This is a genomic window from Streptomyces sp. NPDC056373 (assembly GCF_042262425.1).
Lineage (GTDB): Bacteria > Actinomycetota > Actinomycetes > Streptomycetales > Streptomycetaceae > Streptomyces.
The window spans coordinates 226,923-341,258 of record NZ_JBHJPX010000002.1; the positions used below are offsets into that span (position 1 = coordinate 226,923).

The 114,336-nt window shown below is 71.4% G+C and carries 99 protein-coding genes and 1 riboswitch (2 of these 100 running past the window's edge); of the genes, 35 read left to right on the forward strand and 64 right to left on the reverse strand.

Features of this window, described 5'->3' with window-relative positions; all coding sequences use genetic code 11:
- A protein-coding gene (gene ureA, locus ACFCXS_RS05000; protein WP_376641676.1) for an urease subunit gamma crosses the window boundary here: on the reverse strand, positions 1–374 show its 5' portion. It extends 331 nt beyond the left edge of the window; the window shows 374 of its 705 coding nt (coding positions 1–374); the start codon lies at positions 372–374; its stop codon lies off the left edge, out of view.
- A 114-nt stretch (positions 375–488) separates the two neighbouring features.
- Here ureA and ACFCXS_RS05005 point away from each other — a divergent pair, with 114 nt between their 5' ends.
- Entirely contained in the window at positions 489–1,952 is a 1,464-nt protein-coding gene (locus tag ACFCXS_RS05005; protein ID WP_376641677.1) for a cytosine permease, read from the forward strand.
- A gap of 67 nt (positions 1,953–2,019) precedes the next feature.
- Here ACFCXS_RS05005 and ACFCXS_RS05010 read toward each other — a convergent pair whose 3' ends face one another.
- Positions 2,020–3,108 carry a branched-chain amino acid aminotransferase gene (locus ACFCXS_RS05010; protein WP_376641678.1) on the reverse strand — a complete coding sequence of 363 codons (1,089 nt, stop codon included), beginning with the start codon at positions 3,106–3,108 and terminating at the stop codon, positions 2,020–2,022.
- 242 nt (positions 3,109–3,350) lie between these two features.
- Positions 3,351–4,394, reverse strand: a complete 1,044-nt coding sequence (locus ACFCXS_RS05015) for a 3-isopropylmalate dehydrogenase (RefSeq protein WP_376641679.1) — start codon at positions 4,392–4,394, stop codon at positions 3,351–3,353.
- A gap of 155 nt (positions 4,395–4,549) precedes the next feature.
- Here ACFCXS_RS05015 and ACFCXS_RS05020 point away from each other — a divergent pair, with 155 nt between their 5' ends.
- Positions 4,550–6,127, forward strand: coding sequence for a purple acid phosphatase family protein (locus ACFCXS_RS05020; protein ID WP_376641680.1), 1,578 nt, complete (start codon positions 4,550–4,552; stop codon positions 6,125–6,127).
- Between the two features lie 52 nt (positions 6,128–6,179).
- Here ACFCXS_RS05020 and ACFCXS_RS05025 read toward each other — a convergent pair whose 3' ends face one another.
- From ACFCXS_RS05025 to ACFCXS_RS05040, 4 genes are all read right to left on the reverse strand, one after another.
- Complete coding sequence (locus tag ACFCXS_RS05025) at positions 6,180–6,311, reverse strand: hypothetical protein (protein ID WP_104781486.1); 132 nt, start codon at positions 6,309–6,311, stop codon at positions 6,180–6,182.
- Between the two features lie 279 nt (positions 6,312–6,590).
- Complete coding sequence (locus tag ACFCXS_RS05030; RefSeq protein WP_376641681.1) at positions 6,591–7,133, reverse strand: GNAT family N-acetyltransferase; 543 nt, start codon at positions 7,131–7,133, stop codon at positions 6,591–6,593.
- 76 nt (positions 7,134–7,209) lie between these two features.
- On the reverse strand, positions 7,210–8,841 hold the full coding sequence (gene pruA / locus ACFCXS_RS05035; protein ID WP_376641682.1) for an L-glutamate gamma-semialdehyde dehydrogenase: 1,632 nt from the start codon (positions 8,839–8,841) through the stop codon (positions 7,210–7,212).
- Between the two features lie 34 nt (positions 8,842–8,875).
- Positions 8,876–9,802: a proline dehydrogenase family protein gene (locus ACFCXS_RS05040; protein ID WP_376641683.1), complete on the reverse strand. Its 927-nt coding sequence runs from the start codon at positions 9,800–9,802 to the stop codon at positions 8,876–8,878.
- A gap of 152 nt (positions 9,803–9,954) precedes the next feature.
- On the opposite strand from ACFCXS_RS05040, the gene ACFCXS_RS05045 reads away from it, so the two are divergent.
- Both ACFCXS_RS05045 and ACFCXS_RS05050 read left to right on the forward strand, forming a co-directional pair.
- On the forward strand, positions 9,955–11,271 hold the full coding sequence (locus ACFCXS_RS05045) for a PucR family transcriptional regulator (protein WP_376641684.1): 1,317 nt from the start codon (positions 9,955–9,957) through the stop codon (positions 11,269–11,271).
- 13 nt (positions 11,272–11,284) lie between these two features.
- Positions 11,285–11,935 carry an HAD family hydrolase gene (locus ACFCXS_RS05050; protein ID WP_376641685.1) on the forward strand — a complete coding sequence of 217 codons (651 nt, stop codon included), beginning with the start codon at positions 11,285–11,287 and terminating at the stop codon, positions 11,933–11,935.
- A gap of 4 nt (positions 11,936–11,939) precedes the next feature.
- Here the strand turns inward: ACFCXS_RS05050 and ACFCXS_RS05055 are convergent, their stop codons facing one another.
- Complete coding sequence (locus tag ACFCXS_RS05055) at positions 11,940–12,518, reverse strand: TetR/AcrR family transcriptional regulator (protein WP_376641686.1); 579 nt, start codon at positions 12,516–12,518, stop codon at positions 11,940–11,942.
- Positions 12,519–12,604: 86 nt separating this feature from the next.
- Between ACFCXS_RS05055 and ACFCXS_RS05060 the strand changes: the two genes are divergently transcribed.
- A complete protein-coding gene (locus ACFCXS_RS05060) occupies positions 12,605–14,146 on the forward strand; it encodes an MFS transporter (protein ID WP_376641687.1) in 1,542 nt (513 codons plus the stop codon).
- A 54-nt stretch (positions 14,147–14,200) separates the two neighbouring features.
- Here the strand turns inward: ACFCXS_RS05060 and serA are convergent, their stop codons facing one another.
- The 6 genes from serA to ACFCXS_RS05090 all read right to left on the reverse strand — a co-directional run bounded on the left by serA (position 14,201) and on the right by ACFCXS_RS05090 (position 24,226).
- Complete coding sequence (gene serA / locus ACFCXS_RS05065) at positions 14,201–15,790, reverse strand: phosphoglycerate dehydrogenase (protein ID WP_376641688.1); 1,590 nt, start codon at positions 15,788–15,790, stop codon at positions 14,201–14,203.
- 266 nt (positions 15,791–16,056) lie between these two features.
- Positions 16,057–17,055, reverse strand: coding sequence for a ketol-acid reductoisomerase (gene ilvC, locus ACFCXS_RS05070; protein ID WP_344458959.1), 999 nt, complete (start codon positions 17,053–17,055; stop codon positions 16,057–16,059).
- A gap of 121 nt (positions 17,056–17,176) precedes the next feature.
- Positions 17,177–17,701, reverse strand: coding sequence for an acetolactate synthase small subunit (ilvN, locus tag ACFCXS_RS05075; protein WP_003993148.1), 525 nt, complete (start codon positions 17,699–17,701; stop codon positions 17,177–17,179).
- Positions 17,702–17,722: 21 nt separating this feature from the next.
- A complete protein-coding gene (locus tag ACFCXS_RS05080; protein WP_376641689.1) occupies positions 17,723–19,567 on the reverse strand; it encodes an acetolactate synthase large subunit in 1,845 nt (614 codons plus the stop codon).
- A 230-nt stretch (positions 19,568–19,797) separates the two neighbouring features.
- The gene (locus ACFCXS_RS05085) at positions 19,798–22,842 is read right to left on the reverse strand and encodes a putative bifunctional diguanylate cyclase/phosphodiesterase (RefSeq protein WP_376641690.1); all 3,045 of its coding nucleotides are present in this window, start codon (positions 22,840–22,842) and stop codon (positions 19,798–19,800) included.
- Positions 22,843–23,275: 433 nt separating this feature from the next.
- Positions 23,276–24,226: a 2-hydroxyacid dehydrogenase gene (locus ACFCXS_RS05090; RefSeq protein ID WP_376641691.1), complete on the reverse strand. Its 951-nt coding sequence runs from the start codon at positions 24,224–24,226 to the stop codon at positions 23,276–23,278.
- A gap of 77 nt (positions 24,227–24,303) precedes the next feature.
- Here ACFCXS_RS05090 and ACFCXS_RS05095 point away from each other — a divergent pair, with 77 nt between their 5' ends.
- Positions 24,304–25,302, forward strand: a complete 999-nt coding sequence (locus ACFCXS_RS05095; RefSeq protein WP_376641692.1) for an aldo/keto reductase — start codon at positions 24,304–24,306, stop codon at positions 25,300–25,302.
- Between the two features lie 127 nt (positions 25,303–25,429).
- Positions 25,430–26,602 (forward strand): PQQ-dependent sugar dehydrogenase, encoded by a 1,173-nt coding sequence (locus ACFCXS_RS05100; protein WP_376641693.1) that lies wholly within the window; start codon positions 25,430–25,432, stop codon positions 26,600–26,602.
- A gap of 112 nt (positions 26,603–26,714) precedes the next feature.
- Here the strand turns inward: ACFCXS_RS05100 and ACFCXS_RS05105 are convergent, their stop codons facing one another.
- The 7 genes from ACFCXS_RS05105 to ACFCXS_RS05135 all read right to left on the reverse strand — a co-directional run bounded on the left by ACFCXS_RS05105 (position 26,715) and on the right by ACFCXS_RS05135 (position 34,494).
- Positions 26,715–26,915 (reverse strand): DUF6191 domain-containing protein, encoded by a 201-nt coding sequence (locus tag ACFCXS_RS05105; RefSeq protein WP_376641694.1) that lies wholly within the window; start codon positions 26,913–26,915, stop codon positions 26,715–26,717.
- A gap of 100 nt (positions 26,916–27,015) precedes the next feature.
- Positions 27,016–30,054: an AAA family ATPase gene (locus ACFCXS_RS05110; RefSeq protein WP_376641695.1), complete on the reverse strand. Its 3,039-nt coding sequence runs from the start codon at positions 30,052–30,054 to the stop codon at positions 27,016–27,018.
- Positions 30,055–30,215: 161 nt separating this feature from the next.
- Positions 30,216–30,401 (reverse strand): hypothetical protein, encoded by a 186-nt coding sequence (locus ACFCXS_RS05115; RefSeq protein ID WP_376641696.1) that lies wholly within the window; start codon positions 30,399–30,401, stop codon positions 30,216–30,218.
- A gap of 212 nt (positions 30,402–30,613) precedes the next feature.
- Positions 30,614–31,189 carry a hypothetical protein gene (locus ACFCXS_RS05120; RefSeq protein WP_376641697.1) on the reverse strand — a complete coding sequence of 192 codons (576 nt, stop codon included), beginning with the start codon at positions 31,187–31,189 and terminating at the stop codon, positions 30,614–30,616.
- A 35-nt stretch (positions 31,190–31,224) separates the two neighbouring features.
- Complete coding sequence (locus tag ACFCXS_RS05125; RefSeq protein ID WP_376641698.1) at positions 31,225–31,797, reverse strand: GNAT family N-acetyltransferase; 573 nt, start codon at positions 31,795–31,797, stop codon at positions 31,225–31,227.
- Complete coding sequence (locus ACFCXS_RS05130; protein ID WP_376641699.1) at positions 31,775–34,057, reverse strand: MMPL family transporter; 2,283 nt, start codon at positions 34,055–34,057, stop codon at positions 31,775–31,777. The genes ACFCXS_RS05125 and ACFCXS_RS05130 overlap by 23 nt, the downstream gene beginning before the upstream one ends.
- Before the next feature lie 158 nt (positions 34,058–34,215).
- On the reverse strand, positions 34,216–34,494 hold the full coding sequence (locus ACFCXS_RS05135; RefSeq protein WP_376641990.1) for a hypothetical protein: 279 nt from the start codon (positions 34,492–34,494) through the stop codon (positions 34,216–34,218).
- 381 nt (positions 34,495–34,875) lie between these two features.
- Here ACFCXS_RS05135 and ACFCXS_RS05140 point away from each other — a divergent pair, with 381 nt between their 5' ends.
- On the forward strand, positions 34,876–35,685 hold the full coding sequence (locus tag ACFCXS_RS05140; RefSeq protein WP_376641700.1) for an SAM-dependent methyltransferase: 810 nt from the start codon (positions 34,876–34,878) through the stop codon (positions 35,683–35,685).
- Positions 35,686–35,746: 61 nt separating this feature from the next.
- On the opposite strand, the gene gatB is transcribed toward ACFCXS_RS05140, so the two are convergent.
- From gatB to ACFCXS_RS05165, 5 genes are all read right to left on the reverse strand, one after another.
- The gene (gene gatB / locus ACFCXS_RS05145) at positions 35,747–37,261 is read right to left on the reverse strand and encodes an Asp-tRNA(Asn)/Glu-tRNA(Gln) amidotransferase subunit GatB (protein ID WP_376641701.1); all 1,515 of its coding nucleotides are present in this window, start codon (positions 37,259–37,261) and stop codon (positions 35,747–35,749) included.
- 16 nt (positions 37,262–37,277) lie between these two features.
- Positions 37,278–37,517 (reverse strand): hypothetical protein, encoded by a 240-nt coding sequence (locus ACFCXS_RS05150; protein ID WP_376641702.1) that lies wholly within the window; start codon positions 37,515–37,517, stop codon positions 37,278–37,280.
- Positions 37,514–39,007, reverse strand: coding sequence for an Asp-tRNA(Asn)/Glu-tRNA(Gln) amidotransferase subunit GatA (gene gatA / locus ACFCXS_RS05155; protein ID WP_376641703.1), 1,494 nt, complete (start codon positions 39,005–39,007; stop codon positions 37,514–37,516). The genes ACFCXS_RS05150 and gatA overlap by 4 nt, the downstream gene beginning before the upstream one ends.
- 5 nt (positions 39,008–39,012) lie before the next feature.
- Positions 39,013–39,309, reverse strand: a complete 297-nt coding sequence (gene gatC, locus ACFCXS_RS05160) for an Asp-tRNA(Asn)/Glu-tRNA(Gln) amidotransferase subunit GatC (RefSeq protein WP_031485327.1) — start codon at positions 39,307–39,309, stop codon at positions 39,013–39,015.
- A 104-nt stretch (positions 39,310–39,413) separates the two neighbouring features.
- Positions 39,414–39,785 (reverse strand): DUF4267 domain-containing protein, encoded by a 372-nt coding sequence (locus tag ACFCXS_RS05165; RefSeq protein ID WP_376641704.1) that lies wholly within the window; start codon positions 39,783–39,785, stop codon positions 39,414–39,416.
- Between the two features lie 118 nt (positions 39,786–39,903).
- Here ACFCXS_RS05165 and ACFCXS_RS05170 point away from each other — a divergent pair, with 118 nt between their 5' ends.
- A complete protein-coding gene (locus ACFCXS_RS05170; protein ID WP_376641705.1) occupies positions 39,904–40,491 on the forward strand; it encodes a TetR/AcrR family transcriptional regulator in 588 nt (195 codons plus the stop codon).
- A gap of 89 nt (positions 40,492–40,580) precedes the next feature.
- Here ACFCXS_RS05170 and ACFCXS_RS05175 read toward each other — a convergent pair whose 3' ends face one another.
- The 6 genes from ACFCXS_RS05175 to ACFCXS_RS05200 form a co-directional block, all read right to left on the reverse strand.
- Complete coding sequence (locus tag ACFCXS_RS05175) at positions 40,581–42,863, reverse strand: putative bifunctional diguanylate cyclase/phosphodiesterase (RefSeq protein ID WP_376641706.1); 2,283 nt, start codon at positions 42,861–42,863, stop codon at positions 40,581–40,583.
- A 260-nt stretch (positions 42,864–43,123) separates the two neighbouring features.
- Positions 43,124–45,319, reverse strand: a complete 2,196-nt coding sequence (ligA, locus tag ACFCXS_RS05180) for an NAD-dependent DNA ligase LigA (protein ID WP_376641707.1) — start codon at positions 45,317–45,319, stop codon at positions 43,124–43,126.
- A 15-nt stretch (positions 45,320–45,334) separates the two neighbouring features.
- The gene (locus ACFCXS_RS05185) at positions 45,335–46,342 is read right to left on the reverse strand and encodes a methionine synthase (protein WP_376641708.1); all 1,008 of its coding nucleotides are present in this window, start codon (positions 46,340–46,342) and stop codon (positions 45,335–45,337) included.
- Between the two features lie 31 nt (positions 46,343–46,373).
- Complete coding sequence (locus ACFCXS_RS05190) at positions 46,374–47,063, reverse strand: SDR family oxidoreductase (protein WP_376641709.1); 690 nt, start codon at positions 47,061–47,063, stop codon at positions 46,374–46,376.
- A 164-nt stretch (positions 47,064–47,227) separates the two neighbouring features.
- Complete coding sequence (locus ACFCXS_RS05195) at positions 47,228–47,767, reverse strand: TIGR00730 family Rossman fold protein (RefSeq protein WP_376641710.1); 540 nt, start codon at positions 47,765–47,767, stop codon at positions 47,228–47,230.
- Positions 47,764–48,567 (reverse strand): class I SAM-dependent methyltransferase, encoded by an 804-nt coding sequence (locus ACFCXS_RS05200; protein ID WP_376641711.1) that lies wholly within the window; start codon positions 48,565–48,567, stop codon positions 47,764–47,766. The genes ACFCXS_RS05195 and ACFCXS_RS05200 overlap by 4 nt, the downstream gene beginning before the upstream one ends.
- An 80-nt stretch (positions 48,568–48,647) precedes the next feature.
- On the opposite strand from ACFCXS_RS05200, the gene ACFCXS_RS05205 reads away from it, so the two are divergent.
- Together ACFCXS_RS05205 and ACFCXS_RS05210 are read left to right on the forward strand one after the other, a co-directional pair.
- Positions 48,648–48,971: a DUF427 domain-containing protein gene (locus tag ACFCXS_RS05205; RefSeq protein WP_376641712.1), complete on the forward strand. Its 324-nt coding sequence runs from the start codon at positions 48,648–48,650 to the stop codon at positions 48,969–48,971.
- A 61-nt stretch (positions 48,972–49,032) separates the two neighbouring features.
- Positions 49,033–49,815 carry an alpha/beta fold hydrolase gene (locus ACFCXS_RS05210; protein WP_376641713.1) on the forward strand — a complete coding sequence of 261 codons (783 nt, stop codon included), beginning with the start codon at positions 49,033–49,035 and terminating at the stop codon, positions 49,813–49,815.
- Positions 49,816–49,943: 128 nt separating this feature from the next.
- Here ACFCXS_RS05210 and mnmA read toward each other — a convergent pair whose 3' ends face one another.
- On the reverse strand, positions 49,944–51,074 hold the full coding sequence (gene mnmA, locus ACFCXS_RS05215) for a tRNA 2-thiouridine(34) synthase MnmA (RefSeq protein WP_376641714.1): 1,131 nt from the start codon (positions 51,072–51,074) through the stop codon (positions 49,944–49,946).
- Positions 51,075–51,133: 59 nt separating this feature from the next.
- Between mnmA and ACFCXS_RS05220 the strand changes: the two genes are divergently transcribed.
- On the forward strand, positions 51,134–51,799 hold the full coding sequence (locus ACFCXS_RS05220; RefSeq protein ID WP_376641715.1) for an N-acetylmuramoyl-L-alanine amidase: 666 nt from the start codon (positions 51,134–51,136) through the stop codon (positions 51,797–51,799).
- Positions 51,800–51,895: 96 nt separating this feature from the next.
- Here the strand turns inward: ACFCXS_RS05220 and ACFCXS_RS05225 are convergent, their stop codons facing one another.
- The 3 genes from ACFCXS_RS05225 to ACFCXS_RS05235 form a co-directional block, all read right to left on the reverse strand.
- A complete protein-coding gene (locus ACFCXS_RS05225; RefSeq protein ID WP_376641716.1) occupies positions 51,896–53,065 on the reverse strand; it encodes a cysteine desulfurase family protein in 1,170 nt (389 codons plus the stop codon).
- A gap of 139 nt (positions 53,066–53,204) precedes the next feature.
- Entirely contained in the window at positions 53,205–53,471 is a 267-nt protein-coding gene (locus tag ACFCXS_RS05230; RefSeq protein ID WP_376641717.1) for a DUF4190 domain-containing protein, read from the reverse strand.
- A gap of 50 nt (positions 53,472–53,521) precedes the next feature.
- Positions 53,522–53,686 carry a hypothetical protein gene (locus ACFCXS_RS05235; RefSeq protein ID WP_031103608.1) on the reverse strand — a complete coding sequence of 55 codons (165 nt, stop codon included), beginning with the start codon at positions 53,684–53,686 and terminating at the stop codon, positions 53,522–53,524.
- A 116-nt stretch (positions 53,687–53,802) separates the two neighbouring features.
- On the opposite strand from ACFCXS_RS05235, the gene ACFCXS_RS05240 reads away from it, so the two are divergent.
- Entirely contained in the window at positions 53,803–54,441 is a 639-nt protein-coding gene (locus ACFCXS_RS05240; RefSeq protein ID WP_376641718.1) for a TetR family transcriptional regulator, read from the forward strand.
- A gap of 173 nt (positions 54,442–54,614) precedes the next feature.
- Here ACFCXS_RS05240 and ACFCXS_RS05245 read toward each other — a convergent pair whose 3' ends face one another.
- Together ACFCXS_RS05245 and ACFCXS_RS05250 are read right to left on the reverse strand one after the other, a co-directional pair.
- Positions 54,615–55,046, reverse strand: a complete 432-nt coding sequence (locus ACFCXS_RS05245; RefSeq protein ID WP_376641719.1) for a hypothetical protein — start codon at positions 55,044–55,046, stop codon at positions 54,615–54,617.
- Between the two features lie 110 nt (positions 55,047–55,156).
- Positions 55,157–56,017, reverse strand: a complete 861-nt coding sequence (locus ACFCXS_RS05250; RefSeq protein WP_376641720.1) for a thioesterase family protein — start codon at positions 56,015–56,017, stop codon at positions 55,157–55,159.
- A gap of 168 nt (positions 56,018–56,185) precedes the next feature.
- Here ACFCXS_RS05250 and ACFCXS_RS05255 point away from each other — a divergent pair, with 168 nt between their 5' ends.
- Entirely contained in the window at positions 56,186–57,421 is a 1,236-nt protein-coding gene (locus ACFCXS_RS05255) for an alpha/beta hydrolase (protein WP_376641721.1), read from the forward strand.
- Here the strand turns inward: ACFCXS_RS05255 and ACFCXS_RS05260 are convergent.
- The 9 genes from ACFCXS_RS05260 to ACFCXS_RS05300 all read right to left on the reverse strand — a co-directional run bounded on the left by ACFCXS_RS05260 (position 57,312) and on the right by ACFCXS_RS05300 (position 67,596).
- Positions 57,312–57,986 (reverse strand): trimeric intracellular cation channel family protein, encoded by a 675-nt coding sequence (locus ACFCXS_RS05260; RefSeq protein ID WP_376641722.1) that lies wholly within the window; start codon positions 57,984–57,986, stop codon positions 57,312–57,314. The two genes, ACFCXS_RS05255 and ACFCXS_RS05260, sit on opposite strands and share 110 nt — an antisense overlap.
- 181 nt (positions 57,987–58,167) lie before the next feature.
- Positions 58,168–59,400, reverse strand: a complete 1,233-nt coding sequence (locus tag ACFCXS_RS05265) for an ABC transporter ATP-binding protein (protein ID WP_376641723.1) — start codon at positions 59,398–59,400, stop codon at positions 58,168–58,170.
- Between the two features lie 23 nt (positions 59,401–59,423).
- A complete protein-coding gene (locus ACFCXS_RS05270; protein WP_376641724.1) occupies positions 59,424–60,521 on the reverse strand; it encodes an ABC transporter ATP-binding protein in 1,098 nt (365 codons plus the stop codon).
- Positions 60,518–61,516 (reverse strand): ABC transporter permease, encoded by a 999-nt coding sequence (locus tag ACFCXS_RS05275; RefSeq protein WP_376641725.1) that lies wholly within the window; start codon positions 61,514–61,516, stop codon positions 60,518–60,520. The genes ACFCXS_RS05270 and ACFCXS_RS05275 overlap by 4 nt, the downstream gene beginning before the upstream one ends.
- A 108-nt stretch (positions 61,517–61,624) precedes the next feature.
- Positions 61,625–63,415, reverse strand: coding sequence for an ABC transporter substrate-binding protein (locus tag ACFCXS_RS05280; protein WP_376641726.1), 1,791 nt, complete (start codon positions 63,413–63,415; stop codon positions 61,625–61,627).
- A gap of 70 nt (positions 63,416–63,485) precedes the next feature.
- Positions 63,486–64,493, reverse strand: coding sequence for an ABC transporter permease (locus ACFCXS_RS05285; RefSeq protein WP_376641727.1), 1,008 nt, complete (start codon positions 64,491–64,493; stop codon positions 63,486–63,488).
- A gap of 319 nt (positions 64,494–64,812) precedes the next feature.
- A complete protein-coding gene (locus tag ACFCXS_RS05290) occupies positions 64,813–65,613 on the reverse strand; it encodes an enhanced serine sensitivity protein SseB C-terminal domain-containing protein (RefSeq protein WP_344458921.1) in 801 nt (266 codons plus the stop codon).
- A 162-nt stretch (positions 65,614–65,775) separates the two neighbouring features.
- On the reverse strand, positions 65,776–66,564 hold the full coding sequence (locus ACFCXS_RS05295; RefSeq protein ID WP_376641728.1) for an enhanced serine sensitivity protein SseB: 789 nt from the start codon (positions 66,562–66,564) through the stop codon (positions 65,776–65,778).
- Positions 66,565–66,930: 366 nt separating this feature from the next.
- Positions 66,931–67,596, reverse strand: a complete 666-nt coding sequence (locus tag ACFCXS_RS05300) for an AAA family ATPase (RefSeq protein WP_376641991.1) — start codon at positions 67,594–67,596, stop codon at positions 66,931–66,933.
- A 222-nt stretch (positions 67,597–67,818) separates the two neighbouring features.
- Positions 67,819–67,919, forward strand: a riboswitch (glycine riboswitch).
- Between the two features lie 111 nt (positions 67,920–68,030).
- On the opposite strand from ACFCXS_RS05300, the gene gcvT reads away from it, so the two are divergent.
- From gcvT to ACFCXS_RS05320, 4 genes are all read left to right on the forward strand, one after another.
- Positions 68,031–69,200, forward strand: a complete 1,170-nt coding sequence (gcvT, locus tag ACFCXS_RS05305; protein ID WP_376641729.1) for a glycine cleavage system aminomethyltransferase GcvT — start codon at positions 68,031–68,033, stop codon at positions 69,198–69,200.
- A gap of 127 nt (positions 69,201–69,327) precedes the next feature.
- The gene (gene gcvH / locus ACFCXS_RS05310) at positions 69,328–69,705 is read left to right on the forward strand and encodes a glycine cleavage system protein GcvH (protein ID WP_376641730.1); all 378 of its coding nucleotides are present in this window, start codon (positions 69,328–69,330) and stop codon (positions 69,703–69,705) included.
- Positions 69,706–69,714: 9 nt separating this feature from the next.
- Positions 69,715–70,977 carry a serine hydroxymethyltransferase gene (gene glyA / locus ACFCXS_RS05315; protein ID WP_376641731.1) on the forward strand — a complete coding sequence of 421 codons (1,263 nt, stop codon included), beginning with the start codon at positions 69,715–69,717 and terminating at the stop codon, positions 70,975–70,977.
- Positions 70,978–71,066: 89 nt separating this feature from the next.
- Positions 71,067–72,434 carry an L-serine ammonia-lyase gene (locus ACFCXS_RS05320; protein ID WP_376641732.1) on the forward strand — a complete coding sequence of 456 codons (1,368 nt, stop codon included), beginning with the start codon at positions 71,067–71,069 and terminating at the stop codon, positions 72,432–72,434.
- A 69-nt stretch (positions 72,435–72,503) separates the two neighbouring features.
- On the opposite strand, the gene ACFCXS_RS05325 is transcribed toward ACFCXS_RS05320, so the two are convergent.
- Positions 72,504–74,084 carry a GMC family oxidoreductase gene (locus tag ACFCXS_RS05325; RefSeq protein ID WP_376641733.1) on the reverse strand — a complete coding sequence of 527 codons (1,581 nt, stop codon included), beginning with the start codon at positions 74,082–74,084 and terminating at the stop codon, positions 72,504–72,506.
- Positions 74,085–74,304: 220 nt separating this feature from the next.
- Between ACFCXS_RS05325 and ACFCXS_RS05330 the strand changes: the two genes are divergently transcribed.
- On the forward strand, positions 74,305–75,888 hold the full coding sequence (locus ACFCXS_RS05330) for a GMC oxidoreductase (protein WP_376641734.1): 1,584 nt from the start codon (positions 74,305–74,307) through the stop codon (positions 75,886–75,888).
- A gap of 57 nt (positions 75,889–75,945) precedes the next feature.
- Here ACFCXS_RS05330 and ACFCXS_RS05335 read toward each other — a convergent pair whose 3' ends face one another.
- Positions 75,946–77,553, reverse strand: a complete 1,608-nt coding sequence (locus ACFCXS_RS05335) for a PucR family transcriptional regulator (RefSeq protein ID WP_376641735.1) — start codon at positions 77,551–77,553, stop codon at positions 75,946–75,948.
- A 127-nt stretch (positions 77,554–77,680) separates the two neighbouring features.
- On the opposite strand from ACFCXS_RS05335, the gene hisD reads away from it, so the two are divergent.
- The 4 genes from hisD to ACFCXS_RS05355 all read left to right on the forward strand — a co-directional run bounded on the left by hisD (position 77,681) and on the right by ACFCXS_RS05355 (position 83,198).
- On the forward strand, positions 77,681–79,006 hold the full coding sequence (gene hisD / locus ACFCXS_RS05340) for a histidinol dehydrogenase (protein ID WP_376641736.1): 1,326 nt from the start codon (positions 77,681–77,683) through the stop codon (positions 79,004–79,006).
- Positions 79,007–79,101: 95 nt separating this feature from the next.
- Positions 79,102–80,712: an APC family permease gene (locus tag ACFCXS_RS05345; protein ID WP_376641737.1), complete on the forward strand. Its 1,611-nt coding sequence runs from the start codon at positions 79,102–79,104 to the stop codon at positions 80,710–80,712.
- A complete protein-coding gene (locus ACFCXS_RS05350; RefSeq protein ID WP_376641738.1) occupies positions 80,709–81,377 on the forward strand; it encodes a ThuA domain-containing protein in 669 nt (222 codons plus the stop codon). The genes ACFCXS_RS05345 and ACFCXS_RS05350 overlap by 4 nt, the downstream gene beginning before the upstream one ends.
- Before the next feature lie 33 nt (positions 81,378–81,410).
- The gene (locus ACFCXS_RS05355) at positions 81,411–83,198 is read left to right on the forward strand and encodes a thiamine pyrophosphate-binding protein (protein ID WP_376641739.1); all 1,788 of its coding nucleotides are present in this window, start codon (positions 81,411–81,413) and stop codon (positions 83,196–83,198) included.
- Positions 83,199–83,283: 85 nt separating this feature from the next.
- Here ACFCXS_RS05355 and ACFCXS_RS05360 read toward each other — a convergent pair whose 3' ends face one another.
- Positions 83,284–84,045, reverse strand: a complete 762-nt coding sequence (locus ACFCXS_RS05360; protein ID WP_376641740.1) for a DeoR/GlpR family DNA-binding transcription regulator — start codon at positions 84,043–84,045, stop codon at positions 83,284–83,286.
- Between the two features lie 90 nt (positions 84,046–84,135).
- Here ACFCXS_RS05360 and ACFCXS_RS05365 point away from each other — a divergent pair, with 90 nt between their 5' ends.
- From ACFCXS_RS05365 to ACFCXS_RS05385, 5 genes are all read left to right on the forward strand, one after another.
- Entirely contained in the window at positions 84,136–85,344 is a 1,209-nt protein-coding gene (locus ACFCXS_RS05365; RefSeq protein ID WP_376641741.1) for an MFS transporter, read from the forward strand.
- A gap of 97 nt (positions 85,345–85,441) precedes the next feature.
- Positions 85,442–86,431, forward strand: a complete 990-nt coding sequence (locus ACFCXS_RS05370; protein ID WP_376641742.1) for an LLM class flavin-dependent oxidoreductase — start codon at positions 85,442–85,444, stop codon at positions 86,429–86,431.
- A gap of 36 nt (positions 86,432–86,467) precedes the next feature.
- Positions 86,468–87,094 carry an HAD family hydrolase gene (locus tag ACFCXS_RS05375; RefSeq protein WP_376641743.1) on the forward strand — a complete coding sequence of 209 codons (627 nt, stop codon included), beginning with the start codon at positions 86,468–86,470 and terminating at the stop codon, positions 87,092–87,094.
- A gap of 77 nt (positions 87,095–87,171) precedes the next feature.
- Positions 87,172–88,584: an MFS transporter gene (locus ACFCXS_RS05380; RefSeq protein ID WP_376641744.1), complete on the forward strand. Its 1,413-nt coding sequence runs from the start codon at positions 87,172–87,174 to the stop codon at positions 88,582–88,584.
- Positions 88,585–88,738: 154 nt separating this feature from the next.
- Entirely contained in the window at positions 88,739–89,296 is a 558-nt protein-coding gene (locus ACFCXS_RS05385; protein WP_376641745.1) for a glycoside hydrolase family 25 protein, read from the forward strand.
- Position 89,297: 1 nt separating this feature from the next.
- Here the strand turns inward: ACFCXS_RS05385 and ACFCXS_RS05390 are convergent, their stop codons facing one another.
- Both ACFCXS_RS05390 and ACFCXS_RS05395 read right to left on the reverse strand, forming a co-directional pair.
- Positions 89,298–90,158, reverse strand: coding sequence for an NADPH-dependent F420 reductase (locus ACFCXS_RS05390; RefSeq protein WP_376641746.1), 861 nt, complete (start codon positions 90,156–90,158; stop codon positions 89,298–89,300).
- Complete coding sequence (locus ACFCXS_RS05395; RefSeq protein ID WP_376641747.1) at positions 90,040–90,732, reverse strand: FadR/GntR family transcriptional regulator; 693 nt, start codon at positions 90,730–90,732, stop codon at positions 90,040–90,042. The genes ACFCXS_RS05390 and ACFCXS_RS05395 overlap by 119 nt, the downstream gene beginning before the upstream one ends.
- A gap of 208 nt (positions 90,733–90,940) precedes the next feature.
- On the opposite strand from ACFCXS_RS05395, the gene ACFCXS_RS05400 reads away from it, so the two are divergent.
- Positions 90,941–92,656 carry a 2-isopropylmalate synthase gene (locus tag ACFCXS_RS05400; RefSeq protein WP_376641748.1) on the forward strand — a complete coding sequence of 572 codons (1,716 nt, stop codon included), beginning with the start codon at positions 90,941–90,943 and terminating at the stop codon, positions 92,654–92,656.
- Entirely contained in the window at positions 92,653–93,444 is a 792-nt protein-coding gene (locus tag ACFCXS_RS05405) for an ABC transporter ATP-binding protein (RefSeq protein WP_376641749.1), read from the forward strand. Before ACFCXS_RS05400 ends, ACFCXS_RS05405 begins: the two co-directional genes overlap by 4 nt.
- A 95-nt stretch (positions 93,445–93,539) precedes the next feature.
- On the opposite strand, the gene ACFCXS_RS05410 is transcribed toward ACFCXS_RS05405, so the two are convergent.
- The 8 genes from ACFCXS_RS05410 to ACFCXS_RS05445 form a co-directional block, all read right to left on the reverse strand.
- The gene (locus tag ACFCXS_RS05410) at positions 93,540–93,752 is read right to left on the reverse strand and encodes an EF-hand domain-containing protein (protein WP_010041731.1); all 213 of its coding nucleotides are present in this window, start codon (positions 93,750–93,752) and stop codon (positions 93,540–93,542) included.
- 56 nt (positions 93,753–93,808) lie between these two features.
- The gene (locus ACFCXS_RS05415) at positions 93,809–94,723 is read right to left on the reverse strand and encodes a MerR family transcriptional regulator (protein WP_376641750.1); all 915 of its coding nucleotides are present in this window, start codon (positions 94,721–94,723) and stop codon (positions 93,809–93,811) included.
- A gap of 79 nt (positions 94,724–94,802) precedes the next feature.
- Complete coding sequence (locus ACFCXS_RS05420) at positions 94,803–95,408, reverse strand: ADP-ribosyltransferase (RefSeq protein WP_376641751.1); 606 nt, start codon at positions 95,406–95,408, stop codon at positions 94,803–94,805.
- 91 nt (positions 95,409–95,499) lie between these two features.
- A complete protein-coding gene (locus ACFCXS_RS05425) occupies positions 95,500–96,678 on the reverse strand; it encodes a YncE family protein (protein ID WP_376641752.1) in 1,179 nt (392 codons plus the stop codon).
- 76 nt (positions 96,679–96,754) lie between these two features.
- Positions 96,755–97,258 (reverse strand): ATP-binding protein, encoded by a 504-nt coding sequence (locus ACFCXS_RS05430; protein ID WP_039933707.1) that lies wholly within the window; start codon positions 97,256–97,258, stop codon positions 96,755–96,757.
- 275 nt (positions 97,259–97,533) lie between these two features.
- Positions 97,534–98,301 (reverse strand): enoyl-CoA hydratase/isomerase family protein, encoded by a 768-nt coding sequence (locus ACFCXS_RS05435; protein WP_376641753.1) that lies wholly within the window; start codon positions 98,299–98,301, stop codon positions 97,534–97,536.
- Positions 98,302–98,461: 160 nt separating this feature from the next.
- On the reverse strand, positions 98,462–99,694 hold the full coding sequence (locus tag ACFCXS_RS05440; protein ID WP_376641754.1) for an Ig-like domain-containing protein: 1,233 nt from the start codon (positions 99,692–99,694) through the stop codon (positions 98,462–98,464).
- A 153-nt stretch (positions 99,695–99,847) separates the two neighbouring features.
- Positions 99,848–101,092, reverse strand: a complete 1,245-nt coding sequence (locus tag ACFCXS_RS05445; protein ID WP_376641755.1) for an Ig-like domain-containing protein — start codon at positions 101,090–101,092, stop codon at positions 99,848–99,850.
- A gap of 189 nt (positions 101,093–101,281) precedes the next feature.
- Here ACFCXS_RS05445 and glgX point away from each other — a divergent pair, with 189 nt between their 5' ends.
- On the forward strand, positions 101,282–103,534 hold the full coding sequence (glgX, locus tag ACFCXS_RS05450; RefSeq protein ID WP_376641756.1) for a glycogen debranching protein GlgX: 2,253 nt from the start codon (positions 101,282–101,284) through the stop codon (positions 103,532–103,534).
- Positions 103,535–103,847: 313 nt separating this feature from the next.
- Complete coding sequence (locus ACFCXS_RS05455) at positions 103,848–105,269, forward strand: sulfatase (RefSeq protein ID WP_376641757.1); 1,422 nt, start codon at positions 103,848–103,850, stop codon at positions 105,267–105,269.
- Between the two features lie 68 nt (positions 105,270–105,337).
- Here ACFCXS_RS05455 and ACFCXS_RS05460 read toward each other — a convergent pair whose 3' ends face one another.
- The 4 genes from ACFCXS_RS05460 to ACFCXS_RS05475 are packed head-to-tail and all read right to left on the reverse strand — an operon-like array spanning position 105,338 to position 108,917.
- Positions 105,338–105,988, reverse strand: coding sequence for a response regulator (locus tag ACFCXS_RS05460; protein WP_376641758.1), 651 nt, complete (start codon positions 105,986–105,988; stop codon positions 105,338–105,340).
- Positions 105,981–107,231 (reverse strand): sensor histidine kinase, encoded by a 1,251-nt coding sequence (locus tag ACFCXS_RS05465; RefSeq protein WP_376641759.1) that lies wholly within the window; start codon positions 107,229–107,231, stop codon positions 105,981–105,983. The genes ACFCXS_RS05460 and ACFCXS_RS05465 overlap by 8 nt, the downstream gene beginning before the upstream one ends.
- 25 nt (positions 107,232–107,256) lie before the next feature.
- Complete coding sequence (locus tag ACFCXS_RS05470) at positions 107,257–108,006, reverse strand: ABC transporter permease (RefSeq protein ID WP_376641760.1); 750 nt, start codon at positions 108,004–108,006, stop codon at positions 107,257–107,259.
- Entirely contained in the window at positions 108,003–108,917 is a 915-nt protein-coding gene (locus tag ACFCXS_RS05475; RefSeq protein ID WP_376641761.1) for an ABC transporter ATP-binding protein, read from the reverse strand. The genes ACFCXS_RS05470 and ACFCXS_RS05475 overlap by 4 nt, the downstream gene beginning before the upstream one ends.
- Before the next feature lie 229 nt (positions 108,918–109,146).
- On the opposite strand from ACFCXS_RS05475, the gene ACFCXS_RS05480 reads away from it, so the two are divergent.
- The 3 genes in view from ACFCXS_RS05480 to ACFCXS_RS05490 are tightly spaced (at most 25 nt apart) and all read left to right on the forward strand, a layout consistent with a single transcriptional unit that may run on beyond the window.
- Positions 109,147–111,078 carry an ABC transporter ATP-binding protein gene (locus ACFCXS_RS05480; RefSeq protein ID WP_376641762.1) on the forward strand — a complete coding sequence of 644 codons (1,932 nt, stop codon included), beginning with the start codon at positions 109,147–109,149 and terminating at the stop codon, positions 111,076–111,078.
- Positions 111,075–112,997, forward strand: a complete 1,923-nt coding sequence (locus tag ACFCXS_RS05485) for an ABC transporter ATP-binding protein (RefSeq protein ID WP_376641763.1) — start codon at positions 111,075–111,077, stop codon at positions 112,995–112,997. Before ACFCXS_RS05480 ends, ACFCXS_RS05485 begins: the two co-directional genes overlap by 4 nt.
- A gap of 25 nt (positions 112,998–113,022) precedes the next feature.
- Positions 113,023–114,336, forward strand: partial view of an ABC transporter transmembrane domain-containing protein gene (locus ACFCXS_RS05490; RefSeq protein ID WP_376641764.1) — the 5' portion only. It continues 444 nt past the right edge of the window; only the first 1,314 of its 1,758 coding nucleotides appear in the window; the start codon lies at positions 113,023–113,025; its stop codon lies off the right edge, out of view.

The following is a 114,336-nucleotide window of genomic DNA, read 5'->3' on the forward strand; positions in this document are numbered from 1 at the left end:
CGCTCGGCCGGCTCGGGCTCGGCGTCCCGCGGCCCGGGCAGCAGCGCACCCGGGGCGTCCGGCCCCGAGCCGCCTCCGATGGGGTCGGAGACGACCGCGAGCCGGGAGCCGTCGTCGAAGACGGCCTCGACGTGCACCTCCGTGACGACGTCGGCGACACCGGGCAGCACGTCGCCGGGCCCGAGGACGGACCGGGCGGCCTCGACGGCCTCCGCGAGCCGCCTGCCGTCCCGGGCGGCCTCGCACACGGTGTCGGCGATGAGCGCGGTCGCCTCGGGGACATTGAGCCTCAGTCCCCTCGCCCTGCGGGCGCGGGCGAGCTCGGCGGCGCCGAAGAGCAGCAGCCGGTCGCGTTCGGTCGGGGTCAGCCGCATGTCACTCCCTCCATTTAGAGCATCACTCTAAACATGAATTCCATCGACCGAAAGGTTGACGGTGGAGCAATGCGCGCAGCACATTGAACGTCGCTCTAACTGAGGGAGACCAGCATGCCGATCGAACAGCGCGGAGTCGACACCGTCCCGGAGGAGGAACGCACGAGCGGGCCACGCGACCTCGTCTCGATCCTGCTCGGCTCCAACCTCTGCCTGGGTGTGATCGTCTTCGGCTGGCTGCCGCCGTCGTTCGGCCTGGACTGGTGGTCGTCGGTCAGCGCGGTGCTCGCCGGCACGGTGGTGGGCGTGCTGTTCACGGCCCCGCTGGCGCTGGTGTCGCTGCGCACCGGCACCAACCTGTCGACCTCCTCCGGCGCGCAGTTCGGGGTGCGCGGGCGGCTGGTCGGCTCGGTGGTCGGGCTGCTCCTGGCCCTCGGCTACACCGCGCTGACGGTGTGGATCGGCGGGGACGTGATGGTGAGCGTGCTGGGCCGGCTGGCCGGACTGCCGCAGGGCGGGATCTCGTACGGCGTGGTCTACGGGCTGCTCGCCGCGGCCACCGTCGCGGGCGCCGTCTACGGCTACCGGGTCCTGCTGGCGATGTCACGGGTGCTGGCGTTCGGCATGACGGCCCTGCTGGCGCTCGGCGTGATCGCCTACGCCCCCGGCTTCACCGCCGCGGCGCTGCCGGAGGCCGGCGGCTATCTGCTGGGCGGGTTCTGGCCCACGTGGCTGCTCGCGGCGGTGGCTGCCGGACTGTCCGGACCGGTCGCGTTCATCACGCTGCTCGGCGACTACACCCGCTACATCTCACCGGCCCGGCACTCCCCCCGCCGGGTGCTGCACGCGACCTGGCTGGGACTGATGCTGGGCCTGCTGGTGCCGCAGTTGTTCGGCACGTTCACGGCGTACGCGGCCGGAGCGGCCCTCGACTACGCGGGCCCGCTGGTCGACGCGGCCCCCGGCTGGTACCTGGTCCCGCTGCTGCTCGCGGCCTCGGCGGGGTCGGTCGGCAACGCGGGGCTGATGCTGTACTCGATGGGTCTCGACCTGGACGCGATCCTGCCGCGCGCCTCCCGGGCCCGGGCGACCCATGTGGTCGCGGCCGTCGCCACGGCGGCGACCCATGTGGTCGCGGCCGTCGCCACGGTCTGTGTCTTCGCCGGGCACTACTACTCGACCGCGCAGGACGCGATGACGTCCTTCGTGCTGCTCCTGACCGCCATCGGCACGCCCTGGGCGGTCATCACCCTCATCGGCTTCGCCCGCTGCGGCGGCGTCTACGACCCGGACGCCCTCCAGGTCTTCAACCGCCGCGCCCGGGGCGGCGTCTACTGGTACCGCTCCGGCTGGAACGTCCCGGCGGCCCTCTCCTGGGCGGCCGGGGCGACGGTGGGCGTCCTGGCGGTGTCCCTGCCGCCCTACGAGGGCCCCCTGCTGGCGCTGACGGGCGGGGTGGACTGCAGCTTCCTGCTGTCGGGGGTGGTGGGAGGGGTGGCGTATCTGGTGTCGTCCCCGGGGTCCGTTTCGACGGAACCCGGGGTCGAGGCCCCTGCACCGGCATCGGTGTCCGACTGATGCGGGCGGTGGGGGGGGGGACGGGCCCGGAGGTCCGGGGGCGGAGCCCCCGGGGGCCCGGGCGCGGTCAGCCCAGGCGGTGCATCCAACCGTGGGCGTCCGAGGCCGTACCCCGCTGAATGTCAAGCAGCGCCTGGCGCAGCCGGAGCGTGACCTCGCCCGGCTCTCCCCCGCTCTGCTTCCACTCCGCCGTGGCCCGCTTCACCGTACCGACCGGAGTGATCACCGCGGCCGTACCGCAGGCGAAGACCTCCGTCAGCGACCCGTTCTCCGAGTCCCGCTGCCACTGGTCGACCGAGACCCGGCCCTCCTCGGCCTCGTACCCGAGGTCGCGGGCGACGGCGAGCAGGGAGTCGCGCGTGACGCCCTCCAGGATCGACCCGGTCAGCGACGGCGTGACGATCTTGTCGCCGTACACGAAGTACAGGTTCATGCCGCCCAGCTCCTCGACCCACGTGTGCTCCACGGCGTCGAGGTAGCAGACCTGGTCGCAGCCCTTCGTCGCGGCCTCGGCCTGCGCGAGCAGGGACGCCGCGTAGTTGCCGCCCGTCTTCGCGTCGCCCATGCCGCCGGGGACGGCGCGGACGCGGTCCTCGGAGACCCAGATGGACACCGGCTTCACACCACCGGGGAAGTACGCCCCGGCCGGGGAGGCGATCACCAGGAACAGGTACTCGTTGGCCGGCTTCACACCCAGCCCGACCTCGGTGGCGATCATGAACGGGCGCAGGTAGAGGGACTCCTCGCCGCCGTGCGCCGGCACCCACGCCTTGTCCTGCTGCACCAGGACGTCGCACGCCTCGATGAACGTCTCGACCGGCAGTTCGGGCATCGCGAGCCGGCGGGCGGAGCGCTGGAACCGCTCGGCGTTCTTCTCGGGCCGGAAGGTGGCCACGGATCCGTCGGGCTGCCGGTAGGCCTTCAGCCCTTCGAAGATCTCCTGTGCGTAGTGCAGGACCGTGGTGGCGGGGTCGAGGGAGATCGGCGCGTACGGCACGAGCTGGCCGTCGTGCCAGCCCCGGCCTTCCGTCCACTTGATCGTCACCATGTGGTCGGTGAAGTGGCGGCCGAACCCGGGGTTGGCCAGGATCTGCTCGCGCTCGGCGGCGGAGAGCGGGTTGGCGGAGGGCTTGAGCTCGATCGTGGGCGTCGTCATGGGTTGATGTCCTTCACCGGTTGTAGTGACGGGCCGCGCTCGGTACTGCTCTGATGGTGACCAGTGCTAGGACGTCCGAGCATTCCCTCATTCCGCGGCCTCGCGTTCGATTATCGCCCGGAGGCGGCGGCGGAAGGAACGGGGTGACTGCGGCCCGGTGGTCGAGGGTGGCACCCGGCGGGAACATGCGGAAGCCGCCGGGCGCGGATGCGACCCGGCGGCCTGCGGAAAGCAGCGGCGGGTCAGCCGGCTACGCGTACGGCGAGCGCGTCGCCGGTCTCCGAGGTGGTACGGGCGGGCTTGCCGGCGCGCTCGCCGAGGTCGGCGGCGACCGCCTCGTCGATGCGGGCGGCCTCGGCCTCGTAGCCGAGGTGGCGCAGGAGCAGCGCGACGGACAGCACGGTGGCGGTCGGGTCGGCCTTGCCCTGCCCGGCGATGTCCGGGGCCGAGCCGTGCACGGGCTCGAACATGGACGGGAAGTCGCCGGAGGGGTTGATGTTGCCGCTCGCGGCGACGCCGATGCCGCCGGAGACGGCCGCGGCGAGGTCGGTGACGATGTCGCCGAAGAGGTTGTCGGTGACGATCACGTCGAAGCGCTCGGGCTGCGTGACGAGGTAGATCGTCGCCGCGTCCACGTGCATGTACTCGGTGGTGACCTCGGGGAACTCCTCGGCCACCTTGTTGAAGACGTTCGTCCACAGGTGTCCCGCGAAGGTCAGCACGTTGTTCTTGTGGATCAGCGCGAGCTTCTTGCGGGGGCGGGCCTGCGCCCGGGCGAAGGCGTCCCGGACCACGCGCTCGACGCCGAAGGCCGTGTTCACGGAGACCTCGGTGGCGACCTCGTGCTCGGTGCCCTTGCGGATCGTGCCGCCGTTGCCGGTGTACGGGCCTTCGGTGCCCTCACGGACCACGACGAAGTCGATCTCCGGCTCGCCCGCGAGCGGGGTGGCGACACCCGGCAGCAGCTTGGAGGGACGCAGGTTGACGTGGTGGTCGAAGGCGAAGCGCAGCTTGAGCAGGAAGCCGCGCTCCAGGACGCCGGACGGCACGGACGGGTCGCCGATCGCGCCGAGCAGGATGGCGTCGTGCCGCTTCAGGGCGTCGAGGTCGGCGTCGGTGAGGGTCTCACCGGTGGCGTGGTAGCGCCGGGCGCCGAAGTCGTACTCCTCGGTCTCCAGCTTCACATCCTGCGGAAGGACGGCGGAGAGGACCTTCAGGCCTTCGGCCACGACCTCCTGGCCGATGCCGTCACCGGGAATCACTGCGAGATTGATGCTGCGAGACATGCGGGCACCCTACTCCTCGTCCCATGGGATGACACGCGGTGTCCGTGATGCGGACACATCCGGAGGCGTCCACCCGGGGGACGGCACGCGTCCGTCGGGTGCCGTTCACCCGTATGTGGTGCGGTCGTTGGCCTTTGCTGGGAAGTTCTCGGGACATGGAGATCCCTCACTTCGGCATCCCGCCCGAGCTCGCCGGCCGGATGAGCATGGCGGAGCAGCACGAGTACCTGCGGACGCGGCTGTCGCGAAGGCGCACCCTGGTGACCGCGGGCGCGGTGGCGAGCGGCCTGCTGACCGGCTGCGGCTCCGGCTCCCGTGCCGGGCAGGGCGGCGCCACGGCGACCGGGGGCCCGGCGCCCGCCACGTCGAAGGCGCCCGGCTCCTTCGTCACCCCGTTCGGCCGCCATCTGGCCTTCGGCGCCGATCCGAAGACGCAGATGCGGATCTCCTGGCAGGTGCCGCTCGCGGTGAAGAAGCCGTACGTCCGGGTGGGCCTGCGCCCCGACGACCTCGGCCGCAAGGTCGAGGCGGAGCTGCGCGACCTGCACACCCCGGAGCTGAAGGGCATCCGGGCGGCGGTCGAGCAGTACTACCTGCACGCCGCGCTGGACGGCCTGCGTCCGGACACGACGTACTACTACGGCGTCGGCCACGAGGGCTTCGACCCGGCCTCCCCACGGCACCGGTCGACCGTCACGTCCTTCCGCACGGCACCGGCGAGTGCGCCCGAGCGTTTCGTGTTCACCGCGTTCGGCGACCAGGGCGTCGGTGACGAGGCGGCCCTCAACGACCGTACGCTGCTGCGCCACGAGCCCGCCTTCCATCTGCACGCCGGTGACATCTGCTACGCCGATCCGACCGGCAAGGGCAAGGAGTCGGACGTCTTCGACGCGAGCCAGTGGGACCGGTTCCTGAAGCAGACCGAGCCGGTGGCGCGGTCGGTGCCGTGGATGGTGACGACCGGCAACCACGACATGGAGGCCTGGTACTCACCCGACGGCTACGGCGGCCAGCTCGCCCGGTTCTCCCTGCCGGACAGCGGCTTCGACGCGCGCACGGCACCGGGGGTGTACGCCTTCACGTACGGCAACGTGGGTGTGGTCGCGCTGGACGCGAACGACGTGTCCTACGAGATCCCCGCCAACTTCGGCTACACGGAGGGCCGGCAGACGACGTGGCTGGACGGCAAGCTCGGCGAGCTGCGGTCCTCGAAGGACGTCGACTTCATCGTCGTCTTCTTCCACCACTGCGCGTACTCGACGTCCACGCACGCCTCCGACGGCGGAGTGCGCGCCGAGTGGCTGCCGCTGTTCGCCCGGCACGAGGTGGACCTGGTGATCAACGGGCACAACCACGTCTACGAGCGGACGGACGCCATCCGGAACGGCGAGGTGGGCCGGCCGGTGCCGGTCGGCGGGACGACGGATCCGCGGCGGGACGGGATCGTGTACGTCACCGCGGGCGGGGGCGGCAAGGACCTGTACGGCTTCCCCGACGGCGTCAAGGAGAGCTACGAGGGGAACACCGCCGACCACGAGCCGGTCACCACGTTCCGGTGGACCAAGTCCCGGGACACCAAGGCGGAGTCGGCGCAGTGGTCACGGGTGCGCTACCGCGGCTTCTCGTTCCTCTCGGTGGAGGCGGTCAGCGGCGCAAGGCCGAGGCTGAAGGTGTCGGCGCTGGCGTCGAGCGGTGAGCGGATCGACCACTTCGAGGTGCGGCGCGGGGCATGAGACCCGCACCGCGCCCCGTCGGGCGGCTCCCGGTCCTGTTGCGGTGCGCGGCTCAGTGGCCGCTGGATCCGCCGTTGTCCCTGCGGTCGAGGGCGCGCTGGAGCGCGGCGGCGGCGTTCTTCCGGTCGGACTCGGTCGTGCGGGAGACGTGGCGGACTCGGCGGCGGACGGTCGTCTCGGCCATGGGAAATCGACTCCTTCGACAGCACGGAGTGCACAGGGAGGGTTACGAGACTCCCCCACTGCCTAATGGGCGTGGGTGGGACCCCCAAAGGGGCGGGGAGCGGTGCCGCAGGGGTTGCCTGCACGGGGCCCGGCTCACGACCGCCATTCGCTTGGTCGAGCGAGACGTTCGGCTCCTACAAAGCTAAGGGAGCGCGGAGCGTCTGTCTCCACAATTACTCGGACTTCCTACTATCTGAGACGGTGGACTGGGTCACACCGTGCTGACCTGCGGTGATTTCTAGAGCACGTCGCCGTCGCGCCAGTCGAAGACCAGCTCGTGCGCGGGGTCGAGGGAGCCGGCCAGGGCGGTGCGGACATACGTGCTGCCCTCCTCCTCCGGCAGCCGGACGATGCCGTACCGCGGGCCGAGGGCGTGCACCCGACCGCTCCAGCACTCCCAGCCGCGGGAGGTGTAGAGCCGGGCACCCTCGTCGCTCGCGGACAGGGCGCCGAGATCGTAGGCGCGGTCGACGACACGCTCCAGCTCCGCCATGACCCGCCCGCCGAGGCCGCCACGGCGGACGTCGGCGCGCACGGCGACGTTCTCGACGTACCCGGCCCGCAACCACCGCCCCCCGTGCCGCACCCGCCGCATCACGACCGCCCCGTGCGCGGCGAGCCCGGAGCCGTCGTGCACGAGGGCGTGCATGCCGCCGAGCCCGTGATCCCAGTCCTCGTCCCCGAAGTCCCCCTCGAACGCGGCGTCCAGCAGGCCGCGCACGGCGTCGAGTTCGGCGGGGCTCAGATCGGCGGTGTGGGCGGTGCGCACAGGGATGGTCATCGGCCCAGTCTTTCGCCCGGCATGCCGACGGGCCAGGTCTTTTCGACCTGGCCCGGCGGTTCGTGCGGGGGGGGTGTCAGCCCATGTGCGGGTACGTGTAGTCCGTCGGCGGGACCAGCGTCTCCTTGATGGCGCGGGTCAGGGTCCAGCGCATCAGGTTCTGCGGGGCGCCGGCCTTGTCGTTGGTGCCGGAGGCACGGCCGCCGCCGAAGGGCTGCTGGCCGACGACGGCGCCGGTCGACTTGTCGTTGATGTAGAAGTTGCCGGCCGCGTAGCGGAGCTTGTCGGCCGTGTAGGCCGCCGCCGCGCGGTCGTTCGCGATGACCGAGCCGGTCAGGGCGTAGTCGGAGACGGACTCCATCTGGGTCAGCATCTCGTCGTACTTGTCGTCCTCGTAGACGTGCACGGCGATGATCGGGCCGAAGTACTCGGTGCGGAAGACCTCGTTCTCCGGGTCGGTGCACTCGATGACGGTCGGGCGGACGAAATAGCCCTCGGAGTCGTCGTAGGTGCCGCCCGCGACGATCGTGCAGGTGGCGTCCTCCTTGGCGCGGTCGATGGCGGCCTTGTTCTTGGCGAAGGCACGCTCGTCGATGACGGCGCCGATGAAGTTCGACAGGTCGGTGACGTCACCCATCTTGATGCCGTCGACCTCGGCCGCGAGCTCCTCCTTGAAGCCCGCGTTCCAGATCGAGGCCGGGATGTACGCGCGGGAGGTGGCGCTGCACTTCTGGCCCTGGAACTCGAAGGCACCGCGGGTGAACGCCGTCTTCAGGATCGCCGGGTCGGCCGACGGGTGGGCGACGAGGAAGTCCTTGCCGCCGGTCTCGCCGACGAGGCGCGGGTAGGTGCGGTACTTCTCGATGTTGTTGCCGACCGTCTTCCACAGGTACTGGAAGGTGGGCGTCGAGCCGGTGAAGTGGATGCCGGCGAGGTCGCGGTGCTCCAGGGCGACCTCGGAGACCTCGATGCCGTCACCGGTGACGAGGTTGATGACGCCCTTGGGCAGACCGGCCTCCTCCAGCAGCTGCATCAGCAGCACGGCGGCGTGGGTCTGCGTCGGGGACGGCTTCCAGACGACGACGTTGCCCATCAGGGCGGGGGCCGTCGGGAGGTTGCCCGCGATGGCGGTGAAGTTGAAGGGCGTGATCGCGTAGACGAAGCCCTCCAGCGGGCGGTGGTCCAGACGGTTCCACACACCGGGCGAGTTCGCCGGGGGCTGCTCGGCGAGCAGCTTGCGGGCGTAGGAGACGTTGAACCGCCAGAAGTCGATCAGCTCGCAGGGCGTGTCGATCTCGGCCTGCTGGGCGGTCTTGGACTGGCCGAGCATGGTGGAGGCGGCGAGCGTCTCGCGCCAGGGCCCGGACAGCAGTTCGGCGGCGCGCAGGATGATCGCCGCGCGGTCGTCGAAGGACATCGCACGCCAGGCGGGAGCGGCGGCCAGGGCCGCGTCGATGGCGTCCTGGGCGTCCGCCTGGGTGGCGTTGCGGTACGTGCCGAGCACGGCCCGGTGGTTGTGCGGCTGGACGACCTTGAAGGCCTCGCCGCCGCCCATCCGCTTCTCGCCGCCGATGGTGCAGGGCAGGTCGACGGGGTTGTCGGCCAGCTCCTTCAGCTTGGCCTCCAGGCGGGCCCGCTCGGGCGAGCCGGGGGCGTAGCCGTGCACCGGCTCGTTGACGGGGGTGGGGACCTGGGTCACAGCGTCCATGTTTTCCGTAACTCCTTACTGAGCGGTGATTCGGTCAGCCCTTGGTGAGCATGCTGCGGGCGAAGAAGCGCAGGTTGGCCGGCTTCTCCGCGAGACGGCGCATGAAGTAGCCGTACCAGTCGGTGCCGTACGCGGTGTAGACGCGCATCCGGTGGCCCTCGGCGGCCAGCCGCAGGTGCTCGTCGGTGCGGATGCCGTACAGCATCTGGAACTCGTACTCGTCGAGCTTGCGCCCGGCCTGGTGGGCGAGCTCCTGGCCGATCGCGATCAGGCGCGGGTCGTGGGACCCGATCATCGGGTACCCCTCCCCCGCCATCAGCGTCCGCAGAACGCGGACGTATGCCCGGTCGATCTCGTGTTTTTCCTGGTACGCGACCGACGCAGGCTCCTTGTAGGCGCCCTTGACCAGGCGGACCCGGCTGCCGCTCTCCGCGAGGCGGCGGGCGTCCGCCTCGGTGCGGAACAGGTAGGCCTGGATGACGCAGCCGGTCTGCGGGAAGTCCTTCCGCAGCTCCTCGTGGATGGCGAACATCGAGTCGAGGGTGGTGTGGTCCTCGGCGTCGAGCGTGACCGTGGTGCCGATCTCGGCGGCGGCCTCGACAACCGGGCGGACGTTGCTCAGGGCCAGCTCGTGGCCGTCGTCCAAGGCCTGCCCGAACATCGACAGCTTCACCGACATCTCGGCGCGGGTGCCGAGCTCCAGCGGCTTGAGGCGGTCGACCAGCTCCAGGTAGGCGTCCCGGGCTGCGGCGGCCTGCGCGGGGTTGGTGATGTCCTCGCCGACGACGTCCATCGTCAGTTCGAGGCCGTGGTCGGCGAGGTCCCGGACGACGGGGACGATGTCGTCGACGTCCTCGCCGGGGATGAAGCGGTCGACGACCTGCTTGGTCACCGGGGCCGCCGAGATCAGGCGTCGCATCCGGTCGCTGCGGGACGCGGCGAGAATCACGGGACCCAGCACGGGGCACCTCCAGAGCACAAGCAACGTGATGGCCGGACCCCTCGCGCATGACGCGTCGGGTACGGCACGGAGAACCACCGTGAAACCTAAGGATCCCTCCGATCGTGGGCCATCGACAGCTGTCACGCATCCGTGCCGCAGATCTCAGACAGATGTATGAAGGGTTCCGGGAAGTGCGCGACAATGCCCGGGTGACGTCGGAACACAGGGGCGACTACGAGGAGCTGGTCGAGGAGATCTCGGAGCTGCTGGGCGCGCCCGCGACCCTGGAGAACCGGGACTTCGAGCTGATCGCCTTCGGGGCCTACGACAGTGAGGGCGACCTCGACCCGTCGGCCCTGGACCCGGTGCGCACCCGCTCGATCCTCACCCGCCGTTCGACGGCGGCGGTCCGGGCCTGGTTCGAGGGCTTCGGCATCACCCGGGCGACGGCGCCGGTCCGTATCCCTCCGACACCGGAGGCCGGGGTCTACCGGGGCCGGATCTGCCTCCCCGTCCGTCACCGGGGCGTGGTGCACGGCTATGTCTGGCTCCTGGACGACGACCCCGGCCCGAGCGAGCCCCGGCTCACCGCCGCCATGGGGGTCACGGCCCGTATCGGCGCCCTGCTCGCGGACGAGGCGCAGCACGGCGCCGACCTCAGCCGCGAGCTCCGGGCCGTCCTCACCGCCGAGCCCGGCTGGCAGAGCGACATGGCCGTCGCCGAGCTCCGTACGGCCCTCGGCCCCCGCGCCGACGGCCTCCACGCCCTGCTGTGCGTCGCCCCCTGGCCCTCGGCCGATCCGGACGACGCACCGTCGGTCCGTGCGGTCCCCGGTGCGACGGCGCTGTGCACCCTGCCGTGGGGAGCGGCGGCCCAGTGCCTGGCGGTCTTGATCCGCCTGCGCTCCCCGGACGTCCTGACTCCGGCGACCACGGCGGCGGGGCGGCTGCTGGAGCGGGCGCGCGGCGCAAGCGGCCCGGAGAGCGGGGCGAGCGGGAGAACCGGGAGCGGGCCGGGCAGGGCAAGCGGGGCGAGCACACCGAGCACCCCGAGCGGGAAGAGCGACGGCCCGGGATCGGCGGCCGCCGGTCTCGCCACCCCCCGTTCCGGCCTCGCCGAGTCGGCAACCGCCTGGCGGGAGGCGTCGGCGGCCGCCCGGGCGGCACTGGCCGAGGCGCGTTTCGGGCCGGTCGCGCGGTGGGCGTCGATCGGGCCGTTCCGGCTGCTCACCGCCCTGCCCCCCGAGGTCGCTCACGACCCCGTCGCCCGCGCGTTGCTCACCCCGGTCCATCACGAACTCGCCCGGACGGCCGAGGTCTACCTCGACTGCGCCGGCCAGGCCGCCCGGGCCGCCGCCGAGTTGGGCATCCACCGCCAGACCCTGTACTACCGCCTGTCCCGGATCGAGAAGCTCACCGGCCTCGACCTCGACGACGGCGAGGACCGTCTGCTGCTGCACATGGCCCTCAAGGCCCACCGACTGTGAGGACGGCCCGTTCATGCCGCTGCTGCTGCTCGACCTCGACAACACCCTGATCGACCGGGACGCCGCCTACCGCGCCACGCTGCTGGACTTCCTCGCCGACCACGGGCTGCCCGAGGACGACGTCGACTGGCTCATGACCGTCGACGCCAGTGGCTACACGCCCCGGCCGGAGGTCGCCCGGGCCATGCAGGGGCGGTACGGCGACCGTGTCCCCGGGGAGGCGGTCCGCGCTCTGCTCGACCGGGGCGCGGCCGACCGTGTCGTGCTGACCGCGCCCGTCCGCACCGCGCTCGAGAAGGCAACCGCCGCCGGCTGGACCCTCGCCATCGTCACCAACGGCCGTACCTCCCAGCAGGAGAGGAAGATCCGCGTCACCGGCCTCGACGCGCTGACCCACGGCTGGGCCGTCTCCGAGGCCGTCGGCCACAAGAAGCCCGCGCCGGAGATCTTCCACGCCGCTGCCGCCGCTGCCGGCGCCACGCTCGACGGCGCCTGGGTGATCGGCGACTCCCCGCACGCCGACATCGCCGGCGCGGCCGGCATCGGCGCCCGCAGCGTCTGGGTGTCGTCGGGCCGCTCCTGGACCGGGACGGCACTCACCCCCACCCGTACCGCCCCCGACACCGCCTCCGCCATCGACTCGGTGGTCGGCGCGCCCGGGTGAGGCGTCACTTCCCCCCGGCCGCCTCGATCACCCGGCGGAGTCCAGCTGCGAGCTGCTCGGCCTCCGGAGCGTGCTCCGGGTCGAAGGTCCACTGCGCCATCAGGCCCATCATCATGGTCAGGTAGAAGTACCCGACGGTGTCCACCTGCTCGTCCGTCACGTCGGCCTCGTGTCCGCCGAGGAAGAGGGGCAGGATGCCGCGCGCGCCCTCGCGCTGGGCCCGTGCGAGGTGCTCCCGCACCTCCGGCAGCTGGTCTCCCATGGCCACGATCTCCAGGCTGAGCCGCCACATCGAGCCGGGCTCCCGCATGGTCCCGATGATGTTCGCCCAGACGTCGGTGAAGCGCTCCAGCGAGCCCGGCTCCCCGCGCAGCTCACCGCCGCCCTCGAAGGCGTCGGACATGCCCTCCACCATCTCCACGTACGCCTGTGCCAGCAGCGCGTCCTTGGAGCCGTAGTGGTAGCCGATCGACGCCAGGTTGGTCCCCGACTCCTTGACGATGTCGCGCGCGGTCGTGCGCAGGAAGCCCTTCGCCAGCAGGCAGCGCTTCGCGCCCTCCAGCAGATCCTCACGATGTCCCATGGCGCGCCAGCCTAACCGGGAATCCAGACGGACGTATTAAACGCCCGTACTAGACAAGCGTTTAGTGCGCTCGTACAGTCCTGCCCATGACGACGAACCCACCCCCGCCCGCCCTCGCCGGCCGCCGCGAATGGACGGCCCTCGGCGTGCTGATGCTCCCGCTGCTGCTGGTCTCGATGGACGTCTCGGTCCTCTACTTCGCGATCCCCGCGATCAGCGCCGACCTGGAGCCGAGCGCCACCCAGCAGCTGTGGATCTTCGACATCTACGGCTTCGTGCTGGCCGGTCTGCTGATGACGATGGGCTCCCTCGGCGACCGCATCGGCCGCCGCAGGCTCCTGCTGATCGGCGCCGCCGCCTTCGGCTCGGCCTCCCTGGTCGCGGCCTACGCGAACAGCGCCGAGACCCTGATCGCCGCCCGCGCGGTCCTCGGCATCGGCGGCGCGACGCTGATGCCGTCCACGATGGCCCTCGTGCGCACGATGTTCACCGACCCCGCGCAGCGGACCAAGGCGATCGGTGTGTGGTCGGGCGTGATGACGGCCGGCATCGCGCTCGGCTCGGTGATGAGCGGGGTGCTCGTCGAGCACTTCTGGTGGGGCTCGGTCTTCCTGGTCAACCTGCCCGCGATGCTGCTGCTCCTGGCCCTCGGCCCCGTCCTGCTGCCCGAGTCGCGCACGCCGCACCCCGGCCGCTTCGACCTGCTGAGCGTCCCGCTGTCGATGGCGGCGGTGCTCCCTGTGATCTACGGGCTGAAGGAACTCGCGGCCGAGGGCTGGAACGTGCGGTACGTGATGTCGGTGACCGTCGGCCTGCTCTTCGCCGCGCTGTTCGTCCACCGCCAGCGCACGGCGGCCTCCCCGCTGATCTCGCCGGACCTGTTCCGGGCCCGCGGCTTCAGCCCGGCCGTCGTCCTCAACCTCGCCGCCGCCTTCGGCATGATGGGCTCGGCGTACTTCACGACCCAGTACATCCAGTCGGTCCTGGACAAGGGCCCCCTCGAAGCGGCGCTGTGGAGCCTGCTGCCCTCGGTGCCCATCGGGCTCGCCGCCCCGGTCTCCGCACAGCTCGTGCAGCGGGGCGTTCCCCGTGCGCACGTCGTGGGCGGCGGCTTCGCGGTCGCCGCGTGCGGCTACGTGATGCTGGCCCTGGCCGGCACGGATTCGCTCTGGCTGCTGCTGGCCGCGTGCGCCGTCCTGGCCTGCGGCATCGTGGCCGTCATGTCGCAGGTGGCGGACCTGGCCCTGAGCGCCGCTCCCGTGGAGAAGGCGGGCGCCGCGTCGTCCCTGCTGGAGACGGGCACGGAGTTCGGCGGCGCGCTGAGCATGGCGTTCCTCGGCTCCATCGGCACGGCCGTCTTCCGGCACGAGATCCCGGACTCGGCACCCGCTGCGGCACACGAGACCCTGGGCGGTGCCCTGGCCGTGGCCGACCGGCTTCCGGGGCGCGCGGGAGACGCCCTGGCGACGGCGGCGCGCGAGGCCTTCACCAGCGGCATGCACGCGGCGGCCGTCACGGGCGCGGGGCTGCTGGTCTGCGCGGCGGCAGCGGCGGTGCTGACCCTGCGGCGGGGGGCGGTACGGAAGAACGCCGGACGGGCTGATCAGCTCAGCCCGTCCGGCGTCTGAAAGCCGGCCCGTTCAGGGCGAACGGGCGCCCGGGGGCGCGGCCCCCGGGAAAGGTCAGGCCAGGTTCACCGACCGGGCCGAGGTCGCCCCGATCTCCGCGGCCACCTCGGCCAGCACGGTCGCGGTCACCGTGTCGTCCACGGTCAGGACCGCCAGCGCCTCGCCGCCGGCCACCGAACGCGACACCTGCATGCCGGCGATGTTGAGGCCCGCCTCGCCGAGGATGCGGCCGACCGTGCCGACGATGCCGGGACGGTCCTCGTACTTCAGGACCAGCATGTGGTCGGCGAGCGCCAGGTCCACGTCGTAGTCGCCGACCGCGACGATCTTCTGGAGGTGCTTGGGGCCGGCGAGCGTGCCGGACACCGACACCTCCTCGCCGTCGGAGAGCGTGCCACGCACCGTGACGACGTTGCGGTGCTCGGTCGCCTCGGAGCTGGTGGTGAGGCGCACCTCGACGCCGCGCTCCTGCGCGAACAGCGGGGCGTTGACGTAGGAGACCGTCTCGTCGACGACGTCCTCGAAGACACCCTTGAGCGCGGACAGCTCCAGCACCTTCACGTCGTGCTGGGTGATCTCGCCGTAGACCTCGACGTCGAGGCGGACCGCGACCTCACCGGCGAGCGCGGTGAAGATCCGGCCCAGGCGCTCGGCGAGCGGCAGACCCGGCTTGACGTCCTCGGCGATGACGCCGCCCTGGACGTTGACCGCGTCGGGCACGAGCTCACCGGCGAGGGCGAGGCGCACCGAGCGGGCGACGGCGATACCGGCCTTCTCCTGCGCCTCGTCGGTGGAGGCGCCGAGGTGCGGGGTGCAGACGACCTGGTCGAACTCGAAGAGCGGGGAGTCCGTGCAGGGCTCCTTCGCGTACACGTCGAGACCGGCACCGGCGACCCGGCCCTCCTTGAGGGCGGAGTACAGCGCCTCCTCGTCGACGATCCCGCCGCGCGCGGCGTTGACGATGCGCACGCTCGGCTTGACCTTGCGCAGCGCCTCGTCGCCGATGAGGCCGACGGTCTCGGGGGTCTTGGGGAGGTGCACGGTGATGAAGTCGGAGACCTCGAGCAGCTCGTCCAGCGACAGCACCTTCACGCCCATCTGGGCGGCGCGGGCGGGCTGGATGTAGGGGTCGTAGGCCACGACCTTCATGCCGAACCCGGACATGCGCTGGGCGACGAGCGCGCCGATGCGGCCGAGGCCGACGACACCGAGGGTCTTCTCGGCCAGCTCCACGCCCGTGTACTTGCTGCGCTTCCACTCGCCGTTCTTCAGCGCGGCGTTGGCCTGCGGGATGTGGCGGGCGGTGGCGACGAGGAGACCGCAGGCCAGCTCGGCGGCGGTCACGATGTTCGAGGTGGGGGCGTTGACGACCATCACGCCGGCCTTGGTGGCGGCGGAGACGTCCACGTTGTCCAGGCCGACGCCGGCTCGTGCGACGACCTTCAGCTTGTTCGCGGCGGAGATCGCCTCGGCGTCGACCTTGGTGGCCGAACGGACCAGGATCGCGTCCACGTCGGCGATGGCCGGGAGCAGCTCGGCCCGGTCCGCGCCGTTGCAGTGCCGGATCTCGAAGTCCGGGCCCAGGGCGTCGACGGTGGCGGGCGACAGCTCTTCAGCGATGAGTACGACGGGTTTCGAGCTCACGTGAGTCCTCACAAGTCCAGTGCTGCGGACGGCCGTCCCGACGGCCGCAGGCGGTGGAGGGGGGCTAGCCGCGGAAGACGCACGACGCTGTGGGCCTGACGCGTATGTGTGCAGCAGTCTAGTGGCGCATGGGACGTCGTCCTGTGCCGCTGCGGAAGGATCACCCGTCCGTGGCCGGACGGGATGGACAACGCCGTACCACCGACGTTACCCGGGGTTCGCCGAAGGGGCCGGAGCGGGTCGCTCCGGCCCCTCGGGCGGGCGGCTCACGCCTCTTCGTCGACCCAGCTCATGAGCTTGCGCAGCTCCTTGCCGGTGGTCTCCAGCAGGTGCTCGGAGTCCTGCTTCTTGTACTCGTTGTACTTCTTCAGGCCGCCGTGGTACTCGTCCATCCACTGCGTCGCGAAGGTGCCGTCCTGGATCTCGGCGAGGACCTTCTTCATCTCGGCCTTGGTGGCGTCCGTGATGATGCGCGGGCCGGTGACGTAGTCGCCCCACTCGGCGGTCTCGGAGATCGACCAGCGCATCTTCTCCAGACCGCCCTCGTACATGAGGTCCACGATCAGCTTCAGCTCGTGCAGGCACTCGAAGTAGGCGATCTCCGGCTGGTAGCCGGCCTCGGTCAGCGTCTCGAAGCCCGCCTTGACCAGCGCGGCGGTACCACCGCAGAGGACGGCCTGCTCACCGAACAGGTCGGTCTCGGTCTCCTCGGTGAAGGTCGTCTTGATGACGCCGGCGCGGGTGCCGCCGATGCCCTTGGCGTAGGACAGGGCCAGCTCGAAGCCGTTGCCCGTGGCGTCCTGCTCGACGGCGGCGATGCACGGAACGCCGCGGCCCTCCTCGTACTGGCGGCGGACCAGGTGGCCCGGGCCCTTCGGGGCGACCATGCAGACGTCCACGCCGGCCGGGGGCTTGATGAAGCCGTAGCGGATGTTCAGGCCGTGGCCGAAGAACAGGGCGTCGCCGTCGTTCAGGTTGGGGGCGATGTGCTCCTCGTAGACCTGGGCCTGGATCGGGTCCGGGACGAGGATCATGATGACGTCGGCCTCGGCGGCGGCCTCCGACGGGCTCACCACGCGCAGGCCCTGCTCCTCGGCCTTGGCCTTGGACTTGGAGCCCTCGTGCAGACCGACGCGCACGTCGACACCCGAGTCACGGAGCGACAGCGCGTGGGCGTGGCCCTGGCTGCCGTAACCGATGACCGCGACCTTGCGGCCCTGGATGATGGACAGGTCGGCGTCGGCGTCGTAGAACAGCTCGGCCACTTTGGGTTCTCTCCTCGGGAGTGCAGGTGTTGCGTCCCACCGTATGACGGGGGGCGGAAGGGAAGTCTGCGGGTCTCGGAATACGGGCGGCCGACGGCGCGCCGACCGCCCGTTCCGGGTCTTACGCCGACCGGTCCAGGGCGCGCAGCGACCGGTCCGTGATCGAACGGGCACCGCGGCCGATCGCGATCGTGCCGGACTGGACGAGCTCCTTGATGCCGTACGGCTCCAGCATCTTGAGCATCGCGGTCAGCTTCTCGCCGGAGCCGGTGGCCTCGATGGTGACGGCCTCCGGGGAGACGTCGACGGTCTTGGCGCGGAACAGCTGGACGATCTCGACGATCTGGGAGCGCGTCTCGTTGTCGGCGCGCACCTTCACCAGGACGAGTTCGCGCTGCACCGCCTGCGACGGCTCCAGCTCGACGATCTTCAGCACGTTGACGAGCTTGTTGAGCTGCTTGGTGACCTGCTCCAGCGGCAGGTCCTCCACGCCGACGACGATGGTGATGCGGGAGATGTCGGGGTGCTCGGTGACGCCCACCGCGAGCGAGTCGATGTTGAAGCCGCGGCGGGAGAACAGGGCGGCGATCCGGGCGAGGATGCCGGGGGTGTTCTCCACCAGGACGGAGAGCGTGTGCTTGGACATGATCTCTTCGGTCTCTCTCGCTCAGTCGTCTTCGTTGTCGCCGAAGTCGGGGCGGACGTCCCGGGCGGCCATGATCTCGTCGTTGGAGGTGCCGGCGGCGACCATGGGCCACACCATCGCGTCCTCGTGGACGATGAAGTCCACGACGACCGGGCGGTCGTTGATCGAGTTCGCCTCCTCGATGACCTTGTCGAGGTCGTCCGGGGACTCGCAGCGGATCGCGTAGCAGCCCATCGCCTCCGACAGCTTCACGAAGTCGGGGACGCGGGTGCCCCGGGCCTGCGGGTTGACGTCGTCCGGGCCGGAGTGCAGCACGGTGTTGGAGTACCGCTGGTTGTAGAAGAGGGTCTGCCACTGGCGGACCATCCCGAGGGCGCCGTTGTTGATGACGGCGACCTTGATCGGGATGTTGTTCAGGGCGCAGGTGGTGAGCTCCTGGTTGGTCATCTGGAAGCAGCCGTCGCCGTCGATGGCCCAGACGGCCCGCTCGGGCGCTCCGGCCTTGGCGCCCATGGCGGCCGGGACGGCGTAGCCCATCGTGCCGGCGCCGCCGGAGTTGAGCCAGGTGCCCGGCTTGTCGTACTCGATGAAGTGGGCGGACCACATCTGGTGCTGGCCGACGCCCGCCGCGAAGATCGTGCCCTCGGGGGCGAGCTGTCCGATGCGCTCGATGACGTGCTGCGGGGAGAGCGAGCCGTCGCCGGGCTGGTCGTAGCCGAGCGGGTAGGTGTCGCGCCAGCGGTTCAGGTCGTTCCACCAGGCGCTGTAGTCGCCCTGGTGCCCCTCGCTGTGCTCCTTCTGGACGGCCTGGATCAGGTCGGCGATGACCTCTCGGGCGTCACCGACGATCGGCACGTCGGCCGCGCGGTTCTTGCCGATCTCGGCCGGGTCGATGTCCGCGTGGACGATCTTGGCGAGCGGGGCGAAGCTGTCCAGCTTGCCGGTGACGCGGTCGTCGAAGCGGGCGCCGAGGGCGACGATCAGGTCGGCCTTCTGCAGTCCGGTGACGGCGGCGACCGAACCGTGCATGCCGGGCATGCCCAGGTGCTGCGGGTGCTTGTCGGGGAACGCCCCGAGCGCCATCAGCGTGGTGGTGACGGGGGCACCGGTGAGCTCGGCGAGGACCTTCAGCTCGGCGGTGGCCTTGGCCTTGAGCACGCCGCCGCCGACGTACAGCACCGGTCGCCTGGCCTGGGTGATCAGCTTGGCGGCCTCGCGGATCTGCTTGGCGTGCGGCTTGGTCACCGGGCGGTAGCCGGGCAGGTCCATGGCGGGCGGCCAGGAGAAGGTGGTCTTCGCCTGGAGGGCGTCCTTGGCGATGTCGACCAGGACCGGACCGGGGCGGCCGGTGGAGGCGATGTGGAACGCCTGGGCGATGATCCGCGGGATGTCCTCGGCCTTGGTGACGAGGAAGTTGTGCTTGGTGATCGGCATGGTGATGCCGACGATGTCCGCCTCCTGGAAGGCGTCGGTACCGATCGCCTTCGACGCCACCTGGCCGGTGATCGCGACCAGCGGCACGGAGTCCATGTGCGCGTCGGCGATCGGGGTGACCAGGTTGGTGGCGCCGGGCCCGGAGGTGGCCATGCAGACACCGACCTTGCCGGTGGCCTGCGCGTAGCCGGTGGCGGCGTGACCGGCGCCCTGCTCGTGGCGGACCAGGACGTGGCGCACCCGGGTCGAGTCCATCAGCGGGTCGTAGGCCGGGAGGATCGCACCGCCGGGAATGCCGAATACCGTGTCGGCGCCGACCTCCTCGAGAGAGCGGATGAGGGACTGCGCGCCCGTCACCTGCTCGGGGGCGGAGTGTCCTCCGGATCGGGGCCGGGGCTGCGGGTGGTGGGCCCCGGTGGCCTGCTCGGTCATCGGCATTCTCTTCTCAGATGCTGAGGGTTTTTGCGAGGTTTGTACGATCTTCGGCTGTTGCACGAAAGGCGCCTGTGCAACAAAAAACCCCTCGTGCCATAAGGCAAGCGAGGGGAGCGCGCCGGGTGGGGTCGCTGAGCGGTCGAGGCTCAGCGTCAGCCGACGCGCTTTCCAAGTACGAGAATTCGGGTGCGCATGGCACTGACCCTCTCCCCGGCACGCACTCACTGTCAAGTGGGTGGGACGGGAGTCTCATTATGTGAGCGCAGTGTCGCGCCGCCTCCGATGACGGCAGACACGCCCGAGCTGTACACCCGCGGGGCGCCACCCGCGAACGCCGGTTCGGACGGCCCCTTCGGCACCGGACAGTGGCCCCCGGCGAGCGCCCGGCGCAGCCGGTACTCGTCGAGCGGCCCGGAGAACGCCATGCCCTGCCCGTGCGTACAGCCCATCGCGCGCAGGGCGACGACCTGCTCCGGCAGATCCACCCCCTCGGCCACGGACTTCAGCCCGAGGTCGCCCGCGATGCGCAGCAGCCCGCTGGTGATCTTGTGCAGGCGCGCGGACTCGACGACGCCCTCGACCAGACCGCGGTCGAGCTTCAGTACGTCGACGGGGAGCCGCCGAAGGGCCGTGATCGCCGCGTAGCCGCTGCCGAAGCCGTCGAGCGCGATCCGTACGCCGACCCGTCGCAGGGCCCCCAGACGCCGCTCCAGCTCCTCCAGCGAGATCCTCGGGTCGGCGTCCGACAGCTCGATGACCAGCGCGCCCGGCGGCAGTCCGTGCCGCGTGAGCAGTGCCTCGATCGAGCCGAGCGGCATCGAGCGGTCCAGCAGCCGGCGGGCGCTCATCGGCACGACGACCGGCACGGACAGCCCGGTGGCGTGCCGCTCGGCGGCCTGCTCGACAGCCTCCTCGATCATCCACCGGCCCAGCTCGGCGGTCTTCTCGCTGTCCTCGGCCACCCGCAGGAACTCCGCCGGGGTGAAGAGCACCCCCTGCGAGGAACGCCAGCGTGCCTGAGCGGACACCGACGAGATCCGGCCGTCCTCCAGGGACACCACCGGCTGGTGCAACAGGGCGAACTCCCCGTCGTGCAGCGCGGCCCGCAGGCGGGTGGCGAGCTCGGCCTTGCGGACGACGTCCTGCTGCATCTGCGGCTTGTACAGCTCGACACGGCCCTTGCCGCTGGCCTTGGCCCGGTACATGGCAAGGTCGGCGTTGCGCAGCAGTTCACCGGCGCCGAGACCGGATTCGGCGAAGGCCACGCCGATGGAGGCGTTGACCCGGACATCGTTGCCGTCGATGACGTAGGGCTGGGACAGCGTCGCCCTCAGGCGGTCGGCGAGCTCCAGTATGTGCCGCTCGCGCGCGTCCCGGTCGCGGGTGTTGTCCCCGGCGATCAGGGCGGCGAACTCGTCCCCGCCGAGCCGGGAGGCGGTGTCGCCGTGCCGGACGGAGTCCTGGAGCCTGCGGGCGGCCTGGACCAGCAGCTCGTCCCCGGCCTGGTGACCGATCGTGTCGTTGACGGCCTTGAAGCCGTCGAGGTCGATGAACAGCACGGCCGTGTTCCGCAGGGCCACGCCCCGGTCGGAGGCACGGCGGCCCGACAGGGCGTGCTGGACGCGCTTGGTGAACAGGGCGCGGTTGGGCAGGTCCGTGAGCGGGTCGTGCTCGGCGTTGTGCTGCAACTGGGCCTGGAGGCGGACCCTCTCGGTCACGTCGCGGCTGTTGAAGATGAGGCCGCCGTGGTGACGGTTGATGGTCGACTCGACGTTCAGCCAGCCTCCCCCGCTCTCGGCTCCGCTCGAGCGGGAGGTACCCCCACCGCCCGAGCGGAAACGGCACTCGATGCGTGTGGTGGGTTCCTCGACCGGGTCGGCGGCGAGGAACCGGCGCACCTCGTGCACGACGCAGCCCAGGTCCTCGGGGTGGATGAGATTGGCCAGTTCCGTACCCACCAGCTCCTCCGCCGGGCGGCCGTACACACCGGCGGCGGCCGGGGAGACGTACCTCAGCACGCCACTGGGTGCGGCGATCATGATGACGTCGCTGGAGCCCTGCACCAGGGAGCGGAAGTGGTTCTCCTTCTGCGCCAGTTCCTGGGTGAGGGTGATGTTGTCGAGCAGCATGATGCCCTGGCGCACGACGAGCGCGAGGACCACCGTGCCCCCGGTGAGCAGGACCACGCGGTCGACGCTGCGGCCGTTGAGGACGTTGTAGAGGATCCCGAGGGTGCACACGGCGGCCGCGAGATACGGCGTGAGGGCGGCGAGGGAGCCGGAGATGGGCCGGGCGGCCGGGTACCGGCTGTGCTCGGCGCCGGGCAGGGACTGGTGGTGGGTGCCGGCGCGCTGCCCCGGTACGTGCTCGTGCACCACGCGGGTGTGCCCGGCGGCGCCGTGCCGCTCGGAGCCGTGCCGGTCGCCCTCCGCGCGCGCCCCCGCCCACGGGGCGTACGCCAGGAGCAGCGAGCCGGCGAACCAGCCCGCGTCGAGCAGCTGGCCGGAGCGGTAGTCGTGGTGCATGAGCGGTGAGGTGAACAGGGCGTCGCACATCACGGTCAGGGCGAGGGCGCCGATGGCGGTGTTCACGGCGGAGCGGTTCACCGCCGACCGCCTGAAGTGCAGGGCGAGGACCATGCTCACCAGGGCGATGTCGAGCAGCGGGTACGCGAGCGACAGCGCGATGTGCGCCACGCCGGGCCCTTCGGATTTCGCGGCCTGGGCGAGGGCGAGGCTCCAGGCCAGCGTCAGCAGCGAGCCGCCGATGAGCCAGGCGTCCAGCCCCAGGCAGACCCAGCCCGCCTTGGTCACCGGACGTTTGGCGAGCACGAGCAGTCCGACGATCGCGGGCGGCGCGAAGCAGAGGAAGAACAGGTCCGCGTAGCCGGGACTGGGCACGGGCAGTCCGAGGACCACCTCGTACCACCCCCAGACGAGGTTGCCCAGGGAGGCCATGGCCGAGGAGAGACCGAAGAGCAGCCAGGCGGGCCGAAAGCGGGTGCGGCGGCTGCGGGCGTAGAGGAAGCACGAGACGGAGGCGGTTCCGGCCGCGGCGCTCAGCCCGAAGTCGCCCATGAACAGGGCCACTTCGTAGGAGCCCCAGCCGCACGCGGCACCGACGGCGTATCCCGCGCAGGCCAGGGCGAGGACGAGTTGGAGGGCCAGGCCCGGCCGGCGGCCGGGGACCGGCGTGCGGGGCAGCAGCGCACCCGTGGACGGAGGCTGTGCCCGCAGCGCTCCGTCCAGCGTGGGCGTGGGGGGCGCGCTCACCGGGTCCTCCCGGCCCGCACGGCTCCCGGGTCCCGCGAGCCCCGGTGGACCGGCTGGGCATGCCGCCCGCTCCTGCCGGACCTGCGGTGAGGGCTGTGATCGACGCGGTGATCGGTGTGGTGTTCGCTGTGGTGGGTGTGGTGGCCGACGTGATCGGCGTGCCGACCGCGTCTGCTCGCGGCCGTCCGCCCGGGTCGCCGCCGGCAGCCCCGCCCCATCGGATCGCTCGTCCAAAGGCCGTGCATCGCCTGTCGCCCCCCTCACAGTCCGAAGTGTCCGTCCCCGGCGCCGGTTGGTCCCCGGCGCAGCCCCTGTCGGGACGATACACCAGTCTCGTCACTCAGGGACATAGGTTCTCTACGCTCCGTGACGATCAACGGATATATGAGTACCCACCGCACCCGGGGGATTGCGGACGGTACTCGAAGCTCTCTCAGTCGGTTGATGCACCCGTCGTGAGGATCACGTTGCGGAGCGGCTCCCGGTTCACATAACGGTTCAACTGGTCCACCAGGAGCCGCTTGGCGCGCGGAAGGAACGCAGAGGTGGGTCCGCCGACATGAGGGCTGATGAGTACCCCCGGCGCACGCCACAGGGGGTGTTCACGCCCCGGCGGCTCCGGGTCGGTGACGTCGAGGGCGGCGGTGATGCGGCCGGTCTCCAGCTCCGCGAGCAGGGCCTTGGTGTCGACGACGGGGCCGCGGGCGACGTTGACCAGGAGCGCGCCGTCCTTCATCCGGGACAGGAAGTCGGCACCGGCCAGGCCGCGGGTGGCTTCGGTGAGCGGGGTGGACAGGATCACGACGTCCGCTTCCGGCAGCAGCGCGGAAAGATCGGTGAGCGGATGCACCGGACCGCGCGCCGTGGTGCGCGCGGAGCGCGCGACGCGCGCCACCCGCGCCACCTCGAACGGAACGAGCCGGTCCTCGATGGCCTCGCCGATCGAGCCGTACCCCACGATGAGGACGTTCTTGTCGGCGAGCGCGGGCCGGAACCCGCCGAGCCACTCCCCCCGGTCCTGCGCGCGGACGAAGTCGGGGATCCCGCGCAGCGAGGCCAGGATCAGCGCGAGGGTGAGCTCGCCGGTGCTGGCCTCGTGCACGCCTCGCGCATTGCACAGCCGCACACCCGCGGGCAGCTGCCCGAGCCCCGGCTCCACGTGGTCGATCCCGGCGGAGAGGGTCTGCACGACCCGGACGTTGCTCATCCGCCCCATGGGCCGTACGCACAGCGGGCTGGGCTTCATGTAGGGGACGACGTAGAAGGCGCAGTCGGCCGGGTCCGCGGGGAAGTCCTCCTCGCCGTTCCAGAGACGGTAGTCCGGGCCCTCGGGGAGTCCGTCGATCTCGTCCGGCGGGATGGGCAGCCACACGTCAGCAGTCATGCTCTGGAGGCTATGTCAGGAGCGTGTGACGGCAGAGGTTAGGTTGGGGTGGCTCGAACAGGGAGGGTCACGACCAGGTGGAGCGCAGGACGATCGGCGCGGCGGCGCTCGCGGTGGGGGCCGTCGGACTCGGGTGCATGCCGATGAGCTGGGCCTACAGCGCGTCGCGACGGCGGGGCGACGAGTCGCTCAGGGCGGTGCACCGGGCTCTCGACCTGGGTGCGTCCCTGCTGGACACGGCCGACATGTACGGCCCCTTCACCAACGAGCTGCTGGTGGGGAGGGCGTTGAAGGAGCGGCGGTCCGACGCGTTCGTGTCGACGAAGGTCGGGCTGCTGGTCGGGGACCAGCACATCGTCGCCAACGGCCGCCCCGGGTATGTGAGGCGGGCCTGCGACGCGTCGCTGCGGCGGCTGCAGACGGACGTCATCGACCTCTACCAGCTGCACCGGGCCGACCCCGAGGTGCCGGTGGAGGAGACCTGGGGCGCGATGGCGGAGCTCGTCCAGGCCGGGAAGGTACGGGCCCTGGGCCTGTGCGCGGTGGGGGCGCGGGCCGGCCGCCGGTCCGGGGCCCGGCTGCATGACGGAACGATCCGGCAGCTGGAGCGGGTGCAGCAGGTCTTCCCGGTGAGCGCGGTGGAGGCGGAGCTGTCGGTGTGGTCGCCGGAGGCGCTGGAGGCCCTGCTGCCGTGGTGCCGCACACGGGGCGTGGGTTTCCTCGCCGCGATGCCGCTGGGCAACGGCTTCCTGACCGGCAGGCTGCGGCCGGGCGCCGGCTTCGAGGCGGACGACCCGCGTGCCCGGCACCCCCGCTTCACGGCCGAGATGATGGCGGCGAACCAGCCGTTCGTCGCGGGCCTGCGCCGCGTGGCCCGCCGGCACGGCACGGGCGTCACGGCCGCCCAGGTCGCCCTCGCGTGGGTGCTGGCCCAGGGCTCGCACGTGGTCCCGGTCCCCGGCACGAAGCAGGAGCACTGGGTCACGGAGAACACGGCCGCGACGGAGCTGCGCCTGACCCCGGACGATCTCGGGGAGATAGCCGCGCTGCCGCCGGCTCAGGGGTCGTGGGACTGAGGATCCGTTTGCGCCCCGGTGCGTTTCGGGCAAAGCGCGTGTTCCCGCTACGGCGTTCGGTGATCGGGAACTCTCGGGCCGCCGGCGGTGTATGACAGGGAGAAGGACCTGCCCCGTCGAAGGGACCATGATCGTGCAACGTCGAGCCGTCCCGGCCGTGCTGGCCGCCGCCGCGCTCCTGCTGACGGCCGGTTGCTCCTCCGACGAAGGAGGACCGTCCGGCAAGGACGACAGTGCCTCCCCGGGCCGCACGGCACCGGGATCGTCCGCACCGCCGCGGCAGGCCGCCGGGCAGACACCTCCCGCCCAGGGCTCCGTGAAGGTGGTGCGCACCGTCGCCGGGGGCCTGGACTCCCCCTGGGGGCTCGCCCCGCTGCCGGACGGCGGCCTGCTCGTCGCGTCCCGTGACGAGGGGACGATCGTCCGGGTCGACGAGAAGACCGGCAAGAAGACCGAGCTGGGCGAGGTGCCGGGGGTCTCGGCGGCCGGCGAGGGCGGCCTGCTCGGGATCGCCCTGTCCCCCGACTACGCCTCGGACCGCATGGTCTACGCGTACTTCACCTCGGCGTCCGACAACCGCATCGTGCGCATGATCTACGACGGGCAGAAGCCCCCGGGCGAGCAGCTCGGCGCTCCCGACACGGTCTTCAAGGGCATCCCCAAGGGCTTCATCCACAACGGCGGGCGTATCGCGTTCGGCCCGGACAGGATGCTGTACGTGGGTACCGGCGAGAGCGGCGACACCGGCCTGTCCCAGGACAAGGACTCCGTGGGCGGCAAGATCCTGCGTCTGACCCCGGAGGGCGAGCCGGCGCCGGGCAACCCGTTCCCGGACTCGCCGGTGTACTCCTACGGCCACCGCAATGTGCAGGGCCTGGCCTGGGACGGCAAGCAGCGGCTGTTCGCCTCGGAGTTCGGGCAGGACACCTGGGACGAGCTGAACGCGATCAAGCCGGGCGGCAACTACGGCTGGCCGGAGGCGGAGGGCCGGTCCGGCGACAAGCGGTTCCGCAACCCGGTCGACCAGTGGACCACGGCCGAGGCCTCCCCCAGTGGCATCGCCCACGCCGAGGGGTCGATCTGGATGGCGGGCCTGCGCGGCAAGCGGCTGTGGCGCATCCCGCTGAACGGCACGGCGGCCTCGGCGAAGCCACAGGCGTTCCTGGAGGGCGAGTACGGGCGGCTGCGCACGGTCGTCGCGGCAGGCGGCGACAGGCTGTGGCTCGTCACCAGCAACACAGACGGCCGGGGCAGCCCGAAGGGCGGCGACGACCGGATCCTGGAACTGCGGGTGAAGTAGCCCTGGGGACCGGTGCGGGTCGCCATCCGCCGTGCCGGTCGCGCGGTTCCAGCCGCCCGGCCCCGGGCGGTGGCCATGACCAGGCCGCCGGGCCGGCCCGCGGACGACGGGGCTACTCCCCCTCGCCGTCCGCGCCGTCCCCGTCGTGCTCGTGGGGTGGGCGTACGACGACCTTCCCCGACGCGAGATCTATCGGTCCGCGTCCGGGATCGCCGTCCCCGACGTCCTCGCGGGTCAGTTCCAGACGGTTCTGCTCGTCGTGGGTGTGCTTGCGCCCGGGCGAGAACAGTTCCTCGAACGCGTTGAACAACATGCCTCCCTGGGCCGCGGGATCCGCGACGTCCCTCAGGGGTCCTCGCACTGCCCGCCCGGGTGGTGCGCTCATGGTGGAAGGACCCCTTACAGCGTATGCCTCAACCCGTGGGACCGGGCATGACCATTTCGGCCGGGAACAGCCCCACCCGGTGCGCAACCGCCGCCGCCTCACCCCGCCCGGAGACGCCGAGCTTCCCCAGGATGTTCGAGACGTGCACGCTCGCGGTCTTGGGCGAGATGAACAGCTCCTCCGCTATACGGCGGTTGGTGTGCCCCGCGGCGACCAGGCGCAGGACGTCCCGTTCGCGGCTGGTGAGGCCGAGGGCGTCGGCGGGGTCGGTGGGGCCGGGTTCCGTGGCGGGCGTGAGCGGGAGGCGGGCGCGCCGGGCGAGCGCGGTGGCGGCGTCATCGAGCGGCCGGGCACCGAGGTGGCGGGCGACGGTGTGGGCGAGCCGCAGCAGTTCCGTGGCACGGTCGCGCTCGTCCTCGCCGCCGCCCGTCAGCAGGGACTCGGCCAGGCGGTACCGGACGCGGGCGAGGTCGTAGGGCCGGTCCAGAACTTCGAAGGCGGTGACCACGTCCGACCAGGTGGCCGGGGTGCTCCGGCCCTCGGCGCGAAGGAGTTCGGCGCGGACCCACCGCTCGTGGGCGAGCCAGACGGGGGCGTGCGTGGTGAGGCGCTTGACGGCGGAGAAGATGGCGTGAAGGACCTGCTCGCGGCCGTCGCGGGCGGCGTGCAGTGCCCGGGCGTCGGCCTCGGCGGTGGCCGACTGGAGCAGCAGCGGCCAGGCGTAGCGCTGCGTGCCGAGCGGGAAGCCGGAGGCGAGGGTGCGGGCCAGTTCGGCGCGGGCGTCGGCCAGGCGGCCCTCGGCGGCGGCGACCGCGACGGTGAGGCAGGAGATCGGCAGGTCGTGCTGCGGCATGGGGTCGTGCGGGCCGTAGGAGGCGCGGGCCTCGGCGAGGTGGCGGGCGGCCTCGGACACCTCGCCGCGGGCCAGGGCGAGGAACGCCTGGCTGTTGGCGCCCGACCCGTACGGCCCGGCCGTCTGCCCCAGCCGCTGGGCGCTGACGGCCGCCTCGGCGGCCTCGTCCCAGCGGCCGAGGGAGATGAGCGACTCGGCGAGGTTGCCGTGGACCCAGCCCTCGGACTCGGTCAGCCCCATCCTGCGGGTGAGCCCCAGGCCTTCGCGCAGGATGGCCACGGCCTCCTCGGAACGGCCGATGCCCTCCAGCGTGGAGGGCAGGTTCACATGGCTGCGGCCCAGGACGACCGCGAGTCCCCGGGCCACCACTTCGTCCCGGACCTCGTACATGTGGGCCAGCCCGGCTTCGATCTGGCCGGCCTCGACCATGAGCCCGCCGAGGGTGAGGCGGGCGTTGGACTCGATCTCGTCGGCGCCCACCATGCGCGCGTACTCGACGGCCCGCTCGGCGGCCGTCAGGGTCTCCGGGCCGGGTTCACGGAGCATCGACCAGTGGGCGGCCGTGGCCAGCACCTCGGCGTGCACCTCGGACGGCGGCAGACCGCGGACCAGCTCCTGGGCGGTGGCGATCTCCTGCCAGCCGTCGCCCCGGGCGAGCCGCTGGACCAGCCGGGAACGCTGGATCCAGAACCAGGCGGTACGCAGGGGGTCGTCCTCGTCCTCCAGCAGGCGCAGGGCCCGCTTGGTGATCTTCAGGGCGCGTTCGCGCTCCCCGCAGAGCCGTCCCGCCACGGCCGCCTCGGCGAGCAGGTCCAGGTGGCGCAGGGCGGTGGTGGCGGGGTCGCAGCCGCAGGGGGGATAGACCTCGGTGTAGTCGACGGGGCGCAGGGCTGTGCGTACGGCCTCGGGAGCGGAGTCCCACAGTTCCATCGCCCTCTCCAGGAGCCGGAGTTGCTCGGAGTAGGCGTGGCGGCGGCGGGCCTCGACGGAGGCCTCGAGGACGGCGGGCAGGGCCTTGGCGGCGTCGTGGGCGTGGTACCAGTAGCTGGCCAGGCGGGTCGCCCGCTGGTCGGCGGGGACAAGGGCCGGGTCGGTCTCCAGGACTTCGGCATAGCGGCGGTTGAGGCGGGAGCGCTCGCCGGGGAGCAGGTCGTCGCTGACGGCCTCGCGGACCAGGGAGTGGCGGAAGCGGTAACCGTCGCCACCGGGTGCGGGGGCGAGGATGCTCGCGTTCACGGCGGTCCGCAGGGCCTCGATGAGGTCGTCCTCGGCGAGCCGGGCGACGGCGGCCAGCAGCCGGTACTCGACGGTGGAGCCGCCCTCGGCGACGATCCGGGCGACGTGCTGGGCGGGTTCCGGCAGTCCCTCGACACGGACGAGCAGCAGGTCGCGCAGGGTGTCGGTCAGTCCCGTCCGGCAGCCCTCGTGGTCGGCGACGGCGAGCTCCTCGACGAAGAAGGCGTTGCCGTCGGAGCGCTGGAAGATCGCGTCGACCTGGTCCGGCTCGGGTTCGTGGGCGAGGATGCCGGCGACCTGGCGGCCCACCTCGTCGCGGTTGAAGCGGGCGAGTTCGAGTCGGCGGATCGTGCGGAGCCGGTCGAGTTCGGCGAGCAGCGGCCTGAGCGGGTGGCGGCGGTGGATGTCGTCGGAGCGGTAGGTGGCGAGGACGATGAGGCGGCCGGTGCGCAGGGTGCGGACGAGGTAGGAGAGCAGATGCCGGGTGGAGGCGTCGGCCCAGTGCAGGTCCTCCAGGGCGAGAACGACGGTGTGCTCGGCGGCGACGCGCTCCAGCAGGCGTGCGGTGAGCTCGAAGAGGCGGGCCATGCCCTCCTCGTCGTGTCTCCCGGCCCGCGACTCGCCCAGCTCGGGCAGCAGCCGGGCCAGTTCCTCCTCCTGCCCGGCTGAAGCGGTGGCCAGCTCGCCGGGGAGGTCGCGGCGCAGGGCGCGCAGCGCGGTGGAGAAGGGGGCGAAGGGGAGGCCGTCGGCGCCGATCTCCACGCACCCGCCGAGTGCGACCACCGCCCCGCGATCGCGGGCGGCTGCGGCGAACTCCTCGACGAGGCGGGTCTTGCCGACCCCGGCCTCTCCGCCGATGAGCAGTGCCTGCGGCTCGCCCTCGCAGGCGCGCGCGAGGGCGTCGTACAGCGTGCCCAGCTCCTCGGCACGGCCGACGAAAACGGGGCTGACGGACCTGGTCTCCACAGGCCCGAGCATCGCATGCGCCTGTGACGGCGTGGGAACTGTTTTCCGTCGAACGGCCGGAAAAGCGGCCGCCGTTCTTCCGCGAACGACGGCCGCTGATCTCCGGACGGCGACAGCGGTGGCCGCCGGCCCCGTTCCGGCGGCCACGGTGGCGGCCGGTCCCGCCCCGGTGCTCACGCCGTCCGGGCGGACCGGAGCCGGCGGAAGCGGCGGCTATGGCTGTCGTGCTCGGCGGAGTCCCCGCCTCCTTCGTGGCCGGCCTCGCGGCGGGCCCGGGCGGCCTCGCGCACCAGACGGGCGTGGTCGGCCCGGCGGATGAGGTCGGAGGTGCGCATCTGCTGGAGCTCGTACTCGTACATGGTGTGTCCTTCGAGAAGAGGCCGGTCGCGGCGGGTTTTCCGCGATGACCTCACTCTCGTCTCCCAGGCGGGGCCGCCACATCGGGAGAGTTCCGCATCTTCGGCGGCGCACGGTGCCTTAGACGCGGCTGAGGGGCCTCAGGGACTCCGTAAGGTGCTCACGGAACCGCCTGAGGCCCCTCAGGACCTGCGGGCTTGCAGCTCGCGGGCGCTCAGCCCGCGGACGGCAGGCCGACCAGGATGCCGGTGTACTTGAGGACGGCCAGGAACAGGCCGATGACACCGAGCGCGACTCCCGCCCAGGCGACGGACTTGATCCAGGGGGCCTGGACCCTGCCCGGTGTGCCGAAGGCGGGCCGGGCCAGCGTCACGGCGCCGGTGACCAGCGCGATCAGCGCGAACAGGCCGCCCCACAGGGCGGTGGTCTGCCAGGCGTCGCCGTAGACCGCCTGGATCTGCTGGGCCACACCCGCGTTCTGCGCGGTCTCCAGCTGACCGACGAGGTTCTGGCGCGCGGCGGCGACGGTGCCGATCCAGCTGCCGGTGAGCGAGACGACGCCCAGCGCGGCGGAGACCACGGCGGCTGCGCCCTGGCCGACGCCGGAGGGGCTGTCCCCCTCGGCCGGTGCTTCGTCGGCCGCGGAGGGGCTGTCCTCCTCGGCCGGTGCTTCGTCGGCCGCGGCCGGGACCTCGGTCCGGGGCACCTCGTCGGACGTGGTGGTGTCCACCGCCTTCTCATCGGTCGTGGCCTTGGTGGCCTCGGTCTCGTCCACTGCGTTCGTTGCCATGTCTCGCACCGTAGGGTCGCTGTCTGAGAAGTCTCTTAATGATCGTTGTGAGCCGCACGCACGCGTGCGGCGCGCCACTCGGGCGCAAGCACGGACCAGACTTCGAGATCGTGCCGTACGCCACCATAGGGGTGGGCCTCGCGTCGCACACCGTCGCGGGTCATCCCGAGTCGGCGCGCCACGTTCAGGCTGGGCTGATTGAGTGACGCGGCGACCCATTCGACGCGGTGGACGCCCCGCTGCTCGACGGCCCAGTCGATGAGGACCCTCATCGCGCGGGTGACCAGGCCCCTGCCCGTCGCGGCGGGCTCCAGCCAGCAGCCGACCTCGCAGTTGCCGGTCGCCGCGTCGAAGTTCAGGAACAGCACCCCGCCCACCAGGGTCCCCTCCAGCCACAGGCCGTGCAGGGAGCCGGTGTCGGCGGCGCGCATGTCGGCGTAGCGCTGGAGCTTCGCGCGGGCCGAGGGCAGGTCCGTCTCGGTCGTCCCGAACGGGATGTACTGCTCGATGAACTCCCGCCCGCGCTCCAGGTGCGCCAGGAACTCCCCGGCGTGCCAGGGCTCCAGGGGCCTCAGCTCGGCGTCGTCACCCAGGGATATCGCGTACATCCCGCTGCCGCTCCTCCTCCGCCAGGACGTCCGCCACCTCGGCGTCCGTCGCGGCGGCCAGCCTCTCATGGGCGGCACGGCTCTCGGGCGGCTCGATGCTGATACGCGGCATGCGCTTGTCCAGCCAGCGGGGCAGCCACCAGTTGGCGCCGCCGAGCAGGTGCATGAGGGCCGGGACGAGGAGCGTGCGCAGGACGAAGGCGTCGAGGGCGACGGCGGCGGCCAGGGCGATGCCGAACATGGCGATCACCCGGTCGCCGCTGAGCACGAAGGCGAGGAAGACGGAGATCATGATGACGGCCGCCGAGTTGATCACCCGGCTGGTCTCGGCGAGGCCGACGCGCACCGCCCGCCGGTTGTCTCCGGTCTCCAGCCACTCCTCGTACATCCGGCTGACCAGGAAGACCTGGTAGTCCATGGAGAGGCCGAAGAGCACCGACACCATGATCACGGGCAGGAAGGGTTCGATGGGCCCGGCGCTGCCGAGGCCGAGCAGTTCGCTGCCCCAGCCCCACTGGAAGATCGCTACCACCACCCCGAAGGCGGAGGCCACGGCGGCGACGTTCATCGCGGCGGCCTTCAGCGGGATGCCGATCGACCGGAAGGCGAGCAGGAGCAGCAGACAGCCGAGGCCGATGACGACCCCGACGAAGACCGGCAGCTTGGAGACGATGACGTCGGCGAAGTCGTCGTAGCCGGCCGTCATGCCGCCGACCTGGACATCGAGCGCCGTGCCCGACTCGGCGCGCGGCAGCACCTCGTCGCGCAGCCGGTCGACGAGGTCGCTGGTCTGCTTCGACTGCGGGGAGGACTCCGGTACGACGGTGAGGTACGCGGTCCGGCCGCCGGAGTCGAAGGTCACCGGGGTCACCGAGGCGACGCCGTCGGTGGCGCGGAGGGTGCCGTCGAGGTTGTCCAGGGCGAGCTTGTCGTCGGCGCCGTCGACCTTCGTGACGAGGGTGAGCGGGCCGTTCACACCGGGGCCGAAGCCTCCCCCACTCTCGGCTGCGCCCGAGCGGGAGGTGCCCCCAGCGAGCAGGTCGTAGGCCTGGCGGGTGGTGGCCGTCTTCGGGCCGTTGCCCTGGTCGGAGGTGCCCAGGTGCAGGGAGAAGGTGGGCAGCGCGAGGACCGCCATGACGACCAGGGCGACCGCGCCGAGCAGCTTGGGGTGGCGTTCGACGAAGGCCGACCAGCGGGCCGCGAAGCCGGTGGGCACCTCGGGTTCGGGGCCGTGCTCCGCGAGGCGGCGGCGCTCGCGGCGGCTGAGGGCGCGCATGCCTATGAAGGAGAGCAGGGCCGGCAGCAGTGTCACGGAGGCGGCGACGGTGAGGATCACGGTGAGGCTGGCCGCGACGGCGACGCCGTTGAGGAAGCTCAGCCGGAGGATCAGCATGCCCAGCAGCGCGATGCAAACGGTGGCACCCGCGAAGACGACCGCCCGCCCCGTGGTCGCGACGGCGTTCGTGGCGGCCTCGGTGACGGACAGCCCGCGTTTCAGCCCGCGCCGGTGTCTGGTGACGATGAACAGCGCGTAGTCGATGCCGACGCCGAGCCCGACGAGCATGCCCAGCATGGGGGCGAAGTCGGCGACGGTCATGGCGTGCCCGAGGAGCACGATGCCGGCGTAGGCGGTGCCGACGCCGACCAGCGCGGTGGCGATGGGCAGCAGGGACGCGGCGAGCGAGCCGAAGGCGAGGAACAGCACCACCGCCGCGACGATCACGCCGACGATCTCGGCGACGTGCCCGCCGGAGGACTCGGTGAGCGCGACGGCGCTGCCGCCCAGCTCCACCTGGAGCCCGTCGGTCTCGGCGCTCTTCGCGGTGTGCACGACGGCCTGTGCCTCGCCCTTGGCGATGTCCTCGGCCTGGTCGTCGAAGGTGACCGAGGCGTACGCCGTGCGGCCGTCGTCGCTGATGCGGCCCGTGCCCGGCCCGTCGTAGGGGCTGGTGACCGAGGCCACGCCGGGGAGGTTCTCGATCCGGTCCAGGGTGCGGGTCATCGTCTGCTCGACGTCGGCGGCGCGGACGCTGCCGGAGGTGGTGTGCCAGACGACGGTGTCGCTGTCACCGCCGAGCCGCGGGAAGCCCTCGTGCAGCAGCTCGGTGGCGCGGCCGGACTCGGTACCGGGGACCTGGTAGTCGTTGGAGTACGTGGTGCCGGCGACGGCGGCGCCCGCGGCGACCCCCGCGAACGCGAGGAGCCACAGCAGGACGCTGAGCAGACGGCGCTGGACACACCAGCGTGCGAGGGCTGCCACGAAACGTGCTCCCGGGGTTGCCTTGTGTGGATCTTTGACCGGGAACAGTCGTACGTGAACTGAACGGCCAGCAAAGAACGCATGAGCAATGCGCTGCCACTCTTACAAACCGATGAGATCATTTGTCGGCTTCGTGGGGTTTTTCACAGCGACCGGGCTCAGTCGAACTGATCCCCCAGCGCCATCGCCATCACGCCCGCGATCAGCAGCCACAGGGCGCGCCGCGTGCGGCCGCGGGAGCCCAGCACGGCAGCGGCAGCGCATACGGCGGCCCCGCCGGCGTAGGCGGCCGGGACGAGTGCCGGAGCGGAGCGGGTGAGGCGGAGCAGCGCCGCGGCGAGACCGGCCAGGGTCAGTGCGGCACCGGTGCCCGTCGCCGTCCAGCGGGCCCGGCGCGCGTCGTCCTCGTCCTCCGGCACGTCCTCGTCCTCCGGCACGTCCTCGCCGTCCGTCGGGTCGCCGCCGTCCGTCGGGTCGCCGCCGTCCGTCGAGTCGTGGCCGTCCGTCGAGTCGTGGCCGTCCGCCGGGTCGCCGGCCTCCGCCGGGTCGTCGGCCTCGTCCCGACCGGGGCCCGCCGCCGAGTCCGCCGCCTCCGGATCGGTGTCGGAATCAGGACGTCCACTCATGGCCGAGACGGTAGCGCGCCGGGCGGGGAAAACCGGGTGCGGGGCCGCCGCGCGGGCTGTTAGCGTCCGCCGGTCCGAGGAAACACCCGCGGCATCCCGCCGCCCGGCCGAAGCAGGTGCATTGTTTGACGGTCCGACCGAGCTCCTACGCATCCCCGTTCTTCCTCAAGGACTCAAGGAGCCCGTCCACCGATGTCGGACATCACTTCCCGGACCTCGAACGACCCCCTCACTGACCGTGTGAGCCACCCCGGCTACCCGCGCAGCAACGGCTACGACGCCCGCTGGACCATCGACAACCAGATGGGCCCACACGCGCTGTGGCTGCTGGAGTGGCTGGCCCCCGCCCTGGGGCTCGACACCCTGAGCCCCGGCTCCCGGGTGCTCGACCTGGGGTGCGGCCGCGCCATGACGTCGATCTTCCTCGCCAGGGAGTACGGCGCCCAGGTCGTCGCCGCCGACCTGTGGATCAAGCCCGACGAGAACGCCGGGCGCATCGCCGAGGCGGGCGTCGCCGACCGCGTCCTGCCCGTGTTCGCCGAGGCGCACGACCTGCCGTTCGGCGAGGGCACCTTCGACGCGATCGTGAGCATCGACGCGTACCAGTACTTCGGCACCAACGACCTCTACCTGCCCACTCTGACCCGGCTGCTGAAGCCGGGCGGGCGGATCGGAGTCGTGATGCCGGCGCTGCGGGAGGAGCCCGAGGGCGACGAGCCGCCGGCGCACCTGAAGACGTACTGGGAGAAGGATCCCGGCTTCTGGGCGTTCCACTCCCCCGCCTGGTGGCGGCGGCTGTGGGCCCGCAGCGGTGCCGTCGAGGTCGAGACGGCCGACTGGCTCGAGGACGGCTGGCGCGACTGGCTGCTGTGGAGCGAGGTGTGCGCCGAGGAGAGCACGAGCGAGTTCATGGCCGACATGGCCCGCTGGTCGGTCGAGCTGATGCACGCCGACGTGGAGCACGTCCTGGGCTTCACCCGGGTCGTCGGCCGCCGCCCGTAGATGCCCGTGGGGGGATGCATCGGGCTCGATGCATCCCCCCTGGGGTTCACACGTGCGGTGCTCAGCCCTCGCTGACGCCCAGCTTCTGAAGGATCAGTTCCTTCACGCGGGCCGCGTCGGCCTGGCCCCGGGTCGCCTTCATGACCGCGCCGACCAGGGCACCGGCCGCGGCCACCTTGCCGCCGCGGATCTTGTCCGCGACGCCCGGGTTGCCGGCGATGGCCTCCTCGACGGCGGTGGTGAGGGCGCCCTCGTCGGAGACGACCTTCAGACCACGCTTGTCGACGACCTCGTCCGGGGTGCCCTCGCCCGCGAGGACGCCCTCGATGACCTGCCGGGCCAGCTTGTCGTTCAGGTCGCCCTTCGCGACGAGCTCGGTGACCCGGGCGACCTGAGCCGGGGTGATCGCGAGCTCGTCGAGCGCCTTGCCCGACTCGTTGGCGCTGCGGGCCAGCTCGCCCATCCACCACTTGCGGGCGGAGGTCGCGTCGGCCCCGGCCTCGATGGTGGCGACGATGGGCTCCAGCGCACCGGCGTTGAGGATCGCCTGCATGTCGGTGGCCGTCACGCCCCACTCCTCGCGGAGCCGGCTGCGGCGGACCAACGGCAGCTCGGGCAGCCCGGCCCGGATCTCCTCGACCCACTCACGGGACGGGGCGACCGGGACGAGGTCGGGCTCCGGGAAGTACCGGTAGTCCTCGGCCTCCTCCTTCACCCGGCCCGAGGTCGTCGACCCCGTGTCCTCGTGGAAGTGCCGGGTCTCCTGGATGATCGTGCCGCCCGAGGACAGCACGGCCGCGTGCCTCTGGATCTCGAAGCGGGCCGCACGCTCGACGGACCGCAGCGAGTTGACGTTCTTCGTCTCCGAGCGGGTGCCGAACTTCTCGGTGCCGTTCGGGCGCAGCGACAGGTTCACGTCGCAGCGCATCTGGCCCATCTCCATGCGGGCCTCGGAGACACCGAGCGCCTTGATGAGCTCGCGCAGCTCACGGACGTAGGCCCGCGCGACCTCGGGGGCACGCTCGCCGGCGCCCTCGATCGGCTTGGTGACGATCTCGATGAGGGGGATGCCGGCGCGGTTGTAGTCCAGCAGCGAGTGCGAGGCGCCGTGGATGCGGCCGGTGGCACCGCCGACGTGCGTCGACTTGCCGGTGTCCTCCTCCATGTGGGCGCGCTCGATCTGCACACGGAAGGTCTCGCCGTCCTCCAGCTGCACGTCGAGGTAGCCGTTGAAGGCGATCGGCTCGTCGTACTGGGAGGTCTGGAAGTTCTTCGGCATGTCCGGATAGAAGTAGTTCTTCCGGGCGAAGCGGCACCACTCGGCGATCTCGCAGTTGAGCGCGAGGCCGATCTTGATCGCGGACTCGACACCGGTCGCGTTGACGACCGGGAGCGCACCGGGCAGGCCGAGGCAGACCGGGCAGGTCTGCGTGTTGGCGTCCTGGCCGAGGGCGGTCGAGCAGCCGCAGAACATCTTGGTCTTGGTGCCGAGTTCGACATGGACTTCGAGGCCCATGACGGGGTCGTACGACGCGAGTGCGTCCTCGTACGACACCAGGTCGGTCGTGGTGGTCACGGTGAGTACTTCCCTCTCAGCCCAGCAGGACGTCGTCGTCGCCCAGCCGCTTCAGCTCGCGGTAGAGAATGGCCAGGTTGGTGACGACGGCGGCGCCGGTCACGACGGCGTCGAGCAGCCGCAGCGTGTCGTTGTCTCCGCGGGCCTTCCTGATCTGCTTGTAGACACCGACGGCGCCGAACGCCGACGTGGCCATCGACACGTACAGACCGGACTTGGACTTCTTGAAGCCCTTGGCCTTGGACAGTGCGCTCACAGCGACGGAGCCTCCTCGATCAGCGGGTGGCCCCACTTTTCCACGAAGGCGGCCTCGACGGCGGCACCCACCTTGTACAGGCGGTCGTCCTTCATGACGGGGGCGATGATCTGCAGGCCGACCGGGAGGTTGTCCTCCGGGGCGAGACCGCACGGCAGCGACATGGCCGCGTTGCCCGCCAGGTTGGTCGGGATGGTGCACAGGTCGGCGAGGTACATCGCCATCGGGTCGTCGGCGCGCTCGCCGATCGCGAAGGCGGTGGTCGGGGTCGTCGGGGAGACGATCACGTCGACCTGCTCGAACGCCTTGTCGAAGTCCCGCTTGATGAGCGTGCGGACCTTCTGGGCGCTGCCGTAGTAGGCGTCGTAGTAGCCGGAACTCAGCGCGTACGTGCCGAGCATGATGCGGCGCTTGACCTCGGGGCCGAAACCGGCCTCGCGGGTGAGCGAGGTGACGGCCTCGGCGGAGTTCGTGCCGTCGTCGCCGGTCCGCAGGCCGTAGCGCAGGCCGTCGAAGCGGGCGAGGTTGGAGGAGCACTCCGAGGGCGCGATCAGGTAGTACGCCGACAGCGCCAGGTCGAAGGACGGGCAGTCCAGCTCGACGATCTCGGCGCCCAGCTCCTTGAGCAGCGCGACCGACTCGTCGAACCGCTGGATGACACCGGCCTGGTAGCCCTCCCCGCGGAACTGCTTGACGACGCCGACGCGCATGCCCTCGACGCTGCCGTTGCGGGCGGCCTCGACGACCGCCGGGACGGGCTCGTCGATGGAGGTCGAGTCGAGCGGGTCGTGCCCGGCGATGGCCTCGTGCAGCAGCGCCGCGTCCAGGACCGTGCGGGCGCAGGGTCCGCCCTGGTCGAGGGAGGAGGAGAAGGCGACCATGCCGTAGCGGGAGACCGCGCCGTACGTCGGCTTCACACCGACCGTGCCGGTGACGGCGGCCGGCTGGCGGATGGAGCCGCCGGTGTCGGTGCCGATGGCGAGCGGGGCCTGGAAGGAGGCGAGCGCGGCGGACGAACCGCCACCGGAGCCACCGGGGATCTTGGTGAGGTCCCAGGGGTTGCCGGTCGGGCCGTAGGCGCTGTTCTCGGTGGAGGACCCCATGGCGAACTCGTCCATGTTGGTCTTGCCGAGGATGACGACGTCGGCGGCCTTCAGGCGCTGGGTGACGGTCGCGTCGTACGGCGGGATCCAGCCCTCGAGGATCTTCGAACCGACGGTGGTCGGGATGCCCTCGGTGGTGAAGATGTCCTTCAGCGCGAGGGGCACGCCGGCCAGCGGGCCGAGCTTCTCGCCCTTGGCGCGCTTCTCGTCCACGGCGCGGGCCTGGGCGAGGGCGCCCTCGCGGTCGACGTGCAGGAAGGCGTGCACCTTCTCGTCGACGGCCTCGATGCGGGCGAGGTGGGCCTCGGTGACCTGCACCGCGGTGAGCTCGCCGGAGGCGATCTTCGCGGCGGTCTCGGCGGCCGTGAGCTTGATGATGTCCGTCATGGCTGTTAGTCCTCCCCCAGGATCTGCGGCACCTTGAAACGCTGCTGCTCCTGGGCCGGGGCGCCGGAGAGCGCCTGCTCGGGGGTGAGCGACGGACGGACCTCGTCCACGCGCATGACGTTCGTCAGCGGGAGCGGGTGCGAGGTCGGCGGTACGTCTTGGTCGGCGACCTCACTGACGCGGGCGACCGCGCCGATGATGTCGTCCAGCTGTCCCGCGAAGTGCTCGAGCTCTTCGGGCTTCAGCTCCAGACGCGCCAGCCGGGCGAGGTGGGCGACCTCCTCGCGCGTGATGCCAGGCATGCAGCGATCCTCTGGGGTGAGTGAATGTGGTGTGGCCCAATCCTATGGGGCGTGGGGCCGTGCCCGTGAAACGGTTTGCCGCCCCGCAGGCTCTCGGCGCGCCCTCAGACCGCGAAGAGCAGTCCGGCGCTGATCAGGACGACGACCGCGGTGGCGAAGTGGATCCCGAAGGCCACCGCCTTCGTCCCGCCGTTGCGCAGCACGATCAGCGTGTCGCCGAGCGGCACGAGGGCCACGGCGAGCATGAACCAGGCCTCGGCCGAAGCCCCCGCGAAGGCGAGCAGTGCGAGACCTGTCAACCCGAGTGTGCCGTCCCGCAGGCCCTTGACGGACAGGTAGGCCCCGGCGTCGCCACCGGGGTCGGCCGGGACGCCGTATCCGGCGGCTGCGGCGGCGGGCTGGAACAGGAACCGGTAGCCGAGGAACAGGCAGAACAGGTTGAGCACGACGGCGAGGGTGTACGCGGTGATGGTCATGTCTCTCCTTGGATCCAGCACGGTGACGCCGGCAACCGGCGTTTGCTAGCAGCGCTAGGTACAAGAGCGAAGCTAGCAGAGCATCAGCAGGAACACTAGCGGTGCTAGGATTTCTCTCATGACGATCCAGACGCGCCGGGAGCGCGAACGAGCGGAACGCGAGCGGCTGATCGTGACGGCCGCGCGGGAACTGGCGGAGGCGGAGGGCTGGGACGCGGTGACCACGCGCCGGCTCGCCGAGGAGATCGAGTACAGCCAGCCGGTCCTCTACAGCCACTTCAAGGGCAAGGGCGCGATCATGGCGGCGGTGGCGGTGCAGGGCTGCGCGGACCTGGCCGACGAGCTGCGAGCGGCGCGCGCGGCGGCCGGCGGCCCCCGTGAGGCGCTCGCGGCGGTGGGCGGCGCGTACACCGCCTTCGCCCGGCGGCGGCCCGCGCTCTACGACGTGATCTTCACGCTCGCCGTGGACCTGCCCTTCGCCACCCCCGAGGCGCCGCCCGCCCTCCAGGACGCCTTCGGTGAACTGCTCCAGGCCGTCCTGCCGATCGCGGCCGACGGCGAGGACACGGGCTTGCTGACGGAGACGTACTGGGCCGGGCTGCACGGGCTGGTGACCCTGATGCGCAGCGGCCGGCTGCCCGAGGAGGCTCACGAGCAGCGGCTCGCACTGCTGATCGGCCACTTCGTGCCGCCCGGCTCGAGCTGAGCGCCCGCCCCGGGCCCGAAGCCCGGGGTTCGAAGCCCGGGGTTCGACGGAAGTGGAGCAGCCGGGCGGGCGGGACAGGTGGGTGCGGTCTACTCGTCGGCCGTCGCCGCGGGCAGTGCGGCGCGCGGGCGCTGCCAGCCCCGGGGCCCCCGCGCCCGCAGCCACGCCGTGGTCTCCTCCGGGGGCATCGCCGCGGCGACCAGCCAGCCCTGGACCGCGTCGCAGCCGAGGTCGCGCAGACGCTCCCAGGTCTCGTCGTCCTCGACGCCCTCGGCGACGACGAGCAGACCGAGGGAGTGTGCGAGGTCGACCGTGCAGCGCACGATCTCCGCGTCCTCGGTGTCGACCGCGAGCCGGGCCACGAACGAGCGGTCGATCTTCAGCTCGCTGACCGGCAGCCTGCGCAGGTGGACGAGCGAGGAGTAGCCCGTGCCGAAGTCGTCGAGCGACATCTTCACACCGTGCGCGGTCAGTTGGTTGAGGGTGTCGGCGGCGCGCTGCGGATCCTCCAGCAGCACGTGTTCGGTGATCTCCAGTTGGAGCGCTCCCGCCGGGACGCCGTGCCGGGCCAGCCGGGCGGCGACGGAACCGGCGAAGCCGGGTGTGTGCACATCACGCGGGGAGACGTTCACCGCGACCGGGACGAACAGGCCCTGCTCCCGCCAGCGCGCGACCTGGCCGAGCGCGGTCTCCAGCACGTACTCGGTGAGGTGGGGCATCAGGCCCGAGGACTCGGCGATCGCTATGAACTCGTCCGGCGGCACCTTGCCCCGCTCGGGGTGCACCCAGCGGACCAGCGCCTCCAGGCCCGCCACCTGCCCGTCGAAGCGGACCTTGGGCTGGTAGTGCAGATGCACCTCGTGCGCGTCCAGGGCGCGGCGCAGATCGCCGAGCAGGCCGAGGCGGTCGGGGGTGTTGGAGTCGCGCTTGGACTCGTAGACCTCGACACCGGTGCGGTCCCGCTTCGCCTGGTACATCGCCACGTCCGCCCGCCGCAGCAGCCCCTCGGCGTCCAGGGCGTGGTCGGGGAAGACGGCGACCCCGGCGCTGGCCTCCAGGACGAGGGTGAGGCCGTCGAGGTCGAGGGGAGAGCTGAGGGCGGCCACGAGGTTGCGGGCGACCCGGGTCGCGGAGGTCGTGGAGTCGGCGACCGGGAGTAAGACGGCGAACTCGTCCCCACCGAGCCGGGCGGCCTCCGCGCCGCGCGGCAGCGCCACCCGCAGCCGGTCGGCGATCTGCAACAGCAGCCGGTCACCGGCGAGATGACCGAGCGTGTCGTTGACCGACCGGAACCGGTCGAGGTCGATCAGCATCAGGGCGGCTCGGGCGTCGATCCGCTCCGCGTCGTCCAGCGCGGTCCAGATGCGCTCCAGCAGCCACTGCCGGTTGGGCAGGCCGGTCAGCGGGTCACGCAGCTGCTCCTCCGCCCGGGCCCGGGCGATCCACAGGGTGGAGTCCAGGGCGATCAGGGGGATGGAGAACAGCGGCAGCAGGATGGGCTTGGCCACGGCGACCACGCAGACCAGCGGCGCGATCCCCAGCAGCGCGACGGCGACCAGGCCCTGTCTCACCAGGGCGGTGCGGGCGACGGTGGGCAGGCCGGGGCGCGGGGCGTGCAGGTACCAGAGCAGGACGCGGGTGACCATCAGGTAGGCGACGGCGACCAGGACGACCTGAGGCGCGGTGGCGAGTGTCCAGGCGGCGGGCTCGGCCGGGGACTCGACGGACGGCACCGTCCCGAAGACGCCCAGCACGAGCGCGCCGGCGCCGATGCCGAGGAGGTCGACCGCGCCGTGCAGCACGCCCTGGCGCCAGCGATTGCGGCGGGCCGCGCCGACCAGCACGACGACCGTGAGGCTGACCATGCCGGCCGGAACCCAGCCGTAGAGCAGCAGCACGGCCAGGGTGAGGGCGGCGCCCGAGCCGGTGCCGCCCCACCAGCGGGAGCGGCCCAGCATCACGAGATGACCGACGATGACGCCGGTGAGTACGGCCAGCGACCAGCCGGCCGTGCCGGCCGGGAAGAGTGCGTGGCCACCGGTGAAGGCCCGGTAGAAACCGGCGCCCAGGACGAACCCGGCGGCCGCGACGACAGCCGCGGGCAGCGCGGGCCAGGACTGGTGCCGTTCGCCGTCCTCCTCCGGATCCGCGCCGGCCGGCCCGGGGGTGTGTTCGACGGCCGGCTGTGCCCCCGGGCCGTCCGCGGCGCGCCCTGAGCCGCCGCGCCCGTCCGGGGTGTACTGTCCGACGGCGCGCAGCTGGGCACCCGGACGCCCCGCCGACCACACGGCCTCACGGACCGCACGCCATGCGACCGCCAGGCGGCGCAGGTGCAGCCGTGAGTCCGGCGCGGCGCTCTCGGTCGGTTCCATTCCCGTCCCTCTCACAGCCGGCGGTGCCCCACGCCCCGCGGCCCGGTGCCCGACAACCCTTCGGCGGCCCGCGTCGGAAAACCCTTCCCCGCGCTCTGCGCGAGCACGAAGATGCCCCGACCGCAGCTGGGCACGGCAGGCGCACATCTCAACAGTAGGCCGCGGAAGGCTTCCACGGGCAGCGGTCGCCGACGGTTGCCCGAATGCGCCCCGGCCACCCGTATGCATCTGGTATGCGCCGAACGGGTGGCCTTCAACCGCTACTCCTCGGCCGAAAGGGCGACTTCGGCCGCCGCGTCCGGTCCCTGCTCGAGCAGGACGCCGAATCCGTCCTCGTTCAGGACCGGAACCTTCAGCTGCATCGCCTTGTCGTACTTCGAACCAGGACTGTCGCCCACCACGACGAACGACGTCTTCTTCGAAACCGAGCCGGTCACCTTCGCTCCGCGGCTCTGCAGCGCCTCCTTGGCGCCGTCCCGGGTGAAGTGTTCGAGCGTGCCGGTGACGACGACCGTGAGGCCTTCGAGGGGGCGCGGCCCTTCGTCCTCGCCGGTGCTCTCGGCCTCCATACGGACGCCGGCGGCCCTCCACTTGCGGATGATGTCGCGGTGCCAGTCCTCGGCGAACCACTGCTTGAGGGAGGCGGCGATGGTCGGGCCGACGCCCTCGGTGACCGCCAGCTCCTCCTCCGTGGCCTGGTCGATGCGCTCGATCGAGCGGAACTCGCGGGCCAGGGCCTCGGCCGCCACGGGGCCGACGTGACGGATCGACAGGCTGGTGATGACCCGGGCGAGCGGGCGTTCCTTGGCCGCCGCGATGTTCTCCAGCATGGCGACCGCGTTCTTGCGGGGCTCGCCCTGCTGGTTGGCGAAGATCGTGGCGACCTTCTCCTCGCCGGTCTTCGGGTCGCGCTTGGGCAGCCCGCTGTCCGGGTCGAGGACGTACGCTTTGATGGGCAGCAGCTGCTCGATGGTGAGGTCGAAGAGGTCGCCCTCGTCGACCAGAGGCGGGGTCTCGGGCTCCAGCGGGGCGGTGAGAGCGGCCGCGGCGACGTAGCCGAAGTGCTCGATGTCCAGGGCCTTGCGGCCGGCGAGGTAGAACAGGCGCTCGCGCAACTGGGCCGGGCAGGTGCGGGCGTTGGGGCAGCGCAGGTCGACGTCGCCCTCCTTCATGGGCCGCAGCGCCGTGCCGCACTCGGGGCACTCGCCCGGCATCACGAACTCCTGTTCGCTGCCGTCGCGCAGGTCGGCGACGGGGCCGAGGATCTCCGGGATGACGTCACCGGCCTTGCGCAGCACGACCGTGTCGCCGATGAGGACGCCCTTGGCCTTGACCACGTCCTGGTTGTGGAGCGTGGCGAACTCGACCTCGGAGCCGGCGACCGTGACCGGCTCGACCTGGGCGTAGGGGGTGACACGGCCGGTGCGGCCCACACCCACACGGATGTTGACGAGCTTGGTGTTGACCTCCTCCGGCGCGTACTTGTAGGCGATGGCCCAGCGCGGGGCGCGCGAGGTGGAGCCGAGGCGGCCCTGGAGGGGGATCTGGTCGAGCTTGACGACGACGCCGTCGATCTCCCACTCCACGGAGTGGCGGTTCTCGCCGAAGTACGCGATGAACTCCCGGATGCCGTCCAGCCCGTCGACCACCCGGTTGTGGCCGGACGTGGGCAGGCCCCAGGCCTTCAGCAGGTCGTAGGCCTGGGAGAGGCGGGTCAGGCCCGTGAAGCCCTCCAGGGCGCCGATGCCGTGCACCACCATGTGCAGGGGCCGGGTGGCGGTGACGCGCGGGTCCTTCTGGCGCAGTGAACCGGCCGCGGCGTTGCGCGGGTTGGCGAAGGGCTTGTCGCCGGCCTCGACCAGCCGGGCGTTGAGCTCCTGGAACTTCTCCATCGGGAAGTAGACCTCGCCGCGGATCTCCACCAGGTCGGGGACGTCGTCGCCCTTGAGGCGGTCGGGGATCTCCGCGATCGTCCGCACGTTCGGGGTGATGTCCTCGCCGGTGCGGCCGTCACCGCGGGTTGCCGCGCGGGTGAGGCGGCCGTGCTCGTAGGTGAGGTTCACGGCGAGGCCGTCGACCTTCAGCTCGCACAGGAAGTGGTAGTCCTGCTCGCCCAGTTCCCTGGCGATGCGCTCCGTCCAGGCGGCCATCTCCTCGTCGTTGAACGTGTTGTCGAGGGACAGCATGCGCTGGCGGTGCTCGACCGCCGTGAACTCCGTCTCGTAGGAGCCGGAGACCTTCTGGGTCGGCGAGTCCGGGGTGCGCAGCTCCGGGTGCTCCTCCTCCAGCGCCTCCAGGGAACGCAGCAGCTGGTCGAACTCCGCGTCGCTGACGACGGGAGCGTCCTTCACGTAGTAGCGGAAGCGGTGCTCCTCGATCTGCTCCGCGAGGCGCGCGTGCTTCTCCCGTGCCTCGGCGGGCACCGTCGTCGTCTCCGCTTGCTTGTCGCCGGCCACCGTGTCGTCCTCCCGTTACTCTGGGTTGTCCGCGAGGGATCTCGCCGCCCGGGCGCAGTGCGCGAGAGCCCTGCGCGCGTACTCCGGGGAGGCCCCCGCGAGTCCGCACGCCGGGGTGACCGTGACCGCCTCCGCGAGAAGCCCCGGAGACAGCCCCAGCCTGCGCCACAGCGTCCTGACACCCATGACGCTACCGGCAGGGTCTGACAATGGGCTCTCGGTGCCCGGCACGACACCGGTGAGGAGCCGGGTCCCGGCCTCCACGGCCTCCCCGATCGCGTCGTCGTCACGCTCGGTGAGCAGCGAGAAGTCGAAGGAGACGGCGGCGGCTCCGGCCCGGCGCAGCAGGGCGAACGGCACGTCCGGGGCGCAGGAATGGACCACGACCGGCCCCGCCCGGTGCGTCCCGACGAGGTCGCGCAGCGTCTGCTCGACGAGCTGCCGGTCGACGGCCCGGTGGGTGCGGTAGCCGCTGGCTGTCTTCACCTGGCCGCGCAGGACGGCGGTGAGGGACGGTTCGTCGAGCTGGAGGACGAGCTGCGCGCCGGGGATCCGCCGCCGCACCTCTTCGAGATGCAGTCGCAGCCCTTCGGCGAGGGAGGCGGCGAGGTCGCGGCAGGCGCCGGGGTCGGAGAGGGCGGCCTCTCCGCCGCGCAGCTCCAGGTTGGCCGCGAGGGTCCAGGGGCCGACGGCCTGGACCTTCAGCGGCCCCTGGTACTCCTGCGTGAACTCCTCCAGCGCGTCGAGGTCCTCGCCGAGCCAGGAGCGCGCCCGCTTGGTGTCCCGGCCCGGCCGGTCCCCGAGGCGCCATCCGCTGGGCTCCACGCGCGCGTACAGCTCGACGAGCAGGCCGGCGGTCCGTCCGATCATGTCCGCGCCGGGCCCCCGGGCGGGCAGTTCGGGCAGGAAGGGGAAGTCCTCGAAGGTGCCGGTGACGGTCTTGGCGGCCTCACGGGCGTCGCCGCCCGGCATGGAGCCCACGCCGGTGGCGGCGCCGAACCTGAACTGGCTGTTTTCACTCACCGGAGAAGCCTACGCAGCGTCTGAGCCGGGGTCAGCCTCCCGGGCGCACCGTCAGGTCGTTGACCTCCGCGTCGCGCGGCAGGTCCAGGGCCATGACGATCGTCGTGGCGACCGACTCCGGGTCGATCCACCTCGAGGCGTCGTACTCCTTGCCCTCCTGCTGGTGGACCTTGGCCTGCATGGGGCTGGCGGTGCGGCCGGGGTAGACCGAGGTGACGCGGACCCCGTTGCCGTGCTCCTCGTGGCGCAGGGAGTCGGCGAGGGCCTTCAGGCCGTGCTTGGAGGCGGCGTACGCGGACCAGTCGGCGTGGGCGTTGAGGCCGGCGCCGGAGTTGACGAAGAGCACATGGCCACGGGCGGCGCGCAGTTGGGGCAGGAAGTGGCGGGTCAGCTCGGCGGGGGCGATCAGGTTGACGTTGAGCTGGTGGCGCCAGGTCTTCGGGGTGAGTTCGCCGACCGGGCCGAGGTCGACGACGCCGGCGATGTGCAGCAGCGAGTCCACGCGGTCGGGCAGCGACTGGTGGGAGAAGGCCCAGGAGAGCCGGTCCGGGTCGTCGAGGTCTCCGACCAGGGTCCTGGCGCCGGGAAACTCGGCCGCCAGCTCCTTGCCGCGGCCCGCGTCGCGCGCGTGCAGCACGAGTTCGTCCCCGCGCGCGTGCAGGCGGCGGGCCACGGCCGCGCCGATGCCGGAGCCGGCTCCGGTGATCACATGAGTAGCCATGCCCGCCATGCTCGCATCAGGGCCGGATGCTTCGTTGCCCCGGCGCCCCCGCCGTGCTCGCATCAGGGCCGGATGCTTGGTTGCCCCGGCGCCCCCGCCATGCTCGCATCAGGGCCGGATGCTTCGTTGCCCCGGCGCCCCCGCCGTGCCCGCAGCGCCTCCGGCTACGCGATGCCCCGGCTCTCCTCCAGGTACGCCATCGCGCCCACCGGCTCCTCGGCGAAGAACACCAGGTCGGTGAGCGGGCGGGGCAGGAAGCCCTCGGTGTCCATGCGGCGGAACTGCTCCTTCAGGCCGTCGTAGAAGCCCGCGGTGTTGAGCAGGACCACCGGCTTGTCGGTGTGCCCGTGCTTCTTCAGTTCCAGGATCTCGGTCGCCTCGTCGAGCGTGCCCGTGCCGCCGACCATGATCACCACGGCGTCGGCCCGCTCCAGGAGCAGCTTCTTGCGCTCGGCGAGGTCCTTGGCGACGACCATCTCGTCGACGCCCGGGCGGGCCTTGGCCGCGAGGAACTGCACGGAGACGCCGGCCAGCCGGCCGCCCGCCTCCTGCACCCCGTCGGCGACCACCTTCATGAGGCCGACGTCGGAGCCGCCCCAGACGAGCGTGTGGCCGCCCTTGCCCAGCAGCGTGGCGAACTCCCGCGCCGGGCGGGTGTAGCGCTCGTCGAGGTCGGCGGCGGACAGGAAGACACAGATGTTCATGAACCCACCGTACGGGCCCGGTCCCCCGTGGCGGTGACCCGCATTTTGGACTGCCGGTGGGGCAGCCGCTCCCAGTCGTCCATGAGGCGGGCGTCCAGGCCGTGCTTCGCGGCGAGGTCGGTGAGCGTGCGGGTGCGGTAGTAGAAGTCCTCGTGCAGGACCTGGTGCTCCTCACCGTCGGTGCGGTCGAAGGTGAAGTCGAAGAACCCGCCGGGCGCGAGGATCCGGCCGACGTGGGCGAAGCACTCCTCGATGACGTGCAGCGGCGAGTGCGAGAAGACGCTGTGCGCGTGCACGACGTCGAAGTGGGCGTCCGGCAGGAAGGCGAAGGTGAGGTCGCCGGCGAGCGCCAGGTACGGCAGCTTGGGCTGGAGCTTCTCGGCCACCAGGGTGTCCTGGGCGGCGAGCAGGATGTGCGGCGAGATGTCGATGCCGTAGTAGTGCCCGGTGTCGAGGTGGCCGATGAACAGCCGCCCGGCGCGCAGGTTGCCGCAGCCGATCTCCAGCATCCGGTGGTGCGGCCGCAGGCCGTGGCCCACCAGGTAGTCGAACTGCATACGCCCGATCCGCGCCCACTGCTCGCGCGAGGGGTTGTGCCCGACGGCCGCCTCGGTGCTGCGGGCCGCGTCCGAGGCCATGACGGCCCGGTAGTACGCGATGTGATCGGGGTGGCGCAGCCGCAGCCAGGCGTCCCGCACCGCGCGCCGGGCGTGCGCGGGCACCCGCTCGGGGTGGCGCACGGCGTACCGGACCTGGTGGAGCAGGCGGGAGCGGTTTCCGGCCGGTTCCGTGGCACGCATGGGGCCTCCTGCGGCGAGGGAAGAACTCCGCTTCAGCCTGCGCTGTACCGGTGGAGTCGGCTACCCGAGGAGGGGCGATCGTGACCAGAGGACATCGCATCACCGTCGAGCGGAGCGACGCGCACGTGCGCGTGGTGCACGGCGGGCAGGTACTGGCCGAGAGCGACCGGTCGCTGGTGCTGCGCGAGACGGGCTGTCCCGAGCGCTACTACATCCCGGCCGAGGACGTGCGCCTGGAGCTGCTGACACCGTCCGGCACACAGACGTACTGCCCGTTCAAGGGCACCGCCTCCTACTGGTCGCTGCCGGACGCGGCGGACCTCGTCTGGGCGTATCCGGACCCCAAGCCGGACGTCGCCGAGATCAGGGACCACCTGTGCTTCTACGAAGTGGAAGTGTTCTGATCGGCTGACGCGCCGCCCGCTTCACCGATGAACACCGCGCCGTGCGGCAGTCTGCGTGAACATGGACAAGAAGATCCTTTCGCGCGACGGCACCCGCATCGCCTACGAGAGCACCGGACGCGGCCCGGCGGTCGTCCTGGTGAGCGGCGCGATGTCTACGGGCGGCACTCTGGCGCCGCTGGCCGTGTCGCTCTCGGAACGTTTCCAGGCCGTGGTGTACGACCGGCGGGGCCGCGGCGCCAGCGGCGACACCGCGCCGTACGCCGCGGAGCGTGAGGTCGAGGACCTGGCCGCGGTGATCGAGGCGGTGGGCGGCGAGGCGCTGCTGTACGGCATCTCCTCGGGCGGGGCCCTGGCGCTTCGGGCGGCGGCGAGCGGGCTGCCGGTGCGGCGCGTGGCCGTCTACGAGACGCCGTTCGCGATGTCGGAGGAAGGTGCCAGGGAGCGTGCCGAGTACACCCGGCGGCTGACGGAGGCGCTCGGCGAGGGGCGGCGGGGCGACGCGGTCGAACTGTTCCTGCGGCTGACGGGGCTGGCCGAGGGCATGATCCGCGGCGCCCGCCAGTCCCCCATGTGGGCCGGGATGGAAGCGATGGCCCCGAGCCTCGCCTACGACGACGCCGTGATGGGCGACGGCACCGTCCCTCGCTCCCGGCTGGGCGAGGTCGGTGTCCCCGTCCTGGCGGTGGCGGGCGACGCGAGCCCCGAGTGGCTGCGCGAGGCGGCCCGGGCGATCGCGGACTCCGTCCCCGAGGGCACCTACCGCACGCTCCAGGGGCAGACGCACATGGTCGAGCCGAACGTCCTGGCGCCGGTGCTCATGGAGTTCTTCAGCCGGGGCTGAGAGGGCGACGCCGGCACGGGGGCACGCGGCGTGGAGCACGCCCCCCGGGCCCTGCGGCGGCATCGCTCGAAGGACGCTTCCGGTTCCCGCGCCAGGATCGCGCGGAGCTCCGCCGGGCCCGGTCCTTGTCAGGCCACGCCCGCCGGCGCCCGGGTCGTCGACGCGATGGTCGCCGAGCCCACCACGCGCGTGCCGTCGTACAGCACGATCGCCTGACCGGGGGCTACGCCGCGGACGGGCTCGGTGAAGGTGACCGCCAGGGAGCCGTCCACGACTTCGGCGGTCACCTCGGTCTCGCCGCCGTGGGCTCGCAGCTGGGCCGTGTAGGTGCCGGGGCCGGTGGGGGCGGCGCCGCACCAGCGGGGCTTGACGGCGGTGAGGGCGCCGACGTCCAGGGCGGAGGCCGGTCCGACGGTCACCGTGTTGTCGACCGGCGAGATGTCCAGGACGTAGCGCGGCTTGCCGTCGGGGGCGGGGGTGCCGATGCGCAGGCCCTTGCGCTGGCCGATGGTGAAGCCGAACGCGCCCTCGTGGGTGCCGATCTTGGTGCCGGACTCGTCGACGATGTCACCCTCGGAACGGCCGAGCCGGTTCGCGAGGAAGCCCTGGGTGTCGCCGTCGGCGATGAAGCAGATGTCGTGCGAGTCGGGCTTCTTGGCCACGGCCAGGCCCCTGCGCTCGGCCTCCGCGCGGATCTCGTCCTTGGTGGTGACCGTGTCGCCGAGCGGGAACATCGCGTGGGCGAGCTGCCGGTCGTCCAGCACGCCGAGGACGTAGGACTGGTCCTTGGCCATGTCGGAGGCGCGGTGCAGCTCGCGGGTGCCGTCCTCGCGGACGATCACCTGGGCGTAGTGGCCCGTGCAGACCGCGTCGAAGCCGAGCGCGAGCGCCTTGTCGAGGAGGGCCGCGAACTTGATCTTCTCGTTGCAGCGCAGGCAGGGGTTGGGGGTGCGGCCGGCCTCGTACTCGGCGACGAAGTCCTCGACGACGTCCTCGCGGAAGCGGTCGGCGAGGTCCCACACGTAGAACGGGATGCCGATGACGTCCGCGGCACGGCGGGCGTCGCGCGAGTCCTCGATGGTGCAGCAGCCCCGCGCGCCGGTGCGGAAGGATTGGGGGTTGGCGGAGAGAGCGAGGTGGACGCCGGTCACGTCGTAGCCCGCTTCGGCCGCGCGGGCGGCGGCGACGGCGGAGTCGACTCCGCCGGACATGGCGGCCAGGACGCGGAGGGGGCGGGGGCGCTGCGGGGTCTCAGTCATAACCCTTCCAGGGTACGGGGCGCGGGAACCAGGACCGCCGGGTATCCGTTGACGATCACATGGGACAGCGGAAGGCTTCGAGGGACGGCGACCGGAAGGTCGGCCGCCGCGCGCTGCTGATCGGCGGCACCGTGGCCGCGGCGGGCTCCGCCGTTCTCGCCCGGGACGAGCTGGCGCGTCTGTGGTGGCGGACTCCGGGCGTCGAGAAGCCCCGCAAGGAGGGCGAGGTCGACTTCGCGGGCGCGCGCTGGGTCGCGGCGTCGGAGGCGAACTGGCGCCGTGCGGACCGGCCCGACGACTACGGCATAGACATGGTCGTCGTCCATGTCACGCAGGGCAGCTTCGACAGCGCGGTGAAGGCCTTCCAGGATCCGGGGCACAGGGCGGCCGCGCACTACATCGTGCGGCAGGACGGGCATGTGGCGCAGATGATCCGCGAGCTGGACGTGGCCTACCACGCGGGCAACCGCGACTACAACGAACGCAGTGTCGGCATCGAGCACGAGGGTTTCGTGGACCGCCCGCAGGACTTCACGGACGAGATGTACGAGGCCTCGGCCCGGCTCACGGCACGGATCTGCGCCCGCTACGACATACCCGTCGACCGCGAGCACATCATCGGCCACGTGGAGGTCCCGGGCACCGACCACACGGACCCGGGGCGGCACTGGGACTGGGAGAAGTACATGCGCCTGGTACGCCGGGCGCGGACGAGCCCGGCCTGACGACAGGGCCGTTCGCAACCGCCGCTGCCGGAGCCGTTCGCAGCCGAAGCCGGGGTCGGCAGGCGCCGCCCGCGCGACCGGACCCGGGCCGAAGGTCTACGTCAGCCCCGCCGCCCTGGCCCGTTCCACCGCCGGGCCGATGGCCTTCGCCAGGGCTTCGACATCGGCCTCGGTGGAGGTGTGGCCGAGGGAGAAGCGCAGGGTGCCGCGGGCCAGGTCGGGGTCGGTGCCGGTGGCGAGGAGGACATGGCTGGGCTGGGCGACGCCGGCGGTGCAGGCGGAGCCGGTGGAGCACTCGATGCCCTGGGCGTCGAGCAGGAGCAGCAGGGAGTCGCCCTCGCAGCCGGGGAAGGTGAAGTGCGCGTTGGCCGGGAGGCGGCCCTGCGGGTCCGGGTCGCCGCCGAGGATCGCGTCCGGCACGGCCGAGCGGACCGCGGTGACGAGGCTGTCGCGCAGCGCGCCGATCTCGCGGGCGAACCACTCGCGCTGTTCGGCGGCGAGCCGTCCGGCGACGGCGAAGGAGGCGACGGCGGGCACGTCGAGGGTGCCGGAGCGCACATGCCGCTCCTGACCGCCGCCGTGCAGGACGGGCACGGGGGTGTGTTCGCGGCCGAGGATCAGCGCGCCGATGCCGTAGGGACCGCCGATCTTGTGACCCGAGACCGTCATCGCGGCGAGGCCCGAGGCGGCGAAGTCGACGGGGATCTGGCCGAAGGCCTGGACGGCGTCCGAGTGCAGCGGGACCCCGAACTCGGCTGCCGCGTCGGCGAGTTCACGGACGGGCAGGATCGTCCCGATCTCGTTGTTCGCCCACATGACGGTGGCGAGGGCCACATCGTCGGGGTTGCGGGCGATCGCCTCGCGCAGGGCGTCGGGGTGGACGCGGCCGTGGCGGTCGACCGGCAGGTACTCGACGGTGGCGCCTTCGTGTTCGCCGAGCCAGTGCACGGCGTCGAGGACCGCGTGGTGCTCGACGGGGCTGGCGAGGACACGGGTGCGGGCCGGGTCGGCGTCGCGGCGTGACCAGTAAAGGCCCTTGACGGCGAGGTTGTCGGCCTCCGTGCCGCCCGAGGTGAGGACGACCTCGCTGGGGCGGGCGCCGAGGGCTTCGGCGAGGGTCTCGCGGGACTCCTCGACGGTGCGGCGGGCCTGCCTGCCGGATGCGTGGAGGGAGGACGCGTTGCCGGTGGCACCCAGCTGGGCGGTGAGCGCCTCTGCCGCCTCCGGGAGCATCGGGGTGGTCGCGGCGTGGTCGAGGTAAGCCATGGTGAGCCCGATTCTACGGCTCCCCTCCGACCGGCCTCAGGGCAAGGCTGGCCGAACGTGAACCGCTTTCCGGCGCGGCGACGGCCCGTCGTCCCCGGGCCCGGCCGCGGTCATCGGCGGACGGCTGTCCGACGGCGGCTCAGAAGCTCCACGAGATCGTGCTGTCGAACTCCATGAAGGACGCGAGGACGAGCAGGTCGGCGACGCCCAGGCCCAGACCCAGCAACGCGCGGCCGCGACGCTCGGTGCCGCGCCACAGGGCGACACTCGCCAGCACGATGGCGACGGGGCCGAGGAAGAGGTTGAGCACGAGCAGGCCGAGCAGGCCGAGGATGAAGGACGCGACGGCCATGCCGTCGGTGTCACGGATACCGGTGCGGCGCGAGGCCGGAGCGGTGAGCTGCATGATGATCGACTCCCGAAGTCGGATCGAGGGGACGGTGGACGGCGTCGGTGTCAGTGGGCCTGCGTGTGGCGCCGGCGGCCGCGCTCGCGGAGCGCGAAGATGCCGAGCCAGACGGCGATGACGGCGCCGACGGCGACGGAGAAGGTGAGCGGCGCGTGGGCCACGGTGCCCAGGACGACGCCCAGCAGCAGGAGTGCGGCGACGATGAACAGCACGGGAAACAACCCCCAGGGTTTCGGTGAACGTTTGTGGTTACAGTTGTTCACTGACTTTCCAGTCTAACGTCTCTCATGGCTTTCCAATTCCAGAGAACAGTTGTTAACTGCATGGTATGAGTCACACCCTCGGGATCCGGCAGGCCCAGAAGCAGAAGACCCGGCAGGCACTCCTCGACGCGGCCCTCGGGCTGCTGGAGGAGCAGAGCCTGAGCAGCCTGGGACTGCGCGAGGTCACCCGCGCTGTCGGTGTCGCCCCGACGGCCTTCTACCGCCACTTCCGCTCCACGGCGGATCTGGGCGTGGCCCTGGTCGAGGAGGCGCTGGGCAGCCTGCACCCGATGATCCGGACGACGGTGTCCACGACGGGCGACCGCGAGGAACGCGTCACGCGCACCATCGACCTGATCGCCCGTCACGTCGACGGGTACCCCGCCCATGTCCGTTTCATCGCTCGTGAACGACATGGCGGAGTTCAGCCGGTTCGGGAGGCGATACGGGACCAACTGGCCCGGTTCGCCCAGGAGGTCAAGGACGAACTGGCCAAGGACCCGATCTCGGAGGGCTGGAGCGAGGACGACCTGCTGATGCTCGCGCACCTCTACGTCGACCAGATGCTGAGCACGGCGTCACTGTTCCTGGAGGCCCTCGAAGGGCCGGAGGAGGAGCGCCCGGACCGGACCCGGCGCGTCGCACAGCTGGCGACCCGCCAGATGCGGCTGATCGGCCTCGGCCGCCACCACTGGCTGGACTGACACCCTCGGCCTCCGTCACCGGCCGGATCGACGCCCCCGGCCGCCGTCACCGGCTGGATCGACACCTCGTTCGCCGGATCGCCGCCCTCGCGGCAACGCACAGGGGCGGCGCGCCCGTTCGCCGGACGCGCCGCCCCTGTGGTGCCCCGGGCGGATCCGGGCCTGAACTACACCTACTGCTCCTTCTGCGACTGCTGGGGCTGCTGCCCCTGCCCCTGCCCCTGCCCGCCCGGGACCTGACCGCCGCCGCTCGGGCCGCCGCAGCCGCCGCCCTGACCCCCACCGGGACCACCCTGGCCGCCCTGGCCGCCTTCCGGCGCGCCGCTGGGCATCCCCGAAGGAGCCCCGGACGGCGCACCCGTGGGCTTGGCGCCCGCGGCGGCAGCACCCGAGGGAGCTCCGGAGGGTGCGCCGGACGGAGCTCCTGACGGAGCGCCGGAAGGGGCGCCCGAGGCCGCCCCCGACGGCGCCTGGCAGGCCTGCTGCCGCCCGGACCCGCCGCCGCCGTTCGAGGACGACGACGAGTCACCCGACCCGCAGGCCGCCAGGGCCAGGGGCGAGAGGGCCAGCAGGGCCACGGCGGGAAGGAGACGCGCACGCTTCATGACAGACAGCTCCGGGGAAGGTGGGGAAGTCCTTGAGGCGTGAACTCAACCAACCCTGCCTGGGTCCCCCTTGGGGCCGCCCTGTGACCTGCCTGTCAACGGGGCGAAGTTCAGCCCAGCCGCACCCGCGCCAGCTGCCGGGACTGCGCGACCAGCCGGTCCGCGCTGTCCCACACCTCGGCGTCCTCCTCCAGGAAACCGCCTGCGAGGTTGCGTGTGGTGATCGACACCCGCAGCGGGCCCGGGGCCGGGCGGCACCGGACGTGCACGGTCAGCTCGACGGTCGGCACCCAGCCCTTCAGGCCGAGCTCGAACGCGGTGGGCGGCAGGGCGTCGACCGCGAGCAGCAGGGACAGCGGGTCGTGGTCGCGCCCGTCCTTGAGTCCGAACCAGGCCCGCATCTCCCCCTTGCCGGAGGGCTGCCCGAGGGCCCAGCCGAGGGTGGAGGGGTCGAGCTTGAGCATCAGACGCTCGGTGATCGCCGAGCTGCCTTCGAAGGGGGTGGGCCCGTCCTCCGAGCCGAAGCAGTGCTCCGGCGGGGGGATCGCGGGCGGCCGGGCCGTGGTGCGGACGTCGTCGGGCAGGGCGTCGAGGTCGCCGTAGGAGGCGAGGACCCGGATGCGTTCGACCTCGCGGCCCTCGTCGTCGTACTGGAAGAGGGAGGCCTGGCCGGTCGAGAGGGTGCGGCCGGTGCGGACGACGTCCGTGCGGACGACCGCGGGTCCGGGCTGGGACGCCGTCAGGTAGTGCGCCGAGATCGTGAAGGGGTCGGCGTGCGGCAGGGCGTCCGCGAGGGCGCGGCCCAGGACGGCCAGCAGGTAGCCGCCGTTGACGGCGGTGATGATCGTCCAGCCGGCGGAGAGGTCGATGTCGTAGACGCCCGGCGCGCGGCGGGTGAGCGCGGTGTCGCGGTCGAACTCGCTGTCGCCGATCGTGGCCCGGGCGGCCGGGGCGGTGGCTGCTTCTGGCATGGCTGAACAGTACAAGAACTAACTACTAAGCGGTAGCTTTCTGCTGGCGACCTGGGTCATACGCCTCCACCGCCGACCCGGTCAGACCTTGGTGAGACACGGGCAATTTCTCGGTAAGTGTCCGACTCATCCATAAACCCTCGTCCGCCTTCCCTCCTCTGTAGGGGCATGAGCCTCACCGGAACGCCGTTCCTCTGCACGCTGGTCGTCCTGTCCGTCGCCGCCCTGGTGCTGCCGCTGGTCCTCTGGTCGCGCATCCGCGGGCACCGGGCGCTGCGTCTCGCGGCCCGGGCACTGATGCTGCTGTTCGCGCAGGGGACGGCCGTGGCCCTGGTCTTCACCCTGGTCAACAACGCCGACAACCTGTACGACAACTGGGCCGACCTGCTCGGCACCGGCGACCATGTGGAGCAGGCGGCGAATCTGGGCGCCGACGGCACCGGCGGCATCGCGCTCACGCGGCTGCCCAAGGTGCGCCAGACCTTCGAGCCCGCCACCGGACCCGGGATGGGCGCGGCCGGCGGGGTGCGGGTGACCCAGCTCGCGGGCCGGGTGTCGGGGGTGAACGCCGAGGTCTACGTCTGGCTGCCGCCGCAGTACGGCGAACCGGCCTACCGGCACCACCGGTTCCCGGTCGTGGAGCTGCTGCCCGGCTACCCCGGTTCGGCCAAGGCGTGGTTCGGCTCGCTCCACGCCCACGAGCAGCTGGACCCGCTGATGCGCGACGGCCGGGTGGCTCCCTTCATCCTGGTCGCGCCCCGCACCAACCTGCTGGCCGCCGTGGACACCGGCTGCGCCAACGTCCCGGGCACGGTCAACGCCGACACCTGGCTGAGCGTCGACGTGCCCAGGATGGTCATGGACAACTTCCGCGCCCAGCCCGCGCCGCAGGGCTGGGCCATCGCCGGCTACTCGGCCGGGGCGCACTGCGCGACCAGGCTCGCCGTCGCCCACCCGGACCGCTACCGGGCCGCCGTCAGCATGTCCGGCTACAACGACCCGAGCGGCGAACGCGACTCGCTCACCGCGCAGAGCCCCGCCCTGCGCTCCGCGAACAACCCGCTCCTGATGCTGGGCAGGGCGTCCGTCCCGCCGCGGATCGCGCTGTACCTCTCCGGCCAGCCGCACGACGGCTACGAGGACGCCGTGGCCGTGCAGCAGGCCGCGAAGGCCCCGACGACCGTGCACGTCGTCTACATCCCGAAGAGCGCGGGCGGCCACAACATGGCGCTGTGGCGGCCGCAGGTGGTCCCGGCGTTCCGCTGGCTGACCCAGCAGATGGGCATCGGCCGGGTCACGGCAGGACGGGCTGCTCCTCCTCGCTCACCGTCGACCGCCGGTGCCACGCCCGCGGAGCTCGCCAGTGGTACCGCATCGCGAGCAGGCGCAGTACGAAGGCGGTGATCACCGCGACACCGCTGGTCACCGGGTTCAGGGCGTCGTAGCGGATGCACAGGGCGGCCAGGGCGGAGCCGACGATCGCCGGGACCGCGTACAGGTCGCGGTCCCAGCGCAGCAGGGAGGGGACTTCGTTGGCGAGGACGTCGCGCAGCACACCGCCGCCCACGGCGGTGGTCAGCCCCAGACCGGCGGAGGCGGTCAGGCCGAGCCCGTACTCGTACGCCTTGGTCGTGCCGGCGACGCAGAACAGGCCGAGGCCGGCGGCGTCGAAGACGTTCACCGCGATCTGGATGCGTTCCACCTGGGGGTGCAGGAAGAAGACGAGGAGGGTGGCGAGCAGCGGGGTGAGGAAGTACCCCAGGTCCGTGAAGGCGGCCGGGGGCACGGCCCCGATGACCAGGTCGCGGAAGAGCCCTCCGCCCAGCGCGGTGACCTCGGCGAGGACGGCCATGCCGAACACGTCGAAGTTCTTGCGCACGGCCAGCAGGGCGCCGGAGATCGCGAAGACGAAGATGCCGATCAGGTCGAGCGTGTGCTGGACGGACGGGCTGAAGAGTTGCTGGAGCACCCGGACATCTTCCCCTGCGGCCGGGCGACGCCCCTTCCGGGAGGCACGTCCTGCGCTCCGGGCGGGAGGCTACGGCTGATCCACCCGAAGCCCGGGGGAACACCGCAGGGCCGGCACAAGCATCTGCCGGCCCTGCGGCTCGTCCTTGTCGCGGCGCGGCGACGGGCGGAGAGCCGAGAGCTCAGGCCTTGGCGGCGGTGGCGTCGCCGTCCCCGGCAGCGGAGGTGCCCTCCTCGGAAGAAGCCTCGGCCACGGCCGCAGACGTCTGTGCGGACTCCTCCAGTACCTCGTCCGGAACGAGTTCCGCGGCTTCCTTCGCCGCGCTGAGCAGCACGGTGTCCTCGGGAGCCTGGTCCTCGAAGTTCTCCGGGTGGTGACAGGCGACCCGCTGGCCGGGCGTCAGCTCGACGAGCGCCGGCTCGGTCGTCTTGCAGATCTGCGTGGCCTTCCAGCACCGGGTGTGGAAGCGGCAGCCGCTCGGCGGCGAGATCGGCGACGGTACGTCGCCCTTGAGCAGGATGCGCTCGCTCTTGGCGTTCTTCCGCCTCGGGTCCGGGATCGGCACCGCCGACATCAGCGCCTTGGTGTACGGGTGCATCGGCGTCTTGTAGAGCAGGTCCCGGTCGGCCAGCTCGACGATCTTGCCGAGGTACATCACCGCGATACGGTCCGAGACGTGCCGGACGACCGACAGGTCGTGCGCGATGATCACATACGTCAGACCGAGTTCCTGCTGGAGGTCGTCGAGCAGGTTGACGACCTGGGCCTGGATCGACACGTCGAGCGCGGAGACCGGTTCGTCGGCCACGACCAGCTTGGGATTGAGCGCGAGCGCGCGGGCGATGCCGATGCGCTGGCGCTGACCGCCGGAGAACTCGTGCGGGTAGCGGTTGTAGTGCTCGGGGTTGAGACCCACGACCTCGAGCAGCCGCTGCACTTCCTTCTTGATGCCGCCCTCGGGGGTGACCCCCTGGAGCTTGAAGGGGGCGCCGACGATCGTGCCGATGGTGTGGCGGGGGTTCAGCGAGGAGTACGGGTCCTGGAAGATCATCTGCACGTCCCGGCGGAGCGGACGCATGCCGCCGACACCGAGGTGCGTGATGTCCTGGCCCTCGAACTCGACCTTTCCCGCGGTGGGTTCGAGCAACCGCGTGATCAACCGGCCCATCGTCGACTTGCCGCAGCCCGACTCGCCCACGACACCGAGGGTTTCGCCGGACCTGACCTCGAAATCTATGCCGTCGACCGCGCGCACCGCACCGACCTGCCGCTGAAGCAGCCCCTTGCGGATCGGGAAATGCTTCTGCAGCCCGGTCACCCTCAGCAGAACGTCACCCGGGGCCGCGTCCTTGGTGAGGGTGGCCGCGCCGGACGCGTTCGCCTCGGTGCCGTCGCTCTCGGCGGGAGTGGTCACAACGGTGTCCTTGGAGTTCTCGCTCACAGCTTCGGCGCAATCTCTTCGATCCAGATCCGCTCCCGCTGCTCCCTGCTCATGTGGCAGGCGGCCCAGTGCCGGCTTCCGGCTTCGGTCAGCTCGGGGCGGACCGTGCGGGTGAGGTTGTCCTTGGGGACGTCGGCGTACGGGCAGCGCGGGTTGAAGGCGCAGCCGGACGGGACGTTGATCAGGGAGGGCGGGGAGCCCTTGACCGGGATGAGGCGCTCCTGCTGCTCACGGTCGAGGCGCGGCATCGAGCCGAGCAGGCCCCAGGTGTAGGGGTGCCGGGGCTCGTAGAACACCTGCTCGGCCGGGCCCCGTTCGACGCAGCGGCCGCCGTACATCACGAGGAGATCGTCGGCGAGCTCGGCGACGACCCCCAGGTCGTGGGTGATGATGATGACCGCGGAGCCGAACTCCTTCTGCAGGTCCCGGATCAGGTCGAGGATCTGCGCCTGGACGGTCACGTCGAGGGCGGTCGTCGGCTCGTCCGCGATGAGCAGCTCGGGATTGTTGACGAGCGACATCGCGATCATCGCCCGCTGGCGCATCCCGCCGGAGAACTCGTGCGGGTAGCTGTCGACGCGCTTGTCCGGCTGCGGGATCCCCACGCGGTCGAGCATCTCGACCGCCCGGCGGCGCGCGACCTTCTTGCTGACGTCGTGGTGGATCCGGTACGCCTCCACGATCTGCTGGCCGATCGTGTAGTACGGGTGCAGTGCGGACAACGGGTCCTGGAAGATCATCGCCATCTGACGACCACGCAGCTTGCGCACGTGGTCGGGGTCGGCGGACAGCAGCTCGGTGCCGTCCAGCCAGATCTCGCCCGAGAGCCGCGCCTTGCGCTTGCCGTACTGGCCGGCGGTGTGCAGACCCATGATGCCCAGCGAGGTCACCGACTTGCCGGAGCCCGACTCGCCCACGATGCCGAGGGTCTTGCCCTTCTCCAGCTGGAAGCTGAGCCCGTCGACGGACTTGACCAGGCCGTCGTCGGTCGGGAAGTGCACCTTCAGGTCGCGCACTTCCAGGAAGGCGGTCGGTGCCGCGGAGTCGCTCGTGGGCTCGCCCACGGCCGCTTCGGTCTTGTTGAGTTCGGTCATGCGAGCCTCACTCGGGGGTCGATCACGGCGTACAGGACGTCCACCACGAGGTTGGCGATGAGCACCGCGACGGAGGTGATCAGGGTGACGCCCAGGATGATGGGCAGGTCCTGGTTCTTGATCGCGTTGAGTACGGCCTGGCCCAGGCCGGGCAGGCTGAACGTGGTCTCGGTCAGGATGGCGCCGCCGATCAGGGCGCCGAGGTCCATGCCGAGCATGGTCAGGATGGGTGTCATGGTCGAGCGCATGGCGTGCTTGCGGATGACGACCTGTTCGCGCATGCCCTTGGCACGGGCGGTACGGATGTAGTCCTCGCCGAGGATCTCCAGCATGGTGGCGCGGGTGATCCGGGCGTACATCGCGGCGTACAGGAACGCCAGGGTGACCCACGGGAGGATCATGCCGCCGAGCCAGCCGGTGAAGCTCTCCTCGATGGGCACGTACTCGGCGTTGATCCAGCCCAGCCCGTAGGAGAAGATCGCCAGGCTGAGCAGGCCGGTGAAGTAGATGGGGAGGGAGACACCCGCGAGGGCGATAACCATCGCGCTGCGGTCCCACATGGTGCCCCGCTTGAGCGCGGAGAGGACACCCGCCGCGACACCGAACAGCAGCCACAGCACGGCCGCGCCGAGCGCGAGTCCCAGGGTCACCGGGAAGCGGTCGGTCAGTACCGGCCAGATGGCCTGCTCACTGCGGAACGAGTAGCCGAAGCACGGTGCGGCGCAGTGGGTGACGTCGCCGCCGGCCGCGTAGGTGCGGCCCGCGAAGATGCCTTTGAAGAACTCCCAGACCTGGACGAAGATCGGGTCGCCCAGACCCAGCTTCTGGCGCACGGCCTCGACGGCCGCCGGGTCGGCCTGCTTGCCCACGAAGCTGGCGGCGATGTCGACACCCGCCCACTTGGGGACGAGGAAGAAGATGCCGAAGACCACCATGATGATGACCGCGAGCATCACTACGGCGGCGAACAGCCGCCTGATCAGGTAAGCGAGCACAGATCTCGGCCCGCTGCGGACCTCGGGCCACCGGAGTTCTTCCGGTGGCCCTGGGTCACGCCGCGCCGGCCTTCACCTGCCTTTCGTGCCGTACGGCGGGTGTGCCGGTTACTTCGCGGACTTCAGGCCGAGGTTGACGAAGTCGTACATGCCGCTGTACGCGTCCGTCGTGTAGACGTTGGCCAGACGGCTGGAACGCCAGTTGATGAACTTCTCGAAGACGAAGGGCAGGTAGTAGCCGCCCTCCATGACCTTGTGGTTGATCTCCGTGGCGATCTTGGTCTTGCCCGCGTCGTCCAGCGTGGTGACGTAGTCGTCGAACAGGCCGTCGATGGCCTTGTCCTTGATCAGGGCGAAGTTGTTGTTGCCGCTCTCCAGGATGTAGCTGCTGTCCCACAGCGGCAGACCGTAGCCCTGCACGGACGGGAAGTCCGGGCCCCAGCCCATGATGATGATGCCGTAGCCCTTCTTCTTCACGTTCGAGGGGCTGCCGATGATGCCGGAGCTCTGCGAGCCGTCGTACTGGTCGATGTCGGCGGTGATGCCGACCTTCTTCAGCGAGGCCTGGAGGGACTCGGCGGTGGCCACCTCGGACGGCTTGTTGTTGCGGACCGCGATGGTGGTCTTGAAGCCGTTCGGCTTGCCGCAGGCCTTCAGGGCTTCCTTGGCCTTGGCCGCGTTGCCCTTCTTGTTGGCGCCCGCGAGCTCGTACGGGTCGTACTTCTGGCCCTCGGCGCCCGGGACGGCCGGCGGCAGCATGTTGGTGCCGATGTCACCACCGGCGACGGGGCCGCCGCGGGCGGTCTGCAGCGACACGTGGTCGGCGCCGTAGATCACGGCCTTGCGGCACTCGATGTTGTCGAACGGCTTCACGCTCTGCGGGAAGACCGCGTAGCGGATGTAGCCGGAGACGGGGTTGTCCAGGTTGCCCTTGTGCTGCTTCAGGGCGGTGGTGCGGCCCTGGGGGGACATACCGGTCTGGTTGATGTCCAGGTCGTAGTCGCCCGCGATCAGGCGCGCGTCCATGTCGTTGGCGTTGGAGAAGAACTTGATGGTGATCTTGTCCGGGTACGCCTTGCGGATCGGGTCCGAGGCCTGCTTCCACTGGGTGTTGCGGACCAGCGTCAGGTCCTTGCCCGGGTTGTACGACTGGAACTTGTACGGGCCCGAGGAGAACGGGTGCAGGCCGTACTTGGACTTGGTGTCCTGGTCCTGGCGGACCGGGGACGCCGAGGTCAGGGCCAGCATCTCCTCGAAGTCGGAGTTGGCCTTCGGCAGCTTGAAGACGATGGTCCGGTCGTCCGGCGTCTCGATGGCCTTCAGGCCCAGCTTGTCCGCGGACTTGTCCTTGTACGGGCCCTGGTACTCGCCCTTGGGGTCGAGCACGTCCTTCAGGTAGACCGGGCCGCCGGACAGCACGTCCTGCGCCCAGACGCGCTCGATGCCGTACTTGACGTCCTTGGAGGTGATCGGCTTGCCGTCCTCCCAGGTGACCCCGTCACGCAGGGTGTACTGGTAGGTCTTGCCGTCGTCCGAGATCTTGGCGAGCCCGCTGGCGAGGTCCGGGGTCAGCTCGGTGCCGGCCTTGCCGGGCTCCGTCTTGCTCGTGACGAGCTGACGGCTGTAGTAGCGGGAGAAGTTCCACATGAAGCCGTAGTAGCCGCGCGTGGTGTCCCACGAGTCGGCGTCCTGGGCACCCGCGAACTTCAGCGTGCCGCCCTTCTTGGCGAGCGAGGCCTGGGCGATCTTGTTGTTGGCGGCGTCGAAGCCCGCTGCGCCGTCCTTCGACCCCTCGTCGCCGTTGCCGCCGCCGCACGCCGCCGTGGTCAGCAGTGCGGCGACCACGGCCGCAGCGGCCATGGCCTGCTTGCGCCGCCCTGAGGTGCGTTGGGTAGTCACGATCTCGGATCCTCCGGATTAGATGAGAGACCCCGTGCCAGGTGTCACGGGTCGCTGTTTGTACGGCAGTTCAGCGGGAACCCTTCGGGTCGAGCGCGTCACGCACGCCGTCACCGAAGAGATTGAAGGCAAGGACGGTGATGAAGATCGCCATGCCCGGGACCACCATGTACATGGGGTCCGAGTCGTAGTAGTCGATCGCGCTCGACAGCATCTGCCCCCAGGAGGCCGTGGGGGGCTTGACACCCACACCCAGGAAGCTGAGCGCCGCCTCGGTGAGGATGTTGGTGGGGATCATCATCGTCGTGTACACGATGATGGGCGCGACGAGGTTGGGCAGCAGCTCCTTGAAAAGGATGTAGAACCGCCCGGCACCGAGCGACCGGGCCGCCTCGACGTACTCCCGCTCGCGCAGCGAGAGCGTCTGGCCGCGCACCACGCGTCCGATGTAGGGCCAGCCGAAGAAGCCGATGACGAGGATCATCACGAACAGACGCACGCCGGTGCCGGTCAGCCCCAGCATCTCGTTCGGCATGACGGAGACCAGGGCGATGATGAACAGCAGCTGCGGGAAGGCCAGCAGGCCGTCCATCACACGGCTGACGACGGCGTCGACCCAGCCACCGAAGAAGCCCGCGAGGACACCCAGGACGGTGCCGATCACGACGGCGACGATCGCGGACAGGAAGCCCACGAGGAGTGAGATCCGGGCGCCGTAGATGATGCGGGCGAAGATGTCACGGCCGCTCACCGGCTCCACACCCAGCAGGTGATCACCGCTGATGCCGCCCAGCGACCCGGTGGGGGTGCCGAACAGCGGGTCGATCAGGTCCTCGTGGTGCGTCTCGGGGTCCTGACCCACGAGGTTCGCGATGACCGGTGCGAGGAGGGCGATCGCGATGAGCACGAGCACCATGACGCCGCCCGCCAGGGCGAGTTTGTCGCGTTTCAGGCGCTCCCAGGCGATCCGGCCCAGAGAACGGCCCTGTACGGCTTTCACACCGGCGCCGACAACTGCCGCTTCCTCGGCCGCACTCGGAGCCGCTTCCGCGGCCGGCTCGTGCAATGGTGCCGTCATCAGGCAGGGACCCCTCTTCTCAACCGGCGGTGGCCGGCCCGCGCATTCCGCTGTAGCGGTGTGATCAGTCCGTCGTACGCAGGGGCGAAACTCCCCTGGTGCCGGGAGTCTTCAACGCTTCAGCGTTTCGCTGCCAGACTTGACGATGAAAGGATGCGCAAACGTGATGCTGTCTGCGGGATTCCGTTATCCGGACAGGGGGCGACGGGGATCGGTCGCAGACAAACCTGGACATTTGACGCAGGCTAGAGGATTTCTCCGCCATCTACGCGCGAAGACGCGCCTCTGTCCCGTCCGAGGGGACGAGGACGGGTGAAGCTCAGTACCGGCCCTGGGCCGGGGGGTAGCCGTAGCCGGAGGCCGGGGCCTGGACGGGGGCGGTGGCGTGGGCCTCACGGTCGTAGAACGGGCGTGCCTTCTCGCGCAGCCACATCGCGACCGGGTCGTGCTCGTCGGACATGGCGACGGTCGACACCGGCAGCCCGTCCGGTACGGCGCCGAGGGACTGCTGCATCATCGCGCGTACCGAGTCCACGGCCGGCGGCGAGGTGTCGTACACGTCCAGTCCGATGGCGAGGTACGGCGCCCCGAGCGCGGGCTGCACCCAGGCGCGGCGCAGCGAGCGGACGGCCGGGGTGCGGTGGGCGTTCTGCGCGAGCAGGGCGTAGAACTGCGGGATCTCGATGGCGGGTTCGGACAGGCGCAGGGGTCCGGCGGGCTGGCGGTCCAGGCCCGTGGCGATCCGGCGCAGGTCGAGCCACGGGATGCCGACGCCGCCGCCGGGGGCGTGCGGGTTGAGCCAGAGGCCGTAGTGGTCGGGGTAGAGGGCGCGGGCGACGTCGAGTCCGTCGACCACCTCGTACGAGCGGTTCCAGCCGCTGGCGGAGAGCTCCTGGGCGGAGGTCACGCAGGGGGCGTAGCCGTGGCCGTCGACGTCCATGTTCCCGTACTGGGCGTCGGGGGAACCGGCCTGGCCGTGCCACAGGAGCATCCAGATCTGGCCGGTGTGCGGGGTCGCGAGTGCGCGCAGGAGTGCCTCGTAGGCGTCGTAACGCCCGGGCGTGACCTGGCGCAGCATGTGCTCGACCTGTCCGGCCGCGGCCGTGCCGCTCGCGCTCACCTTTACCGCCCCTTCGTACAACGCCTCGACGGTGCCCTAGCTTAAGCCCGCAGGGGAGCCAGGGGATTATGCCGTGGGGCGGGTGCGGGTCGTGTGTGGTTGATCGCGCCCACGCGGCGGAGCCGCATGATGTCACAGCCCCGCGCCCCTTGGCCGGCTGTTCTACCGCTGGTAGAACGGCCGGACCCGGTCCCGCATCCAGGCGCCCACCGGGTCCTCCGTGACGTCGAGGAGCACCAGGTTCACCGGCCACGGGGCCGGGGCCGTGGTGACGGCGCGGGTGAGGGCGTCCAGGGGGAGGGCGCGCAGGTCGCCCTCCCACTGGGAGAGTTCGACGCCGACGAACATCACGGGGTCGGCGGTCTCGATCGCGGCGAGGCAGCGGCGGGCGGTGACGACGACGCCGGTCGCCTCGAACTCGGCGGCCGCGGCGGCGAGGAAGTCCACCGGGTCGTCCTGCCAGTCGGGCTCGAAGAGGCGGACCCGGCCGCCGCTCGCGGGGCCGTCCAGCGGGGTCCGGCCGGCCCGGCACAGCTCGGCCACGGCGGGCGGCGGCAGCGGGATGCCCACCACCCCGCCCGGGTTGACGGCTATCCCCGCGTGCGGGGGCAGGCCGCGGGCGAACTCCACGGCGGGCGCGATGGTGTAGGACATGTGGGAGCCGGCTACCTGGCGGAACTGCTCCTCGGAGCTGAACACCGGCACGTACGCCTGGCCGTCGATCTCGATGCCGGGCAGGTCGAGGGGGCCGCTGTGCGGGCCGCCGCCGTTGGGCAGCGGGATCCACACGAAGCTCCGGCCGAGCACCTCGACGATCCGCCCTCCGGCCGCCGGTCCGGCGCCGAGGGAGGCCGAGAGCGCCTCCTCCAGCTCGTTGCCGGGCCAACCGCCGTGCGGGTGGGTCTGCGTCTGTGCCGGGAAGTCCGCGGAGAAGTCCGCCGGGATGTCCATCTGCCTACCGCCTGCCTGGAACCACTGCTGTGGGTCAAAAGGCTAACGGCTGAGGGACGCCGAGCGGCAGGAGGAAGGCCGGCTCGTGGACGACCCCGCGGGCTGACGGCGGACGCACCCCGGGCACCGTCAGGACGGGCCGGCTCGTGAACGCCCCCGCGGGCGCACGCCGGACGGCATCAGGAAGACCGGCTTGCTGACGCCCCCGCGGGCGGACCCCGGACGGCATCAGGAAGACCGGCTTGCTGACGCCCCCGCGGGCGGACCCCGGACGGCATCAGGAACACCGGCTTGCGGACGCCCCCGCGGGCGCACGCCGGACGGCATCGGGAACACCGGCTCTCGGACAGCCCCCGCGGGCCGGGCTCAACCCGTGAAGCCGATTCTGTGGAGGCCGTTCGCCGCGTCCCGGTCGGCCAGCACGGCCGAGGCGCAGCCGACGGGGAGGTCGCCGCGCTCCACCGCGCGCAGGAGGCGGGTGCTCGCCGAGCGGTGGCGCAGGAACGCGTAGCGCGAGACGCCGCGGCCGCGGTCGCGCTGGCCCGCCAGGGCCTGTTCGGGACTGACGTCGAGCAGGAGGAGGTGCAGGGCGCCGCCGCGGCGGCCGGCCTCGCGGGCGAGCCAGCGGCGGACCCAGGCCTGCGTGCCGCAGTCGTGCACGACGACGCCCTCGCCCGTGCGCAGCGCGCGCCGCAGCCCGGCGTAGTGGGAGAGCCGGACGAGCGGGCGGTAGAGCGCATAGGGCAGGGCGCGCGGCATGCGGCCGGCCCAGCGGTCGCGGGTGTCCTGGGAGTCGACGCGCCGGCCCGGCACGGTGCGCCGCATCAGCGTGGACTTGCCGCTGCCCGGCAGGCCCGTGACCACGACGAGGTCACGGGGGCCGAACAGCAGCGCGTGCGGGCTCCGGCCGGCACGGTCGCGCAGATCGCGGACGACCGGCGCCGGTGCCGGAGCGCGGACCGCCCGGGCCGGTGCGGCCGGCTGTTCGGGCAGCGCGATGCCCGTCGTCGCGTACGCGGTGGTCCTGTTCACCGTGATCGTCCTCCCCTGGGGCCAGGTACGGAGTCCCATCCCCGCCGAGTGTAAAGAGAAGGTAATGCCGCAGGCCTCTCATTTACGTGCCCGTCCTGCAACAGGGCTGCTACAGGTCGCTGCGTCCGGCGCGACGGACTCGTGCACTCCCTGTGAAAGGTCCCCCTGCCGCGCCGGAAGGATGCGTGCAATGATGTGCGCGCCAACTGCATACCGGCCGTTTGAATCCGCGCGGGAGAGTCCCCGGCAGCAGCAGTCGCCGGGGCGCCGAAGGAGCAAGTCCCTCCCTTGAATCTCTCAGGCCCCGTTACCGCGCGGGCGAGGCACATCTGAAAAGCGGGCCGCCCCCTGTCCAGCACGGGGATGCGGCTCCACCCAAGGTGCAAGCCAGTGACCCGTGCGGTCATGGCGAACCTCTCAGGTTCCGATGACAGATGGGGAGGACCGCCCTCGCCCTTCGTGCCCCTTGGAGACGACCGACCGTGAGCAGTACAGGAGAACTCCGTCACACCGCGCTCGATGCCCTGCATCGTTCGCTCGGCGCGACGATGACCGACTTCGCCGGCTGGGACATGCCCCTGCGCTACGGCTCCGAGCGCGACGAGCACACCGCCGTGCGCACGAAGGCCGGGCTCTTCGACCTCTCCCACATGGGCGAGATCACCGTCACAGGGCCGCAGGCCGCCGCCCTGCTGGACTTCGCCCTGGTGGGCAACATCGGCGGGGTGAAGCCGGGCCGGGCCCGCTACACCATGATCTGCCGGGCCGACGGCGGCATCCTGGACGACCTGATCGTCTACCGCCTGGGCGAGACCGAATACATGGTCGTCGCCAACGCCTCCAACGCCCAGGTGGTGCTTGAGGCGCTGACCGAGCGCGCCGCCGGCTTCGACGCCGAGGTGCGCGACGACCGGGACGCCTACGCGCTGATCGCCGTACAGGGCCCCGAGTCTCCCGGGATCCTGAAGTCCCTGACCGACGCCGACCTCGACGGCCTGAAGTACTACGCCGGGCTGCCCGGCACGGTCGCGGGCGTCCCGGCCCTGATCGCCCGGACCGGCTACACCGGCGAGGACGGCTTCGAGCTGTTCGTGAAGCCCGGGCACGCCGTCGAGCTGTGGCAGGCCCTGACCAAGGCCGGCCAGGGCGTCGGCCTGGTCCCGTGCGGGCTGTCCTGCCGCGACACGCTGCGCCTGGAGGCCGGCATGCCGCTGTACGGGCACGAGCTGTCGACCTCCCTCACGCCCTTCGACGCCGGGCTCGGCCGGGTGGTGAAGTTCGAGAAGGAGGGCGACTTCGTGGGGCGCGAGGCCCTGCGCGAGGCCGCCGCCCGCGCCGAGCAGAACCCCCCGCGCGTGCTGGTCGGCCTGGCCGCCGAGGGCCGCCGGGTCCCGCGCGCCGGGTACGCGGTCGTCGCCGGTGGCGAGGTGATCGGCGAGGTCACCTCCGGCGCCCCCTCCCCCACCCTCGGCAAGCCGATCGCCATGGCGTACGTCGACGCCGCGCACGCCGCACCCGGCACGAGTGGCGTGGGCGTGGACATCCGGGGCAGTCACGAGCCGTACGAGGTCGTGGCGCTGCCGTTCTACAAGCGCCAGAAGTAGACACTGGCCAAGGCGCCAGAAGCAGACACCGGCCGGAGGTCCGCGGCAGCGACCCCGTGCCCGTCGTCCCAGCTCACCAGCAGTCCCCCTTCCACAGCACTCCCGCGCGTACAGGAGAATCCAGGCCATGAGCAACCCCAACGAGCTGCGCTACAGCAAGGAGCACGAGTGGCTGTCGGCCGCCGAGGACGGCGTCTCGACGGTCGGTATCACCGAGCACGCGGCCAACGCGCTCGGCGATGTCGTGTTCGTCCAGCTTCCCGAGGTCGGTGACTCCGTGTCCGCCGGCGAGACCTGCGGCGAGCTGGAGTCGACCAAGTCGGTGTCCGACCTGTACTCCCCCGTCTCCGGTGAGGTCGCCGAGGTCAACGAGGACGTCGTGAACGACCCGTCGCTGGTGAACTCGGCCCCCTTCGAGGGCGGCTGGCTGTTCAAGGTGCGGGTCACGGACGAGCCGGGCGACCTGCTCTCCGCCGACGAGTACACCGCGTTCTCCGCGGGCTGAGGGAGTCGTATGTCCGTCCTGAACACACCCCTGCACGAGCTCGACCCGGCGGTCGCCGCCGCGGTCGACGCCGAGCTGCACCGCCAGCAGTCCACGCTGGAGATGATCGCCTCGGAGAACTTCGCTCCGCTCGCGGTCATGGAGGCGCAGGGCTCGGTCCTCACCAACAAGTACGCCGAGGGCTACCCCGGCCGTCGCTACTACGGCGGCTGCGAGCACGTCGACGTGGTCGAGCAGATCGCGATCGACCGCATCAAGGAGCTGTTCGGCGCCGAGCACGCCAACGTCCAGCCGCACTCCGGCGCCCAGGCCAACGCCGCCGCGATGTTCGCGCTGCTCAAGCCGGGCGACACCATCATGGGTCTGAACCTCGCGCACGGCGGGCACCTGACCCACGGCATGAAGATCAACTTCTCCGGCAAGCTCTACGACGTCGTCGCCTACCACGTGGGCGACGACGGCCGGGTCGACATGGCCGAGGTGGAGCGGCTGGCCAAGGAGTCCAAGCCGAAGCTGATCGTCGCCGGCTGGTCGGCCTACCCGCGGCAGCTGGACTTCGCGGAGTTCCGCCGGATCGCGGACGAGGTCGGCGCGTACCTGATGGTCGACATGGCCCACTTCGCCGGGCTGGTCGCGGCCGGGCTGCACCCGAACCCGGTGCCGCACGCGCACGTGGTCACCACCACGACCCACAAGACCCTCGGCGGCCCGCGCGGTGGTGTGATCCTCTCCACGGCCGAACTGGCCAAGAAGATCAACTCCGCCGTCTTCCCCGGTCAGCAGGGCGGCCCGCTGGAGCATGTGATCGCCGCCAAGGCGGTCTCCTTCAAGGTCGCCGCCTCGGACGACTTCAAGGAGCGTCAGCGCCGTACGCTGGACGGTGCCCGCATCCTGGCCGAGCGTCTGGTGAAGGACGACGTCCGGGCCGTGGGCGTGGACGTCCTGTCCGGCGGCACGGACGTGCATCTGGTCCTGGTGGACCTGCGCCATTCGGAACTGGACGGACAGCAGGCCGAGGACCGGCTCCACGAGGTGGGCATCACCGTCAACCGCAACGCCGTCCCGAACGACCCGCGTCCGCCGATGGTGACGTCCGGTCTGCGGATCGGCACACCGGCCCTGGCCACCCGCGGGTTCGGGGCCGAGGACTTCGCGGAGGTCGCGGACGTCATCGCCGAGGCGCTCAAGCCGTCCTACGACGCGCAGGCCCTCAAGGTCCGGGTGAAGGCCCTGGCCGACAGGCACCCGCTGTACCCGGGTCTGAACAAGTAAAGAAGAAACCTTTCGGGTGCCGCCGCCCGTCACGAGCGGGCGCGGCACCCACCCCCCTTGGCACCACCCCCGTAGTCAGGAGTTCCCCCGTGGCCATCTCGGTCTTCGACCTGTTCTCGATCGGCATCGGCCCGTCCAGCTCGCACACCGTCGGCCCGATGCGGGCGGCCCGGATGTTCGCCCGGCGGCTGCGCAACGAGGAGCTGCTGGCCCCGACCGCGAAGGTCCACGCGGAGCTGTACGGCTCGCTCGGCGCGACCGGGCACGGCCACGGCACCCCCAAGGCGGTGCTGCTCGGCCTGGAGGGCGACTCGCCGCGCACGGTCGACGTCTCCAGCGCGGACGAGCGGGTGGAGGCGATCAAGACCGACGGGCGGCTGAACCTGCTCGGCGAGCACGAGATCGCGTTCTCCTACGACGACGACATGGTGCTGCACCGCCGCAAGACCCTGCCCTACCACGCCAACGGCATGACCCTGTGGGCGTACGACGCCTCGGGCACGGAGCTGCTGACGAAGACCTACTACTCGGTCGGCGGTGGCTTCGTCGTCGACGAGGACGCGGTCGGCGCGGACCGCATCAAACTCGACGACACCGTGCTGAAGTACCCCTTCCGCACCGGTGACGAGCTGCTGCGCCTGACCGAGGAGACCGGCCTGTCCATCTCCGCGCTGATGCTGGAGAACGAGCGGGCCTGGCGCACCGAGGACGAGATCCGCGAGGGCCTGCTGGAGATCTGGCAGGTGATGCGGGACTGCGTGGCACGCGGTCTGTCCCAGGAGGGCATTCTGCCGGGCGGACTCAAGGTGCGCCGCCGGGCCGCGAACACCGCGCGCAAGCTGCGCTCCGAGGGCGAGCCGCTGGCCCTGGCCATGGAGTGGATCACCCTCTACGCCATGGCCGTCAACGAGGAGAACGCCGCCGGCGGGCGGGTCGTCACCGCGCCCACCAACGGCGCCGCCGGCATCATCCCGGCGGTCCTGCACTACTACGTCAACTTCGTGCCGGGCGCCGACGAGGAGGGCGTGGTCCGCTTCCTGCTCGCCGCGGGCGCGATCGGCATGCTCTTCAAGGAGAACGCCTCGATCTCCGGCGCCGAGGTCGGCTGCCAGGGCGAGGTCGGCTCCGCCTGCTCGATGGCCGCGGGCGCCCTCGCCGAGGTCCTCGGCGGCTCGCCCGAGCAGGTCGAGAACGCCGCCGAGATCGGCATGGAGCACAACCTCGGCCTCACCTGCGACCCGGTGGGCGGCCTGGTGCAGATCCCCTGCATCGAACGCAACGGCATGGCCGCGGTCAAGGCCGTCACAGCCGCCCGCATGGCCATGCGCGGCGACGGTTCCCACAAGGTGTCCCTGGACAAGGTCATCAAGACCATGAAGGACACCGGCGCCGACATGTCGGTCAAGTACAAGGAGACCGCCCGGGGCGGGCTCGCGGTGAACATCATCGAGTGCTGAGGAAGCAGGCCCCGGCCGGCGCGTTCTCGTCCTTCGGCGCTGCCGGGGCGTTGCTCACCGTCAGGGAGTTCAGCGCGCCGACGTCCGTATGAACGAGGCGGCCCTTTCGCCGATCATGATGGCGGGAGCGTTCGTGTTCCCGGTGACGAGGGTCGGCATGATCGACGTGTCCGCCACGCGCACGTTATCGAGGCCGTGCACGCGGAGTTCGTGGTCGACGACCTTGCCCATCATGCAGGTCCCCGACGGGTGGTAGAAGGAGAACGACTGCGTGCGGATGAAGTCGTCGATGTCCTGGTCGCTGTCCGACAGCGGGGCGAGCCCGGCGTCGGCGGCCGCACGCAGGTCCGCCTGCAGCAGGGACGTCAGCCGCTTCTCACGGGCGATGCGCATGCACAGCCGGACGCCCTCGCGCAGCCGCCGGCGGTCGTCCGGGTCGGCGAGGTAGTTGTGGAAGATGCGCGGCTTGGCGTACGGGTGGGAGTGCCGCAGCCGCACCGAGCCGCGGCTCGCGGGCCGTGCGACGTAGGGCCCGAACGACATTCCCGGCTCCAGCGGCGCGGCAAGACCTTCGTCACGGACGATGCCCAGCGCGGCGTGGACCTGGATGTCCGGGGCGGGGAGGTCGTCGCTGGAGCTGAAGAAGCCGCCGGTCTCGTTCCAGGCCATCGGGCCGGTGCCCTGCTCGCGCAGGAGCCGCTCCTCCGCGGACGTGTCCGGTCCCAGGAGCGGCTCGGTGTCGCTGAAGAAGCTGATGAAACACCCGGTGTGGTCCTGCATGTTCCTGCCCACGTCCGGCAGGTCGTGCAGGGGGGTGATCCCTCCCTCGGTCAGTTCGCCGGCCGGCCCGACGCCTGACTGGAGAAGCAGGTGGGGCGAGTTGTAGGCCCCGAGGGACAGCACGATCTCGCGGTCGACCTGGATCGTCCGGACGGTGCCGAGGTGGTCGACCTCCAGGCCGGTGGCCCGTGAGCCCTCGAAGCTCAGGCGCAGCGCGAGGGTCGAGGGAAGCACGGTGAGGTTCGGACGGCCCGCGGCGGGCTCCAGGAACGCGATCGCGCTGCTGCACCGCAGGCCGTTGCGCTGCGTGACCTGGTGGTAGCCCACGCCCTCCTGGTCAGCCCCGTTGAAGTCCGGGTTGTACGTGTGGCCCGCGTCCTGAGCCGCCTCGACCCATGCCGTCAGCAGCGGGTGGACGGAGTTGGGGTTGCTGACGGTGAGGGGACCGCCGACGCCGTGGAAGTCGTCGGCTCCCCGCTCGTTGTCCTCGGACTTCCTGAAGAACGGCAGGACGTCGTCGTAGCCCCAGCCCGGGTTCCCGAGCCGCTCCCAGGTGTCGTAGTCGTAGCGGTGTCCGCGGACGTACAGCATCGTGTTCATCGAGCTGGTGCCGCCGATCGCCCGGCCGCGGGGCAGGTAGGCGCGGCGCCCTCCGAGCTGCGGCTCGGGGTCCGTCTCGAAGTCCCAGTCGAACGCTGTCTTGAGCTGCTGCGAGAACAGGGAGGGGATCTCGAAGAGGCGGCCCTTGGCCGGGGGCCCCGCCTCGATCAGCGCGACCGTGACATCGGGATCCTCGGACAGCCGGGCCGCCAGCGCGCAGCCGGCCGAGCCGGCCCCGACGACGATGTAGTCATACGATTCCCTGTCCATTGCGCCTCCATGGAAGTCCGGTCGCCCTGATCGGCGGCGTGGCTCCTGGAGACGCTAGAGACGCCGGGCACGCCCTGCCCATGCACGAGGTGAGCAACTCAGGCGGCATTCGTTACCCATTCCGTGCATGTGCTCCATCCATGCCGCTGCTTAGGCTCTCCTGGAACAAGGGCACCACTTCTCGCCCTCCCGCACCCGAGCGCCCAAGGGATTCCGACTCATGTCCCACCCGGTCCGTCAGGATTACACACCCCCGGAGCTCCGGCCCGAGGCCCTCGTTTCAGTCGGTACCGCCGAAGAGATCAGCACCGATGTCCTGATCATCGGCTCCGGCATGGGCGGGTCCTCGCTGGCCTGGGCGCTGAAGGACTCCGGTCTCGACGTACTCGTCGCGGAGCGGGGCCGTTTCCTTCCCCGTGAACCCGAGAACTCGCAGCCGGCCGAGATGTATATCAAAGGCCGGTACAAGAACGCCGGCTACTGGTACGACGGCAGCACCGGCAAGCCGTTCGCGCCGGGTGTGTATTACTGGGTGGGCGGAAACACCCGTTTCTACGGCGCGATGCTGCCCCGATTCCGGCGCAGTGACTTCACCGAGGTGGAACACCACGAGGGCGTCTCGCGTGCCTGGCCTTTCGATTACGACGACCTGGAGCCCTTCTACACCGTCATGGAGCATCTGCTCCAGGTGCACGGGCAGACCGGCGAGGACCCGACCGAGCCGCCCCGCTCCAAGCCCTACCCGTATCCGGCGCTCCAGCACGAACCGGAGATCGAGCGGTTCTCCCGGTCGCTGCGCAGGCAGGGCCTGCACCCGTTCCACACGCCGAACGCGCTGAACATCAGCACGCAGGCCGATCGCGCCGCCGTGACGACCGCCGACGGCTGTCCGGACGAGACGGGTATGAAGTCCGATGCCGAGAACCGGCTCCTGCTCCCCGCGCTGCGCGACGGGGTGAAGATCCTCACGGGTGCGGAGATCACCCGCCTGATCACCTCCCCCGACGGCCGCAAGGTCGTCGCCGCCGAGGCACGGCACGAAGGCCGCACGGTCCGTATCAACGCCAAGACCTTCGCCCTCGCCGGAGGTGCCGTCAACTCGGCGGCGTTGCTGCTGCGTTCGGCCGACGACGCGCACCCTGAGGGTCTCGGCAACTCGACAGGGCTGCTGGGCCGCAACTACATGGTCCACAACAGCACGTTCTTCGTCGGGGTCAACCCGCTGCGGACCAACCCCACGCAGTGGCAGAAGACGCTCGGTCTGAACGACTTCTACGAAGCAGGACCGGGAACGCGCTTCCCTCTCGGGAACCTCCAGATGCTGGGCAAGCTGCAGGCCCCCATGCTCAAGCCCGCGCGTGCGTGGGCACCGACATGGGCCCTGAAGTTCATGGCGGCCAGGAGCCTGGACATCTACCTGACGACCGAGGACCTCCCGTCCCGGAACAACCGGGTGCGCGTGGACGGCGACCGCATCCTCATCGACTGGACGCCGACCAACCTCGCGCCCCACCACGAACTCGTGCGCCGGGTGACCCGGGCGGTCCGCAAGTCCGGCTATCCGCTGATCTTCACCCAGCGCATGGGCATCGAGACCAACTCCCACATGTGCGGAACGGCCGTGGCGGGTGACGACCCGGCGGAGAGTGTGCTCGATCCCCTGTGCCGCAGCCATGACGTCGAGAACCTCTGGCTGGCCGACTCGTCGTTCTTCCCGTCCTCCGCGGCGCTCAACCCGGCTCTGACGATCGGGGCGAACGCCCTGCGCATCGCCCCGTCCCTCGCCAGGGCGACGAAGGACTGACGTCGCAGCGGCGGGCCCACCCCGGGTCGGTCCGCCGCGGGCCAGGCCTGCCGCAGGTCAGGTCCGCCGCAGTGTCGGCTTGCGCAGCAGGTCGTTCCCGCGCACGGCCAGTTGCAGCCGCTGCTGGTTGCTGACCTGCGTGAGGTCGAGGCCGAGGATCTCGGAGAGTTTGTCGAGGCGGTGGTAGAGGGTGCGCCGCTGGATGAAGAGGTCGTCCGCTGCCCGCGCCTTGTTGCCACCGCAGTCGAGGAACGTGCGGAGGGTGGGCAGCAGAGGGTTCTTCGCCAGTGCGTCGTGCTCGAGGAGCGGACCGAGTTCGTCCTCGACGTAACGTCTGAGCTCGGGTCCTTCGGAGAGGGCGACGAGGAGGCGCAGCGCTCCGAGATCGTCGAAGTGGCGCACTTCCGTGGTCGAGGCCGCCGCGGCGACGGACGCCGCGCTGCGGCTCTGGCGCAGCGCCAGCGGAAGCACCGCGGGCTCCACGATGCGGCTGATGCCACCCCGTACCCCGTGATCGGCCAGCAGGGTCTGCACCTGGCCGGCGTCGGCGCGGGTGGGCAGGCCCACGACCGCCACGTCGAAGTCTCCGGTGTCACCCACGACGGCGGGCCAGCCGGCCTCCTCCAGAAGGCCGGCGAGGATGTGGTCCTTGGCGGGCTCCTCGTCTCCCGCCCATGCCGTGACGACGACCAGGTCCCGCCCACGCAGGTCCTGGCCGAGCGCCAGGCTGAGGGTCACGAACCGCTCCCCCGTGACGTCGCCGAGGAGCAGCCGGTTGAGCAGCGCCGTCTGGCGCTGGGACGCGCGGGCGCCGCTCTCCCGCTCGCTCAGCAAGGAGATCGCCACGGCCGCGGCGGCGCGCTCCAGCGTGCGCAGTTCGGGCGGGCTCGGCTGCCTTCCGCCGTGCAGAAGGTGCAGCCACCCCCACGACTCGCCCCGGAGCACCACGGGCTGGCGGGCGCACGGCGCGACCTCGCGGAACGATGCCGCCGAGGCGGTCGGGGCCTCGGGGCGCTGGGCCGCGAGCGAGGTGTGGCGTTCGTGGATCGCCCGGGAGTGCGCGCTCCACTCGTCCACGACCCGGTCGGCCTCCGGCGTCGCGCCTCCGTACGCCAGCATCTGATGGGCGACGTCCTCCAACACGACGGGGTGCCCGGTGCGACGGGCCAGTTCCCTGACCACGCCGACGTAGTCCTCGTCGGCCAGGAGGAGATCCATGAACGCCTGGCTGGTGGCCTCCTCGGCGATCAGCTGTTTGACGCGCATGCCGACCAGGACCTCGTGGACCTGGGCCGAGGTCTCGACGAAGGGAATCTCGTCGGCGAGTCCCACCAGGGGCAGGCCGACCGCCTCCGCCTCCTCGATCACGGCCTCGGGCATGGCGTCGAACATGCGCCCGGCCAGTTCGATGACGAGGACGGCCGCGTGGGCGTCCGCGAGCCGTCGGATGAAGGCACGCTGCTCGAACGGTGTCGCGCCCATGCCGAGGCCGGCCGTCAGGAGCATCTCCTGACCGGTGAGGAAGCGATGGATGTCCGGGATCTCACCGGTGTGCACCCAGCGCACGGGACGGTCGAGATTCCTCTCCCCCGCGTACACACGCACGGCGGTGCGGGTGAACACCTCGAGCTCCAGTGCGGCGCGGACAGTCAGGACTTGAGCCATGATCCTCGACCTCGTTGTGTGCAGAACCCCCGGCCAATATTGCACACACTGTGCCTGTCGTCCCACCCCGCGTTTACCCAGACTTCAGGGCAAGCCCGCAGGCACGACCCCGTGCAAGGAGTGCAGAGTGTCAGCCCAACACAAGACCATCAAGGCTCCTGTCGCCGTGAAGACGTCGCGGACCAGCCGTCCGGAAATCGTCGAGACCGTCGCGGACGTGATCGCCGACGTACGGGCCAACGGCGACGCCGCCGTGCGCCGCTGGTCGCAGAAGTTCGACGACTGGAGCCCGGAGTCCTACCGTCTCGGTCCGGACCAGATCGCCTCGGTCGTCTCCTCCGTCCCCGAGACGGTCCTCGACGACCTGCGGTTCGTCCAGAAGCAGGTCCGCGGCTTCGCCCAGGCGCAGCGGGACTCCCTCACCGACTTCGAGGTGGAGACGCTGCCCGGCGTGTACCTGGGGCAGCGCAACATCCCCATCGGCGCGGCCGGCGCCTACGTGCCCGGCGGCCGCTACCCCCTCACCGCGTCGGCCCACATGACCGTCCTGACGGCCAAGGTCGCAGGGGTCGGACGGGTCGCCGCGACGACTCCGCCGGACCGGGGCGCGCCGCCGCCCGTCAGCATCGCCGCGATGCATCTGGCCGGCGCCGACGAGATCTACGTGATGGGCGGTGTCCAGGCCGTGGCCGCCCTGGCGCTGGGCACCGAGACGATCGACGCGGTCGACATGCTCGCCGGCCCCGGCAACGCCTACGTGGCGGAGGCCAAGCGCCAGCTCTTCGGCGAGGTCGGGATCGACCTCTTCGCCGGGCCGACGGAGGTACTGATCGTCGCGGACGACACCGCGGACCCGTTCGTGGTCGCCACGGACCTGCTCTCCCAGGCCGAGCACGGGCCCGACTCCCCGACGGTGCTCATCACGACGTCCGAGGAGGTGGGCAGGCAGACCATCGCCTGGGTGGACAAGCTGCTGCCCGGCCTGCCCACGGGAGAGGTCGCCGGGCCTGCCTGGCGCGACCACGGCGAGGTGATCGTGGTCCCCACCCTGGACGCCGCCTACGACCTCGCCGACGAGTACGCCAGCGAGCACGTCCAGATCCTCACCTCCGAGCCCCGCGAGGCGCTGCACCGGATGCGCAACTACGGCGCCCTGTTCCTCGGGGACAAGACCTGCGTCGCGTACGGCGACAAGGTGATCGGCACCAACCACGTGCTGCCCACCCTGGGAGCGGCCCGCTACACCGGCGGCCTCTGGGTCGGCAAGTACCTCAAGACCATGACCTACCAGGAAATCAGGGACTCCGGGTCCAGTGCCCGGCTCGGCGAGATCTGTGGCAGGGCCTCGCGCATCGAGAACTTCGAGGGACACGCGCGCTCGGGGGACGTCCGCGCCGCGCGCTACGGATCGGCCCGTCTGGACTGGACCGACCACACCTTCGAGCAGAGCTGAACCGCGATGGCCCATCGCGACTTATGCCGGACCGCATACGCAGCACGGCAGCCGTTCGACAAGGAGCATTTCCCCCTCGACCCACGGAGATCGTCATGTCAGCTACGGACAACGAGGCGCAAGCGGCGCCCACATCCACCCCCGGCGGCCCCTCGGGCGGGACCTCGGCCCCCGTCTCGTCGACCGAGGACGCGGAACTGCTCGCCGCGCTGGGCTACGAGCAGAAGTTCGACCGGAAGGTCAGCCTGTGGGGAAACTTCGCCCTGGGCTTCGTGTACCTCTCGCCCCTCGTGGGCGTCGTGTCCCTCTTCGCGGTCGGTCTGGCGACCGCCGGCGGACCGTCCATCTTCTGGATAGGCATCGTCGGAGCGGGGCAGTTCCTGGTCGCGCTGGTCTTCGGTGAGGTCGTCTCGCAGTTCCCGCTCGCGGGCGGGCTCTACCAATGGGTCCGAAGGCTGTGGAACGGGCGTTATGCCTGGTTCAACGCGTGGATCTACATCTGCACCATCACCATCGGCATCACCAGCACCGCACTCTTCAGCTCCGACTTCCTGGCCAGCCTCTTCGCCGGGACCGCCGACGCGCCCGGCATCAGCTCCACCCCCGCCCAGCGCCTGTGGATCGCGATCGGCATGACCGTCGTCTGCCTGATCTGCAACTGTTTCGGCACCAGGACCCTGGCTCTGATCTCGAAGATCGGACTCGCCGCAGAGCTGATCGGCATCGTTCTCGTGGGCCTCTACCTGCTGATCTTCGAACGGCACAACTCCGTCTCGATCTTCTTCGAGGCCAGCAGCTCCAACCACGACAGCTACGTGATGGCCTTCATCGCCGCCTCGCTCGTCGGACTCTTCCTCTTCTACGGCTTCGAGGCGTGCGGCGAGATCGCGGAGGAGGTTCCCAACCCCTCCCGCAGCATCCCGCGGGCCATGCAGCTGACCGTGGCCGTCGGTGGAGTGGCCGCGCTCCTCGCGTTCGTCGGGTACGCCCTCGCGGCTCCGGACCTCGGCTCGATCCTCTCGGGCAAGGACACCAACCCGATCCCCTCGATCCTGCAGGCCTCGCTCGGCGTCGTGGGCACGAAGGCGGTGCTCACGGTCATCATCACGTCCTTCATCGCGGGTGTGATGAGCCAGCAGGCCGCCGCCAGCCGGATCGTCTTCTCCTTCGCCCGCGACGACATGTTCCCGGGATCCCGTGTCTTCTCGAAGATCTCCCGCAAGCACCGCGTGCCCATGAACGCGCTGCTGGCCGTGAACGTCGTCCCGCTGCTGATCTTCGTGTTCGTCTACTACTCGCCCGACTCCCTCACCAAGATCGTGGCGTTCCAGGTGCTGGCCGGATACGCGGCGTTCATGATGGTCGTACTGGCCGCGCTGCGGATGCGCCTGAAGGGCTGGCGTCCCGCCGGAGCCTGGACGCTCGGCCGCTGGGGCTTCGTGGTCAACGTGGCGGCCCTGATCTACGGCGTGCTCGGGATGGTCCTCCTCGCCCTGCCCGCCGGCGGCGCGGGAACCTCGCTCCTGGACCAGTACATCGCACTCGTCGGCTTCCTCGTCGTCGCGGCCGTGGGTCTGGTGTACCTGCTGGTCATGAAGCCGGAGCGCAAGTCCACCGCGCCGGAAGGCGACGCGATGGAGGTGGCCGAGATTCTGCGCAGCCGCGCCGCGGCCCTGACCCGTACGACCGGAGGGAACAACGCATGACCCGCGTCCTGTATCTGTACGGAGGCTGGCCGGGGCACAAGCCCTACCAGGTGGCCGAGGAATGGGCCCTCCCGATCTTCAAGAACCTCGGCTTCGACGTCGACGAGACCAACGACATCTTCGCGCTCGACGCCGACCTCACCGGCTACGACCTCATCGCGCTCAACTGGAACAACGCCCTGCTGTCCGAGGGGCTCACCGCCGCCCAGGAGTCGAACCTGCTGGGGGCTGTGGAGAACGGCACCGGGATCGCCGCCTGGCACGGCGCGGCCGCCGCGTTCCGCACCAGCCTCAAGTACCACTGGCTGCTCGGCGGCAGCTTCCTCGAACACCCCGCGGGCGAAGGCGTGAAGTACCCCTACGAGGTCACCGTCACGGACACCGGCCACCCGATCACCGCCGGCGTGAAGGACTTCCGGGTCGCCTCGGAGCAGTACTACATGTCCGTCGACCCCAACAACCACGTCCTGGCCGAGTCCACCTTCACCGGTGAACACCTGCCCTGGCTGGAGGGAAAGACGATCCCTCAGGCCTGGACCCGCACCTGGGGACAGGGCCGCGTCTTCTACAGCGCGGTGGGACACGACCTCGACGACCTCCAGAACCCGGACGTCACCCGCCTGTGCGCACAGGGTTTCGCCTGGGCCGCCCGCAAGGACGCCTGACCCCCCTCGAACCGAGCTGATTGGGAGCACACCATGCCTGTCCTCACCGGAGGCCAGATCGTCGCGCGGACCCTGCGCAACTACGGGGTCGACGTCGTAGCCGGCATCCCCGGCCACGGCATCTGGTCACTGACCGACGCCTTCCTCGACGACGAGTCCAGGATCCCCTTCATCCAGACCTTCCACGAGCAGAGCGCCGTCCACCTCGCCGACGGCTACTACCGCGTCACCGGCCGCCCGCAGGCCGCGGTGACCTCCATCGGCGCCGGCGCGAGCAACACCGTCATCGGCATGGGCACCGCGTTCACGGACTCCACCAGCGTCCTGGTCGTCACCGGCGGCCCGCCGACCCACATGCGCGGCCACGGACTGCTGCAGGAACTCGACCGCTACACGGCGAACGACTTCCCCAAGGTGGCCGAGGCGGTCAGCAAGCGGCACTGGGTCGTCACCCGGGTCGAGGAGCTCCCCTTCGTCCTGCACCGCTGTTTCAACTCCATGCTGACCGGTCGTCCGGGCCCGGTGCACCTCGAAGTCCCCATGGACGTACAGGCCGAGGCCGCGAACGTGGACCTCCACGACCTGGAGCGGCGCATCCCCGTCGGCCGCCAGCACCCCGACCCGGAGGCCATCGACCGCGCCGTGGACGTGCTGCGGGCGGCCACCCGGCCGGTCATCGTGGTCGGCGGCGGCGCGATCACCTCCGAGGCCTCCGACCAGGTCCTCGCGCTCGCCGAGCGGTGGCAGATCCCCGTCGTCACCACGTGGAACGGCAAGAGCGCCTTCCCCGAGGACCACGAGCTGTTCGCCGGCAGCGTCGGCCAGACCGGCACGATGACCGGCAACGCGATCGCCAGCTCCGCCGACGTCGTCATCTCCGTCGGCTGCCGCTTCACCGACTGGTCCGCCTCCAGCTACGCCAAGGGCATCAGCTTCTCCATCCCGCCGGCGAAGCTCATCCACATCGACATCGACCCGCACGAGATCGGCAAGAACTACCCCGCCGAGGTGGGCATCGTCGCCGACGCGCAGCGCGCCGTGGCGGCCATCGTCGACTCCCTGCCCAGCAAGGGCGTCGACCGCTCCGAGTACCTCGCCGAACTCGCGAGCCTCAAGCAGGACTGGGAGGACAAGCTCGCCGGCCGCCGCGACAGCGACCGTTTCCCGTTCACCTCCCAGCGCCCGCTCGGCGCCCTGCGCAACGTGCTCCCGCGTGACGCGATCATCGTCGCCGGGTCGGGCAACACCCAGGGAGCGGTCAAGCAGACCTTCCCGGTCTACTCGCCGCGCACCCACCTCACCTCCGGCGGCTTCTCCTCCATGGGCTGGGCGATCCCGGCCGCCGTCGGTGCCAAGCTCGCCCGGCCGGAGAGCCCGGTCGTCTGTGTCCTCGGCGACGGCGACTTCCTGATGACCTCCCAGGAGATCGCACTGAGCGTCACCGCCGACGCGCCGGTGATCTTCGTGGTCCAGAACAACGCGGGCTACATGTCGATCCGCGGCGGCCAGCGCAAGCAGACCTCGCGGCACATCGGCACGGAGTTCTCGCACCCCGACGGCTCGCCGTACAGCCCCGACTTCGCGGCCATGGGCCGGGCCTTCGGGATCGAGTCGTACAAGGTCAACGACTCCGACTCCCTGGAGCCGACGCTGCGCAAGGCGGTCCAGTCCGGGGCCCCGGCCGTGATCGAGGTCCCCACGGACCGGGACGCCGCGGGCCCGTGGGTGCCGGGCTGGTGGGACTTCCCGATCCCGGCGTACATCACCGACGAGCGGCAGGACGAGTACGACCGCATCAGGGCCACGGAGCAGCACCTCTGAGACGGGCCCAGGCCCGGTGACTCCTACCGCCCGTGCAGCCGAGACAGGCCGCACGGGCGGTAGGGCCTGCGCAGCGGACGGTCCGTCAGACGGTCCGGACGACGGTGCCGCCGGCCTCGAGTGCGGTGACTTCCCCGGCGGCCGCGGTGGTGTCCGTGACGAGGGTGTGCAGCAGGGTCGCGGCACCGATGTGGGCGTAGGCGGTGTGGCCGAGTTTGCTGCCGTCGGCGGCGCCGATGACGCGGCGGGCGGAGGCGATGCCCGCCTTCTTCACCGCCGCGTCGTCGAGGTCGTAGGCGGTCAGGCCGTCGGCCGCGGTCAGTCCGCAGCAGCCGATGACGGCGGTGTCGAAGCGCAGGGCCGCCAGGGACGCGAGGGTGAGGGGGCCGGTGAGGGCTCCTTCGCCGGCGCGCGGCTGTCCGCCGGGCACGACCAGTGTGGCCGGGCCGGGTGCCTCGGCGACCAGGTGGATGGCCTGCAGGGACAGGGGCATCACGGTGACGGGCCGCTCGCGCAGGAGGCGGGCGACCTCCAGGCAGGTGGTGCCGCTGTCCAGCAGGACGCTCTCGCCGTCGGCGATGCGTGCGGAGATCTCGGCGGCGATCCGGCGTTTGGCGTCGACCGCCTCGTGGGCGCGCAGGGCGAAGGGGGGTTCCTCGCCCCGGAGCAGCAGGGTGCGCGCGCCTCCGCGGACGCGTTCGAGGACGCCCTGGGCGGCGAGGGTGTCGAGGTCGCGCCGGATGGTCATCTCCGAGGCGCCGGTCAGCTCCGCGAGTTCCTGGACCGTCGCGCCTCCGGCGTCCCTGACGACCTTCGCGATCAGCCCGTGCCGGTCTGCGTTGCTCATACCGCGATTGAACACCACTGTGAAATGAACAACAAATCTGTTCGTTACATAGGTCTTCGAACATCTCAGATGTTCGTTACGCTGGGCGCTATGGAACGTTCCCTGCGAGCCGCCCGCGTGGCGACCTATGTCTACTTCGTCCTGTACGGCACCTTGCTGGGTACGTGGGTGGTCAACATCCCCGCCATAGAGGAGCGCGTGGGCATCAGCCACGCCGCGCTCGGCGGCCTGCTGGTGGTGCTCGGGCTCGGAGCCTTCGCAGGCATGCAGGTGGCGGGTCCGCTGACCGACCGGCTCGGCACCCGCGTCGTGGTTCCCGCCGGCGGCGTCCTCTGCGGCACGACCCTGTTCCTGCCCGGCCTCGCCCAGGATCCGTGGACGCTGGCCGGCGCGCTGCTGGTCTTCGGGCTCTGCAACGGCTGCCTGGACGTGAGCATGAACGCCCATGCGGTGTACGTGGAGAAGGCGTACGGCCGCCCCGTCATGTCCGGCTTCCACGCCACGTTCTCCGTCGGCGGTGTCCTCGCCGCACTCGCCGGAGCGGGCGCGGCGGGCGCGGGCCTGCACCCGGCCGCGGGCATGGCAGCCATGGGAGCCGTGGGCGTCGTGATCTCCCTGGCCTCGGCCCGTGCCCTGCTGCCCGCCGCTCCCGCCGTCGAGAGCCCCGCCTCCGCGGAGGACACCGGGACGTCGCCGGCCGCCGAGCGCGGCGGCACCACGGGCCGGGTCTGGCTGCTGGCCGTCCTGGCGCTGATGGTGATGCTGTGCGAGGGCGCCGCCAACGACTGGAGCGTGCTGCACATGAAGGACGTCCTGGGGGCGTCCGCCGGTACGGCGGCCTTCGCGTACGGCACCTTCGCCGCGGCCATGACCGTCGGCCGGCTCCTCGCCGACCGCTTCGCCGCCCGGTTCGGTTCGAGGGCGATCCTGCGCCACGGCGCGGTCATGGCCGCCGTCGGCATCACCCTCGTGATCGTCGGCCCGTGGCTGTGGGCCGTGTTCGCCGGCTGGGCACTGTTCGGCCTGGGCCTGTCCGGCACCGTCCCCCAGCTGTTCAGCGCGGCCGGGCACGCCGACCCCGCCGCCGCCGGGGCCAACGTCTCCCGCGTCGCAGGCCTGGGCTACGTCGGCATGCTCGCCGGCCCCGCGGTGATCGGCTGGCTGACGCACGTCGTCGCCCTCAACCACGCCTTCGTCCTGCTGGCCCTGCTGTGCGTGACCACCGCCGTGGGCGCCCGCGTCCTGCGTACCGGACCCGACCGCACCCGCCGGCGCGAGATGGCGGCCGACACCCCCTGACCGCTTGTGCGGCACGGTCCCTGACAGCCGTGCCGCACAAGCTCTCCCTTCCCCGGTCGCCCGAGGCCGGAGACTCAGCCGACCGAAGGAGCCCACGATGCCCGAGTCCCCCGCACACCCCGCCCATGGCCCCGTCGGTGTCATGCTGCCGCTCGATCTCCCCGTCACCGAGGTGCTGCCCTATGTCCGGCGTGCCGAGGAGCTGGGGTTCGACCAGGTCTGGGTGGTGGAGGACCTCGGCTGGCGCGGCGGTGTCGCCCAGGCCGCCACCGTCCTGGCGGCCACCACGAATCTCACCGTGGGGATCGGCATCATGCCCGCCGGCGCCCGCAACGTGGCCTTCGCCGCGATGGAACTGGCCACCCTCGCCCAGCTCCACCCCGGCCGGCTCATCGCGGGGATCGGCCACGGCATGCCCGGCTGGATGCGCCAGGTCGGGTCCTGGCCCGAGAGCCCCCTGACGCTGATCAAGGAGTATGCCGGAGCGCTGCGCCTGCTCATCGCCGGCGAGCCCGGCCCCGAGAACGGCCGGTACGTCCGCTGCGAGGGCGTGGTCCTCACCGAGATCCCGGACACCGTGCCCCCGGTGATCCTGGGTGTCCGCGGCCCCAAGTCGCAGGCGGTCGCGGGCGAGGTCGCCGACGGACTCCTCCTGGCCGAGCCCGCCGCACCCGGCTACATCACCGCTTCCCTGCGCAACCTGGGCCCCGCCGCCGCGAACTCCCCGGAGATCGTCGTCTACGACGCCGCCGCCGTGGACGACGACGAGGAAGCCGCCCTCACCCGCGTCCGCGCCGCCCTGGAGCAGGTCGGTGAGCCCCAGTGGGCCGCCCACATCGACCCCCTGCCCTTCGCCGGGGAACTGCGCGCACACCGCGCCGCGAGCCCGGACGCCCAGCACTTCGCCAGGACGATGCCGGCCGAGTGGGTCCGCGCGTTGAGCATCGCCGGCACCCCCGGCCAGGCCCGCGCCGCGATCGAGGCCCGTCACGCGGCCGGCGCGACCAGCGTCGTCCTCGCCCCGGCGGGCCCCGACCGCCTGGCCGCGCTGGACTCGCTCGCCCGCGCCCTGCCCCACCGGCACTGACCCGAACGCCCCCGACACCCCAAGGGAACGGACCCCATGTCCACCGACCGCCGCCGCATCGTGCTCTTCGACCTCTTCGGGGTCATAGCCCGCCACCAGCGCCCGGGCGCCCTGGAGAAGATGGCCGCCCGCTGTCACACCTCCACCGAGGACTTCACCTCGGCCTACTGGACCCATCGCCCGCCCTACGACGCCGGCCTGCAGACCGCGTCCGCGTACTGGACCGACGTGCTGCACGCCCTGTCCCGCCCCGCCGACGCCGGCACGATCGAGGAGCTGCGGCTCACCGACATCGACAGCTGGTCCCGCGTCGACGAGCGCATGGTCGCCTACGTGCGGAACCTGCGCGAGCACGCCCGGGTCGCGCTGCTCTCCAACATCCCCGCGGACCACGCGGACGCCTTCCTCGCCGCCCAGCCCTGGCTGCACGACCTCGACCACCTCACCTTCTCCGGGAGGATCGGCGCGGCCAAGCCCGACCCGGCCGCCTTCCGGCACTGCGTCATCGCGCTGCGGGCCGCACCCGCCGACTTCCTCTTCGTCGACGACCGCGAGGAGAACGTCCGCGCGGCGCAGGCCGTCGGCATGGACGGGCACGTCTTCACCGGCCAGGACGAACTGGCGGCCGTCGTCGACGCGTGGCTGCCCGGGGGCATCTCATAAAGCGAGACATGAATACCGAAAAACAAGACGGCTGACATCGTTGCATCACCCATGTTTCAAACGTGAAAGACCGAGCGATGCCCGCACCAGCCACCGGTTCAGCCCCCACGCCCGTCAACCCGCGGTCCCGCGTGCTCGTCGCCAGCCTCATGGGCACGACGATCGAGTTCTACGACTTCTACATCTACGCGACCGCCGCGGTGCTCGTCTTCCCTCAGCTCTTCTTCCCGAGCAGCGACCCGACCACCGCGCTGCTGTCCTCCTTCGCGGTCTTCGGCGCCGCGATGGTGGCACGTCCGGTCGGTGCCGTCGTCTTCGGGCACCTCGGTGACCGGCTCGGCCGCAAGAAGACACTCGTCGTCTCGCTGCTGACCATGGGCATCGCCACGTTCCTCATCGGGGTGCTGCCCACCTACGCGCAGGCCGGCTGGCTGGCCACCGCCCTGCTCGTGCTCATGCGGCTCGCGCAGGGCTTCGCACTCGGCGGCGAGTGGAGCGGCGCGGCCCTGGTCGCGACCGAGAACGCCCCCAGCGGCAAGCGCGCCCTGTACGGCACCTTCCCGCAACTGGGCGCCCCGCTCGGCTTCATCATCGGCAACGGCCTGTTCCTCGTCATGGGCGCGCTGCTGCCGTCCGCGGCCGGCGCCGACCCCTCACAGCCCTCGGACGCCTTCGTCAGCTGGGGCTGGCGCGTGCCGTTCCTGTTCTCCGCGGTGATGGTCGCGATCGGCCTGTGGGTGCGCTCCCGGCTCGTCGAGTCGGCGGTCTTCGCCAGGACCCGCGAGTCGGGCGGGGTGCAGCGGCTGCCGCTCGCCACCGTGGTGCGCGGCCATGGAAAGCAGTTGGTCCTGGGCACCTTCATCATGCTGGCGACCTACGTGCTCTTCTACCTGATGACCACGTTCTCGCTGAGCTACGGACGCGCCGCGACGGACGCCGCCGTGCCCGGACTCGGTTACGACTACACCACGTTCGTCCTCATGATGATCTTCGGTGTGCTGTTCTTCGCCGCGTTCACCCTGGCCTCGGGTCCGCTCGCGGATCGGTACGGGCGGCGCACCGTCCTGATCTGGATCACCGCCGCGATCATGGTCTTCGGACTGGTCTGGGTGCCGCTGATCGATCTCGGCACCCTCGGCGTGGTGCTGTGGCTCGTCCTCGGCTTCACCCTGATGGGCATGACGTTCGGACCGATGGGCGCGCTCCTGCCCGAGCTGTTCCCGACCAGCGTCCGTTACACCGGCTCCGGCATCTCGTACAACGTCAGCTCGATCCTCGGGGCGGCGGTCGCCCCGTTCATCGCCGTGGCGCTGTGGGAGGCGGGGGACGGCTCGCCGTGGCTGGTCGGCGTCTACCTCTCGGCGATGGCGGTACTGACGCTGATCGCGCTCCTGCTCGGCAAGGAGACCAAGCACGCCTGTCTGGACGACGGCGAGGCCGCCTCCACCGACGACGCGACCCGGACCCGGGCGGGTTCCCCCGCATCCTGAAGCCCCGCCCTCGAACCGACCCTCGAACCGACCGGCGCTCACCACCGCCGGGTCGCGAGCCCCCTCGCGCCCGGCGTACGGCCACCGTCGCGGGGCATAACAACAGCCCCACGATCCAAGGGGACTTCACCCCACCCGCACCAAGGGAGCCCCCATGCTGCGCGGCATCGACGTGAGCGCCTATCAGTCCTCCTCCTACAGCACCGACGGTCTCTCCTTCGTCTTCGTCAAGGCGACGGAGGGGCGGTCCTACGTCAACCCCAAGCTGGCCGCCCAGACCAAGCGCGCACGGGACGCCGGGCTGGTCGTCGGCTTCTACCACTTCCTGTGGCCCGGCAACCTGACCGCCCAGGCCGAGTACTTCCTCGGCAAGGCCCCGGACCGGGCGGGCGACATCCTCGCCGTCGACTGGGAGACGACCGGTGAGGGAACGCACGCGAGCAACGCGGAGAAGGACCGGTTCCTGCGGAAGCTGAAGGAACTGCGCCCGGACAACCGGGTGATCCTCTACGCCAACCGCGACTTCTGGCTGAACGTCGACACGACGTCCTACGCGGGCGACGGCCTGTGGATCGCCGATTACGTCTCGGCGGGCAAGCCGCGCATCAAGGCCCCGTGGCGCTTCCACCAGTACACCGACGACCCGCTGGACAAGAACGTGGCCCGCTTCGCCGGCAGAGCGGCACTGCGGGAGTGGGCCGAGGACGCCTGACCTATCCGCTGAACCCCGGGGTGCGTTCCGGGGACGCCTCCGACAGGGCCTTGGTGACCTCGGCCGTGCCGGCACGGAGGCCGTAGACCGGCGTGTCGGGCTGCTGGCGCCAGGAGTCGTCGATGCCGCCGGCGTCCACCGTGTCGAAGCCGAGGGCGTCGATGAGATCCCGTACCTTGCGCTTGGCCTGCTCGTCGTCGCCGGCCACCGGGAGGGCCATGCGGTCGGGGTCTCCGGCCGGGAGCGGGCGTTCCAGGATGTCCTGGGCGTAGGTGCCGTTGAAGGCCTTGACGACCGCGTGGCCGAGCCCGCGTTCCGTCCAGCGGCTCTCGGTGAGGCCCTCGTCCTCGATGCCGGCGATCCTGCCGTCCCGCTCCCGGGGGTAGTAGTTGCCGGTGTCGATGACCGCGACACCGTCCGCCGCCTTGTCGAGGAGACCGGAGGGCAGGTCCGGGACCGCCTTCAGCGGGATGGTGATCACGACGATCTCGGCACCCTGCGGCGCCTCCTCGACCGTCACGGGCGTCGCGCCGGTCTCCTTCGCGAGGGCCGTGAGGGTGTGCGGGCCCCGGGAGTTGGCGACGGACACGTCGTGGCCGAGGGCGGTGAGCCGCCGGGTGAGGTTGCCGCCGATGTTGCCCGCTCCGATGATGCCGATCTTCATGTCCTCGCCTCGTCCTTCCGGAGATGAACAGCGCCTCGTGGACTGCTGATGCCCACGGTCAACCTCCGGGGCGGGTGGGCTATTCCGGCGTGGGGGCAGGCGCGAACGGGTCCTCCAGTTCCCCGCGCAGCACCTCCGCCGCCGCCTCCGCGTCCCCGTCCGCCACCGCCCGGACGAGCTCCTCGTGGGCCCCGTCACCGGTGCTCGGGTCGTGAGCGCGCAGGCCGGTGAGGGCCAGGAGTTCGATCAGGCCCTCGCGCAGGACGGGGGTGAACTCCGTGAACAGGTCCGCGAGCACCGGGTTGCGGGCGGCGGCGATCACGGTGGCGTGGAAGGCGATGTCCGCGTCGACGAAGGCCGCGTCGTCGGCGGTGGCGGCGGCGCGGCGGCCCTCCAGCGCCGCCCGCAGCGCCGCGATGTCGTCGTCGGTGCGGCGGCGCGCGGCGAGCCGGGCCGCGTGGACCTCGACCGCCATCCGGACCTCGTAGACGTCGGTCACGGCGGCCCGGCGCAACCGCGTGGGCCAGTCCTCGACCGGCTCGGTCGCGAGGACGAAGACGCCGGCGCCCTGGCGTGGCCGCACCAGCCCCGCACCCGCCAGGGCGCGCAGCGCCTCGCGGACGGTGGAGCGGCCGACGCCCAGTTCCTTCGCCAAGGTCGTCTCGCCGGGCAACTTGGTGCCGACGGGCCAGTGGCCGCCGGTGATCTGCTCGCGCAGCCGGGCGGCGGCCTGCTCGACCAGGGGGCTGGGGCGGACGGCGCCGAGCGGCATGGGCTTCACCAACTTGTCTGAGGAGTGGAAGGATTCTACCGAGGTTTCACTTGTCTGAGGAGCTGAGGAGTGGCTAGCGTACGGCGCATGACGTTCCGCGGTCTCCTTCTTCTCGGCTGCCGCGGCGGGGCCTGACGCGACCGGCACCCCGCCGCGGGACGCCGTGCCGCCGGTCACCGTCCGACCGAGCCGAAGGCGACAGCCGACGATGACCACCACCCCTGCCCCGGTCTGGAACCCCCAGCGCCCGGGCCCCATGCCCTTCCACCGCTACCGCCCCTTCCACGACCGCGTGCACGTCCCCGCCGCAGACCGCGACTGGCCCGCCGCCCGGATCGAGCGCGCTCCCCTCTGGGTTCCCGTCGACCTGCGCGACGGCAACCAGGCCCTCGCCGAGCCGATGGACACGCCCCGCAAGCGCCGCTTCTTCGACCTGCTGACCGGCATGGGCTTCAAGGAGATCGAGGTCGGCTACCCGTCGGCCAGCCGCACCGACTTCGACTTCGTACGGCACCTGGCGACCAGCGGCGCCGTACCGGACGACGTCACACCCGTCGTCTTCACCCCGGCCCGCCGGGACCTGATCGACCGCACCTTCGAGGCGATCGAGGGCATGCCGAGGGCGGTGGTGCACCTGTACATCGCGACCTCGCCGGTGTGGCGGGACGTCGTCCTGGGCCGGGACCGAGCCGAGGTGTGGCGGACCGTGCGGGAGGCCGCCGAGCACATGGCCCGCCGGGCGGAGGGTGCCGCGTACGTCCGTTTCCAGTTCTCCCCCGAGACCTTCAACCTGACCGAGCCCGATTTCGTCCTGGAACTGTGCGACGGGCTGAGCGAGCTGTGGGACGCGAGCCCGGACCGGCCGGTGACCCACAACCTCCCGGCGACCGTGGAGATCGCGACGCCGAACGTCTACGCCGACCAGATCGAGTACGTGCACCGCCATCTCTCCCGGCGCGACAGCGTGATCCTCTCCGTGCACCCGCACAACGACCGCGGCACCGGCGTGGCCTGCGCCGAACTGGCCGTCCTGGCCGGTGCCCAGCGCGTCGAGGGCTGTCTGTTCGGCAACGGGGAGCGCACCGGCAATGTCGACCTGGTGACCCTCGCGCTGAACCTGTACGCCCAGGGCGTCGACCCGATGATCGACTTCCGGGACGTCGACACGGTCAGGGAGACGGTCGAGCACTGCAACCGGCTGCCCGTGCACCCCCGCCACCCGTACGCCGGGGACCTCGTCCACACCGCCTTCTCGGGCACCCACCAGGACGCGATCGGCAAGGGCCTGGCCCGGCACGCCGAGCGGGCGCGGGAGCTGGGCGTTCCGGAGCGGCAGGCGCCCTGGTCGGTGCCGTACCTGCCGGTCGACCCGGCCGACGTGGGCCGCTCCTACGAGGCGGTGATCCGCGTGAACTCGCAGTCGGGCAAGGGCGGCATGGCCTACCTGCTCCGCACCCACCACGGCGTCGACCTCCCCGCGGGCATGCGGCCGGACTTCTCCCGGGCCGTGCAGGAGGCGACGGACGACAGCGGCCTGGAGATGACGGCGAAGGAGCTGTACGAGCTGTTCCGGTCGACGTACGTGGTGGACGACGGGGAGGTGGCGCTGGAGGCCTGGTCCGTCCACCCGGACGAGTCCGGGCGCGGCCGGCGCTTCGTGTGCACGCTGCGGACCGGCGAGCGCACCGGCGACTACGAGGGCACGGGCAGCGGCCCGGTCTCCGCGTTCGTCGACGCGCTGGCCGGCGCGGGAGTCGACGTGGAGGTGCTCGACTTGAACGAGCAGGCCGGTGGGGACGGTGCGAACGCCTTCGCCGAGTGCCGGGTCGGCGCTACGACGTGCTGGGGCGCGGGCCAGGACTCCTCGGCCCTGGCCGCGTCCGTCCGGGCGGTGCTGTCCGCGGTGAACAGGGCGCTGCGGTGACGGCGGTCGTCCTGCGCGCCGAGGACGCCCACGTCGAGCGCGACGGCCGGCCGATCCTCCAGGAGGTGTCCCTCACCGTCCGGGCCGGTGAACACTGGGCGCTGCTCGGGGCCAACGGCGCGGGCAAGTCCACCCTGCTCCGCCTGCTCGGCGCGCTCGTCCACCCCACCCGGGGCACCGTGGAGGTGCTGGGCCACCGGCTGGGCCGGGTCGATCTGCGGGAGCTGCGCGCACACGTCGGGCATGTCGACCCGCGGCATCCGCTCGGCTCGCCGCTGCGGGTACGGGACGTCGTCCTGACCGGTCTGACCAACTCCGTGGAACCGCTGCCCCGGTGGCGTCCGACGCCGGAGCAGGAGGAGCGGGCGGAGCGGCTGATCCGGACGCTGGGGCTGGCGGAGCACCGTGAGGCGCGCTGGCCCACCCTCTCCCAGGGCCAGCGCGGCCGGGCCCTGATCGCCCGGGCCCTCATGCCCGAGCCCCGGCTGCTGCTCTTGGACGAACCGGCCACCGGCCTCGACCTGCCCGGCCGGGAGCGCCTGATCGGGGCGCTGGAGGAGCTGCGCCGGGACCATCCGCGGCTGGCGACGGTCCTGGTCACCCACCACCTGGAGGAGCTTCCGCCGCACACCACGCACGCCTTGCTGCTGCGCGAGGGACGCCCGCTGGCCGACGGCCCGGTGGCCGGGGTCCTGACCGCCGACCGGCTCGGCAAGTGCTTCGACCTGCCGCTGGCCCTGGAACGGCGCGACGGCCGCTGGAGCGTGCGCACGGTACGCCGGGCATGACGAGGGGCCCGGTCCGACCGAGGTCGGGCCGGGCCCCTTCGTCCAGGAGGCGGAGCGCCTCCAGCCTCCAGAGCGGGCGACGCCCGCTCAGGCGACTACTTGTTCAGGTAGGCCCAGAACTCGTCGAAGCTCAGCCGCTTGTCGCCGTCGAGGTCGCGGGTCTTGATGACGACCTCGGCGACCGACTCGGTGACGTTCCAGTCGCCCGACCGGGCCAGGGCGGTCTTGAACTCGGCAGCGGTGATGAATCCGTCGCCGTCCGTATCGATCCGCTCGAACTGCTTGCGTGCTTCCTCGATGTCCGCCACCGATCCGCCCCTACTCTCGTGCTCTCGTGTTCCACGTCGTACTGACGCAGGTCAGATTAACCGGCCGTGTGTGCCTCCAGCGCGGCGACCACCCACGCGAACTCCTCGTCGTAGGTCGGCTGGGGGCCGAGGCCGTTGACGACGGCCTGGAGTTCGCGGTAGCGGGCGACCCGTGCGTTGGCGGCGGCCGTGAGGCGTTCGAGCACGGCCGCCCGGTCGGTGTCGCCGAGCAGGCCCCGCAGGACGTCGTCGGCCTCCGGCGCCTCGGGGGCGATGCCGCGCTGCCGTGCCTCGGCCGCGAGCTGTACGAGCCGGCTCATGAACCACAGGGACGAACCGGCCGGGATGTCCGGCCCCCGGTCGGCGGCGTTGAACTCGATCATCTGCCGCATCTGCGCCCGGAAGCCGGAGTCCTGGATGAGCTCGGCGAGCTCCACCCAGGCGTCCACCTGCTCGGGCGTGGGGTCCTCGGGCAGCTCGGCGGCCGCGAAACGCAGCCTGCCGCGGATGTCCGGGTCGGCGGTGTCGATCCCCTCGAAGATCTCCGCCATGAAGTCCTCGACGATCCGCCGTCGTTCGGCCGCCGAGAGCCGTGCCAGTCTGTTCATGAGTGTCGTCTCCTCCGCGCTGGAACCCCGCTTCGCCACCGTCGACAGCACCGCACGGGTCACCTTGAGCGACCGGATCTGCGCGTCCAGCGCGACCACGTGCGCGGCGGCGACCCGCGCGACCGTCGTCTCACCCGCCAGGACCTGGCGGACGTCCGCCAGGCCGAGGCCGAGTTCGCGCAGGGTGCGGATCAGCTCCAGGCGGGCCACGGAAGCGGCGTCGTAGAGCCGGTAGCCGCCCGCGGACCGGGCCACCGGGGGCAGAACGCCCTCGTCGGACCAGTAGCGGATGGTGCGCACGGTCAGTCCGGTGACCCGGGCCAGTTCGCCGATGGTGAGCAGTCCGGTGCCGTCGTCGGTCATGTCCGCGAGTCTGGGCCCTCCAGCGGGTGGAGACTCAACCGGACGGCCGGCTGCCGGCCCGTGGGCCCGAAGGTGGCGCTCAGTGCCAGGGTTGGAAGTGCGGGTTGCTCTCGCACTTGCTCATGATCTCCGTCTTGGTCTGCTTGTCGACCGGGCAGACGCCGACGATGTACTGCCGGGCGATGCCGCCGGGGAAGGCGACCTCCATCTGGTCGGCCCACTTGTGGGTGTCGCCGATGGTCTTGTTGACGTCGATGCCGCCGGGGGCATCGACGTAGTAGTTGAAGGCGGACTTCCACTGCTTGAACAGGTCGTGGTCGTACGTGGTCGACACATACGGGGACGGCTGGTTGACCAGGACGTACTTCTCGAGGTCGTACTGGCCGGTGATGACGTCCTTGGGGTGGAAGCCCTCCTCGAAGATGACGGACGGGCCGCGGCCGTCGGCGCGGTAGAGGGTGCCGCAGCCGGTGCGCCAGGACGGCTCGGGGGTGATGCGGTCGATGTCGGCACGGCGGTCGGCCGCGGCCTTGATCTTGTCCGTGAACTGGACGGGACAGGCTGCCGGCGTGGGGGCGGCGACCCTGGCGGCCGTCGGGGCGGGCGTGGCGGCCGTGGTGGTGAGGACGGCCGCGAGGGAGAAGGCGGCGGCAGCGATCCGCCGCCGCAGGGTCATGGTGGTCACGAGGGCACGATGGCGGGTCCGCGGCGCGGTGCCTTGGACCCTCACCCGATCAGGGCGTGTCAACTTCCCTTGAGTGGACGGCAGATGGGACTCACCGGAAGACGCCCGTGTGGCCGAGCGAGTAACGGCCGGGCTGGGGATAGACCGCCAGGCCGTGCGGGCCGCTGCCGACCGGGATACGGGCGAGCTGGGTGCCGGTGCGGGTGTCGACGGCGTACACCTCGGCGTCGTAACGGCCGGACAGCCACAGCACCTTGCCGTCGGCGGAGACGCCGCCCATGTCGGGGCTGCCGCCGTCGGGCAGCTTCCACTTCTTGGTCAGCCTGCCCTGGGTGAAGTCGAAGACGGAGATGGTGCCCTCGCCGCGGTTGGTCACGTACATCTCGCGGGAGTCGCGGCCGACGTAGAGGCCGTGGCAGCCCTTGCCGGTGGGCATCAGGACGGGCTCGGTGAACGAGTCGCCGTTCAGCACCCACATGCCGTGGGCCATCATGTCGGCGATGTAGAACCTCTTGCCGTCGGGCGAGACCTTCACGTCCTGCGGCATGGCGCCGTCGAACGGCAGCCGTTGCTGCCCGACGACCTCCATCTTCTCGGTGTCGACCTTGAGCAGCTCGCCGCTGAACTCGCAGGAGACGATGAAGTAGCGGCCGTCGAGGGAGAAGTCGGCGTGGTTGACGCCGTAGCAGGAGACCGGGACGGTCTTTTTGATCTCCATGGTGTGCGGGTCGCGGAAGACCAGTTCGCGGTCGAGGGAGGCCATGACGACGGCGTATCTGCCGTTGGGCGTGAAGTACAGGTTGTAGGGGTCGTGGACCTCGACGTCCTTGCCCGCCTTGCCGGTCTTCGGGTCGATCGGGGTGAGGGTGTGGCCGCGGTTGTTGTTGACCCAGAGCGTCTTCAGGTCCCAGGAGGGCACGACGTGCTGGGGCTGGCGGCCCACCCGGATCGTCTCGGTGACCTCGTACGTCTTCGGGTCGATGACCGTGACCGTGTCGGACTCGGTGTTGGGGACGTAGACCCGGGACGGGAAGTCCTTGACCACCGGGGACAGCTTGTTCGGGCGGTCGGCCGCGTACACGTCCTCGGGGTCCAGGACGGGCGGCATGCCGGGCAGGCCCTGCACCGGCTTCTTCTCGGGCGGAAGGGGCACGGCCGCCTTGGTGCCGTGCGCCTCGGAGTGCCGTTCCCCGCTTCCGGTGCCGCAGGCGGCGAGGACGGCGAGGACGGCACCCGCGACCAGGGTGCTCTTGACGAGATGGGGGCGCATTGCACCATTTAATGGGCGCCCCGGAGGGAAAAGCGTGATTCGCCCGTCCGGCGACCGGGTGAGGCATCGGGCACGCTCAGCGGTCGGCGACCCGCATCTCGAACCAGGTGGTCTTGCCCCGGGGCAGGAGGTCGACCCCCCAGCGGTCGGCCAGCTTGTCGACGAGGAACAGCCCGCGGCCGCTGATGTCCATCTCCTGGACCGGCATCAGGCACGGCAGCCCCCGGGAGGGATCGCGGACCTCCACGCGGATCCAGCCGCGGCGCCGGTGCAGACGCAACCCGAAGACACGGGCGCCGGTGTGGCGTACGGCGTTGCCGACCAGTTCGGAGACGAGCAGCACCGCGTCCTCGGTGGTCTTGGGGGTCAGCCCCCAGTGGCGCAGGATCACGACCTGGGTGAGCCGTCTCGCGGTGGCCGCTGACTCGGGGCGGGACGGCAGTGGAACCTCTGCCTCCGTCGGATTGCCGTACAACTCCAGCGCTTTGAGCGCGTGTTCGTCCTCGACGGTCGGCGACCAGCGCGCCGCGGCCGCATGTGCGTGTCCCCGCGGCTGTTCCATACCCTCCAGCCCCGCCATGCCCCCCATCATGGCCGTCCGCAGCGCCCGAGGGGGCCGTTCCCGGGGAATACGCCCCGGGGAACGGGCGGCCCACAGGCGATCATCCGTCATATGCCCAAGGCATTTCGAGGCCGCCGACACCCCGCTTGACCTGCTGGAACAATGCATTCCGGGGTAATCGCCGGACTCTCCCGTTCCGGCACGCTTAAGGTTGCCTTAAGGCCCCCATAAACCGCCCCATCGAGGGACACCGGGTCAGACACCGCGTCAATTGCAAGCCCCTGGAGGGAGGTTCAGAGGAACTTCGCCTTGCCCGGCCCCTCCTCCACGAAGCTGCGCATCCCGCGCTCGCGGTCCTCGGTGGCGAACAGGCCCGCGAACCAGTTCCGTTCGATCGCCAGGCCCGTGTCGATGTCCGTCTCCAGACCCGTGTCGATCGACTCCTTCGCGGCCCGCAGCGCGAGGGCCGGCCCCTGAGCCAGCTTCGCGGCCCAGGCGTGCGCCTGGGTGTACACCTCGCCGGCGGGGACGACCCGGTCCACCAGGCCGATCTCGCGGGCCTCCTCGGCCTTCACCATGCGGCCCGTGAAGATGAGGTCCTTGGCCTTGGAGGGGCCGACCAGGCGGGCCAGGCGCTGGGTGCCGCCGGCGCCGGGGATCAGGCCGAGCAGGATCTCCGGCTGACCGAGCTTGGCGTTCTCGCCGGCGATGCGGAAGTCCGCGCACAGAGCGAGTTCGCAGCCGCCGCCCAGCGCGTAGCCCGTCACGGCCGCGACGACCGGCTTGGGAATCCTGGCCACCGCCGTGAACGAGTCCTGCAGGGCGCGGGAGCGCAGCACCATCGCGGTGTGGCCCATCGCCTGCATCTCCTTGATGTCCGCGCCGGCCGCGAACACCTTCTCCCCGCCGTAGAGGACCACCGCCCGGACGTCCTCGCGGCGGGTGGCCTCCTCGGCGAGTTCCTTCAGCCGGTCCTGCGTGGCGATGTCCAGCGCGTTCATGGGCGGGCGGTCGAGTCGGATCGTGCCGACGCCTTCAGCGACTTCGAGAGAGACGGTCATAGGCAGCAGGTTAACGGGGGCTAACAGGATTGGGGCCGGTGCGGTGGGTCACACCGGCCACGGGTCCGGGGTCGCCCCGGGGCGAACGCCCGGGGCCCCGGTGCGGTCGGTCGCACCGGGGCCCCTCAGGTCGGCCGTGGGCCACTTCTTCGGCCGTGAGCTACTTCTTCCACTTCTCCCAGGACATGTTCCAGCCGTTGAGCCCGTTGTCCGGGTCGACGATCCGGTCCTTCGAGTTCTTGACGACCACCACGTCGCCGATCATCGAGTGATTGAAGAACCAGGCGGCCGGCACCTTCTTGTCCCAGCCGCCGCGCACGTCGCGCAGGCCGATGCAGCCGTGGCTGGCGTTGTAGTTTCCGAAGGCGCCGCTAGCCCAGTAATTGCCGTGCAGGAAGGTGCCGGAGGTGGTCAGGCGGACGGCGTGCGGGACGTCCTTGATGTCGTACTCACCGCCGTAGCCGACCGTCTCGCCGTTCATCCGGGTGACCGTGAGCATCTCGCTGATGACCATCTGGCCGTTCCAGGTCTCCATGCCGGGCTGACCGGTGGTGACGGGGATGGTCTTGACGGTCTTGCCGTCCTGCATGACCTTCATGGTGAGCTTCTTGGCGTCGACCACGGAGACCTGGTTGCGGCCGATGGTGAACTTCACCGTCTTGTCCTGCTCGCCGTAGACGCCGGCGCGGCCCTCCACGCCGTCGAGGTTGAGGTCGACGGTCACCTTGGTGCCGGGCTTCCAGTACTTCTCCGGGCGGAAGTCGAGGCGGTCGTTGCCGAACCAGTGGCCCTCGACGTCGACGGCCGGCTCCGTCTTGATGCGGATGGCCTTCTCGACGTCCTCCGGTGCGGTGATGCCCCGGGAGAAGCGGATGGAGAACGGCATCCCGACACCGACCTCGGACCCGTCCTCGGGGGTGAAGGTGCCGGTGAACGTGTTCTCGGGGGTCAGCGTGGTGAAGCCCGCGTCCTCCGCGGCCGTGCGGCCCTCGGAGTCCTTGGCCACCGCGTGGACCGTGTACCTGGTGGCTCCGGCCAGATGGGTGGACGGCGTCCAGCTGGCGCCGTCCCCGGATATCTCGCCGTCGACCTTCCTGCCCTCGGCGTCCTTGACCTCGACCTCGGCCAGCTTCCCCTTCGTCGCGGTGACCTTCAGCGCACCGCTCGTGTCGACGGACTTCGCCCCGTCCTCGGGCGTGATGCCGACGACCGCCTCGGACTGCTTGCTCTGCGCGCTGCCCGAACCCTTGCCCTTGTTGTCGCCCTCGCCGGAACCGGAGCCGGTTCCCCCGCCGCCGCACGCCGTGACGGCGAGGAGCAGCACGCCGATCGCCGACGCGAGCACTCCGTTCCTGCGTCCAACCGACGCCCCCGATATCGGTCGCCCGTTCACGTGGTTCTCCCCTCCCAGGGCCTGGTCAGGCCCGCACCCCGCGCGTCCCCCGCGCGTCGGCGCATAGTAACCACAAGGCACCGGGCACCGGCGGCCTGCGATTGTCACCGTTCGGTCCCAACGGATCACCGGTCAACCCGCCCGCCTGTCGGGTTACTTCACCGCACCGCCCGCCTTCCATGCATTCCAGCCCATATTCCATCCTCCGAGCCCGTTGTCGGGAGAGACCTTTTTGTCATTGCTGTTGACGACCTCCACGACGTCACCGACGAGGCTGCGGTCGAAGAACCAGCCGGCCGGGGTGTTCGAGCTGCCGCCCTTCACATCCTGCAGTCCGATGCAGCCGTGGCTGACGTTGGTGCGGCCGAACACGGAGTGGTGCGCCCAGTAGTTGCCGTGCAGAAAGGTCCCCGAGTCGGTCAGGCGCATGGCGTGGGGGACGTCGGGGATGTCGTACTCGCCCTCGCCGTCGCGCTTCCTGAAACCGACCGTGGCGCCGTTCATCCGGGTGACGTCGTGCATCTCGGTGACCACCATCTTGCCGTTGTACGTGGTGTTCCCGGGCGCGCCGGCCGTGACGGGCACGGTGGCCAGGGGCTCGCCGTCGCGCCGGACCTCCATGGAGTGGGCTGCGGCGTCGACCACGGAGACCTGGCTGCGGCCGACGGTGAACGAGAACGTCTTGTGCTGCAGGCCGTAGACGCCGGGCGCGCCCTCGACGTCGCGCAGCCGCAGGGCGACGGTGACCCGGGTGCCGGGTTTCCAGTAGTCCGCGGGGCGGAAGTCGAGGCGGTCCCTGCCGAACCAGTGCGGGCGGATCTCGACGGCCGGGCGGGCGGTGACCCGGACCGCGCGTTCGACGGCGGCGCGGTCGGTGATCTCGCGGCTGAACTCCAGGGAGACGATCATGCCGGTGCCGACCGTGGCGCGGTTCTCCGGGGCGACGTAGCCGATGAAGCGTTCCTCGGGGACGTAGGTGGTGAAGGTGGTGTGCCGGGCCGAGCGGCGCCCGTCGCCGTCCACGGCCACCGCGTCGATCGTGTACCTGGCGGCCAGCGCCAGCTGCCGCTCGTCGGGTTCCCAGGTCAGGCCGTCGGCGGAGAGGTGCCCGGGCACCGGGGACTCCTGGGCGTCCTGCGAGCTGACGACCCTCACCTTCTCCAGCCGGCCGTCGGGCACGCGCACCCGCAGCCTCCTGTCGGGGCGCACACCCCTGCTGCCGTCGTCGGGCGAGACCTTGATGACGTCCTCGGGCGCCGGGGGCGCGCCGAACGCCCCGGTGATCCCGCCCGCGTCGTCCGAGGTACACCCCGCGGCCCCGGCCAGGAGCCCTGCCCATGTCACTACGGCGGCCAGCGCGGCCCTCGCGCGCCGCGCGCGCCCTTGTACGTGCCTCACGCGGTGCCCAACGACCGGCCGCGTCCCCGGGAAACGACCATGCCCGCCCCCGGGGAAACGTGAGTGCGACCCACGCTCTGGGCAGAACAGTGGGGAGGACGACGCGCAGGGGAGCCGCGACCCGGGCCGCAGCACAGGGCCGCACCCCTCTGTCCCCCGTCGTCCCACGAGCCGGTGGGAGGCTGACAGGTGTCCAGCGCAGCCGAGCAGGAGGCGGTGGCCGGTCATCGGGCCACCGGGAACGGGCGCCAGGCCGCCGCCGTGAACGGCGCGCGCAGGGCCGCGCCGCCGCCCACCGTGCCCGCGTGGCCGGGCGCGCCGACCCCGCTGGGCGCCCGGTTCCGGGTCGGTCCGGACGGGGTGGCGGGCACCAACTTCGCGTTGTGGGCGGGCGGGGCCGAGGGCGTCGAGCTGTGCCTGTTCGACGAGACGGGCAAGGAGTCACGGGTCCGGCTCGCCGAGCTGACCCACGAGATCTGGCACGGCTTCGTCCCGGGCGTGCTGCCCGGGCAGCGCTACGGCTACCGGGTGCAGGGCCGCTGGGACCCCTGGACGGGTGCCCGCTGGAACCCGGCGAAGCTGCTCCTCGACCCGTACGCGCGGGCGGTCGACGGGGACTTCGGCCTGCCGCCGGAGGTGTACGGGCACGTCCGCGACTGGCCGCAGCAGCACATCGCCGACACCGTGCGCGACGACCGGGACTCGGCGCCGTACGTGCCGAAGGGCGTCGTCGTCCATGATGACGACGACTGGGCCGACGACCGCCGCCCGAAGACGCCGTGGGCCGACTCGGTGATCTACGAGCTGCACGTCAAGGGCTTCACCCGGCTGCACCCGGGCATCCCCGAGGAGTTGCGCGGCACCTACGCCGGTCTCGCGCACCCGGCGGCGATAGAGCACCTGGTGAAGCTGGGCGTGACGGCGGTGGAACTGCTGCCGGTGCACCAGTTCGCGCACGAGGACCACCTGCTGCGCAGAGGTCTCAGGAACTACTGGGGCTACAACTCCATCGGCTACTTCGCCCCGCACGCGGGCTACGCGGCCTCCGGGACGGCCGGGCAGCAGGTCGGCGAGTTCAAGCGGATGGTGCGCGCCCTGCACGCGGCCGGGATCGAGGTCATCCTCGACGTCGTCTACAACCACACCGCGGAGGCGGGTGAGCTCGGTCCGACGCTGTCGCTGAAGGGCGTCGACAACCGGGGTTACTACCGCCTCCAGGACGACCCCCGGCGCTACGCCGACTACACCGGCTGCGGCAACACCCTGCACGTGGTCCAGCCGCACGTCCTGCGCCTGATCACGGACTCGTTGCGCTACTGGGTCACCGAGATGGGCGTGGACGGCTTCCGCTTCGACCTGGCGGCGGCGCTGGCCCGCTCCATGCACGACGTCGACATGCTCTCCCCGTTCCTGGCGGTCATCGCCCAGGACCCGGTGCTGCGCCGGGTGAAACTGATCGCCGAGCCGTGGGACGTGGGGTCGGGCGGCTACCAGGTGGGAGCGTTTCCCCCGCTGTGGACGGAGTGGAACGACCGGTACCGCAACGCCGTACGGGACTTCTGGCGGCACGCGCTGCCGGACGTACGGGAGATGGGCTACCGCCTGTCCGGCTCCAGCGACCTGTACGCCTGGGGAGGGCGCAGGCCGTACGCGTCCGTCAACTTCGTCACGGCGCACGACGGTTTCACCCTGCGCGACCTGGTGTCCTACGAGCGCAAGCACAACGAGGCCAACGGCGAGGGCAACCGGGACGGCACGGACGACAACCGGGCCTGGAACTGCGGCGCCGAGGGCGAGAGCGACGACGAGGGCGTGCGGGCGCTCAGGCGGCGCCAGCTCAGGAACCTCCTGACCACGCTGCTGCTGTCGACGGGCGTGCCGATGCTGGTCGCGGGTGACGAAATGGGCCGCACCCAGCGCGGCAGCAACAACGCCTACTGCCAGGACAACGAGATCAGCTGGCTGGACTGGGAACTGCTGGAGGACCCGGGCTGGCAGGCCCTCTTCGCGCTGACCTCCCGGCTGATCGCGCTGCGTCACCGCCACCCGGTGCTCAGGCGCCGGGCGTTCTTCTCGGGCCGGGCGCAGACCGCGGACGGGCTGCGGGACCTGGCCTGGTTCACGTCACGGGGCACGGAGATGACGGAGCAGGACTGGTACGCGCCCGCCGCCACGCTCGGCATGTACCTGTCCGGCCGGGACATCCCTGGCCGGGACGACCGCGGGGAGCAGATCCTCGACGACAGCTTCCTGGCCGTCCTGCACGCGGGCGAGGGGCCGGTGGACTTCGCGCTGCCGGGGCCGCCCTGGGCCGAACGGTACGAGGTCGTCGTGGACACGAGCCTGGAGGAGCAGGGGGAGGCACCGGGCGTGGAGCACCGCGCGGGCACGGAGATCACCATGCCGGCGCGGGCGGTGCTGCTGCTGCGGGTGACGGGCTGAGGCATCGTTTCGCCAAAGGCCGGGGAGGGCGAGGCGGCGGTGCTGCCCGGGAGCGGGAGGTGTCGGCCGAGGTGCCGTTTCACCGCCGGCCGAGAGGACGAGGCCGGGCCGTGCCGTACTGCGCCGCGTGCGGTGGGACGAGGTGCCGTCTCGGCGGTCGGACGGGAGAGCCGTGGCGGCAGTGTTGCGGCTCGTTGCAGGTCCGTGAACGCGGCGCGGATCTTCTTGCCCCCTGCGTCGCACCGCTGGCAGCGTCGGTGCTGAGCCTCGGCTCTCCCTCCACTGCTCCCCTCGGACCCTCCAGGACCCCCGCATGCCCGAGATTTCCCGTCGCGCCCTCGGTACTCTCGTCGGCGGTGGTGCCCTGGGTGCCGTGGCCGGCACGGCCGGTGCCGCCGAGGCCGTTCCCGTCGAGGCCGCTCCCGTCGAACGCCCCTTCCGGGCCCGCCCCGGCGCCGCCTCCGGACAGCGCCCCAACCTCCTGGTCATCCTCGGCGACGACCTCGGCTGGGCCGACCTGTCCTCCTACGGCGCCCCGCACATCAGCACGCCGAACCTGGACCGGCTGGCCCGCCAGGGGGTGCGCTTCACGGACGCCTACTCGGGCTCCTCGACCTGCTCCCCGACCCGGTTCAGCCTGTACACGGGGCGCTATCCGGGGCGTACGAAGGGCGGGCTCGCCGAGCCGATCGCCAACAGGTCCCAAGGACTCGACCCGAACCACCCGACCCTCGCCTCGCTGTTGAAGAAGGCCGGCTACGCCACCGCTCTCATCGGCAAGTGGCACTGCGGCTGGCTGCCCGACTACAGCCCCACCAAGTCCGGCTGGGACGAGTTCTTCGGCAACCGCGGGGGCGTGCTGGAGTACTTCTCCAAGCTGGGGCAGCTCGGCGAACACGACCTCTACGAGGGCGACGCCGAGTACAAGGACCTGCGGTACTACACGAACGTCCTGACCGAACGGGCCGTGGAGTACGTGAGCCGCGACCACGACCAGCCGTGGCTGCTCAACCTCAACTTCACCACCCCGCACTGGCCGTGGCTCGCGGAGGGCGACGAGCAGACCGGCGCCGAGATCGCGCAGAAGATCCGGAACGCGAAGAGCCAGGCGGAGGTGTCGGCCGCGCTCAACCACCACGACGGCGGCTCGGTCGCCAAGTACACCGAGATGGTGCAGAGCCTGGACGCGGCAGTCGGCGAGGTGCTCACGGCGCTGCGCCGCTCCGGGCAGGAGGAGCACACCCTGGTGTACTTCGCCAGCGACAACGGCGGTGAGCGCTGGTCGTACCTGTGGCCGCTCAGCGGCGAGAAGTTCGTGCTGCAGGAGGGCGGTATCAGGGTGCCGACGATCGTGCGCTGGCCGCACCGGATCGACGGCAACCAGGTCAGCCACGCGCCCAACCTCTCTCCCGACTGGACCGCGACCTTCCTGGAGGTGGCCGGCGCGCGACCCGATCCGGCCTACCCGCTGGACGGTGCGAGCCTGGCCGGATACCTGCTGCGGGGCGAGCGGGCGCCCGAGCACGACCTGTTCTGGCGGGTGCGGGCCAACCGGGCGCTGCGGCGCGGGAACTGGAAGTACTACCGGGACGCGGAGGGCACCGACCACCTGTACGACCTGGCCGAGGACCTGCGGGAGCAGGCCGATCTCGCCCCGGACCGACCGGAGCTGCTCACCGAGCTCAGGGCGGCCTGGGAGAGGACCGACCGAACGCTGCTGCCCTACCCGGACTAGGGCCGGTCGTCCGGATCATGCCGGCGTCGCGGGGCCCGGTCCGGACGACGGGAGTTCGCGGACCCGGCCTAGCCGAGGATCCCCCGCTGGTACGCCGTCGCGACCGCTGCCGCGCGGTCGTTGACGCCCAGCTTGGCGTACAGGTGGGTGAGATGGGTCTTGACCGTCGCCTCGCTGATGAAAAGTTCGCGGGCGATCTCGCGGTTGGACGTGCCCCTGGCGACCAGCGCGAGCACCTCGCGCTCACGGGCGGACAGGGGCTCGTTGCCGGGGGCCCGGACCGCGGAGACCAGGCGCGAGGCGACGGCGGGGGACAGGACGGTACGGCCTTCCGCCGCCGCCCGCACCCCCGAGAACAGCTCGTCGCGCGGGGCGTCCTTCAGCAGGTATCCCGTCGCGCCCGCCTCGATCGCGGGCAGCGTGTCGGAGTCGGTGTCGTAGGTGGTGAGGACCAGGACCTTGGCGCGGGCGCCGGTGCGGGTGAGTTCGCGGATGGCGTCCACTCCCCCGCCGCCCGGCATGCGCAGATCCATCAGGATCACGTCCGGGTCGAGGGCGGCGGCGAGCGAGACCGCCTCGACGCCGTTCGGCGCTTCCCCGAGGACCCGGAAACCCGGCGCGGACTCGAACATGCCGCGCAGGCCGTCCCGGACCACGGGGTGGTCGTCGACGATCAGCAGGGTGATCGGGGCGGTCCCCGTCGCGGTGTGTTCAGTCATGGCGGACCAACGGTACGCGAGCGGAGACCGCCGTACCGTGGCCCGGCTCGGACTCGACGGCGAGGGAGCCGGCGATGCGTTCGGCGCGGGCGCACATGCCGGGCAGGCCGAAACCGCCGGTGCGCGTGCGTGCCGGGACCGCGAGCGGATCGAAGCCGCTGCCGTCGTCGCGGATGTCGAGGATGACCTCGTCGCCGAGGAAGGACAGGGTGACCCCGACGCGGGTCGCCCCCGCGTGCCGGGCGATGTTGGAGAGGGCCTCCTGGACGATCCGCAACAGGGTGGCCGCGACCTCCTCGTGGAGTTGCTCGGCGGTACCGGTGAGCGTGAAGTCGGCGCGCACACCTGTCCGTTCACCCCATTCGGCGACGGTCTTCTTCAGCGCTTCCGGCAGTCCGGCGTCGGCCAGCGCCACCGGCGCGAGGTTGTGCACGGAGCGGCGGGCCTCACCGAGGCTGTGCCGGGCCAGGTCCGAGGCGCGTTCGAGGTGGGTGCGGGCCGTGGGCAGGTCGGGGGCGTTCGTGACGACCTGGAGCTGGGCGATGATGCCGGTCAGGCCCTGGGCGATGGTGTCGTGGATCTCGGCGGCCAGCCGCCGGCGCTCGTCGGCGACGCCCGCCTCCCGTGCCTGGACCAGCAACTGGGCGTGCAGGGCGGCGTTCTCGTCGAGGGCCTGCTGCAGGGCGGTGTTGGTGCGTTCCAGTTCGGTGATGGTGACGGCCCGCTCGCGGGAACGCTGCTCCTCCTGCTGGGCGATGTGGCCGACCACCGTCAGCAGACCGAAGTTCGTGGCCAGCAGCACGCCGAACAGCAGCCACTGGACCCGGCCGTCGATCGGCATCCCGCCGGACTGCGAGCCCGCCACCACGACCACGGTGGCGAGCAGACCGAGCCACTGCCGGCGCCTTCCCGGGATCAGTTCGTCGCTGTCGAAGTAGCCGGCGGACGCGTAGAACCCGAAGAAGGGGTTCAGCCAGGTGAGCGCGAAGGAGAGCGCCCAGCGCAGGACGTAGTAGGCGGCCCCGCGTGCGGACGGGGTGCGGCGGCCTCGGCGGGGGCCGTGCCAGAGCTGGAGCAGCACCGCGGCGACGAGCAGCGCCCCGCCCGCGTACCACTCGGCCGGGCGCACGATCAGCTCGTGCGAGGCCACCGACAGGAGGGCGGAGACGGCGAGCAGCCCGTACACACCCCAGGTGTGGAACTGGTTCTGCCGGTGCTCGATCTGCTCGTCCGCCGGGGTCATCGCGCCATTGTGCACGGTTCTCCGCCTACTCCCAGCGGAACCAGCGCACGGCCCCGGCCGTCAGCAGCAGGGTCCAGGCCACCAGCACCCCGAGGTGGCCCCAGCCGGGCCAGTCCCCCGCCGCGGCCTGGTTCAGGGCCTCGGCCGCCGCACCGAAGGGCGTGAAGCCGACGGACCGGGCCAGGACGTCCGGCATCGTCTGCACCGGCATCCACACGCCCGCGCAGAACATGGCGGGGAAGAAGACGGCCGACCCGATGGCACCGACCATCTTCGTCGACCGGGACAGCGCCGAGATCACCGCACCCAGCGCGAGGGCGGCGAGCACGGCCAGGAACAGGGCGAGGGCGTATCCGACGCCCTGGCGCGGCAGCCGGACGGCGAAGGCGAGCCGGCCCGTCGTGAGGGCGAGCAGCGCCGAGACCAGGGCGGCCCCGCCGAACAGCAGCATCTGCGCGGACAGCAGGGCGGCGGGCCTGACCGGCGTGGTGGACATCCGGCGCAGGATGCCGCGCTCTCGGTAGCCGGTGAGGGTCTGCGGCATGGCCTGGATCCCGGCCATGATCAGCCCGAGCAGCACGCTCACCGGGACGTAGCCGTCGACCGGGCGCAGCCCGCCGAAGTCCGGGTCGGCCTCCCGGAAGGAGGGGATCGAGCCGAGGATCACCAGCAGCAGGGTGGGAAACGCCAGGATCCAGAAGAGAGCGCCGGGCTCCCGGCGGAAGAGGCGGAGCTCGCTCTTCAGTACGGCGGTGTTGACGAGGGCGGTGCTCATGCCGCCGCCTCCTTCGTGAGGTCGAGGAACGCGTCGTCCAGCGTGGCGTCGGTGACCCGGAGCTGGTGGGCCGTGACGCGGCTGCGGGCGAGCAGGGTGATGACGGCGTTGACGGTCTCGTCGGTGCCGGACAGGATGACGCGGCCGTCCTTGTGCTGGACCGACGCGAGCGCGGGGAGCGAGCCGAGCTCACGCTCGTCCAGGGGCGCGGACGGGGTGAAGCTGATGACGGTGGCGCCCGCCGAGCGGCGGATCAGCCCGGCCGGGGTGTCCAGGGCGGCCACCCGGCCCTTGTCGATCACGGCGATCCGGTCGCAGAGCCGCTGCGCCTCCTCCATGAAGTGGGTGACGAGCAGCACGGTCACCCCGTTCGCGCGGATGTCCTCGATCAGTTCCCAGGTGTCGCGGCGGGCGCGCGGGTCGAGTCCGGTGGTCAATTCGTCCAGCACGACGGCTCTCGGGTTGCCCACCAGGGCCAGCGCGATGAACAGCCGTTGCTTCTGACCGCCGGAGAGCCGGGCGAACCGGGTGTCGAGCTTGGCGGTCAGGCCGAGGCGTTCGGCGAGGGGCCGCCAGTCGAGCGGGCTCGGGTAGAAGGCGCTGTACAGCTCCAGCGCCTCGCGGACGGTGAGCTTGGCCTGGAGTTCGCTCTCCTGGAGCTGCGCGCCGAGTACCCGGCGGGTGGCCTCGTGCTCGGTGACGGGGTCGAGCCCGGCGACCCGGACGCGGCCGGAGTCGGGCACGCGCAGCCCCTCGACGCACTCCACGGTGGTGGTCTTCCCGGCGCCGTTGGGGCCGAGGATCCCGAAGATCTCGCCCTCCTCCACGGCGAAGGAGACACCGTCGACGGCGTTGCGGCCGGCGTAGCTCTTGCGTAGTTCGGTGACTTCGATGACAGGTGCGGTCGGCATGTGAAGAGGGTCCCGGCCGGGCGGGGCCGGGCACATCGGCCGTCGCGCTCGAACGGACATCGACCGATCGGCTGATGCCGCCGTACGACCAGAGGGGTGCGGGTGCGGCCAGGTGGGTGCGGTCGTGCGGCCCGTCGAACGTTCTCCCAGGTCGCAGGACCAAGGACCGAGCCGTGTCCGGCGGAAACTCGGTGGGCAGTGTCAGTGGCGATCCGTAGGCTCGCTGCTGATGGCCACGACACCCGCCTCCGCCCAGGACCGTTCCGCCGTGCGCTCGTTGCTGCGCCTGTGGCCGTACGTGCGGCCCGCGCGGGTGCGGCTGTTCAGTGCCGCGTTCGTCGCGATACTCGCCTCCTGCGTGGGCCTGGTGATCCCGCTCGTCCTGAAGTGGATGGTCGACGGGCCGATCGCCGGGCGGGACCCGGCCGGGGTGTGGCTCGGCGCGCTGTACCTGCTGCTGCTCGGCTTCGCGGAGGCCCTGCTGTTCGGACTGCGGCGGTGGCTGGTGGCCCGTCCGCTCACCCACGTCGAGGCGTCCATGCGGGCGGGGCTGTACCGGCATCTCCAGCGGCTGCCGGTGGCCTTCCACGACCGGTGGGCCTCCGGGCAGTTGCTGTCCCGCGGCACCACCGATCTGATGCTGCTGCGCCAGTTCCTCGCCTTCCCCCTGACGTTCCTGCTGGTCAACGGGGTGACGATCGTCGTGGGCGTGGTCATCATGCTGCTCCAGGACTGGACGCTGGGGCTGGTCGTCCTCGGGCCCGCCGTGCCCGTCATGGTCACGTGCCTGATCTTCGAGAAGCGGTACGCGCAGGTGGCCCGGCAGGCCCAGGACCAGGTCGGCGACCTGACGACGGTCGTCGAGGAGAGCGTGCTCGGCATCCGCATCATCAAGGGCTTCGGCCGCCACCGGAGCCAGGCCCGGGCGTTCCGGGACCTGTCGCGGACGCTGCGCGGCACGGAACTGCGCAAGGCGCGGCTGCTGGCGACGATCTGGGGCGTCATCGTGACGCTGCCGGAGGTGGCGATCGGGGCGGCGCTGGTGGTGGGGGCCGTCCAGGTGGCCGACGGTGCCCTGTCGGCGGGGACGCTGGTGGCGTTCTTGTCGACGGCGCTGGCGTTGCGGTGGCCGGTCGAGTCGATCGGGTTCCTGCTGGCGATGAGCCAGGAGGCGGCGACGGCGACGGAGCGGTTCTTCGAGGTGATGGACGAGGAGGCCGAGCACACCGCCTCCGGGCACACGCCCTGCGGGCAACGCCCCCTTGAGCACACGGCCCCCGTGCACCGCGAGCACACCGCCTCCGAGCACACCGCCTCCGGGCACACGGCTTCCGTGCACGCCGCCTCACGGGCGTGGGCCGGAGCGAAGGACCCGCAGGACACGGGGCTTCGCTTCCACCACGTCCGGTTCCGCTACCCGGACGCCCCGCCCGGTTCCCCTCCCGTCCTGCAGGACGTCGACCTGCACGTCCGCCCCGGCGAGTCCATGGCCCTGGTCGGGGCCACCGGCAGCGGCAAGACCACCCTCACCGCGCTCGTGCCCCGCCTCTACGAGCTGACCGCGGGCCGCATCACCCTCGACGGCACCGACATCACGGAGCTGTCGAGACAGGCGCTGCGCTCCAGGGTCGCCGTGGCCTTCGAGGAGCCCACGCTGTTCTCGGCCACGGTCCGCGACAACGTTCTCATGGGTGCCGCGAGGGACACCGCCGGCACCGCCGGCACCGCCGACCTGGAGCGCGCCCTCGCCGTCGCCCAGGCCGATTTCGTGCATGCCCTGCCCCGGGGGACGGACACCCGGGTGGGCGAGCAGGGCCTCAGCCTCTCCGGCGGCCAGCGCCAGCGCCTCGCGCTCGCCCGGGCCGTCGTCGGGCAGCCGGAGTTCCTCGTCCTGGACGACCCGCTCTCGGCCCTGGACGTGCACACCGAGGCCGCCGTGGAGGCCGCTCTGCGGCAGGTGCTGGCGGACACCACCGCCCTGATCGTCGCGCACCGCCCGTCCACCGTGCTGCTCGCCGACCGCGTCGCGCTGTTGTCCGGCGGCCGGATCGCCGCGGTCGGCACCCACCAGGAACTGCTGCGCACGAACGCCGAGTACGCGCATCTGATGTCAGGGGAAATGTCAGGGAGAACTCCAGGGGAAGAGGAGGGCGCACGATGACGGCGGCCACCGGCGCACCGGCCGGCGACAAACCCGACGACCGGCCCGACGAACGGTTTGACGACCGGCATGACGACCGGTCCGCCGAACGGCTTGACGACGCACCCGGCGATCGTCCCGCCGCCACCGGCGATCCCTTCGACCAGGACGTCCTGCCCACCCCGCCGGGCGCCACCGGGGCGCTGCTGCGCTCCCTGCTCGCGCCCATGAAGGCCCGGGTCGCCCTCACGACGCTCCTGCTGCTGCTCCAGCAGGCGGTCGTGCAGGCGGGCCCGCTGCTCGTGGCGTACGCCATCGACCGCGGCGTGCCGGCGTTCCGCGCGCAGGACCACGGGCCGCTGGTCGCGGTGGGCGTCGGGTATCTGGCGTGCGCGCTGGCCGCGGGCGGGCTGCAGTTCGCGTTCGTCGCCGCCGCGGCCCGGGTCAGCCAGGACGTGCTGCTCGATCTGCGCGGCCGGATCTTCCGCCACGCGCAGGCGCTGAGCGTCGACTTCCACGAGCGCTACACCTCGGGCCGGCTCATCTCCCGCTCCACGGCCGACGTCGAGTCGCTGCGCGAGCTGCTGGACGAGGGCCTTCAGGAGCTCGTGACGGTGATCCTGTCCTTCGTCTACATCTCGGCGATGCTGCTCTGGCTCGATGCGGGCCTCGGGGGCGTGGCGGTGGCGTCCCTGGTGCCGCTGTACGCGCTGGTGCGGTGGTACCAGCGGCGGGCCGGGCGGGTGTACCGGGCGCGGTCCACCGCCATCGCGGCCGTGATCGTCAAGTTCGTCGAGACCATGAACGGCATCCGCCCGGTGCGCGCCTTCCGCCGCGAGTCCGCCAACGACACGGACTTCGGCGAGCTCAACCGCCGGCACGAACGGGTCAACGGCGACGCGCTGCTGGAGATGGCCCGCTACGTCACCGGCTCCCGCCTGGTCGCCAACACGGCGGTCGCGGCGATCGTCCTGTGGGGCGCCCACCGGGTCGCGGACGGCACGCTGGCCCTCGGTGTGCTGGCGGCGGCCGTGCTGTACCTGCGGCGGCTGTACGACCCCATCGACCGGCTCGGGATGTTCCTGAACTCCTACCAGTCGGCGGCTGCCTCGCTGGAGAAGATCGCCGGCCTGCTCGCCCAGACCCCGTCGGTCCCCGAGCCGGCCACACCCCGGCAGCTGCCGCCGCTCCGGAGCGAGCACCCCGGCCGCGAAGTGGTCTTCGACGGCGTCCGCTTCGGCTACCGCACCGGGGGCGAGGTGCTGCCCGCGTTCGACCTCACCCTGCCGGCGGGCCAGACGGTCGCGGTCGTGGGGTCCACGGGCGCCGGCAAGTCGACGCTGGCCAAGCTGCTGGCCCGGTTCTACGACCCCTCCGGCGGCCGGGTGCTGCTGGACGGCGTCGACCTGCGCGACCTCGCCGTGCCCGAGCTGCGGCGCGGGGTGGTCATGGTGACGCAGGAGGCGTTCCTGTTCTCCGGCACGGTCGCCGACAACATCGCGATCGGCCGCCCGGACGCCACCCGTGAGGAGATGGAGCAGGCGGCGAAGGAGATCGGCGCGCACGACTTCATCACCTCCCTGCCCGACGGCTACGACACGGACGTGCGCAAGCGGGGCGGCCGGATCTCCGCCGGGCAGCGGCAACTGGTCGCGTTCGCCCGGGCGTTGCTGGCCGACCCGGCGGTGCTGATCCTCGACGAGGCGACCAGCTCGCTGGACATCCCCGGGGAGCGTGCGGTGCAGCGGGCCATGACGACGGTGCTGAAGGGCCGCACGGCGGTGGTCATCGCGCACCGGCTGTCGACCGTGGAGATCGCGGACCGGGTCCTGGTGATGGAGCACGGCCGGATCGTGGAGGACGGCGAACCGGCCGAACTCATCGCGGGCACGGGCAGGTTCGCGGATCTGCACCGGGCGTGGCGGGACAGCCTGGCGTAGGACGACGACGGCAGAGGGCGGGCAGATGATCGACGCGTACGAGGACCCCGGCACACCCGACCACCGCGGCGGCGCCCGGTACCTGTGGTGGCTGGTCAGCCGGCAGCCGGGGCGGTGCGCCGCGGGGGCGGTGTTCGGCACGGTGTGGATGGTGCTGCTGGCGGCGACCCCGTACCTGATGGCCCGGGCGATCGACGACGGCCTGGAGCCCGGCGACATGAGCGCGCTGACGCTGTGGAGCGGCGCGCTGTTCGCGGTGGGCGCCTTCAACGCCTGGCTGAGCATCATGCGGCACCGCACCATGACCCGGGTCCGTATGGACGCCAACTTCCGCACGGTGAAGGTCGTCGTCGGCCAGGCGGTCCGGCTCGGGGCGTCCCTGCCCCGGCAGATGGGCGCGGGTGAGGTCGTCACGATCGGCGTGGGTGACGTCCAGACGATCAGCCAGTCCCTGACGGTCGTCGGCCCCGGTGTCGGCGCCGTCGTGGCCTATCTGGTCGTCGCCGCCCTGCTGATCTCGGTCTCTCCGGTCCTCGCCGCGGTCGTCCTGCTCGGCATTCCGGTCCTCGTCCTGCTGGTCGGCCCGCTGCTCGGCCGGCTGCAGGGCTCGGAGGCGGAGTACCGCGAACGCCAGGGCGTCCTGACCGCGCGCATCGGCGACCTCGCCGGTGGCCTGCGGGTCCTCGCCGGCCTCGGCGGCAAGGACCTGATCTCGGACGCCTTCCGCCGGGACTCCGGGCGGCTGCGCGAACAGGGCTACCGCGTCGGCGCGGTGACCAGCTGGGTCCAGGCCCTGGGCATCGGCCTGCCGACCCTGTTCCTCGCGGTGGTGACCTGGCTCGCGGCGCGTCTGGCCGCGCAGGGCCACATCACCGTGGGCGAGCTGGTGTCGGTCTACGGCTATGTGGCGGTCCTGGTGGGGCCGGTGTCCTTCTGGGTGGAGTGCGGCTACCAGATCAGCCGTGGCCTGGTGTGCGCCCGGCGGGTCGTACGGTTCCTGCGGCTGGAGCCGGTGCCCGACACCGGCACCCGGGACGCCCCGTCCGAACCCTCGGTGCTGTACGACCCCGAGTCGGGTGTGCGCATCCGGCCCGGCCGCCTGACGGCCCTGGTCGCGGAGCACCCCGCGGACGCCACGACCGTCCTGGACCGCCTGGCCCGCCATGCCCCGTCGGACGTCACGTGGGGCGACGCGCGCCTGGACGACATCGCCCTCGCCCAGGTCAGGTCCCGCATCCTGCTGGCGGATCACGAGGCGGACCTGTTCGCCGGAACGCTCCAGGAGATGATCGCCCCTCCTTCGGCGGGCGCGGGAAACCGTGCGAGCCACCACGACGAA

Bases quoted from the DNA above. Each gene is read 5' to 3' on its own strand.
- glyA (WP_376641731.1), top strand. From the start codon at position 69,715: ATGTCCGTCCTGAACACACCCCTGCACGAGCTCGACCCGGCGGTCGCC.
- ACFCXS_RS05415 (WP_376641750.1), bottom strand. From the start codon at position 94,723: ATGACCGACGACGGCACCGGACTGCTCACCATCGGCGAACTGGCCCGG.
- ACFCXS_RS05360 (WP_376641740.1), bottom strand. From the start codon at position 84,045: ATGAGCAACGCAGACCGGCACGGGCTGATCGCGAAGGTCGTCAGGGAC.
- ACFCXS_RS05255 (WP_376641721.1), top strand. From the start codon at position 56,186: ATGAGCCTCACCGGAACGCCGTTCCTCTGCACGCTGGTCGTCCTGTCC.
- ACFCXS_RS05105 (WP_376641694.1), bottom strand. From the start codon at position 26,915: ATGTTGTTCAACGCGTTCGAGGAACTGTTCTCGCCCGGGCGCAAGCAC.
- ACFCXS_RS05370 (WP_376641742.1), top strand. From the start codon at position 85,442: ATGCCCGAGTCCCCCGCACACCCCGCCCATGGCCCCGTCGGTGTCATG.
- ACFCXS_RS05365 (WP_376641741.1), top strand. From the start codon at position 84,136: ATGGAACGTTCCCTGCGAGCCGCCCGCGTGGCGACCTATGTCTACTTC.
- ACFCXS_RS05250 (WP_376641720.1), bottom strand. From the start codon at position 56,017: ATGCCAGAAGCAGCCACCGCCCCGGCCGCCCGGGCCACGATCGGCGAC.
- ACFCXS_RS05025 (WP_104781486.1), bottom strand. From the start codon at position 6,311: ATGGCCGAGACGACCGTCCGCCGCCGAGTCCGCCACGTCTCCCGCACG.
- mnmA (WP_376641714.1), bottom strand. From the start codon at position 51,074: ATGACTGAGACCCCGCAGCGCCCCCGCCCCCTCCGCGTCCTGGCCGCC.
- ACFCXS_RS05245 (WP_376641719.1), bottom strand. From the start codon at position 55,046: ATGAAGCGTGCGCGTCTCCTTCCCGCCGTGGCCCTGCTGGCCCTCTCG.
- ACFCXS_RS05480 (WP_376641762.1), top strand. From the start codon at position 109,147: ATGGCCACGACACCCGCCTCCGCCCAGGACCGTTCCGCCGTGCGCTCG.
- ACFCXS_RS05010 (WP_376641678.1), bottom strand. From the start codon at position 3,108: ATGACGACGCCCACGATCGAGCTCAAGCCCTCCGCCAACCCGCTCTCC.
- ACFCXS_RS05050 (WP_376641685.1), top strand. From the start codon at position 11,285: ATGCCGCTGCTGCTGCTCGACCTCGACAACACCCTGATCGACCGGGAC.
- ACFCXS_RS05485 (WP_376641763.1), top strand. From the start codon at position 111,075: ATGACGGCGGCCACCGGCGCACCGGCCGGCGACAAACCCGACGACCGG.
- ACFCXS_RS05210 (WP_376641713.1), top strand. From the start codon at position 49,033: ATGGACAAGAAGATCCTTTCGCGCGACGGCACCCGCATCGCCTACGAG.
- ACFCXS_RS05345 (WP_376641737.1), top strand. From the start codon at position 79,102: ATGTCAGCTACGGACAACGAGGCGCAAGCGGCGCCCACATCCACCCCC.
- ACFCXS_RS05270 (WP_376641724.1), bottom strand. From the start codon at position 60,521: ATGACCGAACTCAACAAGACCGAAGCGGCCGTGGGCGAGCCCACGAGC.
- ACFCXS_RS05335 (WP_376641735.1), bottom strand. From the start codon at position 77,553: ATGGCTCAAGTCCTGACTGTCCGCGCCGCACTGGAGCTCGAGGTGTTC.
- ACFCXS_RS05080 (WP_376641689.1), bottom strand. From the start codon at position 19,567: ATGACCGAGCAGGCCACCGGGGCCCACCACCCGCAGCCCCGGCCCCGA.
- ACFCXS_RS05170 (WP_376641705.1), top strand. From the start codon at position 39,904: ATGACGATCCAGACGCGCCGGGAGCGCGAACGAGCGGAACGCGAGCGG.
- ACFCXS_RS05395 (WP_376641747.1), bottom strand. From the start codon at position 90,732: ATGCCGCTCGGCGCCGTCCGCCCCAGCCCCCTGGTCGAGCAGGCCGCC.
- ACFCXS_RS05115 (WP_376641696.1), bottom strand. From the start codon at position 30,401: ATGTACGAGTACGAGCTCCAGCAGATGCGCACCTCCGACCTCATCCGC.
- gcvT (WP_376641729.1), top strand. From the start codon at position 68,031: ATGGGGAGGACCGCCCTCGCCCTTCGTGCCCCTTGGAGACGACCGACC.
- ACFCXS_RS05200 (WP_376641711.1), bottom strand. From the start codon at position 48,567: ATGCGTGCCACGGAACCGGCCGGAAACCGCTCCCGCCTGCTCCACCAG.
- ACFCXS_RS05460 (WP_376641758.1), bottom strand. From the start codon at position 105,988: ATGACTGAACACACCGCGACGGGGACCGCCCCGATCACCCTGCTGATC.
- ACFCXS_RS05355 (WP_376641739.1), top strand. From the start codon at position 81,411: ATGCCTGTCCTCACCGGAGGCCAGATCGTCGCGCGGACCCTGCGCAAC.
- ACFCXS_RS05380 (WP_376641744.1), top strand. From the start codon at position 87,172: ATGCCCGCACCAGCCACCGGTTCAGCCCCCACGCCCGTCAACCCGCGG.
- ACFCXS_RS05120 (WP_376641697.1), bottom strand. From the start codon at position 31,189: ATGGCAACGAACGCAGTGGACGAGACCGAGGCCACCAAGGCCACGACC.
- ACFCXS_RS05325 (WP_376641733.1), bottom strand. From the start codon at position 74,084: ATGGACAGGGAATCGTATGACTACATCGTCGTCGGGGCCGGCTCGGCC.
- ACFCXS_RS05140 (WP_376641700.1), top strand. From the start codon at position 34,876: ATGTCGGACATCACTTCCCGGACCTCGAACGACCCCCTCACTGACCGT.
- ACFCXS_RS05350 (WP_376641738.1), top strand. From the start codon at position 80,709: ATGACCCGCGTCCTGTATCTGTACGGAGGCTGGCCGGGGCACAAGCCC.
- ACFCXS_RS05230 (WP_376641717.1), bottom strand. From the start codon at position 53,471: ATGCAGCTCACCGCTCCGGCCTCGCGCCGCACCGGTATCCGTGACACC.
- ilvN (WP_003993148.1), bottom strand. From the start codon at position 17,701: ATGTCCAAGCACACGCTCTCCGTCCTGGTGGAGAACACCCCCGGCATC.
- gcvH (WP_376641730.1), top strand. From the start codon at position 69,328: ATGAGCAACCCCAACGAGCTGCGCTACAGCAAGGAGCACGAGTGGCTG.
- ACFCXS_RS05375 (WP_376641743.1), top strand. From the start codon at position 86,468: ATGTCCACCGACCGCCGCCGCATCGTGCTCTTCGACCTCTTCGGGGTC.
- gatA (WP_376641703.1), bottom strand. From the start codon at position 39,007: ATGACGGACATCATCAAGCTCACGGCCGCCGAGACCGCCGCGAAGATC.
- ACFCXS_RS05425 (WP_376641752.1), bottom strand. From the start codon at position 96,678: ATGCGCCCCCATCTCGTCAAGAGCACCCTGGTCGCGGGTGCCGTCCTC.
- ACFCXS_RS05225 (WP_376641716.1), bottom strand. From the start codon at position 53,065: ATGGCTTACCTCGACCACGCCGCGACCACCCCGATGCTCCCGGAGGCG.
- pruA (WP_376641682.1), bottom strand. From the start codon at position 8,841: ATGGACGCTGTGACCCAGGTCCCCACCCCCGTCAACGAGCCGGTGCAC.
- ACFCXS_RS05030 (WP_376641681.1), bottom strand. From the start codon at position 7,133: ATGACCATCCCTGTGCGCACCGCCCACACCGCCGATCTGAGCCCCGCC.
- ACFCXS_RS05295 (WP_376641728.1), bottom strand. From the start codon at position 66,564: ATGGACATCCCGGCGGACTTCTCCGCGGACTTCCCGGCACAGACGCAG.
- ACFCXS_RS05400 (WP_376641748.1), top strand. From the start codon at position 90,941: ATGACCACCACCCCTGCCCCGGTCTGGAACCCCCAGCGCCCGGGCCCC.
- ACFCXS_RS05045 (WP_376641684.1), top strand. From the start codon at position 9,955: ATGTATGAAGGGTTCCGGGAAGTGCGCGACAATGCCCGGGTGACGTCG.
- ACFCXS_RS05055 (WP_376641686.1), bottom strand. From the start codon at position 12,518: ATGGGACATCGTGAGGATCTGCTGGAGGGCGCGAAGCGCTGCCTGCTG.
- ACFCXS_RS05005 (WP_376641677.1), top strand. From the start codon at position 489: ATGCCGATCGAACAGCGCGGAGTCGACACCGTCCCGGAGGAGGAACGC.
- ACFCXS_RS05385 (WP_376641745.1), top strand. From the start codon at position 88,739: ATGCTGCGCGGCATCGACGTGAGCGCCTATCAGTCCTCCTCCTACAGC.
- ACFCXS_RS05125 (WP_376641698.1), bottom strand. From the start codon at position 31,797: ATGTACGCGATATCCCTGGGTGACGACGCCGAGCTGAGGCCCCTGGAG.
- ACFCXS_RS05455 (WP_376641757.1), top strand. From the start codon at position 103,848: ATGCCCGAGATTTCCCGTCGCGCCCTCGGTACTCTCGTCGGCGGTGGT.
- ACFCXS_RS05220 (WP_376641715.1), top strand. From the start codon at position 51,134: ATGGGACAGCGGAAGGCTTCGAGGGACGGCGACCGGAAGGTCGGCCGC.
- ACFCXS_RS05430 (WP_039933707.1), bottom strand. From the start codon at position 97,258: ATGGCGGGGCTGGAGGGTATGGAACAGCCGCGGGGACACGCACATGCG.
- ACFCXS_RS05165 (WP_376641704.1), bottom strand. From the start codon at position 39,785: ATGACCATCACCGCGTACACCCTCGCCGTCGTGCTCAACCTGTTCTGC.
- ACFCXS_RS05060 (WP_376641687.1), top strand. From the start codon at position 12,605: ATGACGACGAACCCACCCCCGCCCGCCCTCGCCGGCCGCCGCGAATGG.
- ACFCXS_RS05020 (WP_376641680.1), top strand. From the start codon at position 4,550: ATGGAGATCCCTCACTTCGGCATCCCGCCCGAGCTCGCCGGCCGGATG.
- ACFCXS_RS05285 (WP_376641727.1), bottom strand. From the start codon at position 64,493: ATGACGGCACCATTGCACGAGCCGGCCGCGGAAGCGGCTCCGAGTGCG.
- ACFCXS_RS05190 (WP_376641709.1), bottom strand. From the start codon at position 47,063: ATGGCTACTCATGTGATCACCGGAGCCGGCTCCGGCATCGGCGCGGCC.
- ACFCXS_RS05465 (WP_376641759.1), bottom strand. From the start codon at position 107,231: ATGACCCCGGCGGACGAGCAGATCGAGCACCGGCAGAACCAGTTCCAC.
- gatC (WP_031485327.1), bottom strand. From the start codon at position 39,309: ATGCCTGGCATCACGCGCGAGGAGGTCGCCCACCTCGCCCGGCTGGCG.
- ACFCXS_RS05175 (WP_376641706.1), bottom strand. From the start codon at position 42,863: ATGGAACCGACCGAGAGCGCCGCGCCGGACTCACGGCTGCACCTGCGC.
- ACFCXS_RS05330 (WP_376641734.1), top strand. From the start codon at position 74,305: ATGTCCCACCCGGTCCGTCAGGATTACACACCCCCGGAGCTCCGGCCC.
- ACFCXS_RS05435 (WP_376641753.1), bottom strand. From the start codon at position 98,301: ATGACCGTCTCTCTCGAAGTCGCTGAAGGCGTCGGCACGATCCGACTC.
- ACFCXS_RS05195 (WP_376641710.1), bottom strand. From the start codon at position 47,767: ATGAACATCTGTGTCTTCCTGTCCGCCGCCGACCTCGACGAGCGCTAC.
- ACFCXS_RS05470 (WP_376641760.1), bottom strand. From the start codon at position 108,006: ATGAGCACCGCCCTCGTCAACACCGCCGTACTGAAGAGCGAGCTCCGC.
- ACFCXS_RS05475 (WP_376641761.1), bottom strand. From the start codon at position 108,917: ATGCCGACCGCACCTGTCATCGAAGTCACCGAACTACGCAAGAGCTAC.
- ACFCXS_RS05090 (WP_376641691.1), bottom strand. From the start codon at position 24,226: ATGACTGCTGACGTGTGGCTGCCCATCCCGCCGGACGAGATCGACGGA.
- ACFCXS_RS05110 (WP_376641695.1), bottom strand. From the start codon at position 30,054: ATGCTCGGGCCTGTGGAGACCAGGTCCGTCAGCCCCGTTTTCGTCGGC.
- ACFCXS_RS05240 (WP_376641718.1), top strand. From the start codon at position 53,803: ATGAGTCACACCCTCGGGATCCGGCAGGCCCAGAAGCAGAAGACCCGG.
- ACFCXS_RS05100 (WP_376641693.1), top strand. From the start codon at position 25,430: ATGATCGTGCAACGTCGAGCCGTCCCGGCCGTGCTGGCCGCCGCCGCG.
- ACFCXS_RS05015 (WP_376641679.1), bottom strand. From the start codon at position 4,394: ATGTCTCGCAGCATCAATCTCGCAGTGATTCCCGGTGACGGCATCGGC.